Genomic DNA, 115343 nt, shown 5'->3' with positions numbered 1-115343 from the left:
TGTTTTTTGGCGTTTTGATGCTGTTTTACTTTCATCTGCCATACGCTTAGATTTTTGATCTAACCAGCTTGAGTAGTTTCCTTTCCAAGGAATACCTTCTCCTCTATCTAATTCTAAAATCCAACCAGCAACATTATCTAAAAAATATCTATCGTGCGTTACTGCTATTACAGTTCCTTTATAAGCTGCTAAATGATGTTCTAACCAATGTACAGATTCTGCATCTAAATGGTTGGTTGGCTCATCTAAAAGTAAAATTTCAGGTTCTTGTAATAATAAACGACATAAAGCAACACGTCTGCGTTCACCACCAGAAAGTACCCCAATTTTTTTATCAGAATCTGGTGTACGTAAAGCATCCATTGCTATTTCTAACTTCGTATCTAACTCCCAAGCATTAGAAGCGTCAATTTGATCTTGTAATTCTGCTTGGCGAGCCATAAGCTTGTCCATTTTATCAGCATCAGAATACACCTCTTCTAAACCAAACATATCGTTGATTTTGTTGTATTCATCAAGAATAGCTACCGTTTCTGCAACACCTTCTTTTACTACTTCTAAAACTGTTTTTTCTTCGTCTAATTTTGGCTCTTGTTCTAGATAACCAACATTATAACCTGGCGAGAAAACAACATCTCCTTGGAAGTTTTTATCAACTCCTGCTATAATTTTTAAAAGTGTTGATTTACCCGAACCATTCAGACCTAAAATACCAATTTTAGCGCCATAGAAGAAGCTTAAGTATATATTTTTAAGAACAGGAGTATTCGCTGTTTTAAAGGTTTTAGTAACCCCAGACATTGAGAAAATTACTTTCTTATCGTCAGACATAATTATAAAATGTTTTTAGATGAAATAAAAAAAACTAATTAATAGTGGTAATATTTAAGTTGCGTTTAAAAAATTAAACCCTTCCCTTAAGCGCATTAAAAACCCATGCTATTGCTAAGAAACCTATGCCGACTGCCGCAAAACCATATCCTGCTACTTCATTATAGCGAAAAGCCCCAAGAGCGATTAAAGATAGACCTACAAAAATCATTATAAAAGTTGCCCATGAAAGCACAGTATTTTTATTCATTCCCATAATATCATTTACATTTTGTTAGTTGGTAGCATCAAATATCGTTATTTTAAAGTAATTTTCAAGATAGAAAAAACTAAAAATTAGTTCTCAAAAGGAAATACAACCCCTGTTTTAGCTCGTACTGAGTCAATTAAACCTATTAAATCTTTACTGTTTTGATGGCTCCATAATTCACTTTCAATCTTATTTCTGCTTATACAGTTTTGAACTTCAAGTATTTCGTAATAAAAGCCCATTCCTGTTGTTGATAAATCATACTCCATAAGCTCACTATCAATTTCAACAGAAAACCCTTGAGTTTCATGCCACCGTGGTTGTATAAATATACTGCCTTTTGTACCTGAAATAGTAGCTTTCATATCTGATTTCGAGTTTAAACCACTATATAATGTGGCTTGAGCACTTTCAAAATCAAAAATCATTGATGTTTGCACTTCTATCCCTGTTTTATACATTTTAGAAAATGCCTGTATTTCATTAGGTTTACCTAATAATAAATAAGATAAAAATATGGGATAAATACCTATATCTAAAAGAGAGCCTCCGGCTAAATTTGGATTTAACAATCTGCCATCTTCTGATCTATCTAAAGCTTGGAACGCAAAATCAGCATGAATATATTTAATATCGCCAATAACATTTTGTGCAATTAGTTCTTTAATTTTAACTATTGACGGATTAAAACGTGTCCACAATGCTTCCATTAAAAACACCTTATGTTTTTGAGCTGTGGCAATCATTTTATGCACTTCAATTGAATTTACACCCAATGGTTTTTCACATAAAATATGTTTTCCATTTTTCATTGCTTCAATAGCAATATTTGCATGAAAAGAATGTGGTGTTGCTATATAAATTACATCAACTTCTTCACTTTCATAAAGTTCTTGATAACCACCATAAGCCTTTTTCGCATTATATATTGAAGCAAATTCTTTTGCCTTTTCAATACTTCTAGATGCTACAGCGGTTAAATTAGCACCTTCCACCAATTGTAAATCTTTCACAAACTTATGCGCAATATTACCCAACCCAATTACACCCCAACGAATATTTTGTTTCATTATCTTAAATTAGTTTTTCAAAGTTAACAAATATTAGTCCTTATCTTTATCTTTATACCCCCTATAAAGAAATTAAATTACCAATGGATATCAACTTCAATAAAAACGAAGATCATAATAAATTACTTCTTTCTGAATTGAAAAAAAGATTAGCAAAAGTAAAGCTAGGCGGCGGAAAAAGTAGAATAGAAAAACAACATGCTCAAGGCAAGATGACTGCCCACGAGCGTATTGACTTCTTATTAGATGATAAGGCAAATACAGTTGAAATTGGAGCATTTGTTGGTGATGGAATGTATGAAGAACATGGTGGATGTCCATCTGGCGGTGTAATTGTAAAAATTGGCTATATAAAAGGCAAACAATGTATTGTTGTTGCTAATGATGCTACTGTAAAAGCTGGTGCTTGGTTCCCGATTACCGCAAAAAAGAATTTAAGAGCACAAGAAATCGCTATAGAGAACAAAATTCCTATTATATATTTAGTAGATAGCGCTGGTGTTTACTTGCCTTTACAAGATGAAATTTTCCCAGACAAAGAACATTTTGGACGCATTTTTAGAAACAATGCAAAAATGAGTAGCATGGGTATTACTCAAATTTCTGCTGTAATGGGCAGTTGTGTTGCTGGTGGCGCATATTTACCAATTATGAGTGACGAAGCATTAATTGTAGATAAAACAGCTAGTATATTTCTAGCAGGTAGTTACTTGGTAAAAGCTGCAATTGGAGAAAGTATTGATAATGAGACATTGGGTGGTGCTACAACGCATTGCGAAATTAGTGGTGTAACGGATTATAAGTCTAAAGATGATGCTGATGCTCTTGATACTATTAAAAATATAATGAGTAAAATTGGAGATTTTGAAAAGGCTGGTTACAACCGAGTTACTCCAAAAAAACCAAAAAAAGACCCTAAAGACATTTACGGAATATTACCAAAATCAAGAACTGACCAGTATGATATGCTTGAAATTATCAAGCGTTTGGTTGATAATTCAGATTTTGAACAATATAAAGAAGGTTACGGAAAAACAATTTTAACAGGCTATGCTCGTATTGATGGTTGGGCTGTAGGTATTGTTGCAAACCACCGGAAAGTTGTTAAAACAACCAAAGGTGAAATGCAATTTGGTGGTGTAATTTATTCTGATAGTGCCGATAAAGCTACTCGTTTTATAGCAAATTGCAACCAAAAGAAAATTCCACTGGTATTTTTACAAGATGTTACTGGTTTTATGGTGGGTAGCAAAAGTGAACACGGTGGCATTATTAAAGACGGTGCTAAAATGGTAAATGCCGTTAGTAATTCTGTTGTACCAAAATTTACCATTATTATTGGCAACAGCTACGGAGCAGGGAATTACGCAATGTGTGGTAAAGCTTATGACCCAAGACTTATTGTTGCTTGGCCAAGTGCAGAACTTGCTGTAATGAGTGGTAATTCAGCCGCTAAAGTTTTACTCCAAATTGAAAAAGCTTCATTAAAAAAGAAAGGTGAAGAAATTACCCCTGAAAAAGAAGCTGAATTATATGATAAAATTAAAAACAGATATGACAATCAAGTGTCTCCATATTATGCTGCTTCTCGTTTATGGACAGATGCAATAATAGACCCTTTAGATACCCGAAAATGGATTTCAACAGGAATTGATGCTGCAAACCATGCACCTATAGAAACTCGTTTTAATTTAGGAGTTATTCAAGTTTAATTGCCTAAATGCTTTTTAACCCTTGGGATTAGCAATAATTCGGTTTGACGACCATTAACATATCTAAATCCGTTTTCACCGTAGAAACCAGCTTCTTCAAGCATAATACGAATATCCCTATTCCATTCAGGAATTGTGATGGTTGTATTTAATTCTATAGCGTAAACGGTGTTTTTATTTAGAGGATAATTCTCACCATCATCTTTCATAACACCTCCTTGAGAATCCCACATCCCAATAGTTGTGCCAGCAGAATGGCCATAATTACCCAAAGGATGCGTATAAATTGCAGGTCGCAAACCTGAATCTCTTGCTTCTTTTAAAGATTTTGATAAAATCTCATTTCCAGTTTGACCTTCAATCATATTTTTAGTTAAAAAGTCTTGAACTCTATTTCCTTCTTTTAAACCATCTATTAAAAAATTAGGGGCAGATTTTTCTTCTGGCTTTAAAACATAAGCCAATTCTTGACAATCAGTATTCAGTCTTAAATAAGTAATACCAAAATCACAATGCAACAAATCTCCTGGTAAAATAGTTAAATCATCTGGCCTTCCAGAAAAAGAATATAAATGATCAACCAACTCTTCACTACTACGTTGTACATCTACCGTTGGATGAAACCAAGTTTTCAAACCTAAATCTGTTACTTTTTGGCGTAACCACCACTCTATTTCTGTCGTTGTAGTTACACCTGGTGTAATTATTTTTTCTGAGAATGCTTCTGAAATAATATCATGTGTAATATCTACTAATTGATTGTAAATAATCATTTCACGAGGCGTACGTGTTTCTATCCACCTTACAGCCAACTGTTCCGCTGAAACAACTTTAGAATGCATTTTTTTAGGCAGATAGCTCATAAACTCATCATAATCCGTCTTATCTAAACCATCCGCTATATTATGATCTTTTGAAAAGTTAAGCCCAATTTTATTCGGGTCTCTTTCTTCAATTAACTCTATTAATCTTTTCCATTGGTCTGGTTCCTTCTCTTTATCCCAAGCAGAAACTATACTTTCACCAACATTATAACGTGCAACAGCTAATTTATCAATAGTATTATTATTCTTATTTCTATAAAATAAAAGAATTGTTCTTCTACGAGCATTTAACCAAGTTGCAGGTAACATAGTTTTAATTACAGGGTCTTCATTATACTCTCTAGAAATAACTAACCACATATCTAACCCGGCGGCATCCATAAGTTCAGGAAGTAACACATTAAAGCGTTCTTCAAGAATTTCGTCAACTACAACTGCTCTTTCATTTTCAGGAAGAATTTGTTGTCCAAAATTATAAATGCAAAACAATAAACAAAAAGAAAGAATAGGTATTCTCATAATAGGTTGGTTTTTAAACCTGAAAATACAAAATATATTTAATGCTAAGTAAAATTAAAGCTTAGCTATAGTTTTACTCCTTTGAATTTTTCCGTTATCCGTCCAAACAAAAGAGTCTAAAGTAAAAATCTCTTTAGGTATTTCAAATTTGCCAAGAGACTTCAATAGTTTTATTGATTCTAAAGTTTTAACTGCATCAATATTCCCTTCAACTAATAAAACTAATTTTTGTCCTAATTTAGCATCAGGAATTCCTGCAACAAAAAAATTCTCGTGAATTAGAGATGAAAGTTTGGACTCGATTTTTTCTGGAAAAAGTTTTATACCTCCAGAATTTATAACAGAATCAAACCTACCTAACCATTCAAACTCTTTATCAGATAATAAGTTCACCAAATCATTTGTAACTACCTTTTCATCTGAAATATTTTCTGCATCAATAACTAAACAACCTCTGCCATCTACAGAAAAACGCACATTTGGCAAAGCTCTAAAGTTTTCAATTTTGTAGGTTTTATGGTTTGCTTTTTTTATGGCTATATGTGTAATTGTCTCTGTCATCCCATAAGTCTCGTAAACCATTGTTTTTAAACCTTGAATTTGACTTATTAAATTGTCAGACATTTTAGCTCCACCAACGATTAATTTTTTAATTTGATTTATTTCGACTAATGAGTTTTCTAGTTGCAAAGGAATCATTGCTCCAAAATCGTAAGCCTTTACCACGTCTTTTAAAGGCTCTGAACTGGATGGCACATAATCTAATTGCAAACCCAAAATCATAGCTCTAACTAGCATCATTTTACCTGCAATAAAGTTACATGGTAAACATAGTAAAGCCGTATCTGTAGGTTTTAAATTGAAAAATTCACCTGTTGCAATAGCGGAATTTACCATGTATTGCTTTTCTAAAATAATTGTCTTTGGCACTCCTGTTGACCCAGAGGTGTTTACTTCTAAAACTGGAGAATCATTAGACCACGATAACAGAAAGTTACCAATTGCAATTTCAAAAGTTTCCCCCTCTTTAATTAAACTATAACCAACCTCACTCAAATCTTCTTTAGAAAATTTGAGACCGTTTAATCTAAATTCTGGGTGAATATTTTTATAAGAAACTTGCATTATTCAATTTTCAAAAATTCTTCTTCAGAAAGTACATCACCAGCTAATTTTTCTTCCCAATTAGTCCATCCATATTTTTTAGAAAAAATAAATAGTAAAATAGGGTAAATGACTAGAACAGGAATAAAAACGTCCCAACCCAAAACTGGTTCTGAAACATCAGTATAAATAGAGTTTGTTTGAAAAGCTGTCCAATCTGCTGTTACCAAAAGAGCAGTAATTAAATTATTAGAAGCATGAAATCCTAATGATAATTCTATTCCCTCGTCCATTAAAGCTAAGATTCCTAGAAAAAAACCCGTTCCTATGTAATAGACCATAATTCCATAACCCAATTTACTAACCTCAGGATTAAAAATATGCATCAAACCAAAAATTGTGGAAGTGATTAATAATGGCACAAACTTTTTCTTTGACATAAGACCAATTCCCTGCATTAGATAACCTCTAAAAAAATACTCTTCGAAACTTGTTTGCAATGGAATTAAAATCACACCAATCAATAGAAGTATTAAAAATTTATTCCATTCAAAACTTAGAATATAATTTTCAGGAGACAAGTAAACATCAACCAAAGTCATCGCAATAGAAACTACAGCCCAAACTGTAAAAGCAAAAAAAACACGCTTCCAATCTATTTTTTTTCGGGAAGTGGTCAAAGCTGTAATTGTTTGTTTATGATACAGTTTTACAACTAAAAAAATACTTACCAAACCAATTACAAAAGATAGAAGCATTAACACTAAAAACAAATTAGAACCAAAAGTAGTTGCCATTTGAGAAATTGTCAATGGAGCCTCATTACCTTGAAGGGTTTCTGAAAGTATCGCAAGTACTATTGGAATTCCACCTAATATCTGCCATCCAAAAATAATTATAATACAACCTACAATATATTTAATAATATCATATTTACTTTTGTACCCTTGTTCTATATACATAAATCTTTAATTAAATTATTTTCCCAATCTTTAGCGTTATCGTATAAAAGCTTTCCATTAGATACCGTTAATGGACTTTCAAAATTATTAGTATATAAACTACCTGTACCTAAACCTTGTGGCAGTTTACTATTTAATGTGTAAGTCCATTGCGCTATAGCATTTAAACCAACATTGCTTTCAAGCGCACTTGTAATCCACCATTTTATATTCATACTATTCGCAATTGAAATCCACTCTTCACTACCTTTAAAACCACCTACCAGACTTGGTTTTAAAATTATATATTGTGGTTGTATTGTTTGTAGTAACTCTTGCTTTTTTGTTACACCGAATACTCCAATTAACTCTTCATCTAAAGCAATTGGCAAAGGTGTTTTTTCACATAATCTCTCCATTTCAATAGCATTACCTTGTTTTATAGGTTGCTCAATAGAATGCAAATTATATTCCGATAGAATTTGAAGTTTATCTAATGCTTCATTTATTGGAAAAGCTCCATTAGCATCAACACGTAGTTCTATTTGATTTTTTGTATATTTTTTTCTAATGGAAGCTAAAAGTTTAATTTCTGTTTCAAAATTAATAGCCCCTATTTTCATTTTTATACAACTAAAACCTTCTTCTAATTTTTGTTGAATTTGCTCAAGCATGAAAGATTCATCTCCCATCCAAATTAAGCCATTTATAACTATTGGCTTCTTATCTGTTGTAAAATTTGAAGGAAATAAAATATATGGATTCTCAGCTTTTAAAGATAAAAAAGCTTGCTCTACACCAAATTGTATGCTTGGATAAGCCTTTAATGCGCTACATAACAAATCTTTACCTAAATGAATATTTTCACAAGTCCATTTAAGCTTTTCTTCATAATTAGGAATATCATCAATACTTAAACCTCTGAGAATACCGCATTCACCAATACCTTGCTTATTCTCATCTTTTAAAATAATAAACCAGGTTTCTTTTTGATTGAGAATACCACGCGAAGTACCGCTTGGTCTTTTGAAATCTAAAATGTATTTTTTGTAAAATGCTTGCATAACTTATGGTCAAATTTAACCATAATTTAAATGTTTTAAGCAAGCTAAATTATATTAAAATTGATTTTCCTATCTCAAGAAGATGTAGTTTTTTATCTTCAAACGCAAACTTTTTCTTTGCCTCTTCTTTATCTATTTTTATATAACCAAAAGTGTCATAATGATAACCCAAAACGGTATCACAATCAATAAAATCCGAAGCTATTACAGCATCATCAACACCCATTGTAAAGTTGTCACCTATTGGCAACACCGCTAAATCCAAAGTATACGAATATGGTATTAATTTCATATCCATTGTTAAAGCTGTATCACCAGCTATATAAATATTTTTTTCGTCTGCTGTTAATATAAAACCACCTGGCTCACCACCATAAGTACCATCTGCAAAAGAAGATGTATGAATAGCATTTACGTATTTTAATTTTCCAAAATCAAAATTCCAACTACCACCATGATTCATTGGGTGCGTCTTAAAACCCATTTTCTCATAATAACCCGCAATTTCATAGTTACTAACGATAGTTGCGTTAGATTGTCTCGCTATTTGCTCAACATCTAAAACATGATCTTGATGCGCATGTGTAACAAGTATATAATCTGGTTTCAATTCATCAATATTAATTAAATCTTTTGCTAACTCATTACCTGAGATAAAAGGATCAACTAATATAGTTGCTAATTTTGTTTGTATAAATAAACTTGCATGACCAAGAAAAACAATTTTCATCGCTAAATAATTATTATATGTTATTTAAAATTGAACCAAAAACGTACGCCTTCATCTTTCTTATCAATATTTAAGTTTGATTGTAATTGGTTTACTAAACGTTTCATTAATCTAATTCCCATTGAAGATTCAGAGCGTTCTTCAACATCTTCAGGCATACCAACACCCGTATCTGTATATTCAAAAAAGCCATCTACCCCCTCTTCTTTTCTTAAATGAATATTTATACTTCCAACCTGTTCATCATCAGGAAAACCGTATTTGAATGAGTTTGACACTAATTCATTTAATATCAATCCGAAAGGTATCGCTCTGTCAATATCTAACTCAACATCATCGGCATCAATATTAATATTAATTTTATGTCCACCTTTTTTGTAAACTGATTGAATACTGTTTACCAAACTTTCAATATACCCTTGCATTTCAATTACCGACAAATCATCATTTTGATATAATTTTTGATGAATTAATGCCATAGCTTTAACCCTACTCTTACCTTCTTCTAATGCTTGAATAGCTGCTTTACTTTTGGTATTCTTAGTTTGTAAACTTAAAAGACTTGATACCATTTGTAGATTATTTTTAACTCTATGGTGTATTTCTTTTAAAAGTGAATCTTTTTCTACTAATGAAGCTTCAATTATATGTTTTTGCTTTACGATTATTCGTTGCACCTTAATACTACGCAAATATGCATAAACAAGGCCTGCAAAACCTAAAAGAACAAATACTAATGAAATGTAAACAGTACTAATAGTACTGTTTATTTTTTCCATTTCAATACTTTTCAGCTCCAAATTCTGTTTAGATTCTAAATATAATGCTTTTGAATTTTCAAGTTCTGATTGCACAATAGCCTCTAACTGCTGTGAGTTTATAGTTTGTTCACTTGATGCTATTGAATCTCTTACTCTTATATTCTTTTTGTAATAAAATGAAGCTTTTTCATATGCTCCTATCTTATCATAATATGCAGCTAAAAGTCTATTTCTTTTCAAAATATAATCTGACTGTAAAAAACGAAAATCTTTATCTAATAATTCCTTCGCCTTTTTTTCTTCATTAGTCTGTAAATAACAATCAGCTAGGTAAAGAGTATTTTCTAATAATTCTGAAGAATGAACGCCCATTCTATATTCACCGATAATTTTCACGCTCTCTTTTAAAGCAGGTATGGCTTTATCAAACTCTTTTATATCAGCAAAACATTTACCTATATTTCCATATATTTTACCCTTCAGTAAGGTTGCTTTAATAATTTGATTTTCTGTTTTTACATCAATAACATCTTTTAAATAAAGATCAATAAACGATTCTGCTTTTCTGTAATGAATTAAGGCAACAGGCTGTGACTTGTCTAACCTTAAATAATTACCAATATTATTGTTATAAACTGCGTTACCGTAATAATCAGCTGGATCTAAAGACTTACTTTTTTCTTGAATATAATCATTCCTCGCTCTACCTGGTAAGCCTAAATTTGAATAGATATCGTAAAATGATATGTTATCCGTAATTCCTAATTCTTTTTTTTCTTTACGAACTTCTGATTGCTTTACATACAACTTTAATTTCTCGTAATTTTTATCTAAAAGTTCTAATAATATTTTTTTATACTTAATTTCTTTTTCAGATCCATCTTTATATAATTCATTGGCTAGTGCAACACTTTTTGAGTATTCACCTAAATCATATAAAACCTGACTTTGCATTGTTTTATAAACAAATAAACTTGATGTGTCTCTCTTATATGCAGCGTTATCTATATACTCTTCTAAAGCTTTTTTCCAATCAAAAGCTGAATTTTGACTGTACCTATTTTCTGCACTGTAAAAAAGGGCAAATCTGTCAGAAGAATTTGAGATAATTTGAAAATCTACAAAAGGGTTATCTGGCTCATCTAAGGAGTTTTGGGCAAAAATGTTTGACACCAACAAGAGAAAAAACAGAAGTAAGTATGTTTTTTTATTAAACAAATTAAATTGATTTTATATAAAAGACCTTGTAAATCAAAGAGCTTTAAGAGTTAAATTTTTATTTACTGTAAAATTAATCCAATAATATGAATTCACAACATAAAAAAAGTAAACATAACATATAGTGAGTTTTAATGTGGAATATTGCTAATATTTATACCCTAAACCATCTTACAACTTAATTGAAATTAAAAAAGGCCAAACAAATTAATTGCCTGGCCTTTATAAACGAACACTATATATGAAAATGATAAGATTTGGGATCTTTATTATTTTACACTTCAAATGTAGTGGTATGATTTGAATTTTAATTTTTATTGTTGTGTAAAAGCCAAAAATTGTGGTGAAGTTTCAAATTAGTTTTGATTTGTGTAATTCATCGATTTTTTACCATAAAAAAAGCTGATTATGAATAATCAGCCTTTTAAAATAACTTCAATGTGTAATTGATATGTTTTATGAATTCATTGCAGAGATTATGAACTCTTTAAATTCTTTTGATATTGGAATAAGATTATTGTTAATCATGATATCTTTTGAGTTGATTGCCTCAATATGGTCAACGTTTACTATATATGATTTGTGTGCTCTATAAAATTTATTAGAAGGTAATTTTTCTAAGTAATCTTTTAAAGGTGATCGTACTAAGAATTTTTTATCAGCAGTATTAACTTCTAAATAAACGTTATCCGCTTTTATAAATTGAATATCACCAAATTGAATTCTATAATATAAATGTTGTTTTTTAACGAATATAGAATCTTTTAAAACTGAATTAGACATTAGCTTGTCTTCCTCATTAACAGGCGCATCATTTTTTGTATTTCCTGAATTACCTTTTTCATTATAGTTAAAACTAGAAAGTGCAATTTCAATTGAGGTATACAAATCTTGTTGCTCAAAAGGTTTCACTAAATAACCATTTGGTTTTACTGTTTTTGCATTTTCTACAGTTGCACGATCTGAGTTTGAGGTCACAAAAATGAAAGGAATATTATAATTTGCACGTATATGCTTTCCTAAGTCTATTCCTGTTTTATCAGATGCAAGAATAATATCAATTAGAACTAGATCTACCTGCTGGGTTTTTAAAACCTCAACCGCTTGCTCATAAACAATAACATTATCAACAATCTCATAGCCGATCTCTTCTAACATTGATTGCATATCATCCGCAATAATGACATTATCTTCTACAATAAGAATTTTAATAGGCTGTTCCAAATTAACTTTATGTTTATAGTGTGATTATTAAATCAAAGCTACGAAAAAATATTATAACTTATATAAAAGGTAAGCGCAAGAAAAAAGGTACTTAACGCTAACTTCTTTAGCTCAGGATCTAACAACTTTGAATCTTTTGTTTTTTTAACTCTTAGCGCATGTAAACCTATAGGGATAAATACCAGTAAGTGCAAAAAGTTAAACCACATTGTAAATGTTAAGAGGCTAAATAATAGCATGCAAAGAAAAGAAATACCTAGTAACGTATAATGATATATCTTACCATTCTCGTAACCCATTTTTACAACTATAGTATTTTTACCTGCTTTAGTATCTGAATACACATCTCTTAAATTATTTAAATTTAAAACTCCTGCACTTAATAAACCAACCGTTATTGCGGGCAAAAAAGCTATTAATGTTATATAGTTTGTAAACAAAAACATTGAACCTAAAACAGCCAAAAGTCCAAAGAACAAGAAAACGAAAATATCGCCTAAACCTTTGTAACCATAGGCTGAATCACCCACGGTGTATTTTATAGCTGCCCATATGCTTAAAAGCGCTAAACCTAAAAATAGGATTATAAACTTTAATTTTTCTATACCAAATGCAGTATATAAAAGTACAATAGCTAAAATAATATCAATTATAACTGATATTAAAATTCCTTTTTTCAGCTCACCCTGTGTCAAAATACCACTCTGCAATGCTCTTTTAGGCCCTACTCTATCATCATTATCCGTCCCTTTTACACCGTCACCATAATCATTGGCAAAATTAGATGTTACTTGAAAACTAATTGTTGTAAGAATAGCTAATGTAAAAACTAGCCAATTTTGAAAACCGTAAAAATGTGCAAGAGCAACACCTACAATAATCCCAGAGATAGATAAGGGTAATGTACGCAATCTAGCGGCATTAACCCAAGCTTTTAATTTAATCAAACTAATACGGGTCTTCTATTTTTAAACGCTTTCCATTTTGATACGATGCTACAAATGCATCCGGAAAACCCATTTTTACTAATTGAAACCTAAAATCTCTTGCTTCTTCAATAGTTTCAAAATTACCTAGAGAATAAGTGTAGAATGAATTTGCTTTTACAAATAAAGTGTTTGTAAGTGATTCAGAAGCTAATGTCATATTATTATCAACAAATGACTTTACCTGCACTGAATATATTTTTTCTTTATCTAAAAATTCTTTTGCTAAATAAAATTCTTTAACATTACTCAGCTCTTCGTTTTTCTCTTTTAAATTATCAATTCGGTTTTTAATAACTTCTAAACTATCAATTGAGACTAATAAGTTTGTTTCAGGATTATTTTTACTTCGCATACCTGCAGAAAAAGAATATAAAGCCAAGGTACCCAAAAGAAATATTCCTGTAAAACCTGCCAGTATATTTCTCTGAAGTCTATTTCTTTTTAACTCTTTATTTTTATACTTGATTTGATCTAACAATCTTTCATTCAATATTTGAGATTTGTCAATATCTTTATGTAACTCAAATAAATCACTTTCTTCAATAAACGGCATATAGATCTCTGTTTTAAGCTGGAGGTTTCTAATCTATTTAATTATATTAATATAAAAATATATATTAATTCATAAACAATCAATATATGGTGTTATTTATTTAGCTGTAAATCATATTATTATAGACGAAGTGTTAAATAATCACGATATTAACTTAAATATATACCATCAGGTTTAATCTGTATCTTTCTGTCTTTGTATAAAGTACCTATACTTTTCTTAAATATCTTCTTACTCATTTGTAGTTTAGCACTAATTTCTTCTGGTGAAGATTTATCATGAAGATTTAGGTAACCACCCTCTTTTTGCAATCTTTGATAGACAATATTTGCCGCAGGCTCTACACTTTCATAACCAATAGCTTTTAAGCTAACATCGATTTTATTATCAGGTCTTATATTTTTTATATAGCCTTTTAAAGTATCTCCTACTGCTATTTTTTTAAACACCTGATCCGTATACACCAAACCTTTATGTTGGTTATTTATAATTACATCCCAACCTAAATCACCCTGCCTAGTTACCACCAAATCAACCTCTTCGTTAACCTCAACAGTTAACTCTTCGTTATCTAAAAATTTGTCTAATTTATTTGAACCTACTAATCTGAATGATTTTTCATCGAGGTAACAATACACAACATACCATTGTCCTTCTTGCATACGTATACGTTGCTCACGAAAAGGAACAAGCAAATGCTTCTCAAGTCCCCAATCTAAAAAAGCACCAATATTATTCACTTCTACTACTTTTAGCAGTTTGAAAGTATTTCTAATGATATGAGGAGTTAAAGTGGTTACAATAGGTCTTTCTTCAAAATCTAAATAACAAAATACATTTAGTTTATCACCTATTTCATACATTTCAGGAACATACTTATTTGGCAACAAAACATCATTACCTTCATCGTCACCTAAAAACAAACCTACGCTAGTGTCTCTTAAAATTTCTAGTGTATTATAATTTCCTAATTCTATCATATTGCAAAAATACATTTTATAAGCTTATTTCTATCAAAACTAAAGAGGAAGTAGCGTTTTATTAAAACAAAAAAACCGCTTCATAAAATGAAACGGTTTTTAAAAAATTTATATTACAATCTATTTATCGTAAACAGACTCTTTCTTGTAGTGCTTAGCTAGCATGTAATAAACAACAGCTCTGTGCTTGTTTCTGTTAGAAGAACCATACTTTTCTAAAACACTTTTGATTGCAGGCATCATATCGTCGCTTTCTGGCATTCCTAATTTTTTCATTAAGAAGTTTTTCTTTACAGTTTCTAGCTCTTTTTCATCGCTACCTGAAACCTTAGATGCATCTACATTATAAATAGCAGGTCCTAAACCTATCGCTACTTTAGTTAAAAAATCCATATCTGGAGTTTCTCCTAATTTTTCTTTAATGTCAGCCGCGTACTTTACGATTAAATCATCTCTTTTACTCATAATAGTTAGTGTTCAATTTTAAATAATTAATTAATGTTTGCCTAAGATATAAAATCAAAATAACTAAGCAAAATTTTATTATTGATAATTCTAGGCGTTTTAATTTCTAATATCTTAGGCTTTAAACTTTGTTTATAAAAATTATTCAATGCGTTTTCTAACTCAGTTTCGTTACTAACAAGCTTATGCTCAAAATTATAGGTTTCACTCAATGCTTTAATAGACACACTATGTCGGGTTTCAAAATAGGTTTCAAAATTATGAGTATCTTCTTGGCCTGGTAATATTCTAAAAATTCCACCCCCATCATTATTCATCACAATAATTCTAAAATCTGATCGAATAGCTGTATTCCACAGGCCATTACTGTCATATAAAAAACTTAAATCTCCCGTGATTAATAATGTTGGTGTTTCATTGTATATTGATGCACCAACTGCTGTTGAAGTACTCCCGTCTATACCACTTGTACCTCTATTACAATATACTTCTAAACTTTCATGAATATCAAACAACTGTGCATACCTAACCGTTGAACTGTTTGCTAAATGCAATTGATAATTTTCAGGTATTGATGTTGCAACTCTCGAAAAAGCCAACATATCAGAAAAAGGAATTGTGTTTAAGTAAGCCTTTCTCCTATTTTCATAATGATTACGGACTTTATTCCAAAATAAAAAATAAGTACTCTCAACAGATTTCTCATCGTTTAAAAAGAGTTTGAAAAATTGATTAACAGGAGTTTTAAAATGATGAGATAACGAGAAGAACGTATCATATCCCTTTTTATCATCTACATGCCAGTGTTGTTTTGGCTTATAAGTACGTAAAAAGTTCTTAATTTTTTTTGATACAATTAAACCTCCAAACGTCAATAAAATGTCTGGTTGTAACTGATTAAAAAGTTTTTCTTTATTTTCTGATTTTTCTATCGGAGCAATTAGACTATCAATACTTGCAAAGAAATTATTATGGTGTAAATTTGATGTTGTCTCTGTCAATACAATTACTGAAGGGTCATTAGCTAAAACATTTAAATATTTTTGTTCTACAGCATTAGGAGTGTTCACTCCCACTAAAACTAATTTTCTTTTAGCACAATTCCATACTTCAATATAATCGCTTAATTGTTCAATTTCATTTTCCTCTATAATTGATTCAACTAACTTTAATTGTTTATCAGCAACTGCAACCGTATTATACAAAGGTTCTTCAAATGGCACGTTAATATGTACTGGAGCTTTTCTTTTTAAGGTTGTCTGAAATGCCTTGTTCAATTCTGAAGCATTAAACTGTTGCACAAACTCTTGCTGTTTCTCAATAGCAATCGTTTCATCAATTAAATCTGATTGATTTTTAATGGTTTGAGTAGCATGTGAAACATCAAGTTTTAAATTTGACGAATATCCAATATGCTTTTCTAATAGATATTCTTGGCGAATAGTTTGCCCGTCACCAATATCAACTTTATAACTAGGTCTATCTGCCGAAATAACAATTACTGGAATATCGCTATAAAAAGCTTCAGCAATTGCAGGATAATAATTTAACAATGCACTACCCGATGTACAAACTATAGCTACAGGTTTTTGTTGATTCTGAGCCATACCCAATGCAAAAAATGCAGCACAGCGTTCATCTACAATACTATGACACGTAAAAAAACTATCTTCAGTAAAACTAATTGTCAAAGGGGCATTTCTTGATCCCGGAGAAATAACAATATCTTTTACTCCGTATTTTTTACAATAATAAGCAACTGTTTGTGCTGTTGGTATTGTTGAGTATTTCATTTTACAATACTATCTATAATTTCTAATTATATTAACTTAATACAACATTAAGCATTGTATTACTTTTTACAACCGTTTCTTCCCATTCTTTTTCTGGGACAGATTCGCTTGTAATTCCACCACCTACATAAATGCATGCTTTGTCTTCTTTAAGTTGCATACACCTTAAATTCACATATAATGATGATGTATTTTTAATACTTTTATAAACCTGATTTTCTCTATTTTTTCTATTAGAGTCTCTAAAGTTTTCTTCTTTAAAGTTAAGTTCACCTAAAAAACCAGTATAATACTCTCTATCGTAGTTTTCATTTTCTAAAATAAAATCTTTAGCTACTAACTTTGGCAAACCACAAACTGCTGGCGTTGGGTGTAAAGCCTTTATAATACTATTCAAGTTTTTAGTCTGCATAATACCAGAAACCGATGTTCTTAAATGCCAAACATTACCTGCACGAACTGATACTGTTTCTGAGATTTTAAGTCGATTAACCTCTTCTTCTAAAGCATTAGCTATATACTGTGTCACTAATTCTTGTTCTTCAATTTCTTTTAAACCCCAAACTGGCTCTTTATTTTCAATGTACTTTTTAGTACCTGCTAGAGACATGGTTTTTAACTGCGTATTCTCACTACGCAACAATATTTCAGGTGTAGCACCTAACCAAAGCCCTACTTTTGGATGATACCATAAATAACAAAATGCATTTGAATAGGTATTCAATAAAGCTTCAAATAATTCAAATGATGATTTTTCTGTTGCAACTTCTAACCTTCTTGAAAGCACTACTTTTTTAAAGCTTCCTTTTTGAATCTCTTTAATTCCCTTTTCTACTAAGTCTACATGAAATTGTTTTTGAATTGTATTGATTTTTTGCTCTTTGGTTGCTTTTACACCCTCATTATCAGCATCAAAATCTGCTACTAATTTTTCATCAACTTGTATAAGAACTGTTTGTTTTTCATCATTAAAAGGAGCAAACACAAAACCTTTTTTTGTAAAATCGTTTACATAGTGTAAAATATTATTATTTTGAAATACACCAATGACAATATTTTCCTTTGGTTTCCTATAGATTACAAAGGGTTTTTCTACACTGAAATGACTTTCAGCTTTATTAATCAAATCACTATACAACATATTACTTTTTAAGTAAAGCTATCGTAGTAAGTTTACAAAGAGAAATAAGGTTGTCATTTGAATCAGTAACCTTTATTTCCCATAACTGAGTGGTTCTACCCTTATGAACTATTACTGCTCGGGCATATACAAAACCTTCACTTACGCTCTTTACATGATTTGCTGAAATTTCTAAGCCACGAACCGTAACTTCCTGTCCGTTTAAAAATATATACGATGCAGCACTACCCACACTTTCAGCAAGCGCAACTGTTGCTCCACCATGTAAAACACCATCCGGCTGAAATACTTTAGAGTTTACAGGCATTTTAGCAGTTAAAAAATTCTCACCTACATCTGTATATGTAATATCTAAAGTCTCCATTAAGGTTCCTTTACAAGTTTCATTACATATTTTTAGTATTTTTTCTCTAAAATCATCCATACCGTAAAATTAAACAATCCTATTACAACTAAAGGCATATTATAGCTTAGAAATTGAATATTCTTCTTAAATTTCGGAAGATATTACTTGATGCTTTTCTTATGAATTCTACCGAAAAAACGGTTTCTTACACAACTACAAATACTTATGAAACTTTAAACATATACACACCAAAAACAGAAAACGTTTGGTTAGTTTTTCATGGTATAGGTTTTTTAAGTCGTTATTTTCTAAAATATTTTAAAGATTTAAACTCTGAAAAGAACTACATTATTTCACCACAAGCTCCGTCTAAATACTATTTAAACAACGCCTATAAACACGTTGGTGCGAGTTGGCTAACCAAAGAAAATACTGATTTAGAAACCAAAAATATATACAACTATATTGACAGTGTATTAGCGAATGAAAATATTTCAGCAGATAGCAATTTAATTCTCTTTGGATTTTCACAAGGAGTGTCTATCGCAACACGATATTTAAAGCACAAGCAACTAAAATGTGACTCGCTTATTTTATATGCCGGATCAATTCCGAATGAGTTAACCAAAGGTGATTTTGATTTTATAACTGAAAACAAAACCAAAGTAAAAATGATAGTTGGCACTGAAGATGAATATATCACTAAAGAACGATTATCAAATGAAATAGAAAAAGCTAAAACTTTATTTAATGAAAAAGCTATTCTTATTACTTTTGAGGGTGGACATGAAGTCAAAAAAAATATTATAAATGCGTTAGTGCAATGATCAATACAACTATTCCTATCTTAGAAAATGAACATGTAAGGTTAGAAGCCTTAACTCTTGATAACTACACTCACCTAATCCCAATTGCTAAGCAAGAAAAACTTGTTCAATATTCTCCTTCTGATATTGAGACACCAGACACTTTAAAAAAATATGTCCAAACAGCTTTAAAACAACACGAAGCTAAAACCAGCATACCTTTTATCATTTTTAACAAGAAAACACAAAAATATGCAGGTTCTACACGTTTTATGAATATCAATTGGAAAAACAAAGTATTGCATATTGGTGCGACTTGGATTGGAATAGAATATCATGGAACAGGATTGAACACGCAAATGAAGCATTTGATGATAGACTACGCTTTTAATGAATTAAATTTTGAAAAAATAGAATTTAATATTGATGAGCGCAATATAAAATCTAGAAAAGCAGTTGAAAAATTAGGGTGCTCTCTAGAAGGTGTACTTCGTAAAAATGTTTATCTCTTAGATGGTTTTAAAAGAAACACTTGTTGTTATGGAATTTTAAAAGAAGAATGGGTTAATAATAAATAGTTGGAATTTATTTTTAAGACTTTACCTCTGGTTCTGTAATTCGTTGGCATTCTTCATAACCCAAATAGTCATTATCTCCATATTTTTCAGACCAAAAACCTTCTAATGTATTATCATTTATTATTTTATAAACCACAACACCTTTAAATATTTTAGTTTTATAATCTAACTCACCTATATAAGCGAAATTGATAACTAAAATATCATCTTTAAAAAAACCTTTACCCGTTTGGGTTTGCCCATCAACTACTGTCCATAAAGCATTTACACGGTGGTTTGCTGTTTTAATTAATTTTAAAACACCAGTGTAGCCAGTCTGTTCTTTATCTTGGTTAAAACCAATAATTCGGTATGTTCCTTCTAGGTTACTCAAAAATGTAATATTGATATCTTTTTATACTATACTTGTAATTTACTTAGGCTCCTCAGCTTTCACCTCTTCTACAATAGGCGTATAATATTTAATCTTACGAGTTATATAGGTATTATCAGGAGTAATTATCTGTTTTATCCAATTGCCTTTTTCTCCATTATCGTATTGATAAATATATTCCTTTACTGATATATTACTACCTTCTTTCATTTGCTTTTTTATCAACATACCTAAATCGTTATAAAAAAAGTTAATTTTTAGTGTTGATTTAAAAGTCTTGGCTACTATATCGTAATTAAATTGTTGCTCAGATATAAGCCTATCTTTATTGTCATGTATTTTTTCAACAGCTTTAAAAGGTTTCCCTTCAAAATATTCTTTTTCTAATGCTATAAAGTGCATTCCACTAGCTTTTGTTTTTCGTTGTGATATTCTAAGAGATTTCTGAATTTCATCATTTAAAATATAACTAGTTGTGTATTCACCATCAACATCTTTATAACTAACAGTCGTATTTTCAATACCATTATTGTTGTTTCGTTTTATAGCTTCTAAAACACCATCTTCATTATAAAAATACTCGTATTGATCTAAAAACTCTTTTGAATAAGAAACAATTTTTTCTGTTACTTTTCTCCTATTACCTGTAGTATCTACTACATAAATATTAGCGATAGAAGTCTGCCTATCAAAAACTCCATCTCGGTAATTTTCAACTCTCTTCTCACTGATCTCTCCGTTTGAAAACTTGTAATACGTAATGTCATAATCACTTTCACTAAAACGAGTAATATGTTTAGTTAACAAACCTTCTTTGTTAAAATTAAATTCTTCTTTACCATAGGTTGTAGTCACCATGCAAGATTTTACTGGGCCTGTCAAATCAAAATCTGAAAGTGTAAATATTTTGGCGCTTTGAGCCTGTAAAGTAATGGTAAAACATAACAATACTGGCACTACTAAAACACGTAACCTATTGAAAAAGTAATTTTTAACCATGTAACAAATTTAATAGTTATTCTAGCAAATAAAAATAAAACCGAAAGCAAATAAAAAAGGCATCCTTTTTAGGATGCCTTTTTCTACCATATTAAGATAAGTTATGCAACTTATTTTACTTCTTCAAAATCAACGTCTTCAACGTTATCTCCTTCAGTTGCTGTATCAGCACCTGCTGCTGCATCAGGACCAGGAGCTGCTCCACCTTGTGCTTCAGCTTGTGCTTTGTACATTTCTTCAGAAGCACCTTTCCAAGCTTCATTAATCTTATCTAAAGCTGGAGCAATAACTGCTAAATCTTTAGTTTCATAAGCTTTTTTCAATTCTTCTAAAGCTTCTTCAACTGGCTTTTTATTGTTTTCAGAAATTTTATCTCCGAATTCAGACAATTGTTTTTCTGTTTGGAAGATCATTCCATCAGCTTCATTCAATTTATCAGCAGTTTCTTTTGCTTTTTTATCTGACTCTGCGTTAGCTTCAGCCTCAGCTTTCATTTTCTTGATTTCTTCTTCAGTTAAACCAGAAGAAGCTTCAATTCTAATATCTTGAGACTTACCTGTTGCTTTATCTGTTGCAGAAACCTTGATAATACCGTTAGCATCAATATCAAAAGTTACTTCAATTTGAGGAACTCCTCTTTGTGCTGGTGGAATACCATCTAAATGGAAACGTCCGATATTTTTGTTATCTGCAGCCATTGGTCTTTCCCCTTGTAAAACATGTATTTCTACTGATGGCTGATTATCTGCAGCTGTAGAGAATACTTGTGATTTTTTAGTTGGGATAGTCGTGTTTGCTTCAATTAACTTAGTCATTACACCACCCATAGTTTCAATACCTAAAGATAATGGAGTAACGTCTAATAATAATACATCTTTAACATCACCAGTCAATACACCACCTTGAATTGCTGCACCTACCGCTACAACTTCATCAGGATTAACACCTTTTGATGGTTTTTTACCGAAGAATTTTTCAACAGCTTCAACAACCGCAGGGATTCTTGTAGAACCACCCACTAAGATAATTTCATCAATATCACTCTTAGATAAACCTGCATTTTTTAATGCTGTTGCACAAGGGTCTATTGTTCTTTTTACTAAATCATCAATTAATTGGTTGAATTTAGCTAAAGTTAATGTACGTACTAAGTGCTTAGGTCCGCTAGCAGTTGCTGTTACATACGGCAAGTTAATTTCTGTTGAAGCAGAAGAAGATAATTCAATCTTCGCTTTTTCAGCAGCTTCACGTAAACGTTGTAATGCCATAGCATCTTCACGTAAATCCATATTCTCATCAGCCTTGAACTCTTCAGCTAACCAATCGATAATTTTTTGATCTACATCATCACCACCTAAGTGAGTATCACCATCTGTAGCTAGTACTTCAAAAACACCGTCTCCTAATTCTAGGATAGAAACATCATGCGTACCTCCACCAAAATCAAAAACAACTATTTTTTGATCTGTATCTTTCTTATCCATACCATAAGCCAAAGATGCAGCTGTTGGTTCGTTAATGATACGCTCAACTGTTAAACCAGCGATTTCACCAGCCTCTTTAGTTGCTTGTCTTTGTGCATCGTTAAAATATGCAGGAACAGTAATTACCGCTCTAGATACATCTTGACCTAAATAATCTTCTGCTGTTTTCTTCATTTTCTGAAGAATCATTGCAGATAATTCTTGTGGAGAATATAAACGACCATCAATATCTACTCTTGGTGTATCGTTATCTCCTTTTACTACGTTATATGGTACTCTTTGTGCTTCTGTGCTAGATTCTGAAAACTTGTTACCCATAAAACGTTTGATAGAATATATCGTTTTATTTGGGTTAGTAACAGCTTGTCTTTTTGCTGGATCACCAACTTTAATCTCTCCACCTTCTACGAAAGCGATAACAGATGGTGTTGTTCTTTTTCCTTCTGCATTAGGGATCACTACAGCTTCGTTACCTTCCATTACAGAAACGCAAGAGTTTGTAGTTCCTAAATCAATTCCTATAATTTTACTCATTTTATATTTGTTTAATTATTAGTCTATTTGTTTTCTACACCTTCAATTAGACAAACAATATGCCAAGAGAAAAAAACTGACAGGATGTCATTTATAGACCGCAACATATCAATTCACAAATATTTTATTGCCATTGCTGGCACAAAACCAATATAAAAATAGCAACCACCAACACATTTATGACAGATGACAACTTACTTACTTTTTAAAATAAGTAGTTCCTTCCACTGTGTGGTATATCTCGGACTTCGTTCTTCCTTAATAAGTTCCCACTCTTTTATACGTGTACCTACTAAGGCTGATGACACTTTTGACTTTCCATATTTTATATTTAAACTATCTACCACTTTAGTCAATTTGCTTTTTGATGCTGATGGCGCTTCAAATAAATTGGCTTGCACATAGTCCTCAGGAATGATACCTAATAAGTTTACTCCTACCTTTTTATATACATAACCAGACCTATATATAAGATGCAATGCTTTTTTTGCTTCTTTAATTAACAAAAAAGTATCGTTTGTAGGTGTATTTAACTGAACCGTTATACTATTAGAGTACTGCTTATCTCTGTTGCTGTGATAATTTGTTGTGATTGAAACATTAATTGCACTTGCGCAAGATTGTTGCGCTCGCAAAACTTCAGTAACCTCACCCACATAATACGAGCAAGCTTCTTCAATTATATCTAAGTTTTTTAATTTTTTACCAAAAGATTTTGCCGTGCCAATGGCTTTTTTCTTTTTTACATTCACAACAAACTCCATCGCAGGTTCTCCACGGAGTTCTCGCCAAGTACGCTCACCTACTACAGTCATTTCTTTGCGCACCCAAGCCAATGGCACTTTTGTAAAATCATAAGCACTAGCTGCTCCTATCTTTAATATACGTTCACTATGTTTTCTACCAACACCCCAAACATCTTTAATAGCACACCATTTCAAGGCTTCTATTCTTTGTTTTTCGGTATTAATAATGCACACATGATTATTTGTTTCTACTTTTTTAGCTATTCTATTTGCTAGTTTAGATAATACTTTTGTTTTTGCAACCCCTACACCTACTGGCAAACCTGTATGTTTAAAAATGGTGTCTTTAATTAAGTGTGAGTACGCTTCTAAAGATTCTTCAGGAATAGTACTTAAATCTAAAAAAGATTCATCTATACTATAAATTTCCACCCGAGGAGAAAAGGTTTTTAATATGTTAATCACCCTTTTAGACATTTCACCATACAATGTATAATTTGACGAGAAGAAAACTACATTATGCTCTAAAAGTTGCTTTTTAATTTTAAAAACAGGCTCAAACATAGGAATATGAGTTAATGCCTTTGCCTCTTTATTTGCTGCAATAATACAACCGTCATTATTACTCAATACCACGACAGGCCTTCCTGCCAAATCAGGGCGAAAAACTAACTCACACGAAGCATAAAAGCTATTACAATCTATTAACGCTATCATTTACAGGCATGAATTATATATTTAATAACTCCCCATAAGGCAAATTCGTTTTGGTGTTCTTTTGATGCTACTCTAATAACTTTGAATTCACCATCAGTTACAACCATAGCCAAATCATTCTCTTTTACTGCAAGAGAACGATCTATAATTAAAACATCGTTTTCTAAAATATTAAATTCTGATAGTGCATCACCCTCAATACGCACATAAAATGTAGCATCACTATTACCAATAAGTTCTTGGTCTAAGCTAATACTGGGTTCTAAATAATGTGTAGCAGGACTAGGAAAACCCACTTGCTTTGACACTTCAAAAGCGTGTTTTTTCTCTACCCTCTTTAATTTACCATGTGAGAATATATCCATATTACAAAAGTATGGATATATTCCTATTTAATGGAATTATTACAAGTTAAATATTTTAAGACTTATTAACAGCTAAATTTAATTAGAGGCATTACCTTAATTCCGCTCCTAATTTTGTTTCAAACTTATTTTGAAACTTACTCATTATTTTTTCAATTTGCTTATCTGTAAGCGTAGCTTTTTCTGACTTTAAAGTAAAACTAACTGCATAAGATTTTTTACCTGCTGGCAACTTATCACCAGTATACACATCAAACAAACTAACTTCTTTTAACAATGCTTTTTCTGTTTCAAAAGCGATATCATGTATTTCTTTAAAACTTACTTTATCATCAAGTAATAAGGCAAAATCTCTTTTTACTTCTGGAAATTTAGAAATTTCAGTATACTTTATTGTATTGTCTGCAATTAGCTCTAAAATAGCATCCCATTTAAAATCAGCATACAACACCTCTGTTTTAATATCGAATTTTTTAAGAATTGAACTCTTAACAACTCCGAAATCAACTAAATCTATTTTTTTAGATTTGAATGTTAAACCTTCCGCAAACTCTTCACTTTTTGAAGCTACAGTATTAAAATTAGAAATACCTAAACGCTGTAAAATACTTTCTACACTTGATTTTAAAGTAAAAAAACTAACTTTTTCCGATGAAGCAATCCAATTATCATCATTTTTATTGCCTGTCACAAACAAAGCTAAATGCTTATGTTCTATCTGCTTTTCATTATATACATGGTAACTTTTCCCAAATTCAAAAAGTTTTAAATTCTGTTTTTTTCTATTGATGTTATATAGAGCAGCTTCTAATCCTGAAAATAATAATGACCTTCTCATAATAGACAAGTCATTACTTAGCGGATTTATAATTTTCACGGTTTGCTCCTCTTTAAAGCGCTCTACAACCTCATTATTTGCTGGCGTAGATAAACTATTGGTCATTATTTCATTAAAACCCTTAGCTGCTAAAAAGTCACCTACAACTGCTTGTACTTTATAATCTTCAAAAGGAGATGTTGTAGCTACAGATGCATTTAACTTTTCTTTAAAAGCAATGTTGTTGTACCCATAAACTCTTAAAAGTTCTTCAATAACATCAACTTCTCTACGAACATCAACTCTATAAAAAGGAATTGTAAGTCCTAAACCTGTTTCAGTAACATTATTCAATTTAATATCTAAAGATGCTAATATAGATTTGATAGTATCTTTAGGAATCTCTTGACCTATTAACTTGTTAATCTTCTTAAAAGTTAAGAATACTTGGTAATCATCTTCTTTATGCGGATAGAAATCCATAATATCAGAAGTAATATCACCACCAGCTATTTGCTGAATTAGTATTGCTGCTCTTTTTAAACTAAACTCCACATTATTAATATCGATACCACGTTCAAAACGGAAAGAAGCATCTGTATTAAACCCGTGCCTTTTTGATGTTTTACGAACCGAAATAGGATCAAAATAAGCACTTTCTAAAAATATTGCCGTTGTACTATCTGTTACACCAGAATTTAACCCACCGTAAACACCTGCAATACACAATGGTTTTTCTGAATCACAAATCATTAAATCATCTTCATGCAATTCAATTTCTGTATCATCAAGTGTTCTAAACTTTGTACCTGGCGGTAAAGTTTTAACAATAACTTTGTGATCTTTTATTTTATTTGCATCAAAAGCATGTAAAGGTTGCCCAAGCTCATGCAGTACATAATTTGTAGCATCAACAATATTATTTATAGGATTTAAACCTATCGCTTTTAATCTATTCTTTAACCAAGTTGGTGATTCTTCTACAGTTAAATTGCTAATAGTAACACCACAATACCTAGGCGCTAATTTATTATCAACAACATCAACATCTATTTTTAATGATCTATTTGCTACATTAAAGTTACTTAATGACGGTGTAATTAATTCTAATTGAATTTCTTTTTGTTTAAGACCAGCTTTTAAGTCTCTTGCTACACCTAAATGACTCATTGCATCAGCCCTGTTAGGCGTTAAACCTATTTCAAAGACGATATCATTCTCTATATCAAAAATTGTTGACGCTTCGGTTCCTGGTTCTAAATCTTCTGACAATACCATTATCCCGTCATGCCCTTTACCAAGCCCTAATTCATCTTCAGCACATATCATCCCGTGGCTTTCTTCCCCACGAATTTTACCTTTTTTGATTTTCCAAGCTTCCCCTTCTTCAGTATACAAAACTGTACCTATTGTTGCTACCGGAACTTTTTGACCTGCAGCTACATTTGGAGCACCACATACGATTTGTACAGGAGCTCCTGCACCTATATCAACGGTAGTAACTTTTAACTTATCAGCATTTGAATGCTTTTCGCAAGTTAAAACATGACCTACAACAATTCCTTTTAATCCTCCTTTTACAGATTCAAATGATTCTATACCTTCAACTTCTAAACCAAGATCTGTTAATAAATCTGCAGTTTGTTCAGCTTCCCAGCCAATTTGTAAAAATTGTTTTAACCAGTTGTATGAGATTTTCATTAAAGTGTGTTTACAACCCTTTTATGGGTTTCGTATTAATTTTATCAATAAAACATTACCGCTTATTTACAAGCCTGTAATAACCGACAAATATAAAACAATGCGCTAAGACATTCAACAGGTATTTTGTTGATTTAAATTTATTTTTTCACTAACAGAAAGCATTAGAAACAAAAAAATGCTTTTATTTCTAAAAGCATTTTATAAAATTTTAAATCGTCTATTTTTAAATAATGGTTGATTTTCCTAAACCAATATTTTCATAATTCATATTTAAGCTTTCATCTGTATCAACAATATTACTCGCTATAAAATCACCAACATCATTAGTTCCGTATTTACTTTTCGGGTTAATATCTGGTGTTACTATATTACTTTTTAACGATTTATTTACTGCTGACACTACTGCTCTTGACTCTTCTTCTAAACCAAAATGCTGTAGTAACATTGCCGCTGAAAGTATTGTTGCTATAGGGTTAGCAATATCTTTACCTTGTGCCTGAGGATACGAACCATGAATAGGCTCAAACATAGCAATACCATCACCTATTGACGCTGACGGCAACAAACCTATTGACCCACCAATAACACTTGCTTCGTCAGATATAATATCTCCAAATAAATTAGGCGCTAAAATAACATCAAACCTACTTGGTTTTAATATCATTTGCATAATTGAATTGTGCAAATAAATACACTCTAATTCAACATCAGGATAACTTTCGCTAATACGTTTTACTACTCTACGCCAAAGTCTTGAAGTTTCCAAAACATTAGACTTATCGACTAAAGTTACTTTTTTACGTCTTTTTTTAGCCGCTTTAAATGCTAAATGCGCAACTCTTGTAATTTGAGATTCAGAATATGTAGCAATATCACTAGCCTCAGAACCGTCTTCCACTAAAGTATGTTCTCCATTATAAACACCACCAGTTAATTCTCTATAAATAACAAAATCTGTACCTCTAAGAACAGATTCTTTTAAAGGTGACTTATCTAATAGTGTTGGGAACACTGCAACGGGTCTAATATTTGCAAAAACGCCTAACTCTTTTCGTAACTGAAACAAAGCATCTTCGGGTCTTATTTTAGCATCAGGATTATCATCAAATTCCGGTAAACCTATTGCTCCAAATATTACAGCATCAGAATTATTGCACAATTCTATTGTCTCTTTTGGTAATGCTACACCGCTTTGATAAATAGCTGTAGCGCCAATTAATTCTGTTGTATAAGTAAATTGATGAGCAAAAGTTTCTTCAACTGCCTGCAAACATTTTACAGCTTGCGCAACAACTTCAGGTCCAATTCCATCACCAGGTAATAGAGCAATCTTTATATTCATTATGCAATGTTTTCTTTTTCAACACTGCTAAGTTCTATAATTTTATGGATATCTTCATCTAAAATCTCTTTTTTTAAATCTGCAAACTTCAAAAACTCTTGATATACAGCATCTAATTGCACTTTTGTAAGTTCATAACCTACAATTTTAGCTCTATATGCTAAAGCTGCCCTACCACTACGAGCAGTTAAAACTATTGAAGATTCATCTACACCAACATCAGCCGGATCAATAATTTCGTAAGTTTCTCTGTTTTTAATCACACCATCTTGGTGAATACCTGAACTGTGTGCAAATGCATTTGCACCAACAATTGCTTTATTAGGCTGTACAATCATTCCCATTTTTTGAGAGACCATACGACTTGTATCGTTTAATAATGTGCTATTAATATTTGTATCAAGCCCTAAAGTTGGGTGTTGTCTTAAAATCATGACAACTTCTTCTAAAGCAGTATTACCTGCACGCTCACCAATACCGTTAATAGTACATTCTATTTGGCGCGCACCATTTGTTACACCTGCAATAGAGTTTGCTGTTGCCAAACCTAAATCATTATGACAGTGACAAGATAAAATTGCTTTATCTATACCTGTTACGTTTTCACGTAAATATTTAATTTTTGCTCCGTATTCTTCTGGCAAACAATACCCTGTTGTATCAGGTATATTAAGCACTGTTGCACCAGCTTTTATAACAGCTTCACAAACTCTTGCTAAAAACTCATTATCAGTCCTACCTGCATCTTCTGCGTAAAACTCAACATCTTCAACAAAAGATTTCGCATAAGAAACAGCCTCAACAGCTCTTTCTATAATAGCATCTTTATTAGAATTGAATTTAAACTTTATATGTGATTCTGAAGTACCAATTCCCGTATGAATTCTTGGCCTTTTGGCATATTTTAATGCCTCTGCTGCAACTTCAATATCTTTTTTAACAGCCCTGGTTAAACCACAAACTGTTACATTCTTAATTAATTTTGCTATTTCTTCTACAGATTTAAAATCTCCAGGACTAGAAATAGGAAAACCCGCTTCTATAACATCAACTCCTAAAAGTTCTAAACGTTCAGCGATAACTAATTTTTGCGTTGTGTCTAATTTACAGCCTGGTACCTGTTCTCCGTCTCTAAGTGTCGTATCAAAAATTTGTACTTTATCTTTGCTCATTATATTTGCGTAGTTTTACTAGTCATTACGAATATATACTTAACTCTATTAACTAAGTTTAGGTGTAAAAAAACATTTACAACGTTAAGTTAGTTTTAAGGGTGTTCAATTGATTGATAAACAAATAGTTAAACAATATTTTTTACGATGACAAATGCTCATAAAGATTCATTATTTGTTCTTATAAAATCACTATCAAAGTCTGAAAAACGTCAGTTCAAACTTTATGTTGGTCGCTTAGGGGTAAATTCTGATGCTAAATTTTTAGCCCTTTTTAATTTATTAGATAAAGTTAAGGATTATGATGAGAAAATAATACTCGCAACAGGAATTGTTAAAAAAGCGCAACTTTCAAATTTAAAAGCGCACTTATACAAACAAATTTTAGTTAGTTTACGATTAAACCCCGTAAACCAAAATATACGTGTGCAAATTCGTGAACAGTTAGATTTTGCTACCATTTTATACCAAAAAGGTTTGTACAAACAGAGCCTTAAAATACTAGATAAAGCTAAAACTACAGCAATTGAAAATGAAGAAAAAAACATTGCTTACGAAATTGTTGAATTAGAAAAACTAATTGAAACACAATATATTACGCGAAGCATACCTGATAGAGCTGACGAGTTAGCCATACAAGCAAAAGAGCTTTCTGCTCAGAATGTTATGACTAGTAAACTATCAAATTTATCACTACAATTATACGGCCAAATGCTAAAATTAGGCCATGTACGAAGTGATGAAGATTACCAGTTTATTACAAAATATTTTGAGAGACATGTTCCTAAATATAGAATTGAAGATCTTGGTTTTCGTGAAAAATTATGGCTATATAAATCGTATTTATGGTACAGTTTTTTAACACAAGATTTTTTATCGAGCTATAAATACGCCAGCAAATGGTCTGATTTATTTTATGAGCATAGAGAAATGATCTATTTAAACCCTGTTTTTTATTTAAAGGGAAATAATTATTTATTAGAATCGCTATTTTTAGTAAGATATAGCTCTCAATTTAAAGAAGTCTTAGAAAAGTTAGAGCAAACGGTGAGCGATAAAAGTTTCCCGAGTAACGATAATGTTGCATCACTTGCTTTTTTATATATTAATAGCAACAAATTAAACCTTCATTTCTTAAACGGCACTTTTGAAAAAGGGACCTATTTAGTGAAAATTATTGAATACGGAATAACAAAACATAAAGACCGTATTGATGAACATCATATTATGTTATGCTATTATAAAATTGCATGTCTGTATTTTGGGATGGGCGATAATAAAACCTGCATCTTATATCTAAAAAAAATTATTAACAATAAGAACCTTAAAATGCGTGAAGATCTAATGTGTTTTGCCCGAGTTTTGAGCTTGGTAGCACATTACGAAGCTGGTATGGATTACCATTTAGAAATTCAACTAAAAAGTACCTACAAGTTTTTATTAAAAATGAACGATTTGCATGCAGTTCAAAAAGAAATGATCAAATTTTTACGTGGTTTAGGTGATATTTACCCTAATGAGCTTAAAAATGAATTTCAAAAATTATACAATGAACTTAAAAAGTATGAAGATCATCCGTATGAAAAAAGAGCTTTTTTATATTTAGATATTCTATCATGGCTAGAGAGTCACTTACAAAACAAACCAGTTGCTCAAATCATACAAGAAAAAGCAAAATTATTGACTAGATAATACCTCCTTTTTGAAAAATAACACCCATTTAAAACACCTTTTAGAGTTAAACATTGCCATGCTTTTCATTAGCACCTCTGGTGCTTTAGGCAGGTATGTAGAATTACCAGTTCCTGTAATTATTGGCACCAGATCATTATTGGCTTTACTATTTTTATTACTTTATTGTAAATGGAAAGGAATTGCTTTAAAAGTAGATAAAAAACATTTATTTCCTGTTCTTATTAGTGGCGTTTTAATTGGTGCCCATTGGATTACCTATTTCTATGCATTAAAATTATCAAATGTAGCTATCGGTATGATTTCTATTTTCACTTACCCTATTATAACTGCATTTTTGGAACCCATTTTATTAAAAACAAAATTTCAAAAAATTCACTTATTACTAGCTTTATTGGTATTACTAGGTATCTATTTTTTAGTTCCGAGTTTTAGTTTTGAGAACAATTATACTATTGCTGTTATTTTTGGAGTATCATCAGCTGTAGTATATTCACTTCGGAATATTTTATTGAAAACAAAGGTTGCTTCTTATAATGGCTCTATGCTAATGTGCTACCAATTAGCTGTTGTAACTATTGCTTTGCTTCCATTTTTATTTACAGTAGAAACCGCAAGTCTTATTAGTCAATGGAAAGGACTTATAGCTTTAGCTCTTTTAACTACTGCTATAGGGCACACATTGTTTTTAAATAGTTTTAAAAACTTCTCAATTACCACAGTAAGCATTTTAAGCAGCGTACAACCCGTATTTGGTATTATCATCGCTTTCCTTCTCTTAAATGAGATACCTAATAAAAACACGGTTATTGGTGGAGTTTTAATATTAAGTTCTGTAGTTATAGAAAGTATTAGATCATCTAAACAAGAGAGCAATAACACGAAATAAAAATTTAAAATTAGTTTTCACTTATAATATTCCCCTATTCACTTAAAAGTGATTATTTTAAGATTAATTTAACTTAAATTTGCTCTAACAAACCCAAATCACTAATAATTAAACACGAGTTTATGTTAAAAAAAATGTTTTTAATTCCAATGTTATGCTTGAGTTTTTTTACTTCATGCAGTTCTAATGATTCTGAAAATACAGATGATGAAAGTACTACTGAATCTGACGATTTAACTGATTACATAATTGATTCTTCCTTATTGAATTCAGACTCTTTAATTTCTTTTGAAATTGTATCTGCAGAATTAGAAAATGGAACTACAGCAGATTGCTATCAAATAGTTTTTTCAAGCAATCCTGATAATATTGAAAAAGGACCTTTTTGCCCAGAGACAGATGAAGATACCGCAGGAATGAGCTTTTATGACGGCGAAACTAATCCTGGCCTTAGAGTATGGGAAAAAGCGCTATTAGATGATATTGAAAATGATGGTTATGACATTGTTGATGATGACGGAACTGTACATATTGATGACTTTAGTGGCTCAACAAGCAGTGATCCTGATACATATTCTTACTGTCTAGATGGTTTGGATGATGATAGTATTGAAATCACCTATCTAATACCTGTTACTCCAATTGTTGCTGATGAAGTTAATGAAATTGGAGAAATAGAACTAGTTGGTCTTTCAGTTGACGGAATTCCTATTAATGGTGATCCTCCTTCTGCAATTAATGGTCCTGAAATGTTTAGTACAGGAAATACAGGTACAATTACTGTAGTGAACATACCATCATTAGACCCATGTGGTGGTCATAATGATCCTGCGGGTTATTACCACTGGCATATGATTCCTGAAGTTGTAAATCAAGTATTAAATGCAAATGATATTGATCAAATTGAATGTACAAATGTGACACAAACAACTGATAAAGTACTTTCTGGCTTTGCTAAAGATGGATACCCTATCTATGCGTATGCTGTAGAACCAGATGATTTAGATGATTGTGGTGGCACAACAGCAGTAACTGATGAATACCCAGATGGAATTTATCATTATATTGCAAGTACAACAGTAGCACCTAACACACCTCCTTGTTTAGTTGGGGTAGCTGCTAGAAACTCTTACGTTGCAAATTAAAATTCATGAATAAAAAGATACTATTAGGACTGATTATTTTAATCAGTCCTATTTTTCTGTTAGCACACAACCCTTTATCTGCAGTTTACCGCTTAGACCCTCAAAATGATGGTGGTATTTTAAAAATTTACCTAACACAAGCGGGCGTAAATAAAGCATTAAAAGATATTCACGGAGTTGATTATATTAAAACGCTAAGCGAAAAAGAGTTTAAAGAATTAATTGTAAATTATATTAAAGAAAATATCAGTATTACAATTAATGATGATAAAATCAGACTAGAAAAAGGTGGTATTAGATACGGTGATCACGAAACTGATTTAACGTTTATTACATCAACATTACCTGAAATAATTAAAAACATCGATTTAAAAATAACTTCTTTTAAAGACAACGAATACCACCAAACCGTATTCTATTTGAGAAAAAAAGATGGTTCGAGTGAAAAATTTATTTTAAATAGTGACAATAATTTTGAAGCAATAGTTGATTACGAAGAAAACAATAGCAACCCTTATTTATTGATAGGCCTTGTAGTTGCAACTACGATAATCGCATTGGCATTTTTAGCTATAAAATTCAAAAAGAAAAAACAATTACATTAATTTTAAGTACGTTAAAAAAAAGGGTTGACTTAAATGTCAACCCTTTTTTGTTTTTCTATAATTTTCAACTCTAATATTTTTAACAATATTAAAAATGTAAAAATAGTTAACGAAATGTAACACATTGGCACCCCTTCATTTGTTTTTGGACATTCTACATTTCCTAATAATTGAAATACAGAACCATACACTGCAATACTGCAAGCTAAACCTGTAAGCACAAAATAAACTATGTTACCTCTTCTTAATAAATGATAAATAAAAGGTACTACTAAACAAATAATAATTATAAAACATGCTGGTATGTTAAATATTTTAGGACATATAGCTCCTTTAGAAAATTCTTTTATTACCAATGCTCCCGTACCATATATTCCAAATAGAAATATTAAATAAAGTAAAAATCTGAATATTTTAGTCTTCATTTTTAATTTCTAGCGTTTCTATTTTCTCCTTAGCTACAGCTCTTCTTGTATTTAAAATCACATCATCTAATATCTGTATGGTTCCATCAGCATAGATAATCTTTACAGAATCAACTTCATCTTTACCTAAACCAATATGCACCGTTGCACTTTGATCAGAAACTAAACCCTCTCCTATTATATAATCTTCTGTAATAGTTTTACCCGATGTAGTTACCACTTCAACTTTAGCTCCTATATTTTCTGAATTTTCCGCAAAAACTAATTGAATATAATTATTATCACCCCCATTATTAATATAAGCCTTTGCAGGCCCAGCAATGTTCACCCAAATTAAATCTTGATAACCATCTTGGTTGAAATCAGAAACCAAAGGTGTTATTCCAAAATTTTTATTAACAACTCCGCTTCTACCTTCCGTTGCCACATATTCATGATTCTTATTTTGAGTCAAAAACCTTCCTGGAAGCTTAAATACTTTATGAGGAGGAAATTCAACATAATTCTCCGCTACAATTAATTCTTGTAATCCATCATTATTCATATCTGCCATAACTGCTCCCCATGAAAATTCAAAATCAGATACTTTTACTTCTTTTGCTACATCTTCAAAATCAAAGTTCCCTTTGTTTTTAAAAAAAATCCAATCTGAATTAAATAAGGTTTTGTTTTCTATGTTTCCACTTGCCATAAAATGCGGTACTGTAGATCCTGTATTTGAGAACATAAAGTCCACTTTTCCATCATTATTATAATCTCCAACAGCAATACCCATTGGATAACCGAATTTATTAGTTGTCGGATTTGGCTTCATTTCAAAAGAACCGTCTGTTTTGTTTTTATAAGTTCTAACTTCACCTGTGTCGTGAGCTACAATTAAATCTAACCAGCCATCATTATCCATATCTACAAATATTCCCATAAAGGTATTATGGTTGTATATTAAACCTGATTCATCAGTCTTATCTGTAAATGTATTGTCTCCATTATTAATTAGTAGCTGACTAATTGGACCATACCCTTCTGTAAAATTATTTTGACCCTCCATTTGATTTTTTCTAATGTAATTAGAAACAAAAATATCTATGTCACCATCTCTGTCAATATCACCTAAAGCAAAACCAAGCGGAGTTGCATTTGATGCTAACGGATAATCTATTTTTTGTGCAACAAAAACCCCATCAGTATTATAATAAATTGTTATACCATCCTCACGGGATAATATTAAATCTGAAAAACCATTATTATCAAAATCTGCAGAAGCGGCAGCTAATGTTGTTAAATTGTTTTTTTGAGGAATGTTTACATTTTTTGAAATTGACACGAAAGTTTTTTCATTGTAAGCAAACAATTCATCTTGCTGATCAAAACCACCTCCGAAAAATACTTCATCAACACCATCATTATTAACATCTATTAAAGCTGATGCTATTACAGGTAAAGATTTCTCACTATTATTCTGTTGTTCAAAATTTAAAACCACCTCTTTAAATACAGGTATTTCATTTTCAACAAGCTCATTTTCATTATCATAAGGATTGTTACGATTTGTTCCGAATTTAATTGACACAAATAGTATCAATGCAAGTACAATTGTAAAAAGAGCGAATAAAATATATTTTAAAAACTTCATAATGGATTATTTATAATTTTTATTGAATTGGTATAACGATAAACTGAATAGAATAAAATGCACAACATTCATTGCAATAGGAGCTATATATTTACCTACACCAGGTGTTATAAAATAAACAGCAAACACTAGAATTAATAACAAAATAGGATTAGCTAAAACCATCAACTTATCATAATATGTTTTAAATTTTAAAATTGAAATGATAAAAAAAACAGATAAAAGAAAAATCACGATTCTTAAAACTTGAACAAGGGACTCACTAAAAAGGGTATAATTATCTAAAATTTGTGTGTAAATTCCAGTATCTATTTCTTCTTGAAGATGAACTATTGTTCCTAAAAAAGCTCTAGAAGTAATCCAAAAACCACCTACTGTAAAAGCAATAATACCTAATGCAAAAACTGCAAATGCCCATTTATTCTCTTTGCCTTTCAACATTTTATAAATATGGTAGTAACCAACAAAATAAAAAGGAGTGCCAACAACCGTTAGAAAATGCCCCCAAGTAAGATTTCTTTCAGGCACAAAATAGAAAAAATTATAATTCTCTGAATTACCTACCAATTTGTCACTATAGTGTAGTAGAAATTCACCTAACCCAACCGTAATACTTGCGAATAAACCCAGTAGTCCGGTAATTAAAATTAAATGGTTTTTTTTCATTTTTTAGTGAGGTTGTTCTAATAGAAATAGTCCTATTAAAAACTAATTATTTAATACACTAGTCGTTTTTTTATATTGTCATTACAAAAAAACTTTGACTAATTATTAAATGTTGACATAATTATAAAAAAATTACGGACCGTAGATAGCACATATATTACTTGAGCTAAGCACATGTTAACCAAGTAAATAAATGGAAACTTTATAGTATTTCCTTCTTTATTTATGCAATATTAGAATTTAAATATGCTGTTATATTTTATAAGAATCAAGAACAAGCGTTCCAAATAGCCTCATTTGGTGGTGGAGCCAAAATTATTATTTCTTCTTTTTTTACAGGGTGGATAAACGATAATTTTCGGGCATGTAAATGAATACTCCCATCCTTATTACTTCTATCTGCTCCGTATTTTAAATCACCTTTTATAGTACAACCAATTGCTGCTAATTGTGCGCGTATTTGATGGTGTCTACCTGTATGCAAATCAACCTCTAAGAGATAATAATTATCTAATTTTTTAATCAATTTGTAGCTTAAAATTGCTTTTTTACTATCAGGAACTTCTTTTTTATTTGCATAAGATTTATTTTGCTTAGTATTTCTTTTTAAATAATGCGTAAGCGTATCTTGCTGTTTTGATGGTTGATTTTTAACTACTGCCCAATATGTTTTTTTAGCATCTTTCTCTGCAAATAATTTATTTAACCTTGGTAATGCCTTTGAAGTTTTTGCAAAAACTATAATCCCCGATGTTGGCCTATCTAACCTATGTGCCACACCTAAATACACATTGCCAGGTTTATTGTATTTTATTTTTATGTAATTCTTTACAACCTCACTTAACGGTATATCTCCAGTTTTATCTCCCTGAACAATATCACCCGGACGTTTATTTACAGCTATCAAATGATTGTCCTCATGCAAAACCTGAAGATTCTTAGCTGTTGAAATTACTTTTTTTTCCATTAAAAGTCTAATTTTTTATATCTAATACTCAAAATGAAAATCAATATAATTCCTAAAGAAACAGACACATCAGCCATATTAAAGACTCCCGTTTTAAAAAAGCCTATTTTTAAGATAAAGAAATCCGTTACTTTACCATGTGCTATCCGGTCAATCAAATTACCTATTCCACCTCCTATTACAAAAGCAAAAGCGATCATAAGCCATTTGTTTAAATGTGCTTTTCGCAACACATTTATTAACAGACCTATTAAAACTAAAACAGGTAAAACTTGTAGTAAAATAATTTTTAGAACTGGCGAAAAACTTTGTCCAAAACCAAGCATAGCACCTGTATTCTCAACATTCGTTAAAATAAAATTATCTTTTATCAATTGAATATAAGCGTTTGGTTCTACACTATTACGAACCATATTTTTACTTAACTGGTCACAGCCAATATTAAAAAAAACAAGAACAAGTATGGCTATTTTTTTCAAAAAGAATTATTTAATTAATATTGCTCCTCATCGTTAGGAAAGTCTTTACTTTTTACATCATTTACATAATCAGAAATTGCATTACCCATTTCCTCATATAAGTTCATGTATCTGCGTAAAAATCTCGGGTTAAATTCTTGTGTTAAACCAACTAAATCATGAACTACTAATACTTGACCATCAACACCATTACCTGCTCCAATACCAATTACCGGTATCGTTACACTTTCTGCAACTCTTTTCGCTAAAGTTGCGGGTATTTTTTCTAAAACAATAGCAAAACATCCCGTTTGCTCAAGCATTAATGCATCTTCAATCAACTTTTCAGCTTCTTCTTCTTCTTTTGCTCTTACAGTATAAGTACCAAATTTGTAAATAGATTGTGGTGTTAAACCCAAATGCCCCATTACAGGTATCCCTGCATTTAAAATACGCTCAATAGAGTCTTTTATCTCTAATCCTCCTTCAACTTTCACCGCATGACCACCGCTTTCTTTCATAATACGAATAGCTGAGCGCAACGCCTCTTTAGAATCACTTTGGTAGCTACCAAAAGGTATATCAACAACAACTAAAGCTCTGTTAACCGCTCTGATTACCGATGATGCGTGATATATCATTTGATCTAACGTAATAGGCAACGTTGTTTCATGTCCGGCCATTACATTACTTGCAGAATCACCCACTAAAATTACATCAACATTAGCTGCATCTACAATTTTAGCCATAGAATAATCATAGGCAGTAAGCATAGATATTTTTTCACCACCCTTTTTCATCTCAATTAGAGATTTTACAGTGACTCTCTTGTATTCTTTTTTTGCTACAGACATTTGTTTGTTTATTTGGTGGGTTAAAAGTAAGAAAATTGTTTAGTTATTTTGGTATGAAATAAAAGTAAACAACACTAGACTTTTCTTTATTTTAACTGAACAGGAATCCACACTTCTTCCTCTGAATTTGGATCATCAGTACTGTATTTAGCACCTAAAACCTCAAAATGCTCTCTATCATCTATTTTGTATTCAGAATTTGGTAACCATTCATTAAATATATATTGAAATGTTTTTTGAAAATCAGACGCCAGACCTTTGTGAATAAATACTGCATATAATCCACCAACAAGAGTATACTTCTCTAAATTATCTGGCACATTGTCAAAATCTGCAACTTCAATTGTCGCCCACTTTGTAAAATTCATCTGAGGGTTAAAATTAACAGGATATTTTTGTATCGAATACAAATCTGTTCCTACCGTATTTTTAATTAGCTTTTTTAAAGGCATAAAACTCTTCCACAATTCATGAGTCTTATTTTCTACAAAACTCATTTCAATACTTTTACCTACTAGCTTTTTAGACAAAAGTATTTCAATCTCAGGTTCCATTTACTTCGTATTTATTGCATTATTAATACCATCCCACAATTTAATTCGCTGTATTAAAGCTTGTTTTGCAACTTCAAGGGTTTCATTCCATTTTTGATCATCACTACCACATAACTCTGATATCATTTGCAATGAAAGTGGACCATGCTCATCCCCATCAAGTTCAATATGTCTTTCTAAATAATACTTTAGCTTGTTATATTGTTTGTTTTCTGCATCTGCACTTTTAAGAATTTCAAAAAACATATCAGGTATTAAATCTTCACGCCCAAATGTAAACGCAGAAGCTATTACATGTGCTTGTTGTGTATCAATAGCTTCAAAAGAAAAGTTCACAAAATCAGTTATTGAGTTTGAAACATTTATAGCTTCAAAAGCACATGTAACACTTTTACCTTCCTCTATAACTTGAATAAATTGATCAATTTTTTGTGTACTAGCACCAACTTGTTTCATAGCCTCTAAATACATTTCAAAATGACTTCTAGGTTCTCCTAATTCATTTATATCACTCTCTTCACCATGAACAATCTCGTTAATAAAACGTGCAAGTGTAGCATTTTTTTTAGGAATCCAAGGTGTTGTAGTATTAGTAAGCTGTATTTGTATTGCCTTTAAAAGAGACATAAAATCCCAAACCGCATAAACATGATATTCCATAAATGTTTTTATGTCATCAATATTTTTAAGGTTTTTATAAAGTTTGTGCTCTTTTAATTGTGTTCTTAAACCAGATAATTCATTTTCAATATGCTCTAGTTTTTCCATTTTTAAATTTTTGATGCGAAATAACAAGAAAATGAACAAAAATTACTAATATTATTATCTTTTTTTCGTTTTAAAATAGCATCAAATTAAGGTTGTAATCCTTTTTAGCAATCAGTGAAAGAAACATCTACTGCTAAACCACCTTTAGATGTTTCTTTATATTTTGAGTTCATATCCTTAGCGGTTTCCCACATAGTATTCACCACTTTATCTAAAGGAACTTTAGCTTCTTCGGGATTAGAATTTAAGGCCAATTCAGCCGCATTGATAGCTTTGATAGCTCCCATTGAATTTCGTTCAATACAAGGTATTTGCACCAATCCATTTATAGGATCACATGTTAAACCTAAATGATGTTCCATTGCTATTTCTGCCGCCATTAAAACCTGCTCAGGCGTACCCCCTAATACTTCGGTTAGTGCACCTGCGGCCATTGCTGAAGAAACTCCAATTTCTGCTTGACAGCCACCCATTGCAGCAGAAATAGTAGCTCCTTTTTTAAAAATACTACCAATTTCACCTGCTACCAGCAAGAATTTTTTAATTTGAGTAAAATCTGCTTCATGATTTTCAATAACCATATAGTACATTAAAACCGCGGGGATCACCCCTGCACTACCATTGGTTGGTGCAGTAACCACACGACCTAAAGAGGCATTAACTTCATTAACAGCCAAAGCAAAACAACTTACCCATTGTAAAATTTGTCTAAATTTTACAGTAGTATTTCTTATCGAAAACAACCATTCTTTTGAAGATTCATAAGGATTATTTTCTTTTAGTTTTTGATGTATTTCAAAGGCACGCCTACGAACATTTAAACCTCCTGGCAAAAAACCTTCGGTATGGCAACCTGTATACATACAATCTAACATTGTATCCCAAATTCGGTTTAACTCTGTGTCAATTTCTTTATCTGTTCGTAAAGAGCGTTCATTTTCTAAAACAATTTCTGAAATTGATTTATCTTGATCCTTACAATAGTTTAAAAGCTGTACACCATTTGCAATAGGAAACGGGAAGCTATTGAAAATTTCTATATTTTTTTTTGCTCTTTTTTGCTCTTTTTTAACAACAAAACCTCCCCCAATAGAATAATAAGTAGTTTTCAATTTTTGGCCATCAAATAAAATTGCCTCAAAAGTCATCCCATTTGCATGAAATGGAAGAAACTCTTTTTTAAATATTATGTTTTTTTCAGGATTAAAGGAAATAGTAAATTTGCCGTCTAATTCAATAAATTTTTCTTCATTTATTCTATTTATAATAGTGTGAATATTCTCTATAGGAATATATTCAGGATCTTGGCCAGAAAGGCCAAGCATTAAGGCGTAATCTGTAGCATGCCCTTTACCTGTTAGAGATAAAGAACCATAGATGTAAACATTAACTTCAATAACATCAACAAAAGCAACTTTTTTTTGCAATTCCACCAACCACTTTTCTGCTGCTCTCCAAGGCCCTAAAGTGTGTGAACTTGACGGACCAATACCAATCTTTAACATGTCAAAAGTGCTAATTGCTTCCATACAAACTACTTACTGTTGTAAATAAAACATTTGTTAATCAAATATAAGTTTAATGTAACAAATTTTTGGTTGCAATATAACGCTTACTAGAATTTATATGCAATTATTTATGAGCATATGTCCTAAAAAAAGTTGAAATATTATGCTTTTATTGGTGAGTGTACGTTATCAATTTCATGAATAACGCCATTACACTGGTTAGCATCAGCCTTTGTAATTGTAGATTGATTTCCGTTTTTATCTGTTAAAACAATATCTAAGCCATTCATAGTAGCAGTTAACTTATCACCTGTAATTGTCGTAAAAGTTGCAACACCTTTACCTCTACAAAGTGCTTTTAATATTTTTGAAGCTGTAATATTCCCCGGAACAATATGATAACCAATTACAGTTTGTAGTTCTTTCTTATTTTTAAGACGAATAAGTTCTGTTACCCTCTTTTTTGTCGATTGATCAAAATTTACATCGCTTGGCGCAAAAACAGTATAAGGACCTTCATTATCTAAGGTCGTTTCTAAATCTGATAACTTTACTGCTGCTAAAAGTAAATCGTGATTACCTGATGCTTCTGCATTACTAATGATAGATTTTTGAGGATCCATCTTCGTAGATTGAGCTTGTGCGTTTGTTGTAGAAAAAAGGAGTGTAATGAATGCTAGGGGAACTAAAAAAAACTTCATAGGGGATTTTGAAATATTTATCATTGTAAAATTTGGGCAAATACATATAATCGATGAAATACACATATTTAACGCCAAGATACACTTATTATTTCTTTAGTAACGTAAATTAAGCTCAAAATTATAAGAAATTAACATTTTAATAATGTTGATTTTCACGTAGGTAAGAATAGACTTACCTACTAATACATAGACATAAAAAAAGAGTGCGAATTGCACTCTTTATAAATTCTATTTTAAGGTGTATTAAATACTACACGGTATACATTTTTTCTCTTTGTTCTTTTATTGATTTATCAGACATATAATCATCAAAAGTCAAATACCTATCAATTGCACCATTTGGCGTTAACTCTATAATTCTATTTGCTACAGTTTGCGCAAACTCATGATCATGCGTTGTAAAAAGCATTGTACCCTTAAAGTTTTTAAGTGAATTATTAAACGCTGTAATACTCTCTAAGTCTAAATGGTTTGTAGGCTCATCAAGCATTAAAACATTAGCTCTAAGCATCATCATTCTACTTAACATACAACGTACTTTCTCTCCTCCTGATAATACCGAACACTTTTTTAGAGCTTCATCACCACTAAATAGCATTTTTCCTAAAAAACCACGAACATAAACCTCTTCTCGCTCCTCTTCAGTTTTTGCCCATTGCCTTAACCAATCAACCAAGTTATCATCACTTTCAAAAAAGGCGTGATTATCTGCTGGCAAATACGATTGATTTGTTGTGATTCCCCATTGAAACTCACCTGTATCTGCCTCTCTATTTCCATTTACAATTTCGTAAAAAGCAGTTGTTGCTCTTGAATCTTTTGAAAAAACAGCTACTTTATCTCCTTTTGCAAGGTTTATATTTAAATCTTTAAATAGTAAATCGCCATCTTCAGAAGTTGCAGATAGTTTTTCAACATTTAATATTTGATCACCCGCTTCACGTTCTCTTTCAAAAATAATTGCAGGATATCTTCTACTAGAAGGTTTTATATCTTCAATCTTTAATTTTGATAACATTTTTTTACGAGACGTTGCTTGCTTACTTTTCGCAACGTTTGCACTAAAACGCATGATAAATTCTTGAAGCTCTTTCGCTTTCTCTTCTGATTTTTTGTTTTGTTGTGCTCTTTGCCTCGCCGCTAATTGACTACTCTCATACCAGAACGTATAGTTACCAGAAAATAAGTTTAGTTTTCCAAAATCAATATCTGCAATATGCGTACAAACAGAATCTAAAAAGTGACGGTCATGCGATACTACAATCACAGTATTATCATAGTTTGCTAAAAAATGCTCTAACCAACTAATTGTATCATAATCCAAATCATTGGTAGGCTCATCCATAATAAGCACATCTGGATTACCAAATAAAGCTTGTGCTAATAACACTCTTACTTTTAATTTAGAATCTAAATCACCCATAATGGTATAATGAAGCTCTTCAGCTATACCTAAATTAGACAATAATGCAGCCGCATCACTATCAGCATTCCAACCATTCATTTCTTCAAACTGAACCTGAAGCTCTCCTATTCTATCTGCATTTTTATCATCATAATCAGCATAAAGCTCATCCATCTCCTTTTTGATAGTCGCTAAAGGTTTATTACCTAATACCACAGTTTCAAGAACATTTATTTCGTCATAAGCGTTGTGGTTTTGCTCAAGAATAGACATTCTTTTTCCTGGCTCTAAACTCACATGCCCTGAAGTTGGGTCAATTTGCCCAGCCATGATTCTTAAGAATGTAGATTTTCCAGCCCCATTAGCACCAATAACTCCATAACAGTTCCCTTGTGTAAATGAAATATTTACATCATCAAAAAGAACTCTTTTTCCAAATTGTACCGATAGATTGGATACAGATAACATAGACAGTATTTTTTAAATTTGCGCAAAAATAAACAAAATTTACCCCTAAAACTAACAATAAACACACTGATATACATACAGTATTTCAACCATTTATATATATTTTAACTCCGCATTAACACCTTGAATCTGACCTGTTTATTAAATTCGCCACAATAGATGTTATTTCTTATATGTATAAATATTCTTTCTGTCTTGTAATTTTGTGTCTTATAGGATGTAATTCTTCTGATAATAAAACTACTATTTTTGCCGGTGAAATTGTAAATCCTACTAGTGAAACTGTTATTCTATACAAAGATGATATTGTTGTAGATTCTGCGCAGTTGGACATGCATAATAGGTTTTCAATCACACTAAATAATATAGACGAAGGCTTATATAATTTTAGACACGCACCTCAATACCAGTACATTTACTTATCTAAAGGTGATAGTTTAATGGTTCGATTAAACACCATGTCTTTTGATGAATCTTTAGTGTTTTCTGGTCACGGTGAAGAAATAAATAACTTTTTAATTGAGGTATTCCTAAATAATGAGGAAGAAGAACCACTGATAGAATCTTACTACAAATTAGACCCATTAGCTTTTTCACAAAAAATCGATTCTCTCAGAAAAAGGAAAACTAATTTACTATCTGAATTAAAAGTTGATGTTGAAATTTCAGAAAAAGCAACAGCTTTTGCCAATGCAAGTATTAACTATAGTAGTTATATAAATAAAGAAAAATACCCTTTTGTTCATAATAAGCGGAAAAAAGAAGGGACTATTACTGAAATTCCTGAAGAGTTTTACACTTTTAGAAAAGGTTTAGACTTTGATAATAAGGAACTAACTTATTTTACTCCTTATTATGATTACATGAAACGTCATTTTGACAATCTAGCTTATAATGATTGCGCCACCGCTTGTGTAAACGAAGGTGACAGGTACATAAAAGATCATCTTCATTTTAATCTTCATAAGCTCAAGTTAATTGATAGTTTAGTAAATGGTAAAAAATTAAGAGATAATTTATTTAGAAATGTTGCCATGAGTTACTTTTTAAAGGTGCATGACAATAATGATAACAATAAAGTGTTTTTAGAAAGTTTTCATGAATTATCTAGCAACAATAAACACATAGCTGAAATACATGATTTATATGAAGGTGTGATTAAAATGCAGCCTTCACATACAATTCCTGAAATTGATGTAATTGATAGTCTAGGTAATAAAGTTTCTTTAAAAGACATTTCAAACACTAAAAAAGATATTGTATTCTACTTTTGGACAGGTAAAAATTCAAGACATTTTAAAAATATTCATAGAAGAGTTGCTAAATTAAAAATGTTAAAACCAAATACTACTTTTATTGGCATTAGCCTTAGCACATTAGAATATGATTGGAAAAAAATACTTAAAGCAAGTGATATTTCATTAGAAAATCAATATCAAGCTGATGATATCAAATTACTTAGAAATACGCTTATAATTGACGGTTTAAACAAGGCTATTGTTGTTAATGATGGGTTAATTGTAGATGCTTATAAAAATATATATCGTATTAATTAAGCTTTATAAATACTTAATTTAAATAACAGACATAAAAAAACCGTTGAACAATATGTTCAACGGTTTTTTTATATTATAAAACTTTACAGTTTTAATTTCCTTTTTTGTAATCTTCTAAAAACTTAGCAAGACCACTATCAGTTAATGGGTGTTTTAACAAACCTTCAATTGAAGCTAAACCACCAGTCATTACATCTGCACCAAGCTTAGCACAATCAATAACGTGCATTGTATGCCTTACAGATGCTGCTAATATTTGTGTGTCAAATGCGTAGTTATCATAAATATGACGGATTTCAGCAATAAGGTTTAAGCCATCAGTAGAAATATCATCTAAACGACCAATAAATGGAGATACATATGTTGCACCTGCTTTAGCTGCTAAAAGAGCTTGGCCTGGTGAGAATACTAAAGTTACATTAGTTCTAATACCTTTATCACTAAAATACTTACATGCTTTCACTCCATCTTTAATCATTGGTAATTTTACCACAATCTGCTCATGAAGAGCTGCTAATTCTTCACCCTCTTTAACCATTTCGTCAAAGTCAGTAGAAATTACTTCTGCAGAAACGTCTCCATCAACAATATTACAGATATCTACATAGTGCTTTAATATATTTTCTTTTCCAGTAATGCCTTCTTTAGCCATTAATGAAGGGTTTGTGGTTACACCATCTAAAACACCTAATTCTTGGGCTTCTTTAATCTGTGCTAAATTAGCAGTATCTATAAAAAATTTCATGTTCGACTTATTATAATTATTAATAAAAATTACGTTCTATACAAAGCTACAATTTATAATGGTTTAATAGTAATTTCTCATACACTTTATCTGGAAGAATATTTTTTAGTTTTAAAGAGAATTTCTGCATAAAATCGCCCACTTTGTAATGTACTTTTGGTTTCCCCGTATTTATAATTTTAAATACTTCATGCGCTACTTGTATAGGGTCTCCACCACTATCAACACCATCATTAATAGCTTTTAAAGTTGCTCCGTAAGGCTTTTCATATGCTGAATTTTCAAAAACAGGAGTATGATACCTTCCTGAAGCTATATTTGTAGCAAAATCACCAGGCGCCAAATTCGTCATTTGCACCCCAAAATCTTTCACTTCCATACGCATTGCCTCAGTAACTAATTCTAAAGCTCCTTTGGTTGCCGAATATATACCACGGTAAGGTAAACCCATATACCCTGCTATTGAAGTAATATTTATAATTAATCCTGAATTTTGTTTTCGCATTTGTGGTAAAACAGCTTTTGCCATCCGTATTGGTCCGTAGAAATTAGTATCAAATGCTTTTTCTATTTCCGAATTCGGAGTTTCCTCTATTGGCCCTGTGATTCCTACACCAGCGTTATTAATTAAAATATCAATCTTACCTTCTAATTCAATTAGTTTTGCAACAGCTCTTGAAATAGTCTCTTCAACTTTAACATCTAATTCTAATAAATTAAACTCTTTAAAATCGGGATATTTCGCAGTACTTCTCGTAGTTCCGTAAACTTTAAATCCTTTTGTCTTTAAAAAAACACCAATAGATTTACCTATACCTGAAGATCCTCCAGTAATTAAAACAACCTTATCATTCATACCACAAAAATATAAGTACAAATAAACAAATAATTAAAGCTAGAAAAAAGAGGAATTGAATATGCTTTGAAGAAATTAAAGCTAAAAAAAGGCAAGCTACCTACGTCGCACCGCTACAACCATATACCCTTGCTGCGTTCCCACCCTGGGGGATTCTACAGGAGCTGGTCGCGTAGGACTTGCCGGCTGCAAATATACAATGTTTTATTTTTTTTACAATCATTTTACATTCTTAATTTAAATAAATAACTTGCTTAACCTTAAAGATTATGCTATCTGTTTGATTTCCAAAATTTTGAAGATTAAATTACAACATAAATATTCATAAAATAATAAATAATATTAATAATGAGACTTTTTACTATTATCACTTTAGCTTTTGTAGGCCTATTTTTTAATGCTTGCGGAACAAATAATAAAGTTGCTTCTGAACTTTTTGAAATAAAATTAGAAGGTAACAAAACCCAATTTCAGCAAAATGAAAATGTAACTGTTTCCATAACCAATAAAAAGAATATTGAAATTGAAGCTGTGTCTTATGCTATTGACGATAAAGAAATAAGTCTATCAGACAACAAAATTAATTTAGATATGCCTGTTTTAGGAAGCAAAACTCTTAAAGCAAATATTACTTATGATGGTAAAACAGAAGCTATTACTAAAGAAATAAAAATACTATCAAGCAAAAGTCCTGAAGTTTATTCTTATGAAATTATTAATGAGTATCCGCACGACCAACAAGCATTTACGCAAGGTTTAGAGTTTTACAAAGATACTTTGTATGAAAGTACCGGTAGAAAAGGACAATCAACTTTAAGAAAAATTGATTTTAGAACAGGGAAAATTATAAAACAAATAGATTTAGAGGACACTTATTTTGGAGAGGGTATTACTATTTTAAATGACAAAGTTTATATGCTAACTTGGCAAAGTGGAATTGGCTTTATTTATGATGTTCATACTTTTGATAAATTAGACAGCTTTAAATATGGCTCTAGTAAAGAAGGTTGGGGATTTACTAACGACGGAAAAGAACTTTATAAGAGTGATGGTAGTGAAAAAATTTGGTTATTGAACCCTGAAACTTTAGCTGAAGAAGGTCATATTGAAACAGTAACTAATAAATCTATTTTCAACAAAGCAAATGAGCTAGAGTACGTAGATGGTAAAATTTACGCTAACGTTTGGCAGAAAGAAAGTATGATGATTATTCACGCTAAAAGTGGTGCTATTGAAGGTGTTATCAATTTTGGTGGATTAAAAAACAAGGTTACCAAGCATGCTGGTTTAGATGTATTAAACGGTGTAGCTTACAACCCAACAAGAGCTACTTTTTTTGTAACCGGTAAAAACTGGGATAAACTTTTTGAGGTTAAAATCATAAAAAAATAATGTACAAGCCTTACTTTAAAAAAATACAAGTAGAACAAGACGCCATTGATGATCTTAACCACGTAAATAATGTTATTTATGTACAATGGATTCAAGATATTGCTAAAGAACATTGGCAGGAAAAAGCTTCAAAAGAATTATTAGAAAATTGTATTTGGGTTGTAAAAAGTCATTTTATTGAATACAAAAAAGCAGCCGTTTTAAATGACGTAATTGCTTTAAAAACTTTTATAAAATTATCAAAAGGTGCGCTATCAATCCGTATGGTTGAAATGCATGACGAAACTACTGGTGAGCTAATTTTAACTTCAAAAACCGAATGGGTTTTATTAGATTCTAAAAGCCTAAGACCTATTCGTGTATCAGAAGAAATAAAAGATGTTTTTAGGTAAAACTATATAATTATGAATCAAAGAATAAAATCATACACTCTTACATTAAGCATATTGTGTTTGGTTATTTTTTGGAGTTCATGTCGTAAAGATTTTGATTACGAAGCTAGTAATGGCAATTTATCTTTTTCAAAGGACACTGTTTTTTTAGATACTGTTTTTGCAAATATTAGTAGTAGTACCTATAGCTTAAAAGTTTACAACACTACTGATAATGATATTAGCATACCCACCATAAGCTTACAAAATGGTTTTAATAGTCAGTACCGAATAAATGTAGACGGGCAAGCGGGTGAAACGTTTATCAACACTCCCGTTTTTGCAAACGACAGTCTTTATATTTTTATCGAAACAACTGCTACCATTTCTGAGAATTCATTAAATGAGTTTTTATATACTGATGCAATTATTTTTGATACTGGGGAGAATGAACAGAGCGTATCATTAGTGACACTAATACAAGATGCAATCTTCTTATACCCAAACAAAGATGCTACAGGAATTTCTGAAACAATAACTCTAGAAAGTTCTGATGGTGAGGATACCGTTGTAAATGGTTTTGAATTGGATGATAAAGAACTAAATTTTACCAACGAAAAACCTTATGTGATTTACGGGTATGCCACTATACCTAAAAACAAAATTTTAAATATTGATGCTGGTGCAAGAGTTTATTTTCACGATAACTCCGGACTATATGCACAAGCAAACAGTTCATTACAAATTAACGGTACTATTAGTAATGATAATGACCTACTTGAAAATGAGGTTATTTTTGAAGGTGACCGCTTGGAACCCGAATACAGTACTATTCCAGGACAATGGGGAACAATATGGCTACATAAGAATAGTATTAACAATCAAATTAATAATTTAACTGTTAAAAATGCGACTATTGGTTTATATATCGAAGGTGAATTATCAAATACCGATAACAACCTTACACTTCACAATACTCAAATATACAATAGTAGCAACACTAATTTATTCTGTAAAAGCTCTAATATAACTGCCACAAATGTAGTTATTGGTAATGCTGGTGGTACATCATTACATATTACTAATGGCGGAAATTACAGGTTTAGACATTGTACCATCGCTAATTATTGGACCTCTTCGTTTAGATCTGGCACAGCACTTCAAATTAATAATAATATTTTATTAGAAAACGCAAATTTCACCAACTGTATAATTGATGGAAATAGCAATAATGAGCTTAGTCTTTTAGATAACGAAAATAGTGACTCATTCAATTACAGCTTTAGTTTCTGCATGATAAAAACTACAAGTAATACTGATAACGAATCAAATTTCAACACTATTTATGTAAATGAAAATGCCTCATATATTAACACTAGTCTAAATAACTTTAAAATAAGCGAGACATCTTTTGCTATTGATAAAGCGGACAAAGAAACTGCCTCAACTGTTCCTGTTGATATTCTAGGTTTTAATAGAACTACAAACCCTGACCTTGGAGCATACCAACATTATATTGAATAAACTCATCTACAACTGATTAAAAAATAAAAACCTTAGTTATTCTGTGGTTTTTATTTAGTCTTTTCTTAATTACAAATGGTATTTTGGCATAAAATAGATGCCATGGAGTATGAATACACAATTGTAAATGCCGATACTAAATCTAGCTACCAATTAAGAACTCAATTATCTAATTTTAAAGAATTTAAATGTACAGGCGTTACTAGTAATTGCACTGAAGGCTTAAATACTATTTTAAAACAAATGCCCGATATCATTTTTGTCTTTTTAAACAAAAAAGCAAAAGATACTTTCAATATGGTGCAAGAATTATACCAATACATTAAACATATGCCTGTAATTATTGGCATTTCAAAGAACAAATCTCACGCTTATGATGCTATTAAAAACAGCTTTTTTGATTATTGGTTATTACCATTGAATGAATTTGATATTAGAAAAACCACGCTCAAATTAAACAAACTAAATAATAAAGAACAACTATCAAATACAACGCTCTGCTTAAAATCATATAAAGATTATAGATATTTAAATACAAATGACATTCTTTATTTAAAAGCAGACAACAACACTACTGATGTTATAATGAAGGATAATACCATAATAAGCGCCTTTAAAACTTTAAAAGCCTTTGAAAGTAGGTTGCCTATAAATTTTATTAGAATACATCAAAGTTATATTTTAAACACTGATTATATTTTTAGAATCAATTACGGAAAATCAATCTGCTCTTTAAAAATTTCAGGAACACAAATACCTTTTTCAAAATCATACAAATCTAATATTGATGAATTAAAGAGGTTATTAACCAAAACGACAATTAAAGCTTTTAATTAAGTATATTCTTACAAAAATCGACGAAATACTCATAGATGCTCTATAAATACTAAGCAAAAATTTACGATAGATATATCGCAACTACCGCGTACTACTTTTGAATCACCAAATTAATTGAACCAATTTAATTAATAAAAAATAAGTGAATCATGAGAAAAATAGCAACAGTATTAGCGGTAGTAGTAATGAATTTAGGTTTATTTTCTTGTACTTCAGAAAGCGCAACGCAAGATGATAGCGTATACGAATTACAAACTTTAGAAAATGCTTCGTGTAATGATTGTCATACTGAAACACCACCTAGAGACCCAAAAGGATAAATCTTTAGTTTTTAAATATTACAAGAGCCTTAAATTTAGAATATTTAAGGCTTTTTTATATCTTGCTACTTTCAATATTTTAGATGCAAGCATTAAAAAAAACAATCTCCTTTTTAATTTTTTTATGGCTTTCGTATGCTTGCTTTTCTTGCAAAAACGAAACTAAAACCACTGAGAAAATTACACCCAAAGTATCGCAAGACTCCTTAGACATATTAATAAATAAAAGCTTTAATTCAAAAATTGATAGTACGGAGCAAAAACTATTATTCAAACAGATTTTACTTCAAGTGAATCAACTAAAAATTGATACTGTAAAACTAAAGCACCTTTCAAATTTATCTTACAAATCAATTTACAGTACTGATTCGCTATTTTTTAGACAAGTAAATCATGATGCTATCAAATTAGCTGAAATTCAAAAGGATTCAAGTATTTTAGGAGATGCTTATTGGGATTTAGGGCTTTTTTTGGAAAACACTAAACAAATTGACAGTACTTTTTTTTATTATAACAAATCTTTAAACATTTTCTCAAATCTTGAATTTGAAGATAGAGTAGCTAGTTTATATTTGAGCCTAAGCCTAACGCAAAGAAGAGTATCAGATTATAGCGGCGCGGAATTAAGCGTTATTAAGGCTATGGAAATATTTAAAAAAGATAATGACAGCACTAGATTGTCTCGTGCCTACAATAGCTTAGGGTCCATTACACATTCATTAGGTGACCACGAAAAAGCAGTTGAATATTTTGTTAAAGCAAAGTCGTACTTAAAAACATCTAGTGACAATGACCTTAGTCGTATTATTATTGAAAACAATATAGGTGTTACACATTTGTACGCAAAAGAATACAAAAAGGCCAACAACAGCTTTAGCAAAGTTTTAAAATTTGAAAATCTTCGCACTGTCAGGCCCCAATTGTACAGCAAGGTAAATGTTAATCTTTCAAATGCAAAAATAGCTTTAAATACAAAAGAAGATTTAACTCCAATTTACTTAGAAGCTATAGCCATTACAAAAGACCTGAAAAACACTTACAGTGAAGCCACAACTAGCGGTCATTACGCCAAATGGTTAGCATACAAAAAAGACACACTACAATCAAAAGCAATCGCTTTAAAGGGTTTAAAACTATCTAGAGAATCTGAAAATTATGAGAGCTTACTCAGAATCTTAGACTTTTTAACAACAGTTGATAAAGACAACGCCACAGCTTACGCTCAAGAATATTTTAAAATAAACAAAAAAGTAATTGAAGATGAGCGGAAATTAAGAGATAAGTTCGCACGTACACGCTTTCAAACTGATGAATTTATTGAACGTAATGAACTTTTAGCTCAAAAAAACGATTTATTATTTAGAGAAAAAAGACTCTGGATAACTATGAGCATTGGTGGTTTAATAACTATTATAGCGGTAATTATCATATTTATTCAACGCAACAAAAACAAAGAGTTACAATTTAAGCAACAACAACAGGAAGCCAATCAAGAAATTTTCAATTTACTTTTAAAACAACAAAGTAAATTAAATGAAGGTAAAAAAATTGAACAAGAACGGATTTCTCAAGAATTGCATGATGGTTTTTTAAATAAAATTTTAGGCATTCGTTTAGTACTATTAGGTTTGAATAAAAAAACAGACCCTGAATCCGTAAAACAACGCGGAGAAATTATTACGGAACTAGCTGATTTATCTGAAGATATTAGGAGCTTATCGCATGAATTGAATTATGCTGCATATCAAAAAATGCAAAATTTTATTTCTTCAATTGATGCTTTAGTGAAAACCTTTGAAATGGGTACTGAAAATATCGATTTTAAATTTAAATACAATTCAGATTTAGATTGGGATGGTTTAAAAGGGGAAATAAAAATTAACTTGTATAGAATAGTACAAGAAAGTATTCAAAACTGCATTAAACACGCTAAAGCCGATACTATTTTTATTAATTTTGATTTAAGGCACAATAAAATTATCGTAAGTATTGAAGATAATGGCATTGGATTTGATACCAAAAAGAATAGAAAAGGAATTGGATTTCGAAATATCAAATCAAGATTAAAAAAGTTAGATGGAAGTTTTATAGTTGAAAGCACTGCAAGCAAAGGAACTACGCTAACAATAAAAATTCCATATATCAATGAAGCTGAAAAAACAGCTTAGATTAAAAAAAGTAGATGAAGAGCTTAAAAATACTTGCTGTTGATGATCATAAAATGACAATGTTGGGGTATAAATATATTCTTGAAGATTTCGATTTTAAAGATTTTAAGGTTAAGATGGATATGGAAGATTCATTTGATTCCGGAAAACTAAAAATCGAAGAAGAAGTAAAAAAAGACAGCCCTTATGACATTATTTTATTAGACATTCAACTCTCACCAATTAAAGAAGGATATTCACGTACAGGTGAAGATTTAGGAATAATCTCGAGGAAAATATCCCCAAATTCTAAAATTGTTTTTCTATCTTCTTTTAGTGATAATTACCGTATAAATAGCATTATGCAAACCGTAAACCCCGAAGGTTATATGGTAAAGACCGAAATTAATGAAGATGCTTTAACCGATATGGTCAATACGGTTTTAACAGCTCCCCCATTCTACACAAAAAAAGCATTAATTGCTATAAGAAATCGAATGTCTACCAACATTCATTTAGATGATAACGACAAAAAGTTATTGTACTATCTATCAATTGGTACAAAGACAAAAGATATGGTCGAATTTGTCTCACTATCACTTTCTGGTATTGAAAACAGAAAAAGACAACTAAAAGAGATTTTTGGTGTTGATAAAGAAAATGACTACAAATTAATTACAGCTGCTAAAGAAAAAGGCTTTATATAATCTTTTTTACTACTCAAAACACAGCATAAAAAACTGTTAATCAAATAATTAAAAACAATTAAACAAAAACCTTAAAATTTCTGTGGTTTTTGTTTAGTCTAAGGTGTGGTTTAAAAACTAAGTTTGTTTAAATCCCCTTAAATAATTAATTATGTCGGCTAACAAAAAAAATCACAAAAAAGATTTTGGTAGAGCACCTTTTCAAGGCAATGACATTTTTGGTTTAGAAGCTTTCAAATTAAAAATTGAGAAAGATTTCTATTGTAATGTTGCTGTTTTAAATAATGATGAAGATTCTGAAAATTTAATCATTGAAACTAAATTTAATTTTGATATTGCTTTTGGACTCTCACTTCTTGCAGACCAAAAAATCGGAAAGCTAAATTTAAGTTCTCAAAAAGAAAATTATTTATTTTTTGAAGCTTTTGAAAAAGTCAGAAATACTAATTCTAAATCTATAGATATTGATGAATTGAATCTTGTATTTACTGATTGCACTATAATTATTAATAAAATATTTGAAAATAGCATTGCAATACAACTTCAAGAGCTAATTGTAAAACTTAATGAGAATATTCTGTTTTTCACTAGAGGTTTCAATAAAATGCCTTTAGAAATCCATGTTCCTGTTTTTGAAGAGAAAATATTTCAAGAAGACTGTAATTTACTTTCATTAGGACTTAATAAAGAGAATATTGGCGAATACTATACTTTTTGGGCACTTTACTTTGAAGATCAAATAGAAGCTGATATCTATGATTTTAAAAACAAGCAAATAATAAATGGTGAATTAACGATGATAAACCATTAACTATTCTCTATAACAAAAACACTCTAAGAGTCGATCACTAAACCATTAAATACCATTAACAACATAAAAAGCCATTATATTTAAATAATGGCTTTTTTATGAATTTTAGTTAGTTTTTTTACTTCTTAACAAGCATAAAACAATTCTCTACCGTTCATTAATGCATTTACTTTCACTTTAACAGCTTCTAAAACTTCCTCGTTTTCGTAGTTTGATAATACTTCATCAACATACTCAACAATAGTTTCCATATCGCCTTCTTTAAGACCTCTAGTTGTTATTGCTGCAGTACCAAAACGTATACCTGAAGTCACAAAAGGAGACTTATCATCAAAAGGAACCATGTTTTTATTTGCAGTAATATCAGCCTTAACTAAGGCCTTTTCAGCATCTTTACCTGTAATATCTTTATTTCTTAAATCAATCAACATCATGTGATTATCAGTACCACCAGAAATTATTTGGTATCCTTTTTTCACAAAACCTTTAGCCATTGCATCTGCATTCTTTTTAACTTGTAAAATGTAAGTCAGATACTCATCAGTCAATGCTTCACCAAAAGCAATAGCTTTAGCCGCAATAATATGCTCTAATGGTCCTCCTTGGTTCCCTGGAAAAACAGCTAAATCTAATAACGCAGACATTTTACGTAATGTTCCGTTTTTTAATTTAATCCCAAATGGGTTATCAAAATCTTCACCCATTAATATTAATCCACCTCTTGGGCCTCTTAATGTTTTATGTGTTGTAGTCGTTACTATATGGCAATGAGGAATCGGATCATTTAAAATTCCTTTTGCAATTAACCCTGATGGGTGAGAAATATCAGCTAATAACAATGCACCTACACTATCAGCAATTTCTCTAAACTTTTTAAAGTCAATATCTCTAGAGTAAGCCGATGCCCCAGCTACAATCATTTTTGGCTTTTCCTTAGTAGCTATTTCTTGAATTTTATCATAATCCAAAATTCCAGTTTCTTTATCTACTCCGTAAAATACAGGATTGTATAATCTACCTGAAAAGTTAACAGGAGAACCGTGTGTTAAGTGACCACCGTGAGATAAATCAAAACCTAAAATAGTATCACCAACCTGTAAACATGCATGGTAAACTGATGCATTTGCTTGCGAACCAGAGTGTGGCTGCACATTTGCGTATGCCGCTCCAAACAACTCTTTTGCACGATCAATTGCAATTTGCTCAACAACATCAACCACTTCGCAACCGCCATAATAACGCTTGCCTGGGTATCCTTCAGCATATTTATTTGTCAATACAGATCCTGCTGCTTCCATTACTTGAGCACTTACAAAGTTCTCAGAAGCAATAAGTTCTATACCATTAATTTGGCGCTGTTTTTCTTCAGCTATAAGTTCAAAAATTTGATTGTCGCGTTGCATAATTATAATAACTGTTAAATTCAGTGCAAAAATACACATTGCGAATCTTAATTCATACTAAATAACATATTTGATACAGAACTTATTAAACAGCAATTAACAATTATGTTATGTCAATAAAAAACCCATTAGATACAGTTTGTATCTAATGGGTTTTTTGAAAATTTTAATAAGGCGTAGTTTTAAATAAAACTTTTTAAATCTACTTCAGTAATTCCACCATGCGAAGCATTTGCTACAGCTTCTCCGCCTTTAATCACTAATAATTGTGGTGATTGATGTATAACTTGAAATTTAACGCCTGTTTCATTTGATACTTCTCTATAAGAAAGTAAATCTAAATAATACAAATCCGCTTCTTCAGTACTAAGGTTATATGAACTTTTTAAAGTATTCTTCACCATTCTACTAATACCACATGTTGTAGAATCTTTAAATATCAGCTGTAATTTATCATTAGATTTTGAAGCAATCTCATCTAACTGATCTACACTGGTTAAAGGTATCCAAGGCAACCCCTTTACTTCTTTCTTATCTGTGTTATTATTATTCCCAAATAGATTATTAAACAATCCCATATTTTGTAACTTTATATATTAAGTCGAAGTCAATAAAAAAACTTACATACTGACTAAATGTCTTGAAAAAACTAGCTTTGAGCGACATTTTGACACCTAAAACGTATTGGTAAGGTTATTGACTTTAACACATCAAAAGTAAAACAATAATAAAAAACATACGATATATGAACCTTAATAATTTCACAACAAAATCGCAAGAAGCCGTGCAACTCGCACAGCAACTTGCACACGAAATGCAACATCAACAAATTGAAAATGAACACATTTTTAAAGCTATCAGTCAGGTAGATGAAAATGTATTGCCGTTTATTCTTAAAAAGTTGAGTGTAAATAATTCTATTTTATCACAAGTAATTGATAAAGAATTAGAGAGTTTGCCTAAAGTTTCTGGTGGCGATATTATGTTCTCACGTGAAGCTGGAAAAACTTTGAATGAAGCTACTGCAATTGCAAAGAAAATGGAAGATGAATACATCTCTATTGAGCATTTGTTACTAGCTATTTTCAAATCGAAAAGTAAAATATCAAAAATTTTAAAAGATCAAGGTGTTACCGAAAAGAATTTTATAAGTGCGATTGAAGAGCTTCGTAAAGGTGGAAAAGTTACCTCTCAAGGTGCTGAAGACACGTATAATTCTTTAAATAAATATGCGAAAAATTTAAATGAATTAGCCGACAATGGTAAGCTAGATCCAGTAATCGGACGTGATGAAGAAATTAGACGTGTATTACAAATATTATCACGTAGAACCAAAAATAATCCAATGCTTGTGGGTGAACCTGGAGTAGGTAAAACTGCTATTGCCGAAGGTTTAGCTCACCGTATTGTACAAGGTGATGTTCCTGAAAATTTAAAAGATAAAGTAATTTATTCTTTAGATATGGGTGCATTAATAGCTGGTGCAAAATACAAAGGGGAATTTGAAGAGCGATTGAAAGCTGTTATAAAAGAAGTGACATCGTCTGACGGAAACATTGTACTATTTATTGATGAAATTCACACACTTGTTGGTGCTGGTGGCGGTGATGGTGCAATGGATGCTGCTAATATTTTAAAACCTGCTTTAGCAAGAGGAGAACTGCGTGCTATAGGTGCCACAACTTTAGATGAGTATCAAAAATACTTTGAAAAAGACAAAGCACTTGAACGTAGATTCCAGAAAATTGTGGTTGATGAGCCAGATACCGAAAGTGCTATTTCAATTTTAAGAGGTATTAAAGAAAAATACGAAGCACACCATAAGGTTCGTATTAAGGACGAGGCCGTAATATCAGCAGTAGAATTATCGCAACGCTACATTACCAATCGTTTTTTACCCGACAAGGCTATTGATTTAATGGATGAGGCTGCATCAAAATTACGTATGGAAATCAACTCTAAACCTGAGGAATTAGATGTACTCGATCGTAAAATTATGCAACTTGAAATTGAAGTTGAGGCGATTAAACGTGAGAATGATAAAACAAAATTAAAAGCTTTAAATCTTGATCTTGCTAATTTAAAAGAAGAGCGCAACGAAATATTTGCAAAATGGCAGAGTGAGAAAAATGTGGTTGATGATATTCAGAAAACCAAACAAGACATTGAAGATTTTAAAATAGAAGCTGAACGTGCTGAGCGTAATGGTGACTACGGTAAAGTAGCAGAATTACGTTACGGAAAAATTAAAGAATCACAAGAAAGATTGGAAAGCCTGCAACATGTTTTAGAAGAACAGCAAGAAGGTGAAACCATGATTAAAGAGGAAGTCACTAGCGAAGATATTGCACAGGTTGTCGCAAAATGGACGGGTATTCCGGTTACTAAAATGCTACAGAGTGAACGTGAAAAACTATTGCAACTTGAAAATGTTTTACACAAACGCGTAGTTGGTCAAGAAGAAGCTATAAATGCAGTTTCTGATGCTATTAGACGTAGTAGAGCTGGTTTACAAGATGAGAAAAGGCCAATTGGTTCATTCTTATTTTTAGGTACAACCGGTGTTGGTAAAACTGAGCTTGCTAAAACATTGGCTAGTTATTTATTTGACGATGAAAATGCAATGACTCGTATTGACATGAGCGAATACCAAGAACGCCATTCAGTAAGTAGATTAGTTGGTGCACCTCCAGGATACGTTGGTTATGATGAAGGCGGACAATTAACTGAAGCGGTACGTAGGAGACCATATTCTGTTATTTTGTTAGATGAGATTGAAAAAGCACACCCTGATACTTTTAATATTTTATTACAAGTGTTAGATGAAGGTAGACTTACAGATAATAAAGGTCGTGTTGCTGATTTTAAAAATACGATTATAATAATGACAAGTAATATGGGTAGCCATATTATACAAGAGAAGTTTGAAGCAAACAATGATATTTATAGCGCAACTGAAGCGGCTCGGGTTGAAGTACTTGGTTTACTACGTAAGACAATACGCCCTGAGTTTTTAAATAGAATTGACGATGTAATTATGTTTACACCACTAAGCAAACAAGATATTGTAAAAATTGTAGGCATACAATTAAACTTGCTTAAAAAAGTATTAGCAAAACAAAACATAACTATTGACGCGACTGAAGAAACTATTCAGTATTTAGCTGAGAAAGGATACGATCCGCAGTATGGAGCTCGACCAATTAAGAGAGTTATTCAAAAAGAAGTTTTGAACACACTTTCTAAAGAAATACTGAGTGGAAAAATTAGTACTGATAGTGTAGTTTTAATTGATTCGTTTGATAACGAATTAGTTTTCAGAAATCAAACAGAATTGGCATAATTATTTAAATAATATTTAAAAACTGAAACATCCTTTTAATTAATTTTTAAAAGGATGTTTTTTTTGCAACATACCATACCATACAGTATATATTTTCATATCTTTAGTACAAATCAGTGTTGTATATGACTACAAAAGCAGAAAGAACCAAAGCATTTATTGTAGAAACAGTTGCTCCTATTTTCAACAAATTAGGCTACGTAGGCACAAGCATGAGCGATCTCACTGAAGCTACTGGACTTACAAAAGGTGCATTATATGGCAATTTTGAAAATAAAGAAGCACTAGCTCTTACCGCTTTTGAATATAACAGTACTTTATTACTTGCTGAAATTGACGAACAGTTAGCTGTTGAAGGCAAAGCATTAGATAAGCTATTTTCATTAACTGCATTTTACAAACAGTATGATGTTTTTACTAGTAGAATGGGCGGTTGTCCAATATTAAATATTGGTGTTGATGCAAAAAACAATAATAAATTACTGAGTGCTGCAGCCAAAGAAACTGCAAAAACCATAGAAGGTAAAATAGCTTTAGTTTTAGAAAATGGTTACAACAAACAGGAAATTCGCTTGCCTGTAACCCCTCTGCAATTTGCTAAGCAACTTTACACAATGATACAAGGTGCCGTAGCTATGGCAACCATTACCAATGATCGTAAATATTTATTAAATACAACTTCTTACCTCAATCATTTAATTACTCAGGAGATTAAAAAGTGATTCAATTAAAAAAGGTCAATTTCCTACTTCTATTTTAATTTTAATAATAAGTAACATTTTCACTTATAGTCATATTCCAAAAGACTAAACATTGATGACATAACGACTTTAGATATGGAAGAATAACTCTATATGTAACTCAAATTACTACAACCTTTTAAAAAATTATTGTTGATTTAAAGTGTAATTTTTATTCATATAAAGTCACTTACAAAAAAAGTCTAACACGTATTATGTTAGACTTTTTTTATGGTATAAAATAGACTAATATCTTAGCCTAAATATTCAGTAACTTGGTTGTAAACTTTTTCACCTGTAAACCCGAATTTATCATCAAGTACAGTTGCAGGAGCAGAATACCCAAAATGCTCTAAACCAAATACTTTTCCACCAGGACCCGCTAAACCTTCTAAATTAACAGGTAACCCAGCAGTTAAACCAAATACAGGTTTTCCTTTAGCAATTACGCTATCTTGGTATGCTTGTGATTGCGCTCTAAAAATTCCTTCAGAAATTATAGAAGCAATGTTTACTTTTAATCCTTTTCTTTCTTCTAATAAAGCCGCCGCATCAATTAAAGTTGAAACTTCTGACCCGTTTGCTATTAATACAACATCTGGGTTTTCAACTTCTTTTACCAAGTACCCACCTTTTTCAGATGCTAATGCATCACTATATCTTGAAGATCCTGTAGCAGGTAAATCTTTAATCCCTTGTCTAGATAAGATAAGACCAGAAGGAACTTTATCGTTCTCTAATAACATTTTCCAACCAACAACAGTCTCAGCAGAATCTGCAGGGCGTAACGCTCTAAAACTTGCTTCACCACTATGATTTTTTAACTTCTCTAACAATCTAATTTGTGCTTCTTGCTCAATTGGCTGGTGTGTTGGCCCATCTTCACCTACTCTAAAGGCATCATGCGTCCAAACAAACTTCACTGGCAATTCTTGAATAGCACTCAAACGAATTGCTGGTTTCATATAATCAGAGAATACAAAGAATGTTGCTACTACCGGAATAACACCACCATGTAACGCCATACCATTTGCCATAGTTGCCATTGTTAATTCTGCTACACCTGATTGTAAGAATGAACCAGAGAAATCTCCTTTTTGCAATGAATGTGTTTTATTTAAGAAACCATCTGTTTTATCACTATTTGATAAATCGGCAGAAGAAACAATCATATTTTCAACTTTACCTGCTAAATATCCTAAAACATTTGCTGATGCTGCTCTTGTGGCTAAACCTTCTTTATTAACTATAGATTCAAAGTCTAAATCTGGTAACTTACCTGCAAAGAAACCATCTAATTTTGTTGCTAAATCTTCATTTGCTTCTCTCCAAGCTAAAATTTCTTGTTTTTTAGTTTGAGCTGCTTTTATTTTTTCTGCAATTAAATCTTTATATGCTTTTGCAACCTCAGCATATATTGCAAACTCATCTTCAGGGTTAGCTCCTAAATTGATTAATGTTTTTGTAAAATCAGCACCTGTGTTACCAATTGGTTTACCATGTAACTCTGTATGCCCTTCGTACATACTACCATCAGCAGTAACACAACCTTTACCCATAATAGTTTTACCTATTATCAATGTTGGCTTTTCAGTTTCAGCATTCGCATCAGTCAATGCTTTTCTAATTTCATCATGATTATGACCGTCAATAGTCACAACATTCCACCCCCATGCTTCATATTTCATTGCTGTATCTTCAGAAGTAACCTCATCCGTTTTAGTTGATAATTGTACATCGTTAGAATCAAAAAACATGATAAAGTTACTCAATCCTAAATGTCCAGCTAAACGCCCAGCACCTTGTGAAATTTCTTCTTGAACACCACCATCAGAAATAAAACCATATACTTTGTGATTCATCCAATCACCAAAACGTGCTTGTAAAAACTTAGCAGCAACTGCAGCTCCAACACCCATAGTATGCCCTTGCCCTAATGGCCCTGATGTATTTTCAATTCCTCTATTTACATCAACTTCTGGGTGACCAGGTGTTACAGAACCCCATTGTCTAAAATTTTGTAAATCTTCTTTTGTAAAATTATCTAGTAAGTAGTATTGCGAATACATTAATGGCGATAAGTGCCCAGCATCCATAAAAAAACGATCACGGTGTGGCCATGTCATATCAGACGGGTCATAGTTAAAAAACTCTGAGTATAAAATATGCATATAATCTGCCCCACCCATTGGTCCACCTGGGTGACCTGAGTTTGCTTTTTCTACCATAGAGATAGCCAATGCTCTAATATTATCTGCCGCTAACTGATCTATTTTTTTATTCATCTTAAAATTAATTTATACTATTAAAAAAGTAGTTGTACTACTACTGTAAAATTCTTTATTTTTATATGATGCAAGATAATCACCTTTACAACTAACTGCAACCTATTTTTAACCTTTAGTCTTAATCTTTATTAAACTATACGAAAATAGAATATAAAGTTAAAAAAATGTAGTGAATATAACCTGTGAAGTGATTTCTAATACGAATGTTAACTGTATAATAATATATCTTTAGATATTGAGTTATATATAATACAAAAACAATAACAACATAATACGCTAGTTTTATATTATGAAAGCTATTAAACTTTTAATTTTATCACTTTTATTTATCGGCTTTACCAATTGTAAAGACGACGCTCCAATTGAAAAAGAAGCTACTGAACCCGTTGTGTCCACTTTCTATTTTATACGCCATGGTGAAAAAGACCGTAGCAACCCTGATAATTTAGACCCAGAATTAAACCAAGATGGTTTAGGCCGCGCTATTCGCTGGGAACGTATTTTTAGTGAAGTTGATCTTGATGATATTTATAGTACTGATTATGATAGAACTTTGATGACGGTAGCACCAATATCAGTTAATAGAGAAATGGTTGTTCAAACCTACAGCCCATCAACAATAAATATTGATGAGTTTAAAGAAAGATATTTAGGTAAGAACGTACTTGTTGTTGGCCACAGCAACACTACACCAGATTTTGCTAATAAAATATTAGGCGAAGATAAATACCCCGCAATGGACGACTATGATAATAGCAGCCTTTACATTGTTCGTATTATTGATGGTGTTGCAACAAGCATGCAATTAAAAATGGATTAATTACTAGGTGTTACTTTTATATTTTCTAATACAATTTTAGATAATAATTCAAGTTCACCATTTTCATACAAAGCAGCTACTTCATTTATAGTAGTTGCTTTGCTTTTTGGCTTATAATTATTATAGTCTACAAACCTAATTCCGTTTACTATTCGCTCTTTATACGCTTCTCTAAAACGAACACCCCCGCCATTTACTTTATAATCGTAAGCAAAATAATCTGGTTTAAAAGTCTTCTTATTAATCCAGTAATAATAATTATCCTCAAAATCATCTCCACCACCATTTTGATCAAAAGTTACATGTATTAAATAATAGACTTTCCCTTTTATTTTTTCTTCTTTTAAAAGTTTTTTATGCACAGCTTTAGCATTCAATTGATATGGTAATTGCACAAAATACAATACCGAATTAATTGCATTGTTATGCACATTTGCCAAAGAATCTGATACTGCAACCGGAATACCATTTACAATACGCTCAAAACTAGAACCCTTTTTAATGTCTACATAGCTAATAGAATCACTTTCAAAAGCACGTTTCATTATTGCTCCATTATTTTCAGACACGTAATCACTATCTCTAAACTTAAAAGCAATAGTACTTGTTTTATATAGATCACCACCTGCGACAACAATAGCCTTATCAACTATATTTTGTGCGCTTAAACTTTTTTTTGCTTCTTGTTTACACGAAACAAACAGCAGGACTACTATTATAAAACCTAATTTTCTCATGAATTAATTTTTATACTTTATCGTAAATATGCAACATTCATTACAAAAATACTAGAGTATTAATACCGTCTTAAGATTCTTTATTATATAATTCTTATTTTTGTTTTGTGATACAGAAGAAAATAAATATTAAAAATAAAAGAGCCAGATTCGATTATGAATTATTGGACACCTATACTGCCGGATTAGTACTTTCTGGTACTGAAATAAAATCTATACGATTAGGAAAAGCATCTATCTCTGAAAGTTTTTGCGAATTTAATGAGCGCGGTGAACTTTTTATCATCAACATGCAGGTTGATGAGTATTCACATGGGTCACACTACAACCATTTACCAAAAGCGCAACGTAAATTACTTTTAAACCGTAAAGAGCTTAACAAACTTGAAAAAGAGGTTAAAAACAGCGGATTAACTATTGTACCACTAAACCTATTTTTAAATGATAGAGGTTTAGCCAAAATTAATATTGCTTTAGCGAAAGGTAAAAAACTTTATGATAAACGTGAAACAATTAAAGATCGTGATAATAAGAAAAACCTGGACCGCATTAAAAAGAGCTTTAATAATTAATTTTTATCCTCTAATAAGGGTACAAAACGAAAAGAACCTAATTCTTCTTTCACAAACTCTCTTTCTGACTTTCGAACGAAAAGAGTCATAATTTGATCTTCATCACCAACAGGTATTACTAGCTTACCTCCTATTTTTAACTGTGCCAATAAAGGGTTTGGTACATATGGTGCACCTGCAGTAACAATAATACCATCAAAAGGAGCTTCCGTAGGTAAACCTTTATAGCCATCGCCAAAAATATATTTTTTAGGTCTGTATCCCATTTTTGAGAAAAACAACTTCGTTTTTTTAAACAACTCTAATTGGCGTTCAATGGTGTAAACTCTTGCTTTTAATTGCAATAAAACTGCAGTTTGGTAGCCACTACCCGTGCCTATTTCTAAAATTTTGTCATCGGGTTTTATAGCCAATAATTCACTTTGAAAAGCAACGGTATAAGGTTGTGATATCGTTTGTTCTGCGCCAATTGGAAATGCTTTATCTTGATACGCATGATCTTCAAAACTACTATCTAAAAACAAATGCCTTGGTATTGCTTTTATTGCTTCTAATACTTTACGATCTGCAATGCCTTTATTTGCTAGCGTTTCTGCAAGCTTATTGCGCATTCCTTTATGTTTAAACGTATCTTTCAATGGGTTTGGTTTTGAGGTGCTAATTTAAAAAAATAAGATTTAGTACGCTATAAAAACATTGGTTTCACATCAAAAAACTTATAAAGTATCCTTATTTTTGAATAAACATTATTTTTATGCTCAACGTTGGAGTTTTAGGTGCAGGTCACCTTGGTAAAATACATTTAAGATTACTAAATCAATCTGAAAAATATAATTTAATAGGCTTTTACGATCCTGATGAAATTAACGGTAAAAAAGTAGCCGATGAGTTTGGTTACTCCTATTACAACAATATTAATAAGTTAATTGAAGCTGTTGATGTTGTTGATATTGTTACACCTACCCTTTCTCATTTTGAATGTGCTAAAAAAGCAATTGAAAACGGAAAACATATATTTATTGAAAAGCCAATAACTAATACATTAGAAGAGGCCGAAGAACTACTTCACTTAGAAAAGAAACACAATATTAAAGGTCAAGTTGGTCATGTCGAACGTTTTAATCCTGCATTTGCATCGGTTAAAGAAAACATAAACAATCCTATGTTTATTGAAACACACCGTTTAGCAGAGTTTAACCCTCGAGGTACTGATGTGCCTGTGGTTTTAGATTTAATGATTCATGATATTGATGCTATTTTAAGTGTTGTAAATTCTAATGTGAAAAATATAAATGCTAGTGGCGTTTCTGTAATAAGTAATTCTCCTGATATTGCCAATGCCAGAATTGAATTTGAAAACGGCTGTGTTGCTAACCTTACCGCAAGTAGAATTTCACTTAAAAACATGCGTAAATCGCGCTTTTTTCAAAAAGATGCATATATCTCGGTAGATTTTCTTGAGAAAAAAGTAGAAGTAGTAAAAATGAAAGATGCTCCAGAAAATCCTGGGGACTTTGATATGATTTTACAAAATGCCGAAGGCGAAAAAAAACAAATTTATTTTGAAAATCCTACGATAGAAAATAACAATGCTATTCTAGATGAGTTAGAAACTTTTGCCGACGCTATTAACAAAAACACAACACCAATTGTTAGTTTAGAACAAGGTACAAATGCTTTGCGTGTTGCTTTACAGATTATCGCATCGTTTTAAAAACTAGTTATGAAATATATTTCGGTTATTGGCGCAGGTACAATGGGCAATGGTATTGCGCATGTATTTGCCCAAAATGGTTATCTTGTTAATTTGATTGATATTAGTTCCACTTCATTAGAAAAAGGAATGGCAACTATTAGCAAGAACCTAGACCGAATGATTGCCAAAAAGAAAATAACTAATGCAGATAAAACAAATACTTTAGCCAATATAACAACATACACTACAATTACCGAAGGCGTAAAAAATGCCGATTTAGTTATTGAAGCCGCTACAGAAAATAGCGCCCTAAAACTTAAAATATTTAAAGAGCTAGATGAAGTTTGCCAAGCAAGCACAATTTTAGCTACTAACACCTCATCTATTTCAATTACCCAAATTGCATCGGTTACTGAAAGGCAAAACAAAGTAATTGGTATGCACTTTATGAATCCTGTGCCTATAATGAGTTTGGTTGAAATTATTAGAGGCTATAATACTTCTGATACTGTTACCGAGCAGATTATGGAATTGTCTAAAAAACTTGGCAAAACGCCAACTGAGGTAAACGACTACCCTGGTTTTGTTGCTAACCGTATTTTAATGCCAATGATTAATGAGGCTATTGAAACTTTGTACAATGGCGTGGCCGGTGTGAAGGAGATTGATACGGTTATGAAATTAGGAATGGCACACCCAATGGGACCTTTACAATTAGCCGATTTTATTGGACTTGATGTTTGCCTATCGATACTAAATGTAATGCATGACGGATTCAAAAACCTAAAATATGCGCCTTGCCCGCTACTGGTTAATATGGTAATGGCTAAAAAATTAGGCGTAAAGTCTGGTGAAGGTTTTTATGATTATTCTGAGTCTCGTAAAGCAGAAAAAGTTGCTCAACGATTTTTGAAATAAAGTAATTCTACATTTATTTTTTACTATAAAAATTACCTAAGTAATTGGCTAAGTATATAGTAGTAAAAAAACTACCGTTATAATAAGCCTGCATAAAATATTTACCCACAAATATTAGTTATAATTTTAGCTTGTTTGAAAGTGCAAGTATGGTGCTTGCGCTAGCGGGAAATTTTTAAAGAATATAATTAGTTTTTGCTAAATGAAGATTAAAGAAAAAATAGAAGAATTATTTGTTAATATATTAGCTCTAATTTTTATAGGTATCTTTTATTATTTTTATGATACCTGGACCCCGAGTGATAAATTTCCTTCTGGGTGGAGAGCCGGGTTATTTGAAACAATATTAAAATTTCTTCATGAAAATAAACTAGGTGTTTTTATAGGTAAGGGCACTCTAATTACCTTATTTGTTTACTATTTATATAAAATATTCATCATATTTAAAACAAAAAAGAAGTGAAAAAATAACTTTTCAGCCAGCTTAAGTGTCATGCATTGAATTACAAACGTAAGAACATGAATAGAGAAATTTTGATTTCAAGTTTTAATATGAAATTGTTGAAATAATTTTAGCTTGTTTGATTACACAAGCAATATGCTTGCCTAGCGGTAGATAAAATTAGAATCTACTAATCAATAAATAATGGAGATGGAATATTGTTAGAAACAAAAAAGTATATTAAATGGTAACAGAAGAATTAATAATCAATAAATATAAAAAAGCTTTACCTAAAGGATTTGAATTAGTATCAATTATTAATACTGAATTAAAAGGTTTAAAAAGATTAAACTATTCTTTAAAAAATGACAATGCTATATATAATATTAATTGTTGTTCTTTAAATAGCCACCCATTGGGAAATATTCTACCTCTCATAAGAATGACTGTAAGTTTTAAATTAGTTGAAAAACTAATTCACCTAAAGATTGATGAATCAGACTATACTACAAGTTTTACGCTATTAGACAGTTTATTTCCATTAGTATATGATAAAAAATTTATTTTAGATAAACCTATTATTTTCAAAACAGAAGCAGATATAGATAAGGGAATTGCTTATGTAAAAAGTTACATAAAAAAATTTGCTGAAGATTATTTTGCATATTGGAATGATATTCGTGCATTTTTACCTTTTTTGGAAAGTGAAAATGTGAGGTTTTTAAATGATTTATTAGTTGGTAAAGGAGAGAATAGAAAACTAATTATTTGGAAATTGTGCAACCACCCAAAGTATGATTTGTTTTTACAAGAAACCATTAAATCTTATGAAGATTACTTAAAAGAAAATCCTAAAGATAAATCTGAAGTAAAGGCATACAAAGAATTTAAAAGTTTAGCAAAAAGGCTAGAAAAAACAAAACCACTATATGATTGGGATGCTTCTTATTTAACACCTAAACCTTTTAAAGGTGTTATGCCTATTATACCATAAATAGTGCATGTTAGCGCGCGTGTCACGCTCGTGCCGTAACTTGTAAGCAGAGCACCATAAACTAGATAAAAGTAAAAATGAGCAAAAAACACAAATTAAAAAACTACTCAATAAAATCTGTCTACGTGTTTGAAACACATCACTAAACAAAATTTAAAACCAATAAACTACCCCTCTTTTTATTAATTAACTATTTTCTTTTTTAACTTTCCAACAATTAAAAAAAAGCAATACATGTCCATCGCAGACAATTTACAACATATAAAAGCAACATTACCACAACACGTAACTTTAGTTGCCGTTTCTAAAACAAAACCTAATGCTGATTTAGTGGAAGCCTACGAAGCTGGTCAGCGAATTTTTGGTGAAAATAAAATACAAGAAATGTCACAAAAATGGGAAGACTTACCTAAAGACATTGAATGGCATATGATTGGGCATGTCCAGACAAACAAGGTAAAATACATGGCTCCTTTTGTGCATTTAGTACATGGCGTAGATAGTTTTAAATTATTGAAAGAAATAAACAAACAAGCTAAAAAAAACGACAGAGTAATTAAATGTTTGCTTCAAATTCATATTGCTGAAGAAACTACAAAATTTGGGCTAGACAGTGATGAACTGTTTACTATTATTGCCTCTGATGATTTTAATGCATTAGAAAACATACAAGTAATTGGTCTTATGGGCATGGCTACGTTTACGGATAACAAAGAACAAGTTCGTAAGGAGTTCCGCTGTCTTAAAACTATTTTTGATGAACTACAGCGTAAAATTGAAGGTATAACAACACTTTCTATGGGTATGAGCGGCGATTATAAATTAGCAATTGAAGAAGGTAGTACTATGGTACGTATTGGCAGTAGTATTTTTGGTTCTCGATAAAAGAAAAAGAAGATTTATATTTTTTATCTTTGGAAGATAGTATTGACAACAAGTCAATTACAATTATTCGTTAGATATAAAAACGAATACAACAGAATCTAAAAATTTACATGTACGCAGTATTAGATATTGAAACAACTGGAGGAAAGTTTAACGAAGAAGGCATTACAGAGATTGCCATTCATAAATTTGACGGCCATGAAGTTGTAGACTCTTTCATAAGCCTTGTTAATCCTGAAAAAGATATTCAGCCTTTTGTAGTAAACTTAACAGGTATTACCAATAAAATGCTAGTTACTGCACCTAAGTTTTATGAAGTTGCAAAACGTATTATTGAAATTACAGAAGATACCGTTTTAATTGCCCACAATGCACAGTTTGATTATCGTATTTTACGAACCGAGTTCAGACGTTTAGGCTACAATTTTGAACGCAAAACATTATGTACAGTTGAACTTTCGCAAAAATTGCTTCCTGAAGCTGAGTCGTATAGCCTAGGAAAATTAGTGCGTTCACTTGGCATTCCGGTCAGTGACCGACATAGAGCTAATGGTGATGCTTTAGCGACTATAAAACTATTTAAACTTTTACTTTCTAAGGATGTTGACAAAACAATAATCAAAACTGTAATTAAAGCTGAAACCTTAGGAGAATTATCACCTAGGCAGTTAGATATTGTTGAAACATTACCTTCTGAGACCGGAGTATTTTACATGCATAATAAGGATGCTGAAATCATCCTTTTAGGGAAAAGTAGTAATATAAAAAAAAGAGTCAATCAATATTTTACCAATAACGGTAATAGAGCTCGAAAAATTCAGAAAGAAACTAGAAGTGTTACTTTTGAAAAAACGGGTAATGATTTAATTGCGCTATTAAAAGAAAATGAAGAACTAGTTCGTAATAAACCAAAATACAATGGCTATTACAAAAGAAAACTATTCTCTTTTGGTGTTTATGCTTCACCCAATGAATTTGGTTATCTGCAATTAAGAGCTGAGAAATTGAACAATAGCATACATCAAAGAGTGGCTACATTTAATAGTTTAGTTGCAGCGGAGAATTTTTTACATGCTATTAGAGATCAATTTGAGCTGTGTAATAAAATAAACGGACTTTCACACGCAAAAACAAATTGCTCTAAATACGATGATAGTGAGTGCCAAGGTGCCTGTATACAAAAAGAAGATGTAAATACTTACAACCAAAGAGTGCAACAGGTTATTGATAAATATAGCTTAGTAGATAAAAATATTGCAATTGTAGACAAAGGCCGCCTATTAGGTGAAAAAAGTGTTATTCTCATCAAGAATGGTATATTTATGGGACTTGGTTTCTGCGATTTAAATTATCAGATTAATAACCTAGATATTTTAGAAACCATTATTACTCCTATGAATGGTAATGCAAACACGAATCATATTATAGAATCATACTTAAGAAAAAGAAAAGTTCAAAAAATATTAGAACTTAACGCATAACTTTTGGAAAAAGAAAACTCAAATAACAACTGGAAAAATAAAGTTCATGAAATAATTTATGAAGCAGATACTCCTATGGGTAAATGGTTTGATATTATTTTAATCATACTCATTTTTGTCAGTGTTATTATTATAATGCTAGAAAGCGTTAAAAGTATAGATGCTGTACATCATGACTTATTGTTTACCTTAGAATGGATTATTACTATTTTCTTTACCATTGAATACATTGCTAGAATAATATCAATAAAAAAACCATTAAAATACGTGTTTAGTTTTTATGGTATTGTAGATTTATTATCTACAATACCACTATATATCTCCTATATTTTTGTTGGTTCTCAAGTACTTTTAGCGATTAGAGCGTTTAGACTATTACGTGTTTTTAGAATCTTGAAATTAGTACAATTTTTAGGGGAAGCTTCGCAATTAAAAAACGCATTAAAAGCTAGTAGAGCTAAAATAACCGTATTTCTTTTTGCCGTACTCATTATATCAGTAATCTTAGGAACTTTAATGTATATAATTGAAGGTGATGAAGCTGGTTTTACAAGCATTCCAACCAGTATTTATTGGACCATAGTAACGCTAACTACTGTTGGCTACGGTGATATTGCACCCATTACACCACAGGGGCAATTAATTGCTACTATAGTTATGTTGGTAGGTTATGGTGTTATTGCTGTACCAACAGGTATTGTCACTGTAGAATTTGGAAAACAAAAAAGCGGTAATTCGCAAACCAGCGCGCAAGAAGGTTCTTATGTGCACGTAAACACACAAGCTTGCCCAACTTGTTCTTCAGAAGGGCATAGAGATGATGCCACACATTGTTATAACTGCGGAAGTATTTTAAATAATGAATAAAACACTTATATCTGTCGTAGGCCCAACAGCTATTGGTAAAACTAAACTTGCCATAGAACTAGCGAAATATTTTAAAACTGAAATTATTTCTGCCGATTCAAGACAGTTTTTCAAAGAAATGAAAATTGGCACTGCTGTTCCTTCCGATGACGAATTAGCGCAAGCACCACACCATTTTATTCAACATATTAGCATAACTGATAGTTACTCTGTTGGCGATTTTGAAAGAGATGCTATTGCTCTTTTAAATCAACTTTTTAAAACTAATGATATTGTTATTCTTGTGGGTGGTAGCGGTTTGTATGTTGATGCTATTACTAAAGGTTTAGATCATTTCCCATCAATTGCTCCTGAAGTTAGAAAAAAACTGAATGTTCGGTTAGAAAATGAAGGTCTAGAGAGTTTACAGCAAAAACTTAAAGAATTGGATCCTGTTTATTACGATAAGGTAGATATTCAAAATCCGCATAGGTTAATTCGTGCTTTAGAAATTTGTATTGGCTCAGGAAAACCGTATTCTTCATTCTTAAATAAAGATAAAGGCAACAGACCATTTAAAAACATTACCGTTGGAATTGAAGCTGATCGTGAAATTATTTACGACAGAATCAACCAACGTGTTGATATTATGATTGAAGAAGGCCTTATAAAAGAAGCTAAAGGTTTACTTAAGAACAGAAAATTAAACGCATTACAAACTGTTGGTTATAGAGAATTATTTAATTATTTTGATAGTGAATGGACTTTAGATTTTTCTATTTCTGAAATTAAAAAAAACACGAGACGTTTTGCTAAAAGACAACTCACTTGGTTTCGAAAAAATGATACTACTATATGGGTAAATTTTAATGAAGCCCTACCTTCTATTATCAATAAAATAACAAACAAATTAGATGAAAACTAAAGGTGCTATATTTTACGTAATGGGTGTTTCTGGTACAGGAAAAAGTACTATTGGAAAAATGCTTTCCGAAAAATTAAGTCTACCTTTTTTTGATGGTGATGATTACCATCCGCAAGGTAATATTGATAAAATGGCTAACGGTCATGCTCTAAACGATGATGATCGTTATGAGTGGTTACTAAAACTAAATAAAATTGCACTAGAGAATATTGAAAAAGGCGCTGTAATTGTTTGCTCTGCCTTAAAAGAGAGCTACAGAGACTTACTAGCTCAAAAATTAAACAACTTCTATATTATTTCATTAGAAGGTGATTTTGAGTTAATATTAAATAGGATTAATGCACGTGAAAATCACTTTATGCCGGCATCATTATTAAAATCACAATTTGATACTTTTGAAAAGCCCAAAGATTCTAAACAAGTAATTAGTGTAGATGTTGCACTTACACCTGAAGAAATCTTATCAGAAATACTGAAAGAGTTAAAATAAAAAAATCCATTTGATTGCTCAAATGGATTTTTCATATTCACATAACATTTGTAAGCTAAGTAAATAATTATACTTCTTCATCAGTTTTTACAACCAATCTAAAGCCTTCTCCGTGAATATTTAAAATTTCAACAGAGTCGTCAACTTTTAAATACTTTCTAAGTTTAGCAATATAAACATCCATACTACGAGAAGTAAAGTAATTATCATCCCTCCATATTTTTGTTAATGCTAATTCTCTTGGCATTAAATCATTTTCATGTAATGCTAAAAGACGTAATAATTCGTTCTCCTTTGGTGATAATTTAATAGCTTCTTCATCTTTAAACTTTAAAAATCTAAGTTTAGAGTTTAAATTAAAATCTCCAATTTTAAATTCAAATTTACGGCTATCAGCTAATGTACTTGAAGCTTTACGTTGCAGTATCGCTTTAATTTTCATTAACAACACTTCAGAGTCAAAAGGTTTGTTCAGGTAATCATCAGCACCTGCTTTGTATCCTTTTAAAACATCTTCTTTCATGGTTTTAGCTGTTAAAAACACGATTGGAACATTCTCGTTCTTCTCACGAATTTCTTTAGCTAATGTAAAACCATCTTTATAAGGCATCATAACATCCAAAATACAGATATCATAATTGTCTTTTTTGAACTTTTCAAAGCCTTCCATTCCATTTTTTGCCAACACAACATCAAAATCGTTCATAGACAAATAATCTTTAAGTACTATCCCAAAATTCGGATCGTCCTCTACTAAAAGTATTTTTTTATTTACTGTCTCCATAATCTTTATTTAAATTAAAGGCATTTTTATATAGAAAGTACTACCCTTATCTTTCTCACTTTCTACATAAACTTCACCTTGGTGATCATCAATTATTTTCTTCACATAAGCTAAGCCCAAACCGTGACCTTTAACGTTATGTAGATTTCCGGTATGCTCGCGGTAAAACTTTTCAAATACTTTTTTAAGTACTGCTTTACTCATTCCTAAACCTTGATCTTTTATTTTTATTATTATATTGTTATTCGCTAACTCTGTATACACATCAATTTTAGGCGCATCTGGTGAATATTTAATTGCATTATCTAAAATATTTACTATAACGTTCGTAAAGTGCATATCACTTGCTAAAACTTCGCTTCTACTTGCATCTAAATGTAAATTGATATAACCACCCCTATCATCAACTATTAACTCTACGTGAGCCATAGCGTCATGTATTATGTCGTGTACATCTACCCTATCCTTACTAATATCTAATTGATTTTTTTCTAATTTAGATATTCGCAACACATTTTCTACTTGCGCATGCATTCTTTTATTCTCATCTTTAATCATTGTTAGGTAACGACTTACCTTCTCCTTATCTGCTATAATTTTAGGATTTCTAATAGCCTCCACTGCTAAATTGATAGTCGCAATAGGAGTTTTAAACTCATGCGTCATGTTATTGATAAAGTCAGATTTAATTTCTGAAATCTGTTTTTGACGTATCAATTGATAAATTGCACTCGTATATGCTATAACAATTACTAGTGTAAATATTAATGACAAAATTGCCATTGGTAATATACTCTGATACAAAAACTCTTTCTTCTCAGGAAAAGTCACTAACAATGTATAATTACTTTCACCTTCTGAATCTTTAAAAATTGGGTACCTAAACAACGTACTTTTAGCAAATTTAAATTTGCGTGACTTTACTTTTGTTGGCAAACCTCTACTATAAATACCATATTCATATTCAGTATCTATATTTCTATTTTTAAGTTCTTGATTTAAACGTAATTCTATTTCTTGTTTTGTTACTCTTTTATGTATAGGCTGTGTTTTTGCTTTTTCTCTAAAAACATCTTCATAAGCTAATTTATCAATAGCAGTTAAACCTCCTATTTTTTCTAGTTTTTGAACTGGTGTTATATTACTTACACCTCCATCAAGAGCAAACTCTTCTTTAAAAATAGTTTTGCTACGAATACTCGTGTAATTTTTTAAAACTGTAGAATCTATATTCAATTCACTATCAAAGAACGTAGAAGGTATGTTGTAACTCTCTTCTAAAATACCATGAGAATAATATGTTATTTCATTAGAATTTAAATCTCTTTCTATAAAAAATAAATTCTTCAATAAATCTGGAGTTTTCGCTTTACCTCCAATACTATCAATTCGCGCAAGTTCATCTGTATAATCTACAAGCTCCCTTTTTTCTATTTTTTCTGTTACTTTATCTAAGATACTCGTAACTGTATTGGCAAATTGCTCCTCCTTATCTTCTATGGTTTGTTTAATCCAATACAATTGAACAAAGATTATTCCTATTAAAGAAATACTCATTAAACTAACCAGAAGAATAAATAACCTTCTATTCATCGGGGTAAAATTAAAAATTTAACAGTTAGGACTATGCCCGTTTAACCTAATCTTAACAAAAATGTTAAAATTAGTCTATTAAGAATGCTTTTTTAAGAAGTTGTTTGTGAATCTCTTTTACTTTTTCACTAGTTTCCTTTAAATCTAAGTTAACTATAACATAATCTGAAAGCTTAGTAGTTTCACTATCAGACATTTGGTTATTAATACGTTCTCTAACCTTCTCTTCGGTCATTTCATCACGTGAAATGACCCTTTCTATTCTAGTAAATTCAGGTGCTGTAACAAGTACAATTGCATCATAATTATCTTGAGACATATTTTCAAAAATTACAGCTGTTTCCTGTAATACATATGGGGTATTTTGTTTTAAAACCCAAGCTAAAAAATGTTCTCTAACAGCCGGATGTACAATTGCATTTAATTTTGCTAATAATTCTGGGTTTGCAAATACTTTTGAAGCAATATATTTTCGGTTTAATTTCTTTTTAATGTAAGCTTCTTTACCCAACAGTGCTTGAATCTCTTTACGTAATGGTTTTGAATTCACCATTAAATATTTTGCCTCTCTATCTGAATTATACACAGGAACATTTAAAGCTGCAAACATTTTTGCAACGGTAGATTTTCCACTTCCTATACCACCAGTCAAACCTACTATCATTCCTTTCTTTTTAAAACATAGGTTACTTCTTCTTCCATTAGCCTAGATACGAAAAGTGATTCTGGTGCTGTTTTTAACACTACAGGAATTGTTGTTTTACCTGCTTCTTCATTGCGTGAATTATAATCTGCAACAAGTTCAAATTCTGAAAGACTTAATACTTTTAAATCGTCTATCTTAGCTTTGCAAAGAACATCTACAGTTGTTGGAAAAATTTTAATCTCGTAATCATTTGGTAAGTTTAGCACCCGTACCGGAACAGTCATTACTTTTTCTGAAAAGCGTACTACCTTTGCGTGTACATTTACAATCTTATTTGAGTAACTGATATTTTTAAAGTCTTCAAGAAAAACTAAATTTAAGTCTTCTGAAAAATCCGCCGTAACACCCTTTAACTCTCTTTCTTCTGTTGCAACGCTTTTTATTTTAGAGAGTTCTTTTTTTGGCCCTCTTACAATAATACTATCAGGTGCTATTTCAACAACAGAATCTAGCATAAAATTCTGACCTAAACCCACCTTTAGCTTTGATTTTACCGGTATTACTTTGCTATCTAAAACATACAGCTCTAAGCTAATAGGCTCAGCGTCATACATGCTAAGCAACTCCATTGATTGTGGTAACTGGTTTTCTATTTGTTGCTGGTATATATTTTTAGTGACAAGATATTGTCCGTCATTTTCTTCAATTTTAGACACATCAATAAGAATTGCTTTATTATTAAAACTAAAACCTAGAAATGCAAAACCACTAGCACTTAACTTAACTTCAATATTTTGTTTTGATGCTCCAACAAATAAAAGAGAATCAGGTACATTTTTATATTCTAAATCAAAAACAGCCCTACCAGTATAGCTTTCTGATAATTTACTAACAAACCAAGCCAAACTAGAGCATAGGAAAAAAACCAAAAATATTTTAACTTTCCTCTTTTGTAATGCGTTTTTGACTTTATTAATTAGCATGTATTAATTTTTAAAAAATAATTTAGGCAATAATTCTTCTGCTTTTTTATTGCTTGATCTTAATAATAATGTAGATTTTACAAATCCATAGCCATAGCCTACAAATTGAATGCAAACTGCTGCTAGAGAAAGTAATGCTATTGCTAAATTTTTATTTTTTATTAGTGAATCTACAAATAGTAAACAAAAATACAAGCCATATAAATATAAAGGAAATATTAAGCCGACAGTTGCCATTATAAGAGAAAAAACTAACCCTAAACAAAATATAGTCGGAAACCAATATGTAAGCTTTTTAGTTTCTGGATGCCACTTATTTAAAATTGGCCTAACCATACCAAATTTATTTACTTGAATGTAGAATTTACTCCAATCTATTCTTCTTTTATGATACACAAAAGCTTCAGGAATTAAACGTGTTGTAAAACCTTTATTCCATATTCTAATAGTTAAATCAGGGTCTTCACCTGGATGAATATTACCATAACCACCAGTGGCTTCAAAAGCTACTTTTGAAATCCCCATATTAAAACTACGTGGTTGAAACCTACCAACTGATGTTTTACCTCCTCTAATACCACCTGTGGTAAAAAAAGAAGTCATCGCATAGTTAATCGCTTTTTGAACGACAGTAAAACTCTCATGTGCTGCATCTGGCCCACCATAACAATCTACATACTTGTTTTTTAAAGATTTTTCCGCTTCAACTAAGTATTGTGGTGGCAAAATACAATCGGAGTCAAGCACAATAAAATAATTACCTCTGGCTCTTTTCATTCCGTAGTTTCTAGAATCTCCAGGGCCACTATTTGGTTTTTTTAAGTACGAAATTTGTAATTTATTTTTATACGCCTCAATAATATCTTCTGAACTTATAGTAGATCCATCTTCTACAATAACTATCTCATAAGGGCTTGTATATGTTTGCTCTAACAAACTGTCTAACAACTCCTTAATTTCATTAGGTCTGTTATAAACAGGTACAATAAAAGAAAAGCTTAAATTCATTTTAGCATTGCTATAAACATAAAAGCCATTCGACTATTCGAATGGCTTTTGATTAATATATGTAACTATTATTTTGTGAAGTAGTCAATAACTTCTTGACTTACACCTGTGTTAGAAAAACCTCCATCATGGAATAAGTTCTGCATTGTAACTTTTTTAGTTAGATCAGAAAATAATGTAATCGTATAATCTGCACAGTCTTGAGCAGTTGCATTACCCAATGGAGACATTTTTTCTGCATAGCTAATAAAACCATCAAAACCTTTTACACCTTGACCAGCTGTTGTTGGCGTTGGAGATTGAGAGATAGTATTCACACGAACGTTTTTCTCTTTTCCAAAAAAGTATCCAAAACTACGTGCTACAGACTCTAAATACGCTTTATTATCTGCCATATCATTGTAATCAGGAAATGTACGTTGCGCTGCCATATACGTTAAAGCAACAACACTGCCCCACTCATTCATAGCATCAGCTTTGTACAATGACTGCATTACTTTATGAAAAGATAATGCAGAAACATCCCAACCTTTTGCTGTGAAGTCATACTTCTCATCAGTATATTTTCTACCTTTTCTAACATTTACTGACATTCCTATTGAATGCAATACAAAATCTAATTTACCCCCAAGAATTTCAGTCGCTTTTTCTACTAAATTAGCCAAGTCTTCTTCGTTAGTAGCATCAGCAGGAATAATTTGAGAACCAGTTTTAGCTGCTAAAGCATCTATTTGCCCCATTCTCATAGCTATTGGTGCATTTGTTAAAACAAAAGTACCACCTTCTTCATGAACCTTTTCTGCAGTTTTCCATGCAATTGAATTTTCATCTAATGCTCCAAAAATTATTCCTCTTTTTCCTTTTAATAGGTTGTATGACATTTTTTATTTTTTAGTATTCTTTTTTATAAATTCAAATATATTAAAATTTGAATTGTTAGTTTATTTGCTTGATAACTTTTAGCTAATTTATTCGCTTTTTTAAATCGTTAACCTAACAATTCTTTAGCATGTGCTAAGGCCGAATCCGTAATATTTTTACCGCCTAACATTTCTGCTAATTCTGTAATACGCGCTTCCATTTCGAGTTTCTTCATTCTAGTATGCGTCACATTACCTTCCTCTTGTTTATATACTTTAAAATGATTAACCCCTTTTGAAGCCACTTGTGGTAAATGAGTAATTGAAAATACCTGCATTGTTTTACTCATGGCTTGCATTATATCACCCATTTTATTTGATATTTCACCAGATACACCTGTATCAATTTCATCAAACATCATTGTTGGCAATTGTTCGTATTTAGCTAAAATAGATTTTATTGTTAGCATTATTCTTGAAAGCTCCCCACCTGAAGCAACTTTTTTTAAATCACCATAATTTGAACCTTTATTTGCTGCAAATAGAAAAATCAACTCATCTTTACCCTTTGCATTAAAAGTAGCTGATGATTGTATTTCAATTTTAAAAGTTGCACTTGGCATACCCAATTGCGTTAAAGTCTCCGTTAGTTGTTTTTGTAATGAAGGAATCACCTTTACTCTTTTTCCACTAATTATTTTTGCTAATTTATTCAGCTTAGTTTCTTGGCTAGCTAATTCTTTTTCTTTTTTAAGTATTGAAGCATCTACATTTTCAGCAGCACTTACTTTTTCTGTCAATTCTTCCTTTAATGCAACTAACTCTGTAATTGTTGATGTTCCATGTTTTTTGAAAAGATTATACAGCAATTGAAGTTTTGTATTTACTTCTTCTAATAAATGCGGATTTGCTTCCGTATTATCTTGAAGTATTTCTAACTCACCTGAAATATCATCTATTTCAATAAAAACAGATATTATACGTTCATTTAAGCTTGCAAATTGACTACCATAACTAGCTAACTTACTTGACGCAAGTTTTAACTCTGTCATTAAATTAACTACACCAACTTGTTCATCATTCAACAACTGATGTCCTTTACCTAATTGCTCTACTATTATCTCTACATTATTTAATTGCTCGTATTGTTCCTCTAATTCTTCAACAACACCTTCTTTTAATGTAGCTGTTTCTAGTTCTTTTAATAAATGACTGTTATAATCAAGCTCTTTAGTTGCGTTTTGCTGAAACTCTAATAAAATTTTGAGCTCTTTTTGTATTTTGTTATACACACGCAATTCTGACCCAAAATCCACCAAGAGATTTTCATTACCTGCTAACGCATCAATTACTTTTAATTGAAAATCATTATCAGCTAGTTGTAATGTTTGGTGTTGCGAATGTATATCTATTAATTTATCGCCCAAAGCGGATAATACACCAAGAATTACTGGGGAATCATTAACAAAAGCCCTAGACTTTCCGCTTGGCAGAATCTCTCTTCTAATAATAGTTTTCTCTTCATAATCAAGATCATTTTCTTCAAAAAAATCTTTTAATCCGTATTTTTCAATTTGAAAAGTGGCTTCAATAATACATTTCTTGGTCTCATCTCTAAGCGAGCTTAAATCGGCTCTTTTACCTAAAATTAAACCAAGACCACCTAACAAAATAGATTTACCAGCACCAGTTTCTCCAGTAATGATTGTAAAACCGTTGTCAAATGAAACATTTAGTTCATCTATTAATGCGTAATTCTGTATCGAAAGTGTATTCAGCAACTCTAAAGATATTTAGATTGCAAAGATAAATTATATTCTTAAATAAGAAATTTAATATTCAATCTCTTTCCAGGTACTAGAATATAAAGGAGCTATTCTATTTAAAGTCTCTTTTAATTGAACAACATCAACTTTTGGTCCATCTGAAAAAACATTTTTGATTTCTTCAGATTTAGCGTCAAAAAAAGTTTGAATTAAAAAAGCATTTGGTCTTCTCTTAATCAATGTTTCAATAAGTCGCATTGTACCTGAGATTACCTGTTTACCAGTACTATTATTATCTGCAAGTACATCTAAACCTTTTCTATGGTAGTTATACATTGCAACTCTATATTCTTTGAAAGTATTTGACTGCAAATTATCAATTAACTCAAAACGTGTACGTTCACTCGTATCTTGGTTCCAACCAGAAGAACTGCTACCACCTTGTGCTTGTGTAACCACAGTTTGCGCTTGCTTATAAAAATCTGTACCACCGTTTAATTCAAACGTATCTGCATCAATGCCTAACATCACGTATACATAATAAGCAACAACACTCACTAAGTTACTTTGATACACATTGGGGTTAAATAATAAAGGCTGAAACTCGGTATATTCAAAATTAAACTCATTATCCTTGTAATTAAAAACAGGACTATCGTATGACGTATTAAATACCGGTCGTGAAGATTGCAATTGAATGGTTGCTGTAAAACTATTATTTTGATAAGCCGTTACCGTTATGAACATTCTTGCATTAAGTTTTTCAACTTCTTTATATGTTCTATTGGTCCATTTAGTTTTATTTACTAAATCGGTCAATGAGGTCTCTAAAGTTTTAAATATTTGCTGATTTGTTTGATTAACTTGATCAGTATTTATGGTAATAACAGCATTTACTTCTTGAGCACCAACAAATAGTGGAAACGCTATAATAAGTAGTAATAAGAAACATTTACGCATGTATTCTTTTTATTATTTCATTCATAATATCCAAGGCAACCTCTGTCTTGGTTTTTAATTCAAACGTTTTTATTGATGAATTCTTATCTATAAATGAAATTTTATTGGTTTTCTTTCCAAAACCTGCTCCTGTATCGTTTAGAGAGTTTAACACAATAGCATCTAAATTCTTCTTTTTCAGCTTACCTTTTGCGTTTTCAACTTCATTCTCAGTCTCTAAAGCAAAGCCAATTATGAACTGGTCTTTTTTCTGCTCACCCATTGACAATAAAATATCTTTATTTTTTATTAAGTCGATAGTAAAATCAGGCGTATTTTTTTTAATTTTTTGTTCAGCAACAGTCTTAGGTCTATAATCAGCAACCGCTGCTGCTGCAATTGCAATGGTCACTCCGTCGTAATAATTATGAACCTCTTCATACATTTCCGAAGCAGTAACTACTCGTATTAAAGTAATCAAATCATGATCAACCGTCAAATTAGAAGGCCCTGATATTAAAATTACTTCAGCTCCTAAATTTGCAGCTACCTTAGCTAGTTCAAACCCCATTAAGCCTGATGAATGATTACCTATAAAACGGACAGGATCAATTGGCTCATAGGTTGGCCCAGCAGTAATTAATACTTTTTCCCCTTTTAACGGCAAACCTAACTCTAAATACTCTTTAATAAAGGTTACCATATCTTCTGGTTCAGCCATACGACCTTCACCATGCAAACCACTAGCTAATTCCCCCGAAGTGGCAGGAATCATAATATTGCCAAATGACTGTAATTTTCCTAAAACCTCCAATGTAGAAGGATGTTTATACATGTCTAAATCCATCGCAGGAGCAAAAAACACAGGACATTTTGCCGATAAATAAGAAGCTAGCAACAAGTTATCACAGTTACCATTTGCCATTTTAGACATGGTATTTGCTGTTGCAGGTGCAATAAGCATAAAATCTGCCCATAACCCTAATTCTACATGGTTATTCCATGAAATAGAATTATCTTCTTCATTGACGAATGAAGAATGTACTGGGTTTTTAGAAAGTGTAGCTAAAGTAAGCGGAGAAACAAAAGAGCTGGCACTATCTGTTAAAATAACTTTAACATTAGCACCAGCTTTAATAAGTAAGCGAACTAAAAATGTTGTTTTATAAGCAGCAATACCCCCGGTAATACCTAATAAGATATTCTTTCCGCTCAACATTTATTATAGATCTTTCGCTGTATTTCTATGGTATATTTTATCTGCCAACCACTCATCAACTGCTAATGCATGTGGTTTTGGTAGTTTTTCGTAAAATTTAGAAACCTCAATTTGTTCTTTATTTTCAAAAACTTCTTCTAAACTATCGCTATAAGTAGCAAACTCTTCTAATTTCTCTAATAACTCTTTTTTGATTTCAGAGTTAATCTGAACGGCTCTTTTTGAAGCAATAGAGATAGCTTCATATATGTTTCCTGTTGGTGCATCAAACTGATTTTTGTTTATTGTCACTGTAGAAACAGGTGCTTTTGAATTTTTTAAATCGTTCATATTCATAATGAAATTTGTTTATTTGGAATAATTTTGTAATTCTTTATCAACTTTCTCCATCAAAACATTTGCTTCTTTTTCAAATTGTGTTTGTGGAAAACTCTTCTTTAACGCGTTGTAAGCTGTCTTAGCATCGTTCAAACGTTCTTTCTTTCTTTGTTCAGTACTATTCATAGCTAAATTTGTTAACGCTTTAACCTTGTAAAATAGTGCCTCTTCTTTATAAATTGATCCAGGAAAGTCTAAAACAAAGTTATCTAACGCTGACGCTGCAGATATAGAATAATCTAAAGTATAAAATTCACCAAGCTTTGTAAACTGTTTTGCTATCTCTAAAGCTTTACGCTCTTTTTTCTGAGATAGCTTTTCTGCCATCACATTTGCTTCTGCCATGTATTCAGATTCAGGGTACCCATTAATAAACGTTTGTAGTTTTACTAAAGCTTTATCTGTATCTGTTTGATCTAGCGAATAATTTGGTGAAAGCTCATAATAACTTTTAGCACCTAAAAAAGCAGCTTCTTGTGCTTTATCACTCTTAGGGTATGATTTTATAAAACGCTCAAATTGATATCCTGCTGTGTTATAATCTTCAATCTGATAATAAGAATCAGACAAGAAAAACATTACACGCTCACCTTGTGGTTTACCAATATACTTTGGTGCAATTTGCTGTAATAATCTATTTGATCTTTTATAATCTCCTTCATCATAAAAGGCTTCAGCCATATCATATTTAGCTTTAACATCTTCACTTTTAAGTACTTTTTGGTACTCTGAACATGAGCTAAAAGTTACTGCTAAAACAATAAGACTAAAAAAAGGTCGCATTTTTCTAAACATTCTGCAAAATTAGGGATTCTATTTGGATTTAAAAAACATTTTTACAAAGCTAAAATAACTAGTTCGTATGCTTTTACAAATGTTTTTAGCTAACTTTTAACGTTAAATTACAAAAGAATATTTAATAAACTAAGCAGAAACTTTAGATAATGAATTTACGAATTGGCTTATTTTAGACTTCAAATTTGGAGTTGCCTCTACTAAAGGCAAACGAACGTAAGCTTTTGATAGTTCTAAAGTTTCGAAAATACATTTGATACCTGATGGGTTTCCTTCTTCAAAAATAAGATTAATACCTTCCTCTAACCTATGTTGAATTTCATAAGCTTCACCTACTTCATTTTTCATTCCTAAGTTGATTAATTTAGAAAATTCTCCTGGTAAACCTTGACCAATAACTGATATTACACCAGCGCCACCAGCTAAAACTGTAGGAAGTGCCGTAATATCATCACCAGAAATCACTAAAAAGTCTGATGGTTTTCCTTTAAGTATCTCACCAATTTGGTTCATATCACCACAAGCTTCTTTTATCGCTACAATATTTTCAAAATCGTGGGCTAAACGTAAAGTGGTAGCTGCAGCAATATTACTTCCTGTTCTACCAGGTACATTGTATATAATGATTGGTTTTGGCGATGCATTAGAAATTGCTTTAAAATGCTGATAAATACCTTCTTGCGTAGGCTTGTTATAATAAGGAGAAACAGAGAGTATCGCTACAAATTCTGATAAATCTATAGTATTTAAATCAGCAACAACTTGCATTGTATTGTTTCCTCCTACTCCTAAAACAAGGGGTAATCTACCTGCATTGGTTTTTACAATTGTTTGTATTACCAATTCTTTCTCATCTGCGGTAAGTGTTGCAGTTTCTGCTGTAGTTCCTAAAACTACTAAATAATCAACTCCACCACTTATACTATGCTCAACGACACGTTGCAAACCAGCTACATCAACCGAAAAATCTTCATTAAAAGGAGTTATTAGAGCTACTCCTGTGCCGCGTAAATTATCCATCTTCATTCTTTATTCTATCTCCCTAAGTATTTTAAGGTATTTTTTTAATTCTTTTTTAAACACTGAAAAATCAGCAATTGGAGTATTTATAATTAAATCATTTAATTTATTATCAATTTCTCCAAAACCAACTCTTAATCTTGCTTTAGTTTTTAAGGTCATTAACTTTAATAGAAGTTGCTCATCATCATAATAATTAATCAACAAATCATAATCTCTACTAAAAAACTCTAAAGCATACCCATTTTCAATTGCTCCTTTCCAACCTAAATCATTATCTGAAAAAACAGGAGTAGCATATGGCGAATTTTTATCATATAATTTCTTATACCCGATAATCTTAACCGAATTTGGTCGAAGTGAAAATTCCGAAACAAATTCGTAAAATAAATTCGTATCACTAAACTTGTCTAAATCTACAATACAGCCAATACTTCCAATACCTTTACTAGTTCTTGAACCTTTTAAAGGGTTTTCTAGTAATTGTTTTATGGCTTTTTCTCCAGATTTAAATTTTAATTTTTGCTGTAAAGGTTTTAAAAACATTTATTTTTACATTTATACAAATGTAGAAATATTCATCGCAATTATTACACGAAGATAAAGACTAAAATGATTTTAAAAATTAAACAATTTGTTATAATTATAACATTATTACTTTTCAGCTCTTGCAAACAAGAAAAACAAACCTTAACAGAAATTACAGGAAAAGAAATACCAATCTCTGATACCATACCCAAAGTTGATAGCATTTCTAATTTTATTACACCTTACCGTAAGCGCATTAACGAAGTACTTGACAGCACACTTGCATTTGCACCAACTGACATTAATAAGGCTGGAAAGTTTAATACTAATGCCGGTAATTTAATGGCAGATGCCGTTTTAGAGCTTATCGCACCAGTATTTAAATCACGAACAAACAACAACTTAGATATTGCTTTATTAAATCACGGTGGCATTCGCAGTGTTATATCCAAAGGAAATGTTTCTGCTCGTACTGCCTATGAAATTATGCCTTTTGACAATAGCGTTATTGTGGTTGGCATGAAAGGAAAAGCCATTAGAGAAATGGTTAATTACTTAATAGCATCAAAAAAGCCTCAACCTTTTGCCGGCTTGCAAATTATTGTTGACAAAAATGATAGTGTACAAGAAGTAAATATTCAGGGCAAACCTTTTGATGAAAACAAGACTTATTACATAGCAACATCAGACTACCTTTTAAAAGGTGGCGACCATATGGACTTCTTTAAAAATAATATTTCAACCACGGACACTAATTATTTGATTAGAAATGTCATGATTGATTATTTTACAAAAAAGGATACTATAGCACCTGTAATTGATGATAGATTTATAAAACTTGAAGATTAGATTATGAATAGAAGAAAGTTTATATCAAACACAACAGCAACTTCTGCTTTTGTAGGTTTAGGTGGTTTATCGCTAAACTCCTGTACACTTAAAAGTGATAAAAAAATCACTATTCTACATACTAATGACGTTCATAGCCATATAGATACATTTCCTGAGAGTCATTCAAAATTCCCAAACTTAGGTGGTGTCGCCCGAAGAGCATCTCTAGTTGACAGTATCAGAAAAGAAAACCCAAACACCTTATTGTTTGATGCTGGTGATATTTTTCAAGGCACACCTTACTTTAATTTTTATGGAGGTGAATTAGAGTTCAAACTAATGAGCATGCTTAATTATGATGCCGCCACAATTGGTAATCATGATTTTGACAACGGGATTGAAGGCCTGGTTTCACAATTGCCGTATGCTAATTTTGAGTTTATTAGCTCTAATTATGATTTTTCAAACACTATAATGGATGGCCACACAAAACCTTATCAAACATATAACGTTGATGGATTAAAAATTGGCGTTTACGGTGTAGGAATTGAGTTAGACGGCCTGGTTACAAAACAGCTTTATAAAGAAACTAAGTATTTAGACCCTATTGAAATGGCACAAGACACTGAACGCATACTTAAAGAAGATGAAAAATGTGACCTTATTATCTGCCTTTCACATTTAGGTTATAAATATGATTCAAAGAAAATTGATGATTTAAAATTAGCAAAGCAAACTATGTTTACTAATTTAATTATTGGTGGTCACACACATACTTTTCTTGACAAACCTACTGTAGTTGAAAATAAAAACCAGACAAATATTTTAGTGAATCAAGTTGGCTGTTTTGGCGTTAATTTAGGTAGAATTGATTTTCATTTTGATTCCGAAAAAAATGTTGCTGCTAACGGAATTAGTATTACTATTTAAAAAATAATGCATTCAATAAAAAGAACCACATATAAAAACGAAGATTTTGTTGCACTCGTTAAAGCATTAGACGCTAATTTGAGTGAAACCGATGGCGATGAACACGACTTTTACCATCAATTTAATGGCATTGAAGGCTTAAACCATGTAATTGTTTATTATGAAAATGAGATAGCTATTGGTTGCGGAGTTATAAAACCCTTTGATAGGAAAACGGTTGAAGTAAAACGCATGTATGTAAAACCTGAACACCAAGGCAAAGGTATTGGCTCTAAAATATTACAAGAATTAGAAAAATGGGGTTCTAGCTTAAAATACACCACTGCAATTCTTGAGACGGGCATTCGTCAACCAGATGCAATTGCTCTTTACAAAAAGAATAAATATTCAATTACAGACAATTACGGGCAGTATATTGGCGTAAAAAACAGTATTTGCTTTAAAAAAAGCATATAAAAAGCAAATAATTAATCCTTGCCTATTGTTAGTTTAAATAATTGACTCATATTTGTACTATATTTTATTAATAATTAATTTTTTAACATGAGTAAAGGAACAGTAAAATTCTTCAATGACACTAAAGGTTTTGGTTTTATCACTGAAGAAGGTGTGGATAAAGATCATTTTGTTCACATTTCTGGATTAATCGACGAAATTCGCGAAGGTGATGTAGTTGAATTTGATTTAGAAGAAGGTAGAAAAGGTTTAAATGCGGTAAACGTAAAAGTACTTTAATATATAATACTTTCAATGGCTAAAAAGTCCCGTTCATTATTTGAACGGGACTTTTTTATTGTTCTAACTTTTTACTTCTAATTAATTAGTTTTCAGGTTACTGAATTATTCCGCAACTTTTTTTACCAACTTACCAACGGTTAAACCCTGAACCACAATAGAGAATACAACAACTATATAAGTTATTACTAAAAACAAATCTCTATTCATCTCTTCCGAGAGACCTAAAGCTAAGGCAATTGAAATACCACCTCGCAAACCTCCCCAAGTCATAATTAAATTAGTTTTAGGTACAAAGTCTAGTTTTTTCTCAAAAATCTTTATAGGTAATATCAATGATATGTAACGGCATAGTAATATTACTGGTATTGAAATTAGACCGGCTAAAATATAATCTACATTAAAGGTTAAGACTAACATCTCCATCCCTATTAATACAAATAATAATGTGTTTAATAGAATATCAATTAATTCCCAGAACTTATCAACGTAGGTTTCTGTTATTTCAGACATAGCAGTATCACGCAACGTATCATTACCAACAAATAAACCTGCTGTTACCATTGCTAAAGGTGCTGATAAGTGTAACTTTTGAGCGACTACAGTACCTACCATTACAGTTGCCAATGTTATGATTACTTCAATATCATAATCATCAATAGACCTCATTAATCTATAAGTCCCCCATCCTAAGAATAAACCTAACAAAATACCACCTATAACTTCAACACCAAATAACTCAACAACATCTAGAGCCGTCATACTTTCAGTAGAAGGACTTGCAAATTCATATATTGTTAAAAAGACTACTACACCTACTCCATCATTAAAAAGTGATTCACCTACAATTTTAGTCTCTAACTTTTTAGGCACTCCTGCTTTCTTTAATATACCAAGAACAGCAATTGGATCAGTTGGTGAAATCAATGCTCCAAATAGTATACAATAGACATAATCAACATCAAAACTGAAAATTTTCAATAGGTAGAAAACAACTGTTCCTACTAGAAATGTAGAAACCAATACACCTAATGTAGAAAAAAGTAAAATAGGACCTCGCTGAATTTTTAATTGCTCAAAATTAGTATGTAGTGCACCTGCAAAAAGCAAAAAACTCAACATAACATCAAGCAAAACTGCTTTAAAGTCTATTTGAGTTATAATATATTTTTCTGCATTTAAAAGTGTATCATCAAAATAACTTAGCCCGAATATAGCTAACGTAAAAACGATGGTGATTAACATCAAACCAATTGTATTCGGTAATTTTAAAAAGCGAACATTAATATAGCCAAACATGGCTGATAGAAATACTAAAATAGCAGTAATTACAAAGTAATCCATAGTTATAGTTTGTTTTATTGGTTTTTCAAAAATGCAACAAAACAATAAGGATTAATAATAAAAAGAATAAAAATTTACTCTCAGAAACTATCTATTTAGCCTTCCCGTTACATTACCCTCTAAAATAGCCATAACCTCTCTTACATTAGCGAAGTTGACATCACCTTCATAAGTATGTTTTAAAGCACATGCCGCACTTGCAAATTCCATTGCTTTATAATCATCAAATTTCTCTTGCAAACCATAAATTAAACCACCGGCAAAAGCATCACCAGTGCCTATTCTATCAACAACATGTGTAATATCTAAATCTTGTGTTTCTCTAAAATCATTTCCATTCCACATTCTAGCCCTAATTTTATGCCAGGAAGAATTTACAGAAGTTCTAATTTTATCAAATACTTTTTCAATTGATGGAAAACGTTCTATTAACTGCTTGCTAGCCTCAACAAAATCTTCATTAGAATACCCAAAACTAGTATCTAAAACTTCATTAATCTCATTAATACCACCAATAAATATGGTTGAGTATTCTAGTAATTCCGTTAAAACAGGTTTTGCTTCTTTTCCATATTTCCAAAGTCCACTTCTGTAAGTCGGATCAGCGGTGACTGATATTCCTTTTTTTCGTGCTAAAATTAAGCCTTCACGCAAAGTTTCAAAACCACCTTCACAAAGTGCTGGCGTTATTCCTGTCCAATGGAAAAGAGTTGAATCTTTCAAAGATTCTTCCCAGTCAACCATCGAAGCTTTTATTTCAGAAAAAGAAGAGTGAGATCTATTATATGATATTGAACTTGGGCGCATAACTGCTCCAACTTCAAGAAAATATACTCCTAAAGGCCTGTTTGAACGTACAACTGAAGATGTATCGACTGCAAATTTATTTAAATATGATATTGCCGTGTCACCAATAAAATCATCAGAAATACATGTAATATGCTTTACTTTTCCTCCAAAATTGGCAACAGAAATTCCAACGTTTATCTCTGTTCCTCCAAAATAAAACTCTAAAGTATTCGCTTGAATAAATTTTTTATTCCCTCTTGGTGATAATCGCATTAATACTTCTCCGAAAGTGACAACTTGACTCATATTTAGTGTTTTATGTACTGTAAATTTAAGAAGATAAACACTTTATTTACAGAAAGTATATTAAATTAACAATTAGATTATATTATGACTATTCAGCACACAATTATTTAAGTTTTAACAAAAAAAACCGCAATATATTTTTATGAATTTATCATTGCTAAAAACTCATCTTCTGTAATAATAGCAACACCTAAATTCTCTGCTTTAGCTCGTTTACTTGGCCCCATTTTATCACCTGCTACCAAAAAAGTAGTTTTTGATGAAACTGAAGACCCTACTTTAGCTCCATTATCTTCTATTAATTTTTTAAGTTCATTTCTACTTACTTTTTCAAACACACCTGAAACCACAAAAGTCTGGCCTTTCAATTCTTCTGTTTGATTTTCTAACTTTTCAGCAGAAAGTTCAAATTGCACACCATAGCTTTTTAACCGTTCAATAATTTTTTGATTAACTTCATTCTGAAAAAATTCAACAACACTATTAGCAATCCGCTCTCCTATCTCATCAACTTTTACAAGTTCTTCAACAGTCGCAATTTTTAAAGCATCAATATTTTTATACGCTTTAGCCAACTTTTTAGCTACTGTTTCACCCACAAACCGGATACCCAATGCAAAAAGCACACGTTCAAAAGGGATTTGGATAGATGCTTTTACGCCATTTACCAAATTCTCAGCAGACTTTTCAGCCATACGCTCCAATGGCATTACTTGCTCTTTAGTTAAAATGTACAAATCAGCATAATTTTTAATTAACTGTTCTTTATACAAAAGCTCTACAGTTTCACCGCCCAAACCTTCAATATCCATTGCTTTACGAGAGATATAATGCTGAACTCTACCCGTAATTTGAGGCGGACAACCATAAAAATTTGGACAATAATGTTTTGCGTCACCTTCAGTACGCTCTAATGACGCGTCACATTCTGGGCAATGGTCTATATATTTTGTAGGCTCTGAATCATCTGGTCGTTTTGTGAAATCTACACCAACAATTTTAGGAATAATTTCACCTCCTTTTTCTACAAAAACAGTATCACCTTCACGAATATCAAACTTAGCAATTTGATCTGCATTGTGTAATGATGCTCTTTTCACTGTTGTTCCTGCCAATAAAACAGGCTTTAAATTTGCAACAGGAGTAATTGCTCCTGTACGCCCTACTTGATATGTAATCTCATTTAAATACGTAGAAACTTGTTCTGCTTTAAACTTATACGCCATTGCCCAACGTGGCGATTTTGAGGTATATCCTAATTCTTCTTGATGCTGTAAATTATTTACTTTAATAACTACACCATCAGTTTCATAAGGTAGTTCGTGTCTATGAATATCCCAATGCTCTACAAAGTTCATAACTTCATCAGTAGACTTGCATAATTTAGCAACAGTTGGGACTTTAAACCCCCACGCTCTTGCTTTTTCTAGCATTTGAAATTGAGATTCCACCCCTGTATTTTCTCCAACAATTCCATATAACAAGCATTCTAAAGGTCGTTGTGCAACTAGCGAACTATCTTGTAATTTTAAACTTCCTGAAGCCGTATTACGTGGGTTCATATATGGCTCTTCGCCATTTTCAACACGTTCTGCATTCATTTTTGCAAAACCTTCAAAAGGTAAAACAATCTCTCCCCTAATATCAAACTTTGCAGGGTAATCACCTTTTAGTTGCAATGGAATTGATTTAATAGTTTTTATATTATTTGTCACATCATCACCTTGAAAACCATCTCCACGAGTCAATGCACGCACTAATTGTCCGTTTTCGTAGGTAATACTTATTGACGCCCCATCGTATTTAAGTTCACAAGTAAATTCAACAGGAACATCACCTAAATTACGTTGAATACGCTTTTCCCAATCTTCTAAATCTTCTTTTGAATAGCTATTATCCAATGAATACATACGGCTATCATGAGCTACCGTTTCAAAGTTTTTAGTAACCATACCACCCACACGCAAACTTGGTGAAGTGGCATCATAAAACTCAGGATATTTTGCTTCAAGATCTTGCAATTCTTTTAATTGCATATCAAAATCATAATCGGATATCGTTGGAGTATCTAAAACATAATAATTGTAATTATGCTCACGAAGAGCAGTTCTTAAAGCTTCTATTTTTTCTTTACTATCCATTTTTTAAAGATGGGTTATTTTAATTTTTTATTCCTTTCAGCATTCGATCATTACCAAACATATCTTGTCGTAACTCAATAGCTGAAAAATTATCTTTTTCTAATAAATTAGAGGTCTCTTTGCCTAAATACTGGTTTATTTCAAAATACAATTTACCATTTTTAGTTAAATTCTGAGAAGCAAATTCTGTTATCTTTTTATAAAACACAAGTGGATTATCATCGGAAACAAACAACGCTAATTCTGGTTCGTGTTCTAAAACATTCTCACTCATTGCTAGCTTCTCTAGTTCACGCACATATGGTGGGTTTGAAACAATTATATCAAATTTTTGCCCTAGAGATTCAATCTCTAAAATACTATCATGAATAAATGCAATTGAAACCTTATTTGATTTAGCATTTTGCTTTGCAACAGCTATTGCAGCACTAGAAACATCTATGGTAAATACTTCAGCGTTTGGCAAATGCTTTGCTAGCGAAATAGGAATGCAACCACTACCAGTACCAACATCTAATATTTTTAATTTAGAATTATGATTTTTAATATCATCTAAAATCCAACGCACTAATTCTTCTGTTTCTGGTCTCGGAATTAATACATTTTCATTAACAATAAACTCCAAATCCATAAATTCGGTAGTTCCTATAATATACTGAATCGGAATGTCGAGTTTCAGTTTGCTTAACGCTTCAAACAAAGGCGATTCTTCAGTTTTTTTAACTACTAAATTTGGCTCCATAACCAAAACAAAACGTTGCAAACCTAAATGATGTTCTATTAACAAATAAAAGAAGCTATTTACTTCTTCTTTTTGGTAAATAACATCAAGCTCTTTATGAAATATGTTTTTTATTTCTTGTAAAAGCATATTTAATCTACTTTAAATCTTTTAACATCCAAACTGTACATGCATGATGACCAGTACCACCTAAAGGAGCATCTAAATACTCGAAACCATTTTTCTTATACAGTTTTTGCGCCGCTTCCATATATGGTAAGGTTTCTAAATACATTTTATCAAAACCACAATCTTTAGCTTTTACAATACACTTATTAATCATTTTAGACCCTATGCCCTTACCTCTAACCTCCTCTAAAAAATACATTTTTTGAAGCTCACAAACATTACCTTCGTAATTGTCTAATTTAGCCAAACCACAACAGCCTATGATTCGCTCATTTTCTTCAACAACAAAATAGGCAGCATTTGGCACATTATAATTCTCAAACATTTGATCTAAAGATTTATCTTCATAAGCAGAACCTACCTTAGGCACACCTAAATCAACCAATACTTTTCGCACAACTTTTGCGACACTAGCATTATCTTTTTGCTTAATCTCTCGAATTATAATACTTCCCATGTATTCCTTAAGTCAAATCTATTTATTATCCTATTTTTGTGCCGTGAAGATACATGAATTTTACATTTTACGTTGCATAGAAATTGCTCAAAGTGGTTTAGGAGATACCGCTCCCAACCCAATGGTTGGTGCTGTTATTGTTCTTGAAAACAAAATTATTGGAGAAGGGTACACAAGTGAATACGGTGGCCCACATGCGGAAGTAAATGCCATTAATTCTGTAGCAGACAAAAGTTTACTTGTTAATGCTACAATTTATGTAACACTTGAACCATGTTCACATTACGGAAAAACACCACCTTGTGCCGATTTAATTATAAAACATAAAATTAAAAATGTGGTTATCGGGCTTTTAGATCCTCATGAAAAAGTTGCTGGACAAGGTATTAAAAGATTAAAAGATGCTGGTTGTAATGTAACTGTTGGCGTTTTAGAAAAAGAATGCAGAACTCACCACAAACGTTTTTTAACATTTCAAGAGAAAAATAGACCATATATTATTTTAAAATGGGCTGCAACAGCAAATGGTTTCATTGCACCTGATAAATCGTTGAGAGCTAGAGAGAAACAACCATTCTGGATTACAAATTCATATTCAAAGCAACTTGTTCACCAATGGAGAGCTGAAGAACAAGCAATTTTAGTAGGCACAAATACTGTTTTAGAAGACAACCCCAAATTAGATGTTCGAAACTGGACTGGAAAAAACCCAACAAGGATTATTTTGGATAGAACTTTAAAAATCGATACGAGTCATCATGTACGTGATAAAAGTATTAAAACAATAATTTTTACTGAAATACCTGATATTTTAAAACATGATAATGGTAATGATTACATTCTAATAGATTTTAGCAAAAACATAGCTTCTCAAATTTGCGAAGCTCTTCATAAACAAAACATACAAAGTGTAATTATTGAAGGTGGCTTGCAAACACTACAAACTTTTATTGATGAAAATTTGTGGGATGAAGCTCGTGTTTTTACAGGAGTTTCAACTTTCAAAAAAGGCACAAAAGCACCTCTGATAACTGGTGAACTTAAAGAAACCAAAAACATAGATACAGACATTTTAAAAATATACTATAATGATTAAGAATATTATTTTTGATTTTGGAGATATTTTCATCAATTTAGATAAACCTGCTGTATTTACTGCACTTGCTAAAGTTGGTTACACTAAAATTACACCAGAATTAGATGAAATTTTTAAAACTTATGAAATGGGTTTGATGACATCAAATGATTTTATCGTAAAATTGAATCAAATTTTTCCTGATGCGAGTCCTGAAGAAATTAAAGAAGCCTGGAATAGTATACTTTTAGATCTTCCTGAAGAAAGACTTGAATTTATAGAGCAATTAGCCAAAGAAAAAGAATACCGTCTTTTCTTGTTAAGTAACACCAACGAAATTCACATTGATTTTGCTACCACTTCTATTGGCTCTGATAGGTTTGAAAGATTTAAAGCTTGTTTTGAAAAGTTTTATTTATCACATGAAATCAACCTAAGAAAGCCTAATACTAATATTTATGAATTTGTTTTAGCTGAAAACAATCTAAAACCTGAAGAAACCTTTTTTGTTGACGACACTAAAGAAAACACAGATTCTTCAACCGAATTAGGCATAAAAAGCTGGAATTTATTGGTTGGCGAAGAAGATATTACTCAGATGAAATCTAAATTATAAATGCTTTATTTAATATTATGCATCTTATTTTCTAGTTCTCTTTTTGTAATATTTAAACTATTCAACAACTACAAAATACAAACGCTATATGCTATAATTACCAACTATTTTGTAGCAAGTATTTTTTCATTATTTTTCTATAAAGAAACTATAATTTTAACCGATTTACCAAATAAACTGTGGTTTACGCCTACTGTTTGTTTAGGTTTTTTGTTTATTACTGTTTTTTACGTTACCGCACTAACATCTCAAAAAATTGGAGTATCGGTAGCATCTGTGGCTTCAAAAATGTCATTAGTAATCCCGGTTATAGTAGGTGTAAGTATTTACAATGAGAACTTAAGTTTATTAAAAATAATTGGAATACTATTAGCTTTGAGTGCTGTATATTTTTCATCACTAAAAGATAAAAAATCGCCAGCAATAAATAATTCATTTTTATTGCCACTATTATTGTTTTTAGGTTCTGGGAGTATTGATGCAAGTTTAAAGTATTTACAAAAAAACCATGTCCCTGAAAATGAATTTCCACTTTTTTGTAGTGTAGTTTTTTTATCTGCAGGTGTTTTAGGGTTACTATTCATTCTAATAAGATCTTACAAAATACCTTTAAAGAAAAATTACAAAAATTTAGTTGGCGGTATCATACTAGGCGTTTTCAATTACATTACTTTATATTTTCTACTGAAAGCATTACAAAATAGTTTTTTAGATAGCTCTTCAATTTTTACAATTAACAATGTAGCTGTAGTTTTATTCACAACATTATTAGGCATTCTTTTATTCAAAGAAAAGTTGATTATAAAAAACTGGATAGGTATCGGATTAGCAGTAATTAGTATCATATTAGTAGCTTTGTTTTAATGGAAAAACCATCAGATACCTATAAAACACTCTCAAAACCATCTGAAGAAATTCTTTTTAAAGAAAAAAAGAGTAAATTTTTCGGATATGCATTTCCCATACAATCAGAAGAAGAAGTAAAACCAATTATAGAACAATTAAGAAAAAAGCACCACACTGCCGGACATGTATGCTATGCATGGCAATTAGGCACAGAACAATTAAACTATAGAGCTAATGATGATGGCGAACCAAATAATTCTGCCGGATTGCCTATTTATGGTCAAATACAATCATTTGAAGTCACCAATATATTAGTTGCTGTAGCCCGAATATTTGGCGGTACAAAACTTGGTGTCGGTGGCTTAATAAGTGCTTATAAAACAGGCGCACAATTAGCTTTAGAAAACTCAAACATTATTGAAAAAATTATTCAAGTACAATTTGAAGTGTTTTTTGAGTATGCAGATATGGATAAAATTATGCGCATTATAAAACAAGAGCAGTTATCTATTGTTTCTCAAAAAATGGAATTAGATTGCACAATTGTAATTTCTGTTCGCAAAAATGATAAAGAAAAAATATTCAATATCTTTTCAGAAATTCACACAATAAAAATTAAAAAACTCTAAAAGATTAATCTTTAATTAATACTTCCAAAACTTCTGGCGGACATTTTATAGGGCGGTTTTTTCTTACATCAACAAAAGCCAAAACAGTATTGGCAGTTGCCAAAACATCTCCTTTTTCATTGTATATCACATAGTCAAACTCAATCTTAACGGTAGGTGTTTTTTTTAATATTGTTTCCACTGTAATCATGTCATCATACAAAGCAGATTTCTTAAACTTCACACTTAAAGAAATAACGGGTAATATCGTACCATTTTCCTCAAGTTTTTTGTAAGAAATTCCTTTGTTTCGAAGCCACTCTATCCTTCCCATCTCTAGGTATTGCGCGTAGTTGCCGTGATATACGACTCCCATTTGATCTGTTTCACCGTAACGAACCCTAAAAGAAATTTTGTTAAAATTCATGATTTATATGTGTAAAAATTATATATTTAAAAGCTTTACTTTTTTTTAAAAGTCATATGGTAAAAAAAAACTGAAAATTCAATACCAACGGATTTTTTTTTTAGTTTTTTTGTTCACATATTTGCCAAGCGTAAGAAACGAAATTCTTTTCTAGCAAAAGAACGCAAGATTAAAAAATTATTACTAACCACCCCTATTAAGATTTATCAAATAATGAGTGTTACTGCTAATTCCGTATGGAAAAACTGTTTGGACTTTATCAAAGATAACATCCAACCGCAGGCATTCAAAACGTGGTTTGAGCCTATTAAGCCTATCAAGCTATCTGAGAACGCTTTAAGTATTCAAGTTCCGAGTAAATTTTTCTACGAGTGGCTTGAAGAACATTATGTAAAACTTTTAAAAGTATCATTAACCAAAGAGCTTGGCGAAAGTGCTAAATTAGTTTACATTATAAAAATGGAAAACACATACGGTAACAAAGAACCGTTTACCGAAAAAATTCCTAGTGCTAACAGAAGTACTGTTCCTGCTCAAGAACTAGATGTTGCCATAAAATCTAAAAACCCACAATTAAAAAACCCGTTTGTAATTCCTGGAATTAGAAACATAAAAATAGAATCTCAATTAAACCCTAACTATAATTTTGAAAACTTTTTAGAAGGAGATTCTAATAGATTAGCTCGTTCTGCTGGTATGGCAGTTGCCAATAAGCCAGGTGGAACATCATTTAACCCGTTACTTGTTTTTGGTGGTGTTGGTTTAGGAAAAACACACTTAGCACATGCTATTGGTGTTGAAATAAAAGATAAATACCCAGAAAGAACTGTTTTATATATTTCTGCAGAGAAATTTACACAACAGTATATTGAGTCTGTAAAAAAGAATACGAGAAATGATTTTATACATTTCTACCAATTAATTGATGTATTAATTATTGATGATGTTCAATTTTTATCAGGTAAATCAGGTACACAAGATGTATTCTTTCACATATTTAACCATTTACACCAAAATGGAAAACAGGTCATCTTAACATCAGATAAAGCTCCTGTTGACATGCAAGATATTGAACAACGTTTATTATCTAGGTTTAAATGGGGATTGTCAGCTGAATTACAAAGTCCTGATTACGAGACAAGAATATCGATCTTAAAAAATAAGCTATATCGTGATGGTGTTGAAATGCCTGAAGATATTATTGATTATGTTGCTAAACACATTAAAACGAATGTGAGAGAGCTTGAAGGAGCTATTATATCATTAATAGCTCAATCATCATTCAATAAAAAAGAAGTTACCTTAGACCTTGCTCAACAAGTTGTTGAAAAATTTGTTAAGAATACAAAACGTGAGGTATCTATAGACTACATACAAAAAGTAGTTTCTGATTACTTTGAAATGGATGTTGCAACATTACAGTCAAAAACTAGAAAACGCCATATTGTACAAGCCAGACAACTAGCAATGTTTTTTGCCAAGAAGTTTACAAAAGCATCTTTAGCAAGTATTGGCTCTCAAATAGGAAAAAGAGATCACGCAACAGTATTGCATGCTTGTAAAACTGTAGACAATCTTGCTGAAACTGATAAGCAGTTTCGCAAATATATCGATGACCTTACGAAGAAATTTTCTTAAATTGACATTATGAAAACTAACATATTAATGGTATGCCTAGGAAATATATGCAGGTCACCATTAGCTGAAGGTATTCTCAAAAATAAAGTTAATAGTAATTCTGTTTATATTGATTCTGCAGGAACTGGAGGTTACCATATAGGAAACTCGCCAGACCCAAGATCTATAGCTGTTGCTAAAAAATACGATATAGATATTTCAGAACAAAAATGCAGACAATTTAAAATTGAGGATTTTGATAAATTCGACACTATTTACGTAATGGATTTAAATAATTATAATAACATTACTAAATTAACAAGAGACCAAAACCAAAAAGAAAAAGTAAAATTACTTTTATCTGAAACAGATTTAGAAACCAAAGAAGTTCCTGATCCTTATCACGATGACAATGGTTTTGAACATGTATATCAATTAATTGACAATGCTTGCTCTACTATTGCCGATAAGTTAGGAGAATAAAACCAAAAATTCCTAATATGGAAAATACTAAAACCGGAAGTTTATACTTAATACCAACTACTTTAGGTGACAATGAACCATTAGAGGTTTTACCAATTTCTATAAAGGGAGCTATTGAAAACATCAACTATTTTATAGTTGAAAATGAAAAAACAGCCCGTAGATTTATAAAAAAAATAAGCTCTAAAAAATCACAATCTGATTTAAACTTAGAAGCTTTAAATAAATTTACTGAGCCAGAAATAATACCTACTTTTCTACAACCTTGTTTAGATGGTCATGATGTTGGCGTAATCTCAGAAGCTGGTTGCCCTGGTATTGCCGATCCTGGTGCTGACGTTGTACGTATCGCGCACGAAAAAAACATTAAAGTTATTCCTTTAGTTGGCCCTTCTTCTATTCTACTTGCATTAATGGCTAGTGGTTTTAATGGTCAAAATTTTGCATTCAATGGTTATTTACCTATTGAAGCTAGCGAAAGAAAAAGTAAGATTAAAAGACTAGAAAAACTCTCTAAAGATTATGAACAGTCGCAGTTATTTATTGAGACACCTTATAGAAACGATAAATTGTTTGCTGAGCTTTGCAAAACATTAAACCCTTATACAAAGGTTTGTGTTGCGTGTGATATCACATTACCAACAGAGTATATTGTAACTAAAACTATAAAAGATTGGTCTACCGAAAAATTGGAACTACATAAAAGACCTGCAATTTTTATAATTCAAGCATAAAAAAAGCCTTATTGCTAACACAATAAGGCTTTACCTTTTTATTTAAGTTGAACCGCTAAATTCTAGCATTTCTAACTGGAGAAATGATTGATATATCATAACCAGAAAACAACTTAATATAATAATTTATGGTTGAACCATAATCATCAGCAACATCAAAAGCACCATTTGAACGTAAATATTTTTTTACGTTTCCAGGACCCGCTAAATGAGCTGCCGCTATAATTCCAGACTCCGTTACTTGAGCGTTTCTTATTTTTAAACCAGAGAATCTTTTAATATCTCTTCTTAAAATCCATTTATTACGAGCTATGTTCGCCATAAATACTCTCTCTTGGAGCATTGGATTTGATAAAAAATAATCTGGGTTATACACCCCAACTAACTCAAGAGTCCCAACTCCAAACTGATATTTCCCCAAATACCCTAAAGAGTTTATTACTCCGTATTTACCCTGCGACTCTTTAAAAGCAACAGCTTCTCTAAATCCTATATATGAACTTCCTATATAAGGAGGCAACAAAATAGTTTTCATTTTCGTTATAGCGATTTCGTTTTTGGGAAACGAAACCAAAGTAGGTTCTTTTACTTTTAGCGAGCTTGGCACCCTATTATTTGTAGGCGTTTTTAACCCAAAACTTGCTAAAATTAAGATCATGATAAGGGGACAACTTACGTTTATCCACTTCCTCATAAATTAAATTTCTTAAGACTTACTGGTCTAAAAAATCGACCTGCTTAAATTCGCGGGGCAAATATACCACCATTTCAAGGATACAAACGCTAGAAAAATCTTAAAATGTGCCTTATTTTAGATAAAATACCGTTAAAATCGGCTTAAACGCCTATCTTTTAATCTTTTGACTATTAATCCATCGGATGTACTGCTCCTTATTTCGGTTGTGTTGCGAAAGTGTTTTTGCAAATTTATGGTATCCAAAATTCTCAACATTTGCTACAAAATAATAGTAATCATGCTTCTCTGAATTTAAAACCGCATCTACAGCAGAAATATCGGGCATAGCAATTGGACCCGGAGGCAAACCAGCATATTTATAGGTGTTATAAGGAGAATCTAATTCTAAATCTCTATATAAAACTCTTTTAATTATTTGATTAAAATCACCTGTATGTAGTTTTATCGCGTAGATAACCGTAGGGTCAGCCTGTAATAAAATGTTTTTTCTCAATCTATTTAAATAAACACCAGCTACTCTTGGTCGTTCATCGACTTTAGCAGTTTCTTTATGTACAACAGAAGCTAAGGTAACAACCTCTACCGGTGTTAAATTAAGCCTTTTAGCTTTTACCAAACGCTCTTCATTCCAGAAACGATGGTATTCTTTAAGCATTTTACTTCTAAATGCTGTCGCTGATGTATTCCAATAAAAATTATAACTATTAGGTATGTACATCGCCAATTTAGTCTGTTCGGTAAATCCGTTTTCTTTTAAAAAATCAGAATCATTGAAAGCACTTATTAATGATAAACTATCTGCCTCTATTTGAGTAGCAACTCTACCCGCTAAATCAGCTAATGTCTCTTGATTATTAAAAGCTAACTTAACTTCAAGCCCCCTAAGTCTTAAAACATTAACCAATTCATGATTATTCATTCCTTTTTTAATAACATACTTACCTCCTCTTACATTTGACGCATAACCTTTTCGTTTAGCCGCAGCTTCAAATGTTTCAACATCATCTAACAAAGGCTCTAAAAGCACTTTAACATCTTCTATATTAGAGTCTGAAGGTATATACACAAAAGCTTCTTCATTATTAAACGATGTATTTGGTGTAAAAAAAGCATCATAAACTTTATATGCAAATATGCCGCATATTACTAAACCAATAGCCACAACAGCTAAAACAATCTTTTTAAGCATTAATTAAATATTTTTTGATAAAGAATCTCATTTTTAAATTTTCCATCGGAAGCAATCCAATCTTTTTTTATTCCCACTTGCTCAAAACCTAACTTTTCAAACAAATGAATACTAGCCTTATTATCTTCTAGAATATTACAATATAGCTGATGCATTTCTAAAGTTACTCTTGAGTACCCGCAAAGCAATTCTAAAGCTTCTGCTCCAAAACCTAGGTTTCTACTTTGTTGTGATGCTATAATAATGCCTATACCCGCTCTACGGTTTTTAGGATCAAAATCAAACAAATCAATTAAACCAACCACAGTATCATCAATGGCACATATACATAAACGCAATTGCTTTACGTCATAAATATCTCTATGCGCATTATCTAAATACAACTGTAGGACTTGTTTTGAATAAGGGGTTGTAGTTCCACTAATTTCCCAAACATCAGTGTTGTTTTCTATTTTATACAGAAAGTTTAAATCACTAAGCTCTAAAGCCCTTAAATAAATATGTTCGCCTTTGAGACTAAACATCTATTTCACCTTTAAAAACAAATTTAGCAGGGCCAATTAGGTGCACATTTGTATATTTTTCATCAACCACATCAAATTTAACCTTTAGATGACCACCAGGTGCACTAATTTTAATTTCATTATCAGCAGTTTTTCCTGTTTTATGCATAGCAATAGCAACTGCTGTAACACCCGTACCACATGACAAAGTTTCATCTTCTACTCCTCTTTCGTAGGTTCTAACCTTAAAAACTTTATCAGCCGTAGGCTCCACAAAATTTATGTTACTCCCCTTTTCACCATAAATACCATACCTAAGTTTAGCACCTTCAGTTTTTACTGCATAATCATCAATATTCGCTACTAATTGCACATGATGAGGAGAACCTGTATCTAAAAAAGTAGCATTAGGTTTAATTTTAACTTCATCAACATCTGTCATTTGAAGACTAACAACATCATCACTAATAGTTGCATAATGTAAACCATCAACAGCATTAAAAGTAGCTTTATCTTCTACGACGTTTAAATGTGCCGCAAAAGCAACCAAACAGCGCCCACCATTACCACACATCGTGCTTTGGTTACCATCCGAATTATAATAAACCATTTTAAAATCCATTCCTGGCTCATCTTCTAATAGTATCAAACCGTCAGCACCTATGCCAAATTTACGGTCACATAAAAAAGCTACCAGTTTGGTATTATCTTTGTTAAATATACCTTGACGATTATCAATCATTACAAAATCGTTACCAGTACCTTGAAATTTATAAAAAGTAAGTTTCATTTCTTATCGTTATACAACAAAGGTAGTATTTTATTAAGGGAAAATTAGCAGTTAAAAAGACGTTAAACACAAAAATGGTTGCTTCAAAACTGTTAATTTTACAATGTTAAAGTTAAAAATGTAAACAGATTATGAAAAAATTTGCGAATTTATTATTGGTTTCTGTGTTTGCCGGGGCAATTACATTAGGAGCTTACAAAATGTTTTTTGAACAAAAATCATACGTATTTACTGAAAATTCTGATATTCCTTTTGCTCCTGTAAGTTATACACCTACTTCTGCTAAAGGAGCAGGCATAAATGAAGTGGATTTTACTTCTGCAGCAGAAACTACTGTGAATGCTGTAGTCCACGTAAAAAACCTTAGTATTAATACAGGTCCTAAAAATATAATGGAATTTTTTTATGGTTATGAGACCGATACAAAACCTAAAGTAAGAGGCGCGGGTTCTGGCGTTATTATTTCTCCTGATGGATATATAGTTACCAATAACCATGTTATTGATGGTGCAACAAAACTGCAGGTTACATTAAATAATAATTTAACTTACGATGCTTCACTAATAGGTACAGATCCAAATACTGATATTGCACTTATAAAAATTGATGCAGAAAATAATTTACCATATTTAGCATTTGGTGATTCTGACAATGCTAAAATTGGTGAATGGGTATTAGCCGTTGGTAATCCTTTTAATTTAACTTCAACAGTTACAGCGGGTATTGTTAGTGCGAAAGCAAGATCTTTAGGAAGAATTGACCAGTCATTTATACAAACAGATGCTGCTGTAAACCCAGGAAATAGTGGTGGCGCTTTAGTAAACACTAATGGTGACTTAATTGGTATTAATACTGCAATCACCTCACAAACTGGTTCTTATGTTGGGTATTCTTTTGCGGTACCAAGTAATATTGCTAAAAAAGTAATAGACGATATTTTAGAATATGGTAATGTTCAAAAAGGAATACTAGGTATTAAAGCAGTTCGTTTAGATACGCCTTACGCTATTGAAAAAGGTATTAATAATATTGATGGAGTTTACGTTGATGATGTTACTGAAGACTCTGGTGCTTTTGATGCAGGAATAGCTTCTGGAGATGTAATTAAAAAACTAGACGAAATAGACGTACACAAATACCCAGATTTAACGGGCTACTTATCTACAAAAAGACCAGGTGACACTTTGAACGTAAATGTTTTGAGAAATGATGAAGCTTTAGATTTTACCGTAATCTTAAAAGAAAGACAGACAATTGTACTTCCTATTATGGATTTAGAAGTTAAAAACTTAAATGATAAAGACCGTAAGGAATTTAAAACAAAAAAAGGAGTAAAAATAATTGGTGTTTCTGAAAGATACCAAGGTTATGGTTTAGATGGTAAAATTCTACTTTCAGTAGGTGATGAAGAAATTAATGATATAAAAGACGCAAAAGTATTATTTGGCCGTATATCTAAATATCATAGCACAAGTATTACAATGTTGAATAAAAAAGGAGAAAAAGAACGTATAATTCTCCAATAAAACAACAACATATAAATTAATAAAGTGCTCCTAATTAGGAGCACTTTACATATAAAATAAAATTATGCCTACGTTACAAAACAAAATATCAGTTATAAGAAGTTATAGGAATTTAGTATTTTTTTTTCCTATATGATATTTATAAAGTAGTTTTGCAAACCTCTAATTTTTTTTGAATTCAACCTTTAATAAATTTTTAAGAACTTAATACTATATGAAAAAAATAAAGTTATTACTCATTGCTTTTGCCCTATTGTCTGTTAACCTACAATTTGCACAAGAAACTGAAGACGATACAGACATAGATGCTACATTAGAATCTGGCCCAATTATAGGGCAGTTTGAATATTTAGCTAAAAAATCTGGTAACTACAGAGCAAAAGGAGTACACTACGAAGTTGTAAAAGTTACAAGCCTTAATAAATTAAAGCAAAACGTTGCAGATACTCTTGATTTAATCAACAAAAAAACTGTTGAACTTAAAAATACTATTGTTGAAAATGAGAAGAATATCAATACTCTTAATGAAAAGTTAAACACAACATCTAATAATTTGGTTTCAGTAACTGAAGAAAAAGATAGTATGTCTTTCTTTGGTATTTTAGTTGCAAAAGCAACATACAACGTAATTCTATGGACAGTAATTGGTGTTTTATTATTAATGCTATTATTCTTTATCTATAAATTTAGAAATAGTAATATTTTGACTCAAGAAGCTAAAACAAATCTATCTGAATTAGAGGTTGAATATGAAAACCACAGAAGAAAAGCTTTAGAGAGAGAACAAAAAATTAGCAGACAATATCAAGACGAAATAAATAGAAATAAAAAGGCTAAATAATTTTAGCCTTTTTCAACACCTAAATCAAACATGCGGATTGATATTATTACCGTACTTCCTGAACTTTTAAAAAGTCCGTTTGAAGCAAGTATACTTAAAAGAGCAATTGAAAAAGATATTGTTGAAGTACACATGCACAACTTACGTGATTATACAAAAATGAGTTACAATCAAATTGATGATTATCAATTTGGTGGTGGTGCTGGTATGGTAATGATGATTGAACCTATTGACAAATGTATCTCTTCATTAAAAGCAGACCGTGATTATGATGAAGTTATTTACATGAGTCCTGATGGCGAAACATTAAATCAAAAAATTGCCAACGGAATGTCTCTTTTAAATAATATTATTATTTTGTGCGGGCATTATAAAGGTGTTGACCAAAGAGTTCGTGATGCCTACATTACACGTGAAATCTCTATCGGAGATTATGTTTTATCGGGTGGTGAATTAGGTGCTGCTGTACTTTGTGACACAATTATTAGGTTAATTCCTGGAGTTTTAAACAATGAAACTTCAGCTTTAACGGATACTTTTCAAGATAATTTACTTGCTCCGCCTGTTTACACTAGGCCTTCTGAATATAAAGGAATGAAAGTTCCTGATATTCTATTAAGTGGTAATTTTCCTAAAATTGAAAAATGGCGTGAAGATAAAGCTCAAGAACGCACTGAAAAGCTTAGACCAGATTTACTTAAATAGAGCATTAAAATCACCCTAAACTTCTTTTATCTAAATAAAAAAGATATCTATTCTAATTCTCAATTATTTAACGTCAATAAATAATTGAAAAAATATTAATATTTTATTGCTTTTTATTTTATATTAACTACTTTTGCAATCCATTAAATTAACCTCTGACGATAATCGTGAATGTTGATTTATAACAAACTGTAAATCATAAAGATGGAATCATTATTAAAATTTGTTGAAGACGAATTTGTAACTAAAAAAGAATTTCCAAAGTTTTCAGCAGGTGATACAATCACTGTTTATTACGAAATTAAGGAAGGTGAAAAAACACGTACTCAGTTTTTTAGAGGTGTTGTTATTCAAAGAAGAGGTTCTGGATCATCAGAAACTTTCACTATTAGAAAAATGTCTGGTACAATTGGTGTAGAGCGTATCTTCCCTATTAACATGCCTGCATTACAAAAAGTAGAAGTTAACAAAAGAGGTAAAGTTAGAAGATCTCGTATCTTTTACTTTAGAGGTCTTACTGGTAAAAAAGCAAGAATTAAAGAAATTCGTTCTTAAGTTCAAAACTTATACATATGAAAACCCGCTATACGCGGGTTTTTTTATACCCTATATTTAAGCATGACTTAAAAAATATTTGGAGCTAATTAAATAATTTTATATATTTAAAGTATAAATAGACGCAAAAGCAATCAATGGTTGCCGTTTTGCAAAATATGCAAAACATTAAATTTGCAAGCTATTTCTAAAAAAGCCATATCAATGCTAAAAGCAATTGATATGGCTTTTATCGTTACAACAAATCACAACAATCTTAACAAATTTTATCACAATATATTTGTTATTAGTTCATTAAAAAAAAACTATAAAATCGTATATTTGTTATGGTTAATACACATAAAAAAATCAAAAAATAATGCCTAAAATAATTTACACAAAGACGGATGAAGCTCCTGCTTTAGCAACTCAGTCATTTTTACCAATAGTTAAAGCATTTACAAAAACCTGTGGCATAGATATTGAAACCAAGGACATATCGCTTGCAGGAAGAATTATAGCTACGTTTCCAGACTTTTTAAATGAAGATCAACGTATTGCTGATGATTTATTAGAATTAGGTGAATTAGCCAAGAACCCTGAAGCAAACATTATCAAATTACCAAATATTAGTGCTTCAATACCTCAATTAAAAGAAGCTATCGCTGAATTACAAAGTAAAGGTTATGCTTTACCTAATTACCCAGACGAACCAAAAGACGACAAAGAAAAAGAGATTAAGTCACGTTACGATAAAATTAAAGGTAGTGCTGTAAATCCTGTTCTTAGAGAAGGTAACTCTGACCGTAGAGCTCCAAGAGCTGTAAAAAATTATGCAAAGAAAAACCCTCACTCAATGGGAGCTTGGAGTTCAGACTCTAAAACTCATGTAGCTACTATGGGTGAAAATGATTTTAAATCAAATGAAAAATCACTAACACTTTCTGACGCAACAAGTGTAAATATAGAATTCACTTCTAAAGATGGTGCTAAAACTGTATTAAAAGAAAACCTTAGCTTACTTAGTGGTGAGATTATAGATGCTACTGTTTTAAGAAAAGATGCTTTATTAGCTTTCTTAAAAGAACAAGTTAAAGATGCTAAAGATAAAGGTGTGTTATTTTCTGTTCACATGAAAGCAACAATGATGAAGGTTTCTGACCCTATTATTTTCGGTCATGTTGTGGAAGCATATTTCTCTGATGTTTTTGAAAAGTATTCGCAAACGTTTGATGAATTAGGTGTAAGCCCTAATAACGGACTTGAAAGTTTATTAAATAAACTAAAAGAATTACCTGAGGCTAAGCATAAAGAGATTTTAAAAGCAATTGAAGAAGCTATTGCTAATGGTCCAGATTTAGCTATGGTTAATTCTGACAAAGGAATAACTAACTTACACGTACCTAGTGATATAATTATTGATGCTTCTATGCCAGCAATGATTAGAAATTCAGGTAAAATGTGGAATTCAGAAGGTAATGCTCAAGACACAAAAGCTGTAATACCTGATAGTAGCTATGCAGGTATTTACCAAGCAACTATTGATTTTTGTAAAAAACATGGCGCTTTTGACCCTACTACAATGGGTACTGTACCTAATGTAGGTCTTATGGCTCAAAAGGCTGAAGAATATGGTTCTCACGATAAAACTTTTGAAATGACATCTGCTGGTGTTGTTAATGTAATTGATATTAAAAGTGGTGAAGCATTAATTTCTCATGATGTTGAAGAAGGTGATATCTGGAGAATGTGTCAGGTTAAAGATGCTCCTATTCAAGACTGGGTAAAACTTGCTGTTTCAAGAGCTAAAGCAACTAACGATACTACTATTTTTTGGTTAGACGAAAACAGAGCTCACGATGCTGAATTAATTAAGAAAGTAAATGCTTATTTACCTAGTTATGACACTGAAGGTTTAGATATTAGAATTCTTTCTCCTGAAAAAGCTACTGAGGTTACTTTAGAGCGTATTACAAAAGGTGAAGATACTATTTCTGTTTCTGGTAATGTTTTACGTGATTACCTAACCGATTTATTTCCAATTTTAGAAGTTGGTACTAGTGCAAAAATGCTTTCTATTGTTCCTTTAATGAACGGTGGTGGATTATTTGAAACTGGTGCTGGTGGTTCTGCTCCTAAACATGTTGAACAATTTATTGAAGAAGGCCACTTAAGATGGGATTCATTAGGTGAATTTTTAGCTTTAGGGGTTTCTCTTGAACATTTTGGTGAAAAATATGGAAATAAAGAAGCTAAAATTTTGGCTGATGCACTTGATGCAGCAACTGAAAAATTCTTAGACAATGACAAATCTCCATCAAGAAAAGTTGGTGAATTAGATAACAGAGGTAGTCATTTCTATTTAACTTTATTCTGGGCTGAACAACTTGCTTTACAAGATGATAGTGCTGAATTAAAAGCTATTTTCTCTCCAATTTACACTAAATTGTCTGAATCTGAAGCTAAAATTGTTACGGAATTAAATGATGCTCAAGGTCAAAAAGTTGAAATTGAAGGTTATTACAAAGGAAATGATACTCTTATCGCAAAAGCAATGCGTCCAAGTGAATCATTCAATTCAATATTAGCTAGTATTTAAAATATTAGATATTTAAATTTTACAAACGCAGTCTTTATTCTAGTATAAAGACTGCGTTTTTTATTAACACATTAAAAGTTAAATAAATCTGAAATTCTAGTATTTTTACAAAAAAGAATACTAATGAAATTGCTTCTGAATTTTCTCATCTTATTTTTTTGTGCTACCCCAATTTTTATATTAGCACAAGAAAAATACACTATTAACGGTGTAATTAGTGAAAGCTCAAGTAATGAAACGTTAATAGGAGTTTCAATTGCCGTACCAGAGTTAGCAACTGGTGTTACTACAAATGAGTATGGGTTTTATTCTATAACACTACCAAAAGGCGACTACAATATTATAATTAGTTATATAGGCTTTAAAAGTGTTAGTAATAAAGTAAATTTAATAAGTAACAAAACACTTAATATTCAATTAAATGAAGAGGCTGAACAACTCACAGAAATTGTTTTAGTTGAAGATGTTGAAAAAACAAACATCAGAACACCACAAATGAGTGTCAACAATTTATCAGCAGGTACTATAAAAAAAATTCCAGTTGTTTTAGGCGAAGCCGATGTTCTTAAAGCTATACTATTATTACCTGGTGTTAGCAATGCTGGCGAAGGTTCTTCAGGGTTTAATGTTCGTGGTGGTGCCGCTGATCAAAATTTAATTCTACTAGACGAAGCTACTATTTTTAACTCTTCACACTTATTTGGTTTTTTCTCAGTATTTAATCCTGATGCTATTAAGGATATTAAACTATACAAAGGTGGTATTCCATCAAAATACGGTGGTAGACTTTCTTCAGTATTAGAAATTTTTCAAAAAGAAGGTAATAGTAAAGAATTTAAAGCTAAAGGAGGTATTGGTTTAGTAGCCAGTAGATTATTATTAGAAGGACCAATTAAAAAAAACAAATCTGCCTTTTTAGTTGGAGGAAGATCATCATATGCACATTTATTTCTTCCTTTATTTGACAATGACAATAAAGCTTATTTCTACGATTTAAATGCCAAATTAAATTTTAAACTAAACGATAATAATAATATTTACTTTTCCGGATATTTCGGAAGAGACGTTTTTAATATAAGTGATAGTTTCGTTAATACATATGGTAACTCTGTCGGGAATTTTAGATGGAATCATTTGTTTTCTGATAAATTATTCTCCAATCTTTCTCTTATATATTCAGATTACTATTACGGTTTAGAATTAGATTTTGTTGGTTTTGAATGGAATTCAGGAATTCAAAATTTTAATATTAAATATGATCTTAAGCATTACGTAAACAATAATTTACAAATCAATTATGGTTTAAATAACATGTATTATCAATTTAACCCAGGCAAGATTAGTCCCAATAGTGATGATTCTGGTATAATTGAAGAACAGTTAATTAAAAAATATGCGAATGAATTTGCTACATATATTGATATTGAACATGATCTCACCAACAAATTAAGCCTTCAATATGGCTTAAGACTAAGTAATTTTATTAGACTTGGTCAAAGTGAAATAAATGTTTACGAAAATGACAATCCTGTCCTATTTAATACTTCAACTTTAACATATGAAGAAGCCGAACCCATTTCGGTAAGCAATCCTAGTAGAAATACACAATTAGCAAATTTTACCAATTTTGAACCAAGATTTTCAATGTCTTATAGTTTTGATAACGACAACTCGATAAAAGCTAGCTATACAAGACTTTCTCAATACTTGCATTTACTTTCTAATACAAGCTCACCTACTCCCCTAGATGTCTGGACTCCAAGCGGATCTTTTATAAAGCCACAACTTTTAGATCATTATGCTTTGGGTTATTTTAAAAGTTTTAAATATGGAAAATACACACTGGAAACTGAGTCATTTTATAAAAGCATTCAAAACAGAATAGATTATATAGATGGTGCCAATCTAATAGCTAATAATGCCATAGAACAAGTAATTTTAAACGGACAAGCGAGGGCATATGGTTTAGAACTTCTTTTTAAAAAAAATAACGGCAAATTCCAAGGTTGGTTGGCGTATACATTATCAAAATCTGAACAAATAACACCTGGAAGAAACAATACAGAAACAGGAATAAATTTCGGTCAATGGTATAATACACCATATGACAAAACTCATGATATTTCATTGTACGCTAATTATGATTTAAATGAAAAGTGGAGTATAAACGGAAATTTCATTTTCCAAACCGGTCAACCAACCAATTATCCTATTGGTCAATTTGAATTTCAAGGTTTAACAGTACCTTATTATAGCTTAAGAAATTCAGAAAGATTACCAAGTTATAATAGACTAGATATCTCTGCTACATTAAAACCTGAAAAAAATAAAAATAGAAAGTTACAGAGTGAATGGGTATTCAGCATATATAACATATACAATAGAAAAAATGCGGCTTCTATAACATTTGAAAGAAACGTTGAAACTGGTAATAATGAAGCTCTAAAAACATCTATTTTTGGAATACTACCATCTGTAACCTATAATTTTAAATTTTAATTATCATGAAAAAGTCATTATTGATAATTCCCATTATATTAAGTTTAATAAGTTGTCAAGAAGTTATTGATGTCGATTTAACTAATGATGTAGAAAGACTGGTAGTTGATGCATTGATACGCGTAAATGAAAATCAAACATCAACTAATGTTATAATTAAGACTAGCTTATCAAGTTCTTACTTTGACTCTAATATACCTATAACTGTTGAGAGTTTGATATTAAACAATAATGAAACAGACACAAATATTATATTATCAGAACAAGAAACTGGAACCTATTCAAACACACTTGAAACAGATTTTTTAACACAAGGAGAGTTGACACTAACAATTGTATATAATAATGAAGTATATAGCGCAACTACTAATTACGTACAAACAGTACCTTTTAATAGTATAGAACAAGGTAATTCAACACTTTTAGAAGAAGATGAAACAGAAGTTGTAATATCATACACAGATAAGCCTGATGAAATAAATTATTATTTATTTGATTTTGATTTTAATGAATACCTTGTTTCAGAAGATGAGTTTTATCAAGGAGAAACATTTGAGTTTTCTTATTTTTATGATTCAGAATTGTCCGTTGGAGAATCTGCAACAATAAGTATACTTGGTGTAGATAGTCAATTTTACAATTATATATCTCAATTGATATCACTAACAGGAGGTAATCAAGGACCATTCCAAGCGCCAACCAGCACCACGAGAGGCAACATTGTAAATAGAACCACAGATAATTTAGAAGAAGATTATCCTCTTGGTTATTTTGCTATTTGTCAAATATATTCACAAACAGTAACAATTGAATAAACGTATTTAAAATGCATACCAACAAAGAACTATTAGCAAAAGGAATAAAAAGATTAGGATTAACAGTTCTGCTAATGTTTTTAGCCCCTTTTACAATTTACGAAGCATTTAAAAACGAAACCCATCCTTGGTACCTTCCTGTATTGATTATAGGTTTATTGCTAGCTATCACAGCAATTGTAATGGCTTTCTACAGCATAAAGACAATTATGGATAGTTTATTTAACAAAAAATAATACCCATATCTCCAAGCGGAACGATATAGCTATATCAGCCTTTAGTTTATCTAGCTTCGGTATTGTACTTTTTGATTTGAGTCACGTTAATAAGTCGTTGCTTTTACATGAATCGCAACCTGTAGATGGTATCATTGGTGCAGATGTGCTTAAAAAAGGTAAAGCTATTATTAACTACAACTCACAAACCCTCTATCTAAAACCTAAAAAAAAGAAAAGCAAGTAGATTTTAATAATATCATCTACTTCGTTAAAATAACCTATCACCATTCTAATTGAGCTATTATAGATTCTATAGAACA

113 protein-coding genes and 1 other RNA gene (1 of these 114 running past the window's edge) are annotated in these 115343 nt (G+C 31.2%); 47 read left to right on the top strand and 67 right to left on the bottom strand.

Annotation, left to right across the window (positions count from 1 at the left end; genetic code table 11):
• The 3 genes from ettA to KO500_RS06680 form a co-directional block, all read right to left on the bottom strand.
• Positions 1-831 carry the start of an energy-dependent translational throttle protein EttA gene (ettA, locus tag KO500_RS06690; RefSeq protein ID WP_215955748.1) on the bottom strand. It extends 861 nt beyond the left edge of the window, so only the first 831 of its 1692 coding nucleotides appear in the window; its start codon is at positions 829-831; the stop codon falls past the left edge of the window.
• Between the two features lie 73 nt (positions 832-904).
• The gene (locus KO500_RS06685) at positions 905-1081 is read right to left on the bottom strand and encodes a CAL67264 family membrane protein (protein WP_252732450.1); all 177 of its coding nucleotides are present in this window, start codon (positions 1079-1081) and stop codon (positions 905-907) included.
• An 86-nt stretch (positions 1082-1167) separates the two neighbouring features.
• Positions 1168-2151, bottom strand: a complete 984-nt coding sequence (locus KO500_RS06680; RefSeq protein WP_215955747.1) for a Gfo/Idh/MocA family protein — start codon at positions 2149-2151, stop codon at positions 1168-1170.
• 83 nt (positions 2152-2234) lie between these two features.
• Between KO500_RS06680 and KO500_RS06675 the strand changes: the two genes are divergently transcribed.
• Positions 2235-3863 carry an acyl-CoA carboxylase subunit beta gene (locus KO500_RS06675; protein ID WP_215955746.1) on the top strand — a complete coding sequence of 543 codons (1629 nt, stop codon included), beginning with the start codon at positions 2235-2237 and terminating at the stop codon, positions 3861-3863.
• On the opposite strand, the gene KO500_RS06670 is transcribed toward KO500_RS06675, so the two are convergent.
• From KO500_RS06670 to KO500_RS06605, 14 genes are all read right to left on the bottom strand, one after another.
• Positions 3860-5206, bottom strand: coding sequence for a M24 family metallopeptidase (locus KO500_RS06670; RefSeq protein WP_215955745.1), 1347 nt, complete (start codon positions 5204-5206; stop codon positions 3860-3862). The two genes, KO500_RS06675 and KO500_RS06670, sit on opposite strands and share 4 nt — an antisense overlap.
• Positions 5207-5260: 54 nt before the next feature.
• Positions 5261-6331, bottom strand: a complete 1071-nt coding sequence (locus KO500_RS06665; RefSeq protein ID WP_215955744.1) for an AMP-binding protein — start codon at positions 6329-6331, stop codon at positions 5261-5263.
• Positions 6331-7272 carry a CPBP family intramembrane glutamic endopeptidase gene (locus KO500_RS06660; RefSeq protein WP_215955743.1) on the bottom strand — a complete coding sequence of 314 codons (942 nt, stop codon included), beginning with the start codon at positions 7270-7272 and terminating at the stop codon, positions 6331-6333. Before KO500_RS06660 ends, KO500_RS06665 begins: the two co-directional genes overlap by 1 nt.
• Positions 7263-8315, bottom strand: coding sequence for an o-succinylbenzoate synthase (locus tag KO500_RS06655; RefSeq protein ID WP_215955742.1), 1053 nt, complete (start codon positions 8313-8315; stop codon positions 7263-7265). Before KO500_RS06655 ends, KO500_RS06660 begins: the two co-directional genes overlap by 10 nt.
• A gap of 49 nt (positions 8316-8364) precedes the next feature.
• Positions 8365-9045: a metal-dependent hydrolase gene (locus KO500_RS06650; protein ID WP_215955741.1), complete on the bottom strand. Its 681-nt coding sequence runs from the start codon at positions 9043-9045 to the stop codon at positions 8365-8367.
• Between the two features lie 20 nt (positions 9046-9065).
• A complete protein-coding gene (locus KO500_RS06645; RefSeq protein WP_215955740.1) occupies positions 9066-11024 on the bottom strand; it encodes a sensor histidine kinase in 1959 nt (652 codons plus the stop codon).
• Between the two features lie 456 nt (positions 11025-11480).
• Positions 11481-12248, bottom strand: a complete 768-nt coding sequence (locus KO500_RS06640; RefSeq protein WP_215955739.1) for a LytR/AlgR family response regulator transcription factor — start codon at positions 12246-12248, stop codon at positions 11481-11483.
• 38 nt (positions 12249-12286) lie between these two features.
• Positions 12287-13195: a 1,4-dihydroxy-2-naphthoate octaprenyltransferase gene (gene menA, locus KO500_RS06635; protein WP_215955738.1), complete on the bottom strand. Its 909-nt coding sequence runs from the start codon at positions 13193-13195 to the stop codon at positions 12287-12289.
• Between the two features lies 1 nt (position 13196).
• On the bottom strand, positions 13197-13790 hold the full coding sequence (locus tag KO500_RS06630) for an SPOR domain-containing protein (protein ID WP_215955737.1): 594 nt from the start codon (positions 13788-13790) through the stop codon (positions 13197-13199).
• Between the two features lie 149 nt (positions 13791-13939).
• Entirely contained in the window at positions 13940-14770 is an 831-nt protein-coding gene (locus KO500_RS06625; protein ID WP_215955736.1) for a CvfB family protein, read from the bottom strand.
• Between the two features lie 120 nt (positions 14771-14890).
• On the bottom strand, positions 14891-15235 hold the full coding sequence (locus KO500_RS06620; RefSeq protein WP_215955735.1) for a DUF2853 family protein: 345 nt from the start codon (positions 15233-15235) through the stop codon (positions 14891-14893).
• Positions 15236-15276: 41 nt separating this feature from the next.
• Positions 15277-17028, bottom strand: a complete 1752-nt coding sequence (gene menD, locus KO500_RS06615; protein ID WP_215955734.1) for a 2-succinyl-5-enolpyruvyl-6-hydroxy-3-cyclohexene-1-carboxylate synthase — start codon at positions 17026-17028, stop codon at positions 15277-15279.
• A 31-nt stretch (positions 17029-17059) separates the two neighbouring features.
• Positions 17060-18169: a chorismate-binding protein gene (locus tag KO500_RS06610; protein ID WP_215955733.1), complete on the bottom strand. Its 1110-nt coding sequence runs from the start codon at positions 18167-18169 to the stop codon at positions 17060-17062.
• Between the two features lies 1 nt (position 18170).
• Entirely contained in the window at positions 18171-18593 is a 423-nt protein-coding gene (locus tag KO500_RS06605; protein WP_215955732.1) for a PaaI family thioesterase, read from the bottom strand.
• A gap of 101 nt (positions 18594-18694) precedes the next feature.
• Here KO500_RS06605 and KO500_RS06600 point away from each other — a divergent pair, with 101 nt between their 5' ends.
• Complete coding sequence (locus tag KO500_RS06600) at positions 18695-19342, top strand: alpha/beta hydrolase (protein WP_215955731.1); 648 nt, start codon at positions 18695-18697, stop codon at positions 19340-19342.
• The gene (locus tag KO500_RS06595; protein ID WP_215955730.1) at positions 19339-19899 is read left to right on the top strand and encodes a GNAT family N-acetyltransferase; all 561 of its coding nucleotides are present in this window, start codon (positions 19339-19341) and stop codon (positions 19897-19899) included. The genes KO500_RS06600 and KO500_RS06595 overlap by 4 nt, the downstream gene beginning before the upstream one ends.
• Positions 19900-19912: 13 nt before the next feature.
• Here the strand turns inward: KO500_RS06595 and KO500_RS06590 are convergent, their stop codons facing one another.
• From KO500_RS06590 to KO500_RS06555, 8 genes are all read right to left on the bottom strand, one after another.
• Positions 19913-20272: a hypothetical protein gene (locus tag KO500_RS06590; RefSeq protein ID WP_215955729.1), complete on the bottom strand. Its 360-nt coding sequence runs from the start codon at positions 20270-20272 to the stop codon at positions 19913-19915.
• 39 nt (positions 20273-20311) lie between these two features.
• Complete coding sequence (locus KO500_RS06585; protein WP_215955728.1) at positions 20312-21271, bottom strand: hypothetical protein; 960 nt, start codon at positions 21269-21271, stop codon at positions 20312-20314.
• A gap of 110 nt (positions 21272-21381) precedes the next feature.
• Positions 21382-23289 (bottom strand): molecular chaperone DnaK, encoded by a 1908-nt coding sequence (gene dnaK / locus KO500_RS06580; protein ID WP_215955727.1) that lies wholly within the window; start codon positions 23287-23289, stop codon positions 21382-21384.
• Between the two features lie 194 nt (positions 23290-23483).
• Positions 23484-24752 (bottom strand): Y-family DNA polymerase, encoded by a 1269-nt coding sequence (locus tag KO500_RS06575; RefSeq protein ID WP_215955726.1) that lies wholly within the window; start codon positions 24750-24752, stop codon positions 23484-23486.
• On the bottom strand, positions 24749-25117 hold the full coding sequence (locus tag KO500_RS06570) for a S24 family peptidase (protein ID WP_215955725.1): 369 nt from the start codon (positions 25115-25117) through the stop codon (positions 24749-24751). The genes KO500_RS06575 and KO500_RS06570 overlap by 4 nt, the downstream gene beginning before the upstream one ends.
• A 91-nt stretch (positions 25118-25208) precedes the next feature.
• Positions 25209-27635: a phenylalanine--tRNA ligase subunit beta gene (gene pheT, locus KO500_RS06565; protein ID WP_215955724.1), complete on the bottom strand. Its 2427-nt coding sequence runs from the start codon at positions 27633-27635 to the stop codon at positions 25209-25211.
• Positions 27636-27861: 226 nt separating this feature from the next.
• Positions 27862-28980: a 3-isopropylmalate dehydrogenase gene (gene leuB, locus KO500_RS06560; RefSeq protein ID WP_215955723.1), complete on the bottom strand. Its 1119-nt coding sequence runs from the start codon at positions 28978-28980 to the stop codon at positions 27862-27864.
• Entirely contained in the window at positions 28980-30152 is a 1173-nt protein-coding gene (locus tag KO500_RS06555) for a 2-isopropylmalate synthase (RefSeq protein WP_215955722.1), read from the bottom strand. Before KO500_RS06555 ends, leuB begins: the two co-directional genes overlap by 1 nt.
• 147 nt (positions 30153-30299) lie before the next feature.
• Here KO500_RS06555 and KO500_RS06550 point away from each other — a divergent pair, with 147 nt between their 5' ends.
• From KO500_RS06550 to KO500_RS06535, 4 genes are all read left to right on the top strand, one after another.
• Positions 30300-31844 (top strand): hypothetical protein, encoded by a 1545-nt coding sequence (locus KO500_RS06550; RefSeq protein ID WP_215955721.1) that lies wholly within the window; start codon positions 30300-30302, stop codon positions 31842-31844.
• Positions 31845-31854: 10 nt separating this feature from the next.
• Positions 31855-32733, top strand: a complete 879-nt coding sequence (locus tag KO500_RS06545) for a DMT family transporter (protein ID WP_252732441.1) — start codon at positions 31855-31857, stop codon at positions 32731-32733.
• Positions 32734-32855: 122 nt separating this feature from the next.
• The gene (locus KO500_RS06540; RefSeq protein WP_215955720.1) at positions 32856-33878 is read left to right on the top strand and encodes a YHYH protein; all 1023 of its coding nucleotides are present in this window, start codon (positions 32856-32858) and stop codon (positions 33876-33878) included.
• A 5-nt stretch (positions 33879-33883) separates the two neighbouring features.
• A complete protein-coding gene (locus KO500_RS06535; protein ID WP_215955719.1) occupies positions 33884-34483 on the top strand; it encodes a hypothetical protein in 600 nt (199 codons plus the stop codon).
• Between the two features lie 29 nt (positions 34484-34512).
• Here KO500_RS06535 and KO500_RS06530 read toward each other — a convergent pair whose 3' ends face one another.
• From KO500_RS06530 to KO500_RS06480, 11 genes are all read right to left on the bottom strand, one after another.
• On the bottom strand, positions 34513-34908 hold the full coding sequence (locus KO500_RS06530) for a hypothetical protein (RefSeq protein WP_215955718.1): 396 nt from the start codon (positions 34906-34908) through the stop codon (positions 34513-34515).
• Positions 34898-36541, bottom strand: a complete 1644-nt coding sequence (locus KO500_RS06525) for a CRTAC1 family protein (RefSeq protein WP_215955717.1) — start codon at positions 36539-36541, stop codon at positions 34898-34900. The genes KO500_RS06530 and KO500_RS06525 overlap by 11 nt, the downstream gene beginning before the upstream one ends.
• Before the next feature lie 6 nt (positions 36542-36547).
• Positions 36548-37207: a DUF6796 family protein gene (locus KO500_RS06520; RefSeq protein ID WP_215955716.1), complete on the bottom strand. Its 660-nt coding sequence runs from the start codon at positions 37205-37207 to the stop codon at positions 36548-36550.
• A 268-nt stretch (positions 37208-37475) separates the two neighbouring features.
• On the bottom strand, positions 37476-38174 hold the full coding sequence (locus KO500_RS06515) for an RluA family pseudouridine synthase (RefSeq protein ID WP_215955715.1): 699 nt from the start codon (positions 38172-38174) through the stop codon (positions 37476-37478).
• On the bottom strand, positions 38174-38653 hold the full coding sequence (gene lspA / locus KO500_RS06510) for a signal peptidase II (RefSeq protein ID WP_215955714.1): 480 nt from the start codon (positions 38651-38653) through the stop codon (positions 38174-38176). The genes KO500_RS06515 and lspA overlap by 1 nt, the downstream gene beginning before the upstream one ends.
• 14 nt (positions 38654-38667) lie before the next feature.
• On the bottom strand, positions 38668-39486 hold the full coding sequence (gene panB / locus KO500_RS06505) for a 3-methyl-2-oxobutanoate hydroxymethyltransferase (protein ID WP_215955713.1): 819 nt from the start codon (positions 39484-39486) through the stop codon (positions 38668-38670).
• Positions 39487-39572: 86 nt separating this feature from the next.
• Positions 39573-40040, bottom strand: coding sequence for a GyrI-like domain-containing protein (locus KO500_RS06500; RefSeq protein WP_215955712.1), 468 nt, complete (start codon positions 40038-40040; stop codon positions 39573-39575).
• Complete coding sequence (locus KO500_RS06495; protein ID WP_215955711.1) at positions 40041-40808, bottom strand: DUF3050 domain-containing protein; 768 nt, start codon at positions 40806-40808, stop codon at positions 40041-40043.
• A 104-nt stretch (positions 40809-40912) separates the two neighbouring features.
• Entirely contained in the window at positions 40913-42337 is a 1425-nt protein-coding gene (locus tag KO500_RS06490; RefSeq protein WP_215955710.1) for an L-serine ammonia-lyase, read from the bottom strand.
• Positions 42338-42477: 140 nt separating this feature from the next.
• Positions 42478-43017 (bottom strand): fasciclin domain-containing protein, encoded by a 540-nt coding sequence (locus tag KO500_RS06485; protein WP_215955709.1) that lies wholly within the window; start codon positions 43015-43017, stop codon positions 42478-42480.
• A gap of 253 nt (positions 43018-43270) precedes the next feature.
• Positions 43271-44893, bottom strand: a complete 1623-nt coding sequence (locus KO500_RS06480; protein ID WP_215955708.1) for an ABC-F family ATP-binding cassette domain-containing protein — start codon at positions 44891-44893, stop codon at positions 43271-43273.
• 203 nt (positions 44894-45096) lie between these two features.
• Here KO500_RS06480 and KO500_RS06475 point away from each other — a divergent pair, with 203 nt between their 5' ends.
• Positions 45097-46449: a transaldolase gene (locus KO500_RS06475; protein WP_215955707.1), complete on the top strand. Its 1353-nt coding sequence runs from the start codon at positions 45097-45099 to the stop codon at positions 46447-46449.
• A 91-nt stretch (positions 46450-46540) separates the two neighbouring features.
• Here the strand turns inward: KO500_RS06475 and fsa are convergent, their stop codons facing one another.
• From fsa to ffs, 3 genes are all read right to left on the bottom strand, one after another.
• Positions 46541-47194 carry a fructose-6-phosphate aldolase gene (gene fsa / locus KO500_RS06470; protein WP_215955706.1) on the bottom strand — a complete coding sequence of 218 codons (654 nt, stop codon included), beginning with the start codon at positions 47192-47194 and terminating at the stop codon, positions 46541-46543.
• Positions 47195-47240: 46 nt separating this feature from the next.
• Positions 47241-48050 carry an SDR family oxidoreductase gene (locus KO500_RS06465; protein WP_215955705.1) on the bottom strand — a complete coding sequence of 270 codons (810 nt, stop codon included), beginning with the start codon at positions 48048-48050 and terminating at the stop codon, positions 47241-47243.
• Positions 48051-48136: 86 nt separating this feature from the next.
• An RNA gene (gene ffs / locus KO500_RS06460) (signal recognition particle sRNA small type) lies at positions 48137-48235 on the bottom strand.
• A gap of 163 nt (positions 48236-48398) precedes the next feature.
• Between ffs and KO500_RS06455 the strand changes: the two genes are divergently transcribed.
• The 8 genes from KO500_RS06455 to KO500_RS06420 all read left to right on the top strand — a co-directional run bounded on the left by KO500_RS06455 (position 48399) and on the right by KO500_RS06420 (position 56159).
• Positions 48399-49442, top strand: a complete 1044-nt coding sequence (locus tag KO500_RS06455; RefSeq protein WP_215955704.1) for a glutaminyl-peptide cyclotransferase — start codon at positions 48399-48401, stop codon at positions 49440-49442.
• The gene (locus KO500_RS06450; protein ID WP_215955703.1) at positions 49442-49834 is read left to right on the top strand and encodes an acyl-CoA thioesterase; all 393 of its coding nucleotides are present in this window, start codon (positions 49442-49444) and stop codon (positions 49832-49834) included. Before KO500_RS06455 ends, KO500_RS06450 begins: the two co-directional genes overlap by 1 nt.
• Positions 49835-49846: 12 nt before the next feature.
• Positions 49847-51337: a hypothetical protein gene (locus KO500_RS06445; RefSeq protein WP_215955702.1), complete on the top strand. Its 1491-nt coding sequence runs from the start codon at positions 49847-49849 to the stop codon at positions 51335-51337.
• Positions 51338-51439: 102 nt separating this feature from the next.
• Positions 51440-52174: a LytR/AlgR family response regulator transcription factor gene (locus KO500_RS06440; RefSeq protein ID WP_215955701.1), complete on the top strand. Its 735-nt coding sequence runs from the start codon at positions 51440-51442 to the stop codon at positions 52172-52174.
• 149 nt (positions 52175-52323) lie between these two features.
• Positions 52324-52494: a hypothetical protein gene (locus KO500_RS06435; RefSeq protein WP_215955700.1), complete on the top strand. Its 171-nt coding sequence runs from the start codon at positions 52324-52326 to the stop codon at positions 52492-52494.
• An 83-nt stretch (positions 52495-52577) separates the two neighbouring features.
• On the top strand, positions 52578-54662 hold the full coding sequence (locus KO500_RS06430; RefSeq protein WP_215955699.1) for a tetratricopeptide repeat-containing sensor histidine kinase: 2085 nt from the start codon (positions 52578-52580) through the stop codon (positions 54660-54662).
• Positions 54663-54676: 14 nt separating this feature from the next.
• Positions 54677-55348, top strand: a complete 672-nt coding sequence (locus KO500_RS06425; RefSeq protein WP_215955698.1) for a histidine kinase — start codon at positions 54677-54679, stop codon at positions 55346-55348.
• Between the two features lie 151 nt (positions 55349-55499).
• On the top strand, positions 55500-56159 hold the full coding sequence (locus KO500_RS06420) for a hypothetical protein (protein ID WP_215955697.1): 660 nt from the start codon (positions 55500-55502) through the stop codon (positions 56157-56159).
• Positions 56160-56284: 125 nt separating this feature from the next.
• Here the strand turns inward: KO500_RS06420 and glyA are convergent, their stop codons facing one another.
• Together glyA and ytxJ are read right to left on the bottom strand one after the other, a co-directional pair.
• Positions 56285-57562 (bottom strand): serine hydroxymethyltransferase, encoded by a 1278-nt coding sequence (gene glyA, locus KO500_RS06415; protein WP_215955696.1) that lies wholly within the window; start codon positions 57560-57562, stop codon positions 56285-56287.
• Positions 57563-57744: 182 nt separating this feature from the next.
• Positions 57745-58140, bottom strand: coding sequence for a bacillithiol system redox-active protein YtxJ (gene ytxJ / locus KO500_RS06410; RefSeq protein ID WP_215955695.1), 396 nt, complete (start codon positions 58138-58140; stop codon positions 57745-57747).
• A gap of 167 nt (positions 58141-58307) precedes the next feature.
• On the opposite strand from ytxJ, the gene clpB reads away from it, so the two are divergent.
• Positions 58308-60905 (top strand): ATP-dependent chaperone ClpB, encoded by a 2598-nt coding sequence (gene clpB / locus KO500_RS06405; protein WP_215955694.1) that lies wholly within the window; start codon positions 58308-58310, stop codon positions 60903-60905.
• A gap of 125 nt (positions 60906-61030) precedes the next feature.
• Positions 61031-61627, top strand: coding sequence for a TetR/AcrR family transcriptional regulator (locus KO500_RS06400; protein WP_215955693.1), 597 nt, complete (start codon positions 61031-61033; stop codon positions 61625-61627).
• Positions 61628-61899: 272 nt separating this feature from the next.
• Here the strand turns inward: KO500_RS06400 and KO500_RS06395 are convergent, their stop codons facing one another.
• Positions 61900-63930 (bottom strand): transketolase family protein, encoded by a 2031-nt coding sequence (locus KO500_RS06395; protein WP_215955692.1) that lies wholly within the window; start codon positions 63928-63930, stop codon positions 61900-61902.
• Between the two features lie 292 nt (positions 63931-64222).
• Between KO500_RS06395 and KO500_RS06390 the strand changes: the two genes are divergently transcribed.
• Entirely contained in the window at positions 64223-64753 is a 531-nt protein-coding gene (locus tag KO500_RS06390; protein WP_215955691.1) for a histidine phosphatase family protein, read from the top strand.
• Here the strand turns inward: KO500_RS06390 and KO500_RS06385 are convergent.
• Positions 64750-65490 carry a DUF6503 family protein gene (locus KO500_RS06385; RefSeq protein WP_215955690.1) on the bottom strand — a complete coding sequence of 247 codons (741 nt, stop codon included), beginning with the start codon at positions 65488-65490 and terminating at the stop codon, positions 64750-64752. The genes KO500_RS06390 and KO500_RS06385 overlap by 4 nt on opposite strands.
• Before the next feature lie 110 nt (positions 65491-65600).
• Here KO500_RS06385 and smpB point away from each other — a divergent pair, with 110 nt between their 5' ends.
• Complete coding sequence (smpB, locus tag KO500_RS06380) at positions 65601-66062, top strand: SsrA-binding protein SmpB (protein ID WP_215956042.1); 462 nt, start codon at positions 65601-65603, stop codon at positions 66060-66062.
• On the opposite strand, the gene KO500_RS06375 is transcribed toward smpB, so the two are convergent.
• Positions 66059-66700 (bottom strand): protein-L-isoaspartate(D-aspartate) O-methyltransferase, encoded by a 642-nt coding sequence (locus KO500_RS06375; RefSeq protein WP_215955689.1) that lies wholly within the window; start codon positions 66698-66700, stop codon positions 66059-66061. The two genes, smpB and KO500_RS06375, sit on opposite strands and share 4 nt — an antisense overlap.
• 116 nt (positions 66701-66816) lie before the next feature.
• On the opposite strand from KO500_RS06375, the gene KO500_RS06370 reads away from it, so the two are divergent.
• The 8 genes from KO500_RS06370 (at position 66817) to KO500_RS06335 (ending at position 74739) form a co-directional block, all read left to right on the top strand.
• Entirely contained in the window at positions 66817-67776 is a 960-nt protein-coding gene (locus KO500_RS06370) for a Gfo/Idh/MocA family protein (RefSeq protein ID WP_215955688.1), read from the top strand.
• Positions 67777-67785: 9 nt separating this feature from the next.
• On the top strand, positions 67786-68676 hold the full coding sequence (locus tag KO500_RS06365; protein WP_215955687.1) for a 3-hydroxybutyryl-CoA dehydrogenase: 891 nt from the start codon (positions 67786-67788) through the stop codon (positions 68674-68676).
• Between the two features lie 686 nt (positions 68677-69362).
• A complete protein-coding gene (locus KO500_RS06360) occupies positions 69363-70112 on the top strand; it encodes a hypothetical protein (protein WP_215955686.1) in 750 nt (249 codons plus the stop codon).
• 234 nt (positions 70113-70346) lie between these two features.
• On the top strand, positions 70347-70997 hold the full coding sequence (locus KO500_RS06355; RefSeq protein ID WP_215955685.1) for a YggS family pyridoxal phosphate-dependent enzyme: 651 nt from the start codon (positions 70347-70349) through the stop codon (positions 70995-70997).
• 110 nt (positions 70998-71107) lie between these two features.
• Positions 71108-72478 (top strand): exonuclease domain-containing protein, encoded by a 1371-nt coding sequence (locus tag KO500_RS06350; RefSeq protein ID WP_215955684.1) that lies wholly within the window; start codon positions 71108-71110, stop codon positions 72476-72478.
• A 3-nt stretch (positions 72479-72481) separates the two neighbouring features.
• Complete coding sequence (locus KO500_RS06345; protein WP_215955683.1) at positions 72482-73345, top strand: ion transporter; 864 nt, start codon at positions 72482-72484, stop codon at positions 73343-73345.
• Positions 73338-74249, top strand: a complete 912-nt coding sequence (miaA, locus tag KO500_RS06340; RefSeq protein ID WP_215955682.1) for a tRNA (adenosine(37)-N6)-dimethylallyltransferase MiaA — start codon at positions 73338-73340, stop codon at positions 74247-74249. Before KO500_RS06345 ends, miaA begins: the two co-directional genes overlap by 8 nt.
• Complete coding sequence (locus KO500_RS06335) at positions 74239-74739, top strand: gluconokinase (RefSeq protein WP_215955681.1); 501 nt, start codon at positions 74239-74241, stop codon at positions 74737-74739. The genes miaA and KO500_RS06335 overlap by 11 nt, the downstream gene beginning before the upstream one ends.
• A 67-nt stretch (positions 74740-74806) precedes the next feature.
• Here the strand turns inward: KO500_RS06335 and KO500_RS06330 are convergent, their stop codons facing one another.
• The 13 genes from KO500_RS06330 to KO500_RS06270 form a co-directional block, all read right to left on the bottom strand.
• Complete coding sequence (locus KO500_RS06330; RefSeq protein ID WP_215955680.1) at positions 74807-75523, bottom strand: response regulator transcription factor; 717 nt, start codon at positions 75521-75523, stop codon at positions 74807-74809.
• A 9-nt stretch (positions 75524-75532) separates the two neighbouring features.
• Complete coding sequence (locus tag KO500_RS06325) at positions 75533-77116, bottom strand: sensor histidine kinase (protein ID WP_215955679.1); 1584 nt, start codon at positions 77114-77116, stop codon at positions 75533-75535.
• Between the two features lie 70 nt (positions 77117-77186).
• On the bottom strand, positions 77187-77780 hold the full coding sequence (gene coaE / locus KO500_RS06320) for a dephospho-CoA kinase (protein ID WP_215955678.1): 594 nt from the start codon (positions 77778-77780) through the stop codon (positions 77187-77189).
• Entirely contained in the window at positions 77777-78745 is a 969-nt protein-coding gene (locus KO500_RS06315; protein WP_215955677.1) for a hypothetical protein, read from the bottom strand. The genes coaE and KO500_RS06315 overlap by 4 nt, the downstream gene beginning before the upstream one ends.
• 3 nt (positions 78746-78748) lie before the next feature.
• Entirely contained in the window at positions 78749-79753 is a 1005-nt protein-coding gene (locus tag KO500_RS06310; RefSeq protein WP_215955676.1) for a glycosyltransferase, read from the bottom strand.
• Between the two features lie 68 nt (positions 79754-79821).
• Positions 79822-80634: an enoyl-ACP reductase FabI gene (locus KO500_RS06305; RefSeq protein WP_215955675.1), complete on the bottom strand. Its 813-nt coding sequence runs from the start codon at positions 80632-80634 to the stop codon at positions 79822-79824.
• A 107-nt stretch (positions 80635-80741) separates the two neighbouring features.
• Positions 80742-82394: a DNA repair protein RecN gene (gene recN, locus KO500_RS06300; RefSeq protein ID WP_215955674.1), complete on the bottom strand. Its 1653-nt coding sequence runs from the start codon at positions 82392-82394 to the stop codon at positions 80742-80744.
• A gap of 51 nt (positions 82395-82445) precedes the next feature.
• Positions 82446-83339 (bottom strand): DUF4835 family protein, encoded by an 894-nt coding sequence (locus KO500_RS06295; RefSeq protein ID WP_215955673.1) that lies wholly within the window; start codon positions 83337-83339, stop codon positions 82446-82448.
• Positions 83332-84537, bottom strand: coding sequence for a bifunctional phosphopantothenoylcysteine decarboxylase/phosphopantothenate--cysteine ligase CoaBC (gene coaBC / locus KO500_RS06290; RefSeq protein ID WP_215955672.1), 1206 nt, complete (start codon positions 84535-84537; stop codon positions 83332-83334). Before coaBC ends, KO500_RS06295 begins: the two co-directional genes overlap by 8 nt.
• A 3-nt stretch (positions 84538-84540) precedes the next feature.
• Entirely contained in the window at positions 84541-84873 is a 333-nt protein-coding gene (locus KO500_RS06285; RefSeq protein ID WP_215955671.1) for a DNA-directed RNA polymerase subunit omega, read from the bottom strand.
• Positions 84874-84885: 12 nt separating this feature from the next.
• Complete coding sequence (locus tag KO500_RS06280) at positions 84886-85710, bottom strand: outer membrane protein assembly factor BamD (protein ID WP_215955670.1); 825 nt, start codon at positions 85708-85710, stop codon at positions 84886-84888.
• A gap of 129 nt (positions 85711-85839) precedes the next feature.
• Positions 85840-86730, bottom strand: coding sequence for a 4-hydroxy-tetrahydrodipicolinate synthase (gene dapA, locus KO500_RS06275; RefSeq protein ID WP_215955669.1), 891 nt, complete (start codon positions 86728-86730; stop codon positions 85840-85842).
• Positions 86731-86739: 9 nt separating this feature from the next.
• Positions 86740-87276, bottom strand: coding sequence for a DUF6913 domain-containing protein (locus tag KO500_RS06270; RefSeq protein WP_215955668.1), 537 nt, complete (start codon positions 87274-87276; stop codon positions 86740-86742).
• 66 nt (positions 87277-87342) lie between these two features.
• Here KO500_RS06270 and KO500_RS06265 point away from each other — a divergent pair, with 66 nt between their 5' ends.
• From KO500_RS06265 to KO500_RS06250, 4 genes are all read left to right on the top strand, one after another.
• The gene (locus KO500_RS06265) at positions 87343-88107 is read left to right on the top strand and encodes a 5'-nucleotidase C-terminal domain-containing protein (RefSeq protein WP_215955667.1); all 765 of its coding nucleotides are present in this window, start codon (positions 87343-87345) and stop codon (positions 88105-88107) included.
• A gap of 3 nt (positions 88108-88110) precedes the next feature.
• On the top strand, positions 88111-89019 hold the full coding sequence (locus KO500_RS06260; protein WP_215955666.1) for a bifunctional metallophosphatase/5'-nucleotidase: 909 nt from the start codon (positions 88111-88113) through the stop codon (positions 89017-89019).
• Positions 89020-89025: 6 nt separating this feature from the next.
• Positions 89026-89475 (top strand): GNAT family N-acetyltransferase, encoded by a 450-nt coding sequence (locus KO500_RS06255; RefSeq protein WP_215955665.1) that lies wholly within the window; start codon positions 89026-89028, stop codon positions 89473-89475.
• An 87-nt stretch (positions 89476-89562) separates the two neighbouring features.
• Positions 89563-89754, top strand: coding sequence for a cold-shock protein (locus KO500_RS06250; protein WP_215955664.1), 192 nt, complete (start codon positions 89563-89565; stop codon positions 89752-89754).
• Positions 89755-89859: 105 nt separating this feature from the next.
• Here the strand turns inward: KO500_RS06250 and KO500_RS06245 are convergent, their stop codons facing one another.
• The 5 genes from KO500_RS06245 to KO500_RS06225 form a co-directional block, all read right to left on the bottom strand.
• Complete coding sequence (locus KO500_RS06245) at positions 89860-91098, bottom strand: cation:proton antiporter (protein ID WP_215955663.1); 1239 nt, start codon at positions 91096-91098, stop codon at positions 89860-89862.
• Positions 91099-91185: 87 nt separating this feature from the next.
• Entirely contained in the window at positions 91186-92193 is a 1008-nt protein-coding gene (locus KO500_RS06240; RefSeq protein ID WP_215955662.1) for a sugar kinase, read from the bottom strand.
• A 140-nt stretch (positions 92194-92333) separates the two neighbouring features.
• Positions 92334-94334 (bottom strand): NAD-dependent DNA ligase LigA, encoded by a 2001-nt coding sequence (gene ligA / locus KO500_RS06235; RefSeq protein WP_215955661.1) that lies wholly within the window; start codon positions 94332-94334, stop codon positions 92334-92336.
• 19 nt (positions 94335-94353) lie between these two features.
• Positions 94354-95205, bottom strand: a complete 852-nt coding sequence (gene prmC / locus KO500_RS06230) for a peptide chain release factor N(5)-glutamine methyltransferase (protein WP_215955660.1) — start codon at positions 95203-95205, stop codon at positions 94354-94356.
• 7 nt (positions 95206-95212) lie between these two features.
• The gene (locus KO500_RS06225; protein WP_215955659.1) at positions 95213-95701 is read right to left on the bottom strand and encodes a GNAT family N-acetyltransferase; all 489 of its coding nucleotides are present in this window, start codon (positions 95699-95701) and stop codon (positions 95213-95215) included.
• A gap of 43 nt (positions 95702-95744) precedes the next feature.
• Here KO500_RS06225 and ribD point away from each other — a divergent pair, with 43 nt between their 5' ends.
• Genes ribD through KO500_RS06205 form a run of 4 tightly spaced genes read left to right on the top strand, consistent with a single transcriptional unit; the run spans position 95745 to position 98867 of the window.
• Entirely contained in the window at positions 95745-96797 is a 1053-nt protein-coding gene (ribD, locus tag KO500_RS06220) for a bifunctional diaminohydroxyphosphoribosylaminopyrimidine deaminase/5-amino-6-(5-phosphoribosylamino)uracil reductase RibD (protein WP_215955658.1), read from the top strand.
• Positions 96790-97392 (top strand): HAD family hydrolase, encoded by a 603-nt coding sequence (locus KO500_RS06215; RefSeq protein WP_215955657.1) that lies wholly within the window; start codon positions 96790-96792, stop codon positions 97390-97392. Before ribD ends, KO500_RS06215 begins: the two co-directional genes overlap by 8 nt.
• On the top strand, positions 97393-98256 hold the full coding sequence (locus tag KO500_RS06210; RefSeq protein WP_215955656.1) for a DMT family transporter: 864 nt from the start codon (positions 97393-97395) through the stop codon (positions 98254-98256). It begins immediately after the preceding gene.
• Positions 98256-98867, top strand: coding sequence for an IMPACT family protein (locus tag KO500_RS06205; RefSeq protein ID WP_215955655.1), 612 nt, complete (start codon positions 98256-98258; stop codon positions 98865-98867). The genes KO500_RS06210 and KO500_RS06205 overlap by 1 nt, the downstream gene beginning before the upstream one ends.
• Before the next feature lie 4 nt (positions 98868-98871).
• On the opposite strand, the gene KO500_RS06200 is transcribed toward KO500_RS06205, so the two are convergent.
• Positions 98872-99273 (bottom strand): acyl-CoA thioesterase, encoded by a 402-nt coding sequence (locus KO500_RS06200; protein WP_215955654.1) that lies wholly within the window; start codon positions 99271-99273, stop codon positions 98872-98874.
• 213 nt (positions 99274-99486) lie between these two features.
• Here KO500_RS06200 and dnaA point away from each other — a divergent pair, with 213 nt between their 5' ends.
• The 3 genes from dnaA to KO500_RS06185 are packed head-to-tail and all read left to right on the top strand — an operon-like array spanning position 99487 to position 102107.
• A complete protein-coding gene (gene dnaA, locus KO500_RS06195) occupies positions 99487-100911 on the top strand; it encodes a chromosomal replication initiator protein DnaA (RefSeq protein WP_215955653.1) in 1425 nt (474 codons plus the stop codon).
• Positions 100912-100920: 9 nt separating this feature from the next.
• Positions 100921-101373 (top strand): low molecular weight protein-tyrosine-phosphatase, encoded by a 453-nt coding sequence (locus KO500_RS06190; protein ID WP_215955652.1) that lies wholly within the window; start codon positions 100921-100923, stop codon positions 101371-101373.
• 17 nt (positions 101374-101390) lie between these two features.
• A complete protein-coding gene (locus KO500_RS06185) occupies positions 101391-102107 on the top strand; it encodes an SAM-dependent methyltransferase (RefSeq protein WP_215955651.1) in 717 nt (238 codons plus the stop codon).
• A gap of 55 nt (positions 102108-102162) precedes the next feature.
• Here KO500_RS06185 and KO500_RS06180 read toward each other — a convergent pair whose 3' ends face one another.
• The 4 genes from KO500_RS06180 to dapF all read right to left on the bottom strand — a co-directional run bounded on the left by KO500_RS06180 (position 102163) and on the right by dapF (position 105286).
• The gene (locus KO500_RS06180) at positions 102163-102642 is read right to left on the bottom strand and encodes a hypothetical protein (protein ID WP_354668435.1); all 480 of its coding nucleotides are present in this window, start codon (positions 102640-102642) and stop codon (positions 102163-102165) included.
• Between the two features lie 310 nt (positions 102643-102952).
• The gene (gene mltG / locus KO500_RS06175) at positions 102953-103993 is read right to left on the bottom strand and encodes an endolytic transglycosylase MltG (protein ID WP_215955649.1); all 1041 of its coding nucleotides are present in this window, start codon (positions 103991-103993) and stop codon (positions 102953-102955) included.
• Complete coding sequence (locus tag KO500_RS06170; protein ID WP_215955648.1) at positions 103993-104517, bottom strand: GNAT family N-acetyltransferase; 525 nt, start codon at positions 104515-104517, stop codon at positions 103993-103995. The genes mltG and KO500_RS06170 overlap by 1 nt, the downstream gene beginning before the upstream one ends.
• Positions 104510-105286 carry a diaminopimelate epimerase gene (gene dapF / locus KO500_RS06165; protein ID WP_215955647.1) on the bottom strand — a complete coding sequence of 259 codons (777 nt, stop codon included), beginning with the start codon at positions 105284-105286 and terminating at the stop codon, positions 104510-104512. The genes KO500_RS06170 and dapF overlap by 8 nt, the downstream gene beginning before the upstream one ends.
• A 131-nt stretch (positions 105287-105417) precedes the next feature.
• On the opposite strand from dapF, the gene KO500_RS06160 reads away from it, so the two are divergent.
• The 8 genes from KO500_RS06160 to KO500_RS06125 all read left to right on the top strand — a co-directional run bounded on the left by KO500_RS06160 (position 105418) and on the right by KO500_RS06125 (position 115041).
• Complete coding sequence (locus KO500_RS06160; protein WP_215955646.1) at positions 105418-106812, top strand: S1C family serine protease; 1395 nt, start codon at positions 105418-105420, stop codon at positions 106810-106812.
• A 214-nt stretch (positions 106813-107026) separates the two neighbouring features.
• The gene (locus KO500_RS06155) at positions 107027-107653 is read left to right on the top strand and encodes a tRNA (guanine-N1)-methyltransferase (protein ID WP_215955645.1); all 627 of its coding nucleotides are present in this window, start codon (positions 107027-107029) and stop codon (positions 107651-107653) included.
• Positions 107654-107683: 30 nt separating this feature from the next.
• A complete protein-coding gene (gene trmD / locus KO500_RS06150) occupies positions 107684-108358 on the top strand; it encodes a tRNA (guanosine(37)-N1)-methyltransferase TrmD (RefSeq protein WP_215955644.1) in 675 nt (224 codons plus the stop codon).
• Positions 108359-108562: 204 nt separating this feature from the next.
• Complete coding sequence (gene rplS, locus KO500_RS06145; RefSeq protein ID WP_215955643.1) at positions 108563-108913, top strand: 50S ribosomal protein L19; 351 nt, start codon at positions 108563-108565, stop codon at positions 108911-108913.
• Between the two features lie 358 nt (positions 108914-109271).
• Positions 109272-111491 (top strand): NADP-dependent isocitrate dehydrogenase, encoded by a 2220-nt coding sequence (locus tag KO500_RS06140; RefSeq protein WP_215955642.1) that lies wholly within the window; start codon positions 109272-109274, stop codon positions 111489-111491.
• 123 nt (positions 111492-111614) lie between these two features.
• Positions 111615-113990, top strand: coding sequence for a TonB-dependent receptor (locus KO500_RS06135; protein WP_215955641.1), 2376 nt, complete (start codon positions 111615-111617; stop codon positions 113988-113990).
• Between the two features lie 5 nt (positions 113991-113995).
• Positions 113996-114805 (top strand): DUF4249 domain-containing protein, encoded by an 810-nt coding sequence (locus tag KO500_RS06130; RefSeq protein ID WP_215955640.1) that lies wholly within the window; start codon positions 113996-113998, stop codon positions 114803-114805.
• A gap of 11 nt (positions 114806-114816) precedes the next feature.
• A complete protein-coding gene (locus tag KO500_RS06125) occupies positions 114817-115041 on the top strand; it encodes a DUF6095 family protein (RefSeq protein WP_215955639.1) in 225 nt (74 codons plus the stop codon).
• The last annotated feature ends 302 nt before the right edge of the window (positions 115042-115343 follow it).

The sequence above is a fragment of the Cellulophaga baltica genome (assembly GCF_018861125.1).
Taxonomy (GTDB): domain Bacteria; phylum Bacteroidota; class Bacteroidia; order Flavobacteriales; family Flavobacteriaceae; genus Cellulophaga; species Cellulophaga baltica_A.
This window is presented reverse-complemented; position numbering and strand designations above follow the sequence as displayed.

Coding starts and splice junctions, on each gene's coding strand:
- KO500_RS06685 (WP_252732450.1), bottom strand. CDS start 1,081: ATGAATAAAAATACTGTGCTTTCATGGGCAACTTTTATAATGATTTTT.
- KO500_RS06680 (WP_215955747.1), bottom strand. CDS start 2,151: ATGAAACAAAATATTCGTTGGGGTGTAATTGGGTTGGGTAATATTGCG.
- KO500_RS06675 (WP_215955746.1), top strand. CDS start 2,235: ATGGATATCAACTTCAATAAAAACGAAGATCATAATAAATTACTTCTT.
- KO500_RS06670 (WP_215955745.1), bottom strand. CDS start 5,206: ATGAGAATACCTATTCTTTCTTTTTGTTTATTGTTTTGCATTTATAAT.
- KO500_RS06665 (WP_215955744.1), bottom strand. CDS start 6,331: ATGCAAGTTTCTTATAAAAATATTCACCCAGAATTTAGATTAAACGGT.
- KO500_RS06660 (WP_215955743.1), bottom strand. CDS start 7,272: ATGTATATAGAACAAGGGTACAAAAGTAAATATGATATTATTAAATAT.
- KO500_RS06655 (WP_215955742.1), bottom strand. CDS start 8,315: ATGCAAGCATTTTACAAAAAATACATTTTAGATTTCAAAAGACCAAGC.
- KO500_RS06650 (WP_215955741.1), bottom strand. CDS start 9,045: ATGAAAATTGTTTTTCTTGGTCATGCAAGTTTATTTATACAAACAAAA.
- KO500_RS06630 (WP_215955737.1), bottom strand. CDS start 13,790: ATGCCGTTTATTGAAGAAAGTGATTTATTTGAGTTACATAAAGATATT.
- KO500_RS06625 (WP_215955736.1), bottom strand. CDS start 14,770: ATGATAGAATTAGGAAATTATAATACACTAGAAATTTTAAGAGACACT.
- KO500_RS06620 (WP_215955735.1), bottom strand. CDS start 15,235: ATGAGTAAAAGAGATGATTTAATCGTAAAGTACGCGGCTGACATTAAA.
- menD (WP_215955734.1), bottom strand. CDS start 17,028: ATGAAATACTCAACAATACCAACAGCACAAACAGTTGCTTATTATTGT.
- KO500_RS06610 (WP_215955733.1), bottom strand. CDS start 18,169: ATGTTGTATAGTGATTTGATTAATAAAGCTGAAAGTCATTTCAGTGTA.
- KO500_RS06605 (WP_215955732.1), bottom strand. CDS start 18,593: ATGGATGATTTTAGAGAAAAAATACTAAAAATATGTAATGAAACTTGT.
- KO500_RS06600 (WP_215955731.1), top strand. CDS start 18,695: ATGAATTCTACCGAAAAAACGGTTTCTTACACAACTACAAATACTTAT.
- KO500_RS06595 (WP_215955730.1), top strand. CDS start 19,339: ATGATCAATACAACTATTCCTATCTTAGAAAATGAACATGTAAGGTTA.
- KO500_RS06585 (WP_215955728.1), bottom strand. CDS start 21,271: ATGGTTAAAAATTACTTTTTCAATAGGTTACGTGTTTTAGTAGTGCCA.
- dnaK (WP_215955727.1), bottom strand. CDS start 23,289: ATGAGTAAAATTATAGGAATTGATTTAGGAACTACAAACTCTTGCGTT.
- KO500_RS06575 (WP_215955726.1), bottom strand. CDS start 24,752: ATGATAGCGTTAATAGATTGTAATAGCTTTTATGCTTCGTGTGAGTTA.
- KO500_RS06570 (WP_215955725.1), bottom strand. CDS start 25,117: ATGGATATATTCTCACATGGTAAATTAAAGAGGGTAGAGAAAAAACAC.
- pheT (WP_215955724.1), bottom strand. CDS start 27,635: ATGAAAATCTCATACAACTGGTTAAAACAATTTTTACAAATTGGCTGG.
- leuB (WP_215955723.1), bottom strand. CDS start 28,980: ATGAATATAAAGATTGCTCTATTACCTGGTGATGGAATTGGACCTGAA.
- KO500_RS06555 (WP_215955722.1), bottom strand. CDS start 30,152: ATGAGCAAAGATAAAGTACAAATTTTTGATACGACACTTAGAGACGGA.
- KO500_RS06550 (WP_215955721.1), top strand. CDS start 30,300: ATGACAAATGCTCATAAAGATTCATTATTTGTTCTTATAAAATCACTA.
- KO500_RS06540 (WP_215955720.1), top strand. CDS start 32,856: ATGTTAAAAAAAATGTTTTTAATTCCAATGTTATGCTTGAGTTTTTTT.
- KO500_RS06535 (WP_215955719.1), top strand. CDS start 33,884: ATGAATAAAAAGATACTATTAGGACTGATTATTTTAATCAGTCCTATT.
- KO500_RS06530 (WP_215955718.1), bottom strand. CDS start 34,908: ATGAAGACTAAAATATTCAGATTTTTACTTTATTTAATATTTCTATTT.
- KO500_RS06525 (WP_215955717.1), bottom strand. CDS start 36,541: ATGAAGTTTTTAAAATATATTTTATTCGCTCTTTTTACAATTGTACTT.
- KO500_RS06520 (WP_215955716.1), bottom strand. CDS start 37,207: ATGAAAAAAAACCATTTAATTTTAATTACCGGACTACTGGGTTTATTC.
- KO500_RS06515 (WP_215955715.1), bottom strand. CDS start 38,174: ATGGAAAAAAAAGTAATTTCAACAGCTAAGAATCTTCAGGTTTTGCAT.
- panB (WP_215955713.1), bottom strand. CDS start 39,486: ATGTCTGTAGCAAAAAAAGAATACAAGAGAGTCACTGTAAAATCTCTA.
- KO500_RS06500 (WP_215955712.1), bottom strand. CDS start 40,040: ATGGAACCTGAGATTGAAATACTTTTGTCTAAAAAGCTAGTAGGTAAA.
- KO500_RS06495 (WP_215955711.1), bottom strand. CDS start 40,808: ATGGAAAAACTAGAGCATATTGAAAATGAATTATCTGGTTTAAGAACA.
- KO500_RS06490 (WP_215955710.1), bottom strand. CDS start 42,337: ATGGAAGCAATTAGCACTTTTGACATGTTAAAGATTGGTATTGGTCCG.
- KO500_RS06485 (WP_215955709.1), bottom strand. CDS start 43,017: ATGAAGTTTTTTTTAGTTCCCCTAGCATTCATTACACTCCTTTTTTCT.
- KO500_RS06480 (WP_215955708.1), bottom strand. CDS start 44,893: ATGTTATCTGTATCCAATCTATCGGTACAATTTGGAAAAAGAGTTCTT.
- fsa (WP_215955706.1), bottom strand. CDS start 47,194: ATGAAATTTTTTATAGATACTGCTAATTTAGCACAGATTAAAGAAGCC.
- KO500_RS06465 (WP_215955705.1), bottom strand. CDS start 48,050: ATGAATGATAAGGTTGTTTTAATTACTGGAGGATCTTCAGGTATAGGT.
- KO500_RS06455 (WP_215955704.1), top strand. CDS start 48,399: ATGAGACTTTTTACTATTATCACTTTAGCTTTTGTAGGCCTATTTTTT.
- KO500_RS06450 (WP_215955703.1), top strand. CDS start 49,442: ATGTACAAGCCTTACTTTAAAAAAATACAAGTAGAACAAGACGCCATT.
- KO500_RS06445 (WP_215955702.1), top strand. CDS start 49,847: ATGAATCAAAGAATAAAATCATACACTCTTACATTAAGCATATTGTGT.
- KO500_RS06440 (WP_215955701.1), top strand. CDS start 51,440: ATGGAGTATGAATACACAATTGTAAATGCCGATACTAAATCTAGCTAC.
- KO500_RS06435 (WP_215955700.1), top strand. CDS start 52,324: ATGAGAAAAATAGCAACAGTATTAGCGGTAGTAGTAATGAATTTAGGT.
- KO500_RS06430 (WP_215955699.1), top strand. CDS start 52,578: ATGCAAGCATTAAAAAAAACAATCTCCTTTTTAATTTTTTTATGGCTT.
- KO500_RS06425 (WP_215955698.1), top strand. CDS start 54,677: ATGAAGAGCTTAAAAATACTTGCTGTTGATGATCATAAAATGACAATG.
- KO500_RS06420 (WP_215955697.1), top strand. CDS start 55,500: ATGTCGGCTAACAAAAAAAATCACAAAAAAGATTTTGGTAGAGCACCT.
- glyA (WP_215955696.1), bottom strand. CDS start 57,562: ATGCAACGCGACAATCAAATTTTTGAACTTATAGCTGAAGAAAAACAG.
- ytxJ (WP_215955695.1), bottom strand. CDS start 58,140: ATGGGATTGTTTAATAATCTATTTGGGAATAATAATAACACAGATAAG.
- clpB (WP_215955694.1), top strand. CDS start 58,308: ATGAACCTTAATAATTTCACAACAAAATCGCAAGAAGCCGTGCAACTC.
- KO500_RS06400 (WP_215955693.1), top strand. CDS start 61,031: ATGACTACAAAAGCAGAAAGAACCAAAGCATTTATTGTAGAAACAGTT.
- KO500_RS06395 (WP_215955692.1), bottom strand. CDS start 63,930: ATGAATAAAAAAATAGATCAGTTAGCGGCAGATAATATTAGAGCATTG.
- KO500_RS06390 (WP_215955691.1), top strand. CDS start 64,223: ATGAAAGCTATTAAACTTTTAATTTTATCACTTTTATTTATCGGCTTT.
- KO500_RS06385 (WP_215955690.1), bottom strand. CDS start 65,490: ATGAGAAAATTAGGTTTTATAATAGTAGTCCTGCTGTTTGTTTCGTGT.
- KO500_RS06370 (WP_215955688.1), top strand. CDS start 66,817: ATGCTCAACGTTGGAGTTTTAGGTGCAGGTCACCTTGGTAAAATACAT.
- KO500_RS06365 (WP_215955687.1), top strand. CDS start 67,786: ATGAAATATATTTCGGTTATTGGCGCAGGTACAATGGGCAATGGTATT.
- KO500_RS06360 (WP_215955686.1), top strand. CDS start 69,363: ATGGTAACAGAAGAATTAATAATCAATAAATATAAAAAAGCTTTACCT.
- KO500_RS06355 (WP_215955685.1), top strand. CDS start 70,347: ATGTCCATCGCAGACAATTTACAACATATAAAAGCAACATTACCACAA.
- KO500_RS06350 (WP_215955684.1), top strand. CDS start 71,108: ATGTACGCAGTATTAGATATTGAAACAACTGGAGGAAAGTTTAACGAA.
- miaA (WP_215955682.1), top strand. CDS start 73,338: ATGAATAAAACACTTATATCTGTCGTAGGCCCAACAGCTATTGGTAAA.
- KO500_RS06335 (WP_215955681.1), top strand. CDS start 74,239: ATGAAAACTAAAGGTGCTATATTTTACGTAATGGGTGTTTCTGGTACA.
- KO500_RS06330 (WP_215955680.1), bottom strand. CDS start 75,523: ATGGAGACAGTAAATAAAAAAATACTTTTAGTAGAGGACGATCCGAAT.
- KO500_RS06325 (WP_215955679.1), bottom strand. CDS start 77,116: ATGAATAGAAGGTTATTTATTCTTCTGGTTAGTTTAATGAGTATTTCT.
- coaE (WP_215955678.1), bottom strand. CDS start 77,780: ATGATAGTAGGTTTGACTGGTGGTATAGGAAGTGGAAAATCTACCGTT.
- KO500_RS06315 (WP_215955677.1), bottom strand. CDS start 78,745: ATGCTAATTAATAAAGTCAAAAACGCATTACAAAAGAGGAAAGTTAAA.
- KO500_RS06310 (WP_215955676.1), bottom strand. CDS start 79,753: ATGAATTTAAGCTTTTCTTTTATTGTACCTGTTTATAACAGACCTAAT.
- KO500_RS06305 (WP_215955675.1), bottom strand. CDS start 80,634: ATGTCATACAACCTATTAAAAGGAAAAAGAGGAATAATTTTTGGAGCA.
- KO500_RS06295 (WP_215955673.1), bottom strand. CDS start 83,339: ATGCGTAAATGTTTCTTATTACTACTTATTATAGCGTTTCCACTATTT.
- coaBC (WP_215955672.1), bottom strand. CDS start 84,537: ATGTTGAGCGGAAAGAATATCTTATTAGGTATTACCGGGGGTATTGCT.
- KO500_RS06285 (WP_215955671.1), bottom strand. CDS start 84,873: ATGAATATGAACGATTTAAAAAATTCAAAAGCACCTGTTTCTACAGTG.
- KO500_RS06280 (WP_215955670.1), bottom strand. CDS start 85,710: ATGTTTAGAAAAATGCGACCTTTTTTTAGTCTTATTGTTTTAGCAGTA.
- dapA (WP_215955669.1), bottom strand. CDS start 86,730: ATGGATAATTTACGCGGCACAGGAGTAGCTCTAATAACTCCTTTTAAT.
- KO500_RS06270 (WP_215955668.1), bottom strand. CDS start 87,276: ATGTTTTTAAAACCTTTACAGCAAAAATTAAAATTTAAATCTGGAGAA.
- KO500_RS06265 (WP_215955667.1), top strand. CDS start 87,343: ATGATTTTAAAAATTAAACAATTTGTTATAATTATAACATTATTACTT.
- KO500_RS06260 (WP_215955666.1), top strand. CDS start 88,111: ATGAATAGAAGAAAGTTTATATCAAACACAACAGCAACTTCTGCTTTT.
- KO500_RS06255 (WP_215955665.1), top strand. CDS start 89,026: ATGCATTCAATAAAAAGAACCACATATAAAAACGAAGATTTTGTTGCA.
- KO500_RS06250 (WP_215955664.1), top strand. CDS start 89,563: ATGAGTAAAGGAACAGTAAAATTCTTCAATGACACTAAAGGTTTTGGT.
- KO500_RS06245 (WP_215955663.1), bottom strand. CDS start 91,098: ATGGATTACTTTGTAATTACTGCTATTTTAGTATTTCTATCAGCCATG.
- KO500_RS06240 (WP_215955662.1), bottom strand. CDS start 92,193: ATGAGTCAAGTTGTCACTTTCGGAGAAGTATTAATGCGATTATCACCA.
- ligA (WP_215955661.1), bottom strand. CDS start 94,334: ATGGATAGTAAAGAAAAAATAGAAGCTTTAAGAACTGCTCTTCGTGAG.
- prmC (WP_215955660.1), bottom strand. CDS start 95,205: ATGCTTTTACAAGAAATAAAAAACATATTTCATAAAGAGCTTGATGTT.
- KO500_RS06225 (WP_215955659.1), bottom strand. CDS start 95,701: ATGGGAAGTATTATAATTCGAGAGATTAAGCAAAAAGATAATGCTAGT.
- KO500_RS06215 (WP_215955657.1), top strand. CDS start 96,790: ATGATTAAGAATATTATTTTTGATTTTGGAGATATTTTCATCAATTTA.
- KO500_RS06210 (WP_215955656.1), top strand. CDS start 97,393: ATGCTTTATTTAATATTATGCATCTTATTTTCTAGTTCTCTTTTTGTA.
- KO500_RS06205 (WP_215955655.1), top strand. CDS start 98,256: ATGGAAAAACCATCAGATACCTATAAAACACTCTCAAAACCATCTGAA.
- KO500_RS06200 (WP_215955654.1), bottom strand. CDS start 99,273: ATGAATTTTAACAAAATTTCTTTTAGGGTTCGTTACGGTGAAACAGAT.
- dnaA (WP_215955653.1), top strand. CDS start 99,487: ATGAGTGTTACTGCTAATTCCGTATGGAAAAACTGTTTGGACTTTATC.
- KO500_RS06190 (WP_215955652.1), top strand. CDS start 100,921: ATGAAAACTAACATATTAATGGTATGCCTAGGAAATATATGCAGGTCA.
- KO500_RS06185 (WP_215955651.1), top strand. CDS start 101,391: ATGGAAAATACTAAAACCGGAAGTTTATACTTAATACCAACTACTTTA.
- KO500_RS06180 (WP_354668435.1), bottom strand. CDS start 102,642: ATGAAAACTATTTTGTTGCCTCCTTATATAGGAAGTTCATATATAGGA.
- mltG (WP_215955649.1), bottom strand. CDS start 103,993: ATGCTTAAAAAGATTGTTTTAGCTGTTGTGGCTATTGGTTTAGTAATA.
- KO500_RS06170 (WP_215955648.1), bottom strand. CDS start 104,517: ATGTTTAGTCTCAAAGGCGAACATATTTATTTAAGGGCTTTAGAGCTT.
- dapF (WP_215955647.1), bottom strand. CDS start 105,286: ATGAAACTTACTTTTTATAAATTTCAAGGTACTGGTAACGATTTTGTA.
- KO500_RS06160 (WP_215955646.1), top strand. CDS start 105,418: ATGAAAAAATTTGCGAATTTATTATTGGTTTCTGTGTTTGCCGGGGCA.
- KO500_RS06155 (WP_215955645.1), top strand. CDS start 107,027: ATGAAAAAAATAAAGTTATTACTCATTGCTTTTGCCCTATTGTCTGTT.
- trmD (WP_215955644.1), top strand. CDS start 107,684: ATGCGGATTGATATTATTACCGTACTTCCTGAACTTTTAAAAAGTCCG.
- rplS (WP_215955643.1), top strand. CDS start 108,563: ATGGAATCATTATTAAAATTTGTTGAAGACGAATTTGTAACTAAAAAA.
- KO500_RS06140 (WP_215955642.1), top strand. CDS start 109,272: ATGCCTAAAATAATTTACACAAAGACGGATGAAGCTCCTGCTTTAGCA.
- KO500_RS06135 (WP_215955641.1), top strand. CDS start 111,615: ATGAAATTGCTTCTGAATTTTCTCATCTTATTTTTTTGTGCTACCCCA.
- KO500_RS06130 (WP_215955640.1), top strand. CDS start 113,996: ATGAAAAAGTCATTATTGATAATTCCCATTATATTAAGTTTAATAAGT.
- KO500_RS06125 (WP_215955639.1), top strand. CDS start 114,817: ATGCATACCAACAAAGAACTATTAGCAAAAGGAATAAAAAGATTAGGA.